Here is a 112,303-nt window from a genome sequence, read left to right as displayed (position 1 = left end):
GCGCCAGTCCTTCAACGGCAATGGCGTCAACGGTCATGGCGGGCAGCGCCAGGAGCGACAGGATGGCGAGGGCGGCGAAGGCCAGCCCGGCGGCCAGCGCTTCGAGCGGCCGAATCGCAATGAGCGCAATTTCGACCGGAATCAGGATCGCAACGGCCAGCGCCGCTTCGACCGCCAGGAGCGCGGCGAGCGGCAGGAGCGCGGTGAGCGTGGTGAACGCCGCTTCGAGCGCCAGGACGGCCAGCCGGCCCCCTATGCGCCGCGCCCCGAAGCCCAGCCCGGCGCCGAGCAGCCCGATTTCGTCCCGGCCCCGAGCCAGAGCGAGCGGCGCCCCGAGCGTCAGCCGCGTGGCGAGCGCCAGCGCCGCTCCGAGGCTCCGGCCGTCGCGGCCGAGCAGGAGGTCGCCGCCGCACTGCCGGCCTTCCTGACGACGCCGACGCGGGTGCCGATCGCCATCGCCAACGACGAGCCGGAAGCCGCCGCCCCTGCGCCGGTCCCTGCCCCCGTCGCCGAAGCTGCGGCGGTCGAGACCGGCGACGCCGCGCCTGAGGCCGAGAAGCCCAAGCGGGCGCCGCGCCGTCGCCGCTCGCCGCGCGAGGTCATGGATGCGCTCGGCTCCGACAGCGATACCGCGGCCGAGTGAGCGCAGGCTGCGGCCACGCGATCACCAAGAACGGATGAGGGCCCGCAAGGGCCCTTTTTCGTGTCAGGCTATGGCAGCCGAAACAGGCTCGGGCGCCGCCACGGCTTCGAGCCGGGCACCGCGGGACAAGGTGCCACCGGCGAGGATCCGGCAATAGATGCCGCAGTCGACATGGCCATAGGCCTGCATCAGGGCCTTGGGGATCTGCAGATCGCGGACGCCGGTTTGCGGATCGACATTGGTGGCGGCGCAGCGCTCGATCCGTTTGATCACCGAAAGGCGCAAACCGCCCGGTCCCTCCAGCTCCCGCCCAACCAGATCATTCTCGGCCCAGGCCGGGAGATCCTCGACCATGACATTGCCGCGAAAGCGCAGCGGGTCGATGGCGGCGCCCATTCGCGCCGCGAGATCGGCGACGCTCGCCAGATTGATGATCGAGAGAAAGCCCGAGCGCGAATCGGTGAAGCGGTAGCCGTCCGGCGCCGCGAGCAGGCGCGGGCGGCCGCGCAGCTCGTCCGGCATGAACCCTTCGAAGAAGGCGGAAAGGCGCTCCTGCCCCTCGGGGCTTGCCGGCGCGATCCGCAGGACCTCGGCACCTTCCTGCGCGATCACCAGCTCGCCGCTGGTGTCGTCATGCTGCGTCCGGAGTCGCGCGAGGGACTCGTTGCGCATCAGCATCAGGTATTTGATCTTGGGCTGGTGCACCGGCTCGGCCGGATCGAATCCCGAGGGCCCGTTCTCGATGGCGAAGAGCCGGTCTCCCGGGAAGTAGCCGCCGGCCGGTAGCGCCGCGCTCGCCAGCGGCTCGGGCGAGAGCCCCTTGACCGGGTAGCGGTAGAGCGATGCGACGCGCATGGTCTTGTCCTCGGCAGTGCGACGAGGCGGGACCTTGCCATGCCAGGGGGCCGGCAATCCAGCGCCTAGCCGGCAGCGATCGATGAAATGCCTAGATCAGACCGATCAGGACGCGTTGCCCGCTCCGAACTCATCCTCGCTCTCGGCGACCGAGCGCTGGCAGCCCCAGCCCGAGAGCACGTCGTCGGTCTGGTCGATCACGAAGAAGCGGGCCGCGTCGCGCTCATAGCCTTCGGCGAGCAACCGGTCGTAATCGGTGTGGCTGTGGCGGACATGGCTGCCGAGGGCCAGCCAAAGCGCAGTGGTGGGCGGCAGCGCCTTCATCTGATTGCGTCCGGCGAGCTCCAGCACCGCCTCGGCATCGCTGAGCGGAATACCGGGCGCCAGCGCCCGCAGCGCCTTGCGAATCGCTTGTTGCCGCTTGGTTCCGACCATGGCCGCACGCTGGGCGGGGGCAGCGGCGATCGTCAATCCCAAACCGCCGCCGCCCCCCTTACGTTGCGCAGATGCAACACCTATCTGTCTGAACGAGGGGTCGCCCGACAGGGGGCTCCATCCTGATGAAAGGCAGCCGGCTCCGCCGCCACGGGGCGCGACCGGCGGGCGGAGGTATATTGATGAACATTGAGAAATACACGGACCGGGCGAAGGGCTTCCTGCAGGCAGCCCAGACCATCGCGATGCGCGAGGGCCATCCCCAGTTCACGCCCGAGCATGTGCTGAAGGCGCTGCTCGACGACGGCGAAGGCATGGCCGCGGGCCTGATCGACCGCGCGGGCGGCCAGTCGCGCCTGGCCAAGCAGATGGTCGACGCGGCGCTGGCCAAGCTGCCCAAGGTGAGCGGCTCCGGCGCCAGCGGCCCGCAGCTGACGCCTGCCCTGGCGCGCGTCTTCGGCACCGCCGAGACGGCGGCCGACAAGGCCGGCGACAGCTTCGTCACGGTCGAGCGGCTGCTGCTCGCACTGGCGATCGAGAAGGAGACCGAGGCCGGCAAGGTGCTGGCCAAGGCCGGCGTCACGCCGCAGAGCCTGAATGCCGCTATCGAGGCCATCCGCAAGGGCCGCACCGCCGATTCCGCTTCGGCCGAGCAGAGCTATGACGCGCTGAAGAAGTACGCGCGTGACCTCACTGCGGCTGCGCGCGAAGGCAAGCTCGACCCGGTGATCGGCCGCGACGAGGAGATCCGCCGCACCATCCAGGTGCTGTCGCGCCGGACGAAGAACAATCCCGTGCTGATCGGCGAGCCCGGCGTCGGCAAGACCGCGATCGCGGAGGGCCTTGCGCTGCGCATCGTCAATGGCGACGTGCCCGAGAGCCTGAAGGACAAGGAGCTGCTCGCCCTCGACATGGGCGCGCTGATCGCCGGCGCGAAATATCGCGGCGAGTTCGAGGAGCGGCTGAAGGCCGTGCTCTCCGAGGTCTCGGCCGCGGCGGGAGGCGTCATCCTGTTCATCGACGAGATGCACACCCTCGTCGGCGCCGGCAAGACCGACGGCGCGATGGATGCCTCCAACCTGCTGAAGCCGGCTCTGGCGCGCGGCGAGCTGCATTGCATCGGCGCGACCACGCTCGACGAGTACCGCAAATACGTCGAGAAGGACGCAGCACTCGCCCGTCGCTTCCAGCCCGTCTTCATCGACGAGCCGACGGTCGAGGACACGATCTCGATCCTGCGCGGGCTGAAGGAGAAGTACGAGCAGCATCATCGCGTGCGGATCACCGACTCGGCGCTGGTCGCGGCGACGACGCTGTCGAACCGCTACATCACCGACCGCTTCTTGCCCGACAAGGCGATCGACCTCGTCGACGAGGCTTCGGCGCGCCTGCGCATGCAGGTCGATTCCAAGCCCGAGGAGCTCGACTCGATCGATCGCGAGATCGTCCGCCTGCGCATCGAGCAGGAGGCGCTCAAGAAGGAGAGCGACGCCGGCTCGCAGGAGCGGCTGCGGCGGCTTGAGGCCGAGCTCGCCGAGCTCGAAGCCCGCTCCGCCACGATCACGGCGCGCTGGAAGGCCGAGAAGGACAAGCTCGGCCAGGCCGCCGAGATCAAGACCAAGCTTGACAATGCCCGCAACGAACTGGCGCAGGCGCAGCGCAAGGGCGAGTACCAGCGCGCCGGCGAGCTCGCCTATGGCGAGATCCCGCAGCTCGAGAAGGCGCTCGCCGATATCGAGGCCAATGGCGACTCGTCCGGCATGGTCGAGGAAGCCGTGACGCCCGACCATGTCGCGCAGGTGGTCAGCCGCTGGACCGGCGTGCCCGTCGACAAGATGCTCGAAGGCGAGAAGGACAAGCTGCTGCGCATGGAGGAAAGCCTCGCCAAGCGCGTCGTCGGCCAGGAGGAAGCGGTCGAGGCCGTCTCCAAGGCGGTCAGGCGCGCCCGCGCCGGGCTGCAGGACCCGAACCGGCCGATCGGCTCGTTCATGTTCCTCGGCCCGACCGGCGTCGGCAAGACCGAGCTGACCAAGGCGCTCGCCGCGTTCCTGTTCGACGACGAGACGGCGATGGTCCGGCTCGACATGTCCGAATACATGGAGAAGCACTCGGTCAGCCGGCTGATCGGCGCGCCTCCGGGCTATGTCGGCTATGAGGAAGGCGGCGCGCTTACCGAAGCCGTGCGGCGCCGGCCCTATCAGGTCGTGCTCTTCGACGAGGTCGAGAAGGCGCATCCGGACGTGTTCAACGTCCTGCTGCAGGTGCTCGACGACGGACGCCTGACCGACGGCCAGGGCCGCACGGTCGACTTCCGCAATGTGCTGATCATCATGACCTCGAATCTCGGTTCGGAGTTCCTGGTGAACCAGCCCGAGGGAGAGGACAGCGACGCCGTGCGTGACGAGGTGATGGGCGTGGTGCGCCATGCCTTCCGGCCGGAGTTCCTCAACCGGATCGACGACATCATCCTGTTCCACCGCCTGCGGCGGTCGGATATGGGCGCGATCGTCGACATCCAGATGGGCCGCCTCGACAAGCTCCTGAGCGATCGCAAGATCGCGCTCGAGCTCTCCGACGAGGCGCGCGACTGGCTGGCCGACAAGGGCTACGACCCGGCCTATGGCGCGCGCCCGCTGAAGCGGGTGATCCAGAAGTCGGTGCAGGACCCGCTGGCCGAACTCTTGCTCGCCGGGACGATCCGCGACGGGGAAAGCGTGCCGCTGACGGTGGGGCCCGCCGGGCTGATGCTCGGCGAGTTCCCGGCGGCGAGCGAAAGCCGCCCGGCCGGGGTCGCACTGAATTGAGGCGTGGCATCGCCGTGATGATGAAGGGCGCCGCGAGAGCGGCGCCCTTTTTTATCAACGGAGTGGTCCCGGGCGACCGAAGGGAGACCCGGGACCCATTCCGGAACCTTCATCGGCAAGGCTCAGGAATGGGTCCCGGATCGGCGCCGCTTCGCGGCTTGTCCGGGACGACGGCGTGGGGTGGCGAGCCTCACTCCATCCTTGCCGCAGTCCGCATCACCGCGAGCGCGAGCGTCTGCGCCGCCGGGACGATGCTCTCGACCTCCAAGAACTCGTCCGGCGTATGGGCCATGCCGCCGACCGGGCCGACGCTGCACAGGGTCGGGCAGCCCTGGGCGGCGGTGAAGCCGGAATCGGCGCAGCCGCCGGTGTATTCGGCGGTGACGGCGATGCCGAAACTGGTCGCCGCATCGCGATAGGCCTCGTAGAGTTCGGCCGACTCGGCCGTCGTCTCCAGCGGCAGGAACTCGCCCTTGATGGTGAGCTGCGCCGAGGAGCCCGCGACCACCGGCGTCTCGACGATGGCGCGGATCGCGTCGACCAGCTCGTCGCGCTGCGCCTTGGTGCGGTAGCGTAGGTCGATTTCGCACCAGGCATGCGGAGCGACGGTGTTGACCGTCTGGCCGCCGCCGATCAGCCCGACATTGACGGTGACGCCGGCTTCGAGATCGGTCAGCCCCTGGAGCTGCGGGATCTTGTGGCCGAGATCGACGATGGCGGAGACGCCCTTCTCGTAATTCGCGCCGGAATGGGCGGCCTTGCCCTGGAAATCGGCGCGCATGAAGACGCCTCCCTTGCGGCCGGAGGTCACCGACTGCCGTCGGTCGCGGCTGAACTCGGTTCCGGCCGGAAGCCGGCTCGGCTCGGCATTGAAGACGCAGCGCGACTCACGCGCCGCCGCCTCGATCACCGGGCGCGAGGATGGCGAGGCGATCTCCTCGTCGCTGGTGGTCAGCATCATCAGCGGCGCCTTCAGCCCGCCATTGGCGGCGAAGGCGGCGGCGACGAAAGCCTCGATGACGAGCCCGGCCTTCATGTCGGCGACGCCCGGCCCATAGGCACGGCCATCGCGGATGGCGAAGGGCCGGCGCGTCGGCTCGCCCTCGGGGAAGACGGTGTCGCGATGGCCGAGCAGCAGCACCGGCCGCTGGTCGTTGGCGGTGGGATTGGGCAGGCGCGCCTTGACCGCGTCGCCATAGCGGGCATCGGGCACGATCTCGACGGCGAGCCCGTTCTTCTCGTGGAAGCGGGCCAGCACCTGCCCTGCCCGGTCGACGCCGGCTTTGTCATAGGAGCCGGAATCGGTGTCGACCATCTCGCGCAGGAGGTCGATCATCGCCTGCTTGCGCTCGCCAAGCCAGGCGGTCACCTTGGCTTCTTCGGCAGTCCTGTCGCTCATCGTCGGGCTCTCTGTGGTTCCGGATACGAAGGAGGCCGAGGCTAGAGCATTGAGGCGACGGCAGGGAACCGGCATTCGTGCCTGACATCCCCGCTGTTCAGGCAAGGACCTAGCCTGCTTCGCCTTCGGAAGGCCGTCATCGGCCATGATCATGCAGCGGGCATTCCGGGTGGAGGATGCGAGGATGATGCTACACATCATCGTTTCAGGCGTGGTTCAGGGCGTCGGCTACCGGCAATGGCTGCGGGAGCGCGCGCTCGCCGCCGGGGTGACCGGCTGGGTGCGAAACCGCAGCGACGGCATGGTGGAGGCCCTTCTCTGCGGAGCGCCGGAAACGGTGGAGAACCTGGTCGCCGAAGCGCGAAAGGGCCCGCGCGGCGCCGTGGTCGCCGACATCGAACGCCGCGAGGCCTCGGCTTCGGCAGCCGCCCTTGCGAACGGCGATTTCACGATCGCCCGCAGCATCTGACGGGCGAGACCTCTTCGCTGCACGGCTTTTTATTGACCAAGGAGAGTTTCATTGCCCCCAAGCTGCCCCGTCCCGACGTCAGCCGAACGACACTACATCGAGATCCAGGAACGGGCGGAGCAGACGATGTTGGCTGCGATCTATCGGGCGCTCCGCACCGCCAGCGAGCAAGCCGCGGACGAGCTGAAAGCGATCGGTGCCGAACTGCCGCCGCCGGATCACGATTACTTTGTCGCCGTGGCCCAGCAGAAGCTGTTTCTCATGCTGTGCGGTGCCGACACCGAGACATTCGAGGGTGGAAATCCTGAACTTGCCGCCGCGGTGCTCCAGAACGGTCAGAACATCCTCGACCATTATTGGAGCAAGGGTTTCACCAAGACCGCCGGATAGTCCCAGTCCTTGGTCCGCCGCCTTGGCTCACACCGCCCGATAGAAAAGCCCCGCCGGCTCGCGCCGGCGGGGCTGTTTTCGTTTCGGCGCTCAGGCGGCTTCGAGATGGCCGATACCGTCGATCAGCATGTTGGTGCCGCGGCCGGCGAGCCCCCACTGGCGTGTCATGACGCCCGCCGCGGTGGTCAGCACGCCCCCGGTGGTCAGGGCGACGCCCAGAACCTTCTGGCCGAGGCCGGCGCCGGCGACCGTGTCGAGATCGGCATCGGTCAGGGCAACGGAGGTGTCGCGGGCGGTGTCGCAAGCGTGGCTGTCGGTCATGATCGGCTTTCCTCTCGTCCTGGGCCGGTGGCTTCTTCGCCCGGCCTGATGAGAGGCATTTGACCGTCCTGCGCTTACAGGCACCTTACAGCCGCGACGGGCTTACTGGGCGCGGTCGTTCCTAGATGGCGGTTCGCGGCATCGTTCAGGCTATGCCCTAAGGCGCCGGCGGATTTCGAGGCTTAGGGGACAGGATCTTGTCGATCGCCTTGCCTCGGGCGAGTTCGTCGATGAGCTTGTCGAGGTAGCGGACCTCCCGCATCAACGGCTCGGTGATTTCCTCGACGCGTACACCGCAGACCACCCCGGTTATGTCGGCTCGCGCGGGGTTGAGAGCCGGCGCCTGAGCGAAGAAGCTCTGATAATCCGTATCCTTAGCCAGTTGGGACGCGAGAGCCTCGCCGCCATAGCCGGTGAGCCAGTGGATGATCTCGTCGACCTCGGCCTTTGTGCGGCCCTTCCGCTCCGCCTTCGCCACCAGCAGCGGATAGACCTTGGCGAAGCTCATTTTGTAGATGCGGTGCTGGGTCATCACGTCCACCATCAATGATGCGCGAGCGCCTGTGGGACCAGACATCAAGAGAGCAAACCTCGCCCGCGGGCTCAAGCCAGCGCAGCCCGATCGCGATGCCGAGAGAGTTCAGCTTGCCGGCTGTCCGGAAACCGGCCAGTCAACCTGATGTTCCAGGTGGATGAGCGGGTACGGCCTGCCCTGACCGTCGACTGCCGAGCGGCCTGTCTGTCTGAAACCCATTCTTTCATAGAAACGAACAGCTTGGTCATTCTGTTCGTTGACATCGGTCGTCATTTTCGGATGCAGCGTGAGGCCGTGCCGTACAAGCGCGGCACCGATACCGGTTCCGCGATGAGCGGGATCGACGAACAGTGCCTCCATATGCCCATCGTCGATCAGCATGAAGGCCAGCGGGTAATCATTCGCATCCACCGCCAGCCAAAGTGGCGCCTGGGGGAGGAAGCCGCACACCATCTCATCAAGCGCCAGGCGATCCTCAGGCGTTAGAAAATCATGCGTAGCGTCGACTGCGCTTCGCCATATTTCGATAATGCGGGCGCCCTCCCCGGGGCGGGAACGTCGGATTGTAATCATGGTCTCCGCATTGCTTTCCGGGCGCGACCTGCCCCGACAGTATCGCCCGCGATCCACCTGCAACCACCGCCGCCTGGGATGGCGAAGGGCGGGGCCCCGGGGTCGGCCCCTGCCCTTGCTATGCCAACTGCGCGATCTCCTTGTCGATCAGCCGGGCGACCTCTTCCGTTGCATCGAGAAGCGCACGCTCATCCTGTTGGGCTCGCGAGACGATAGCGCCCCCCTGAAACACCGTCTGGGCCAACAGGGCGAGAACCTTGGCGCGATCGGCCGGCAGGCCGGCCTTCAGCAGCATCTCCTCCATCAGGCCCATCCAGATGCCGAAAGCCTCGCGGCACAGATCGAGAAGGGCCGGCAGATCATTTGCACCATCATTGATGAGCGGCGAAATCGGGCAGCTTCGCTCGTAATTCGTCGTCCGCATCAGTTCGGCAATGCGTTCCGAAATGGTTCGCAACGCCGCGCCGGGGGCTTCCGCGTTGGCGATGATGTCGGCGGTCGACAGCGTGACCTCGTCGACCGCGGCACGGGTCGCTTCCAGGGCGAGCTGCCCCTTGCCGCCGGGAAAGTGGAAATAGAGCGAGCCTCGGGGAGCGCCGCTCTCGGCGAGGACATCATTCAGCCCCGTACCGAAATAGCCGCGCGTCTGCAGGAGCTTGGCAGCCGCCTGCAGCATCCGATCCTTTGTCGTGTTCGCCATGGCCACACCCTGGCACGGTTGACAGGAATATGAAAACCGGTCTACAAAATATGTAGATTGGTCTATATAAATCTGAAAAATTGCCGCGCAAGAGCCGCAGACGCGGAGACCGCGTCACCGCGCCGGCCATGCGCTCCGGACCGCCAAGGGAGGACTGCAATGCCGAAGACGATCTACGTAAATCTGCCGGTGAAGGACCTCGCCGCTGCGACCCGCTTCTATGAGGCGATCGGCTGCGAGAAGAACGAGCGGTTCAGCGACCACCAGGCGTCGAGCATGGTCTGGTCCGACACCATCACATTCCACCTGTTGTCGCAGGCCTATTTCTCGACCTTCACACCAAAGCGGATCGCAGACGCCCATGCGACGAGCGAGATGCTGCTGGCCTTGGCCCGCGACAGCCGCGAGCAGGTCGACGCCATCGTCGTGGCAGCGGCGACGGCCGGCGGCAAGGCCGACATTCGCGCGCCGCAGGACATGGGCTGGCTGTACACGCGGGCCTTCGAGGACCCCGACGGTCACGTGTTCGAAGCGATATCGGCGGATATGGCGGCCGCTCCCGCCGAGATGACCGAATAGGTCCGGGTGACGATGGCTGGACGGAAGAGCGAGGACTGTCCCATCGAGGTCCGGCCGGCCACGCCGGGCGATCATCACGCCTGGCTAACGCTCTGGAGCACCTATCACGCCTATGGGCCCCAAGGCGGGGCGGCTCCCCTTGCCGAAGTTTCGGCTGCCGCCTGGACCAAGCTTCTCGATCCGGCCGTTCCGATGCAGGCCCTGCTTGCCGAGCATGCATGTGAAATGGTCGGATTTGCCCACATTGTCGTCCACCCGACGACGAGCTTCGCCGGCCCGGCGGGGCTCCTGGTAGACCTGTTCGTCAAGCCGGCCTTGCATGGTCGTGGCATTGGTCGCGCGCTGATGCAGGCGGCCATCGTATCGGCTGAAATCGCCGGCGCGGTGCGCCTGACCTGGAATGTGCGCCCGGACAACGCGGCAGCGCTTCGTCTTTACGACAGCCTGGGACACCCCTCCGGCCACATCGTCTACCGGCGTGAGCTGCGCTGAGCGCGATTGCGGTTTCAAGCTAAAGCGACGAGCAGCCGATCGGCAGATCGAAAGGAATGCCGGTCGCACAGGGCTCGCACCGGCGCCATGTGCGGCGGCCTGGCAATAGAAGAGCCCCGCCGGGCAGCCGGCGGGGCTTGAGGTCGATGGGGCACCGCACCGGCGGCCCGCGAACCATCCGCGTTACTCGGCGGCGCGCTGCGGCGTGTTCTCGGTGACCGAGATGGCCGGGCGCTCGCGACCATCCGCCTTGGCGAGCGCGCGGCGCACCCCATTGCCGTAGTCGGGATGGATCTTGTCGAAATGCGCGAGCTGGCGCTCCTCGATCGCCTGCGGGATCCCGCCCATCGCCGCGGCGATGTTGGAGAACAGGCGGTCCTTCTGGCCCTGGTCGAACAGGTTGAACAGCGCGCGCGGCTGACCGTAGTCGTCATTGCCGATGCGATGGTTGTAGCGGTCGGCATTGCCGTCGATGCGCAGCGGCGGCTCCTTCGCCGACGGCTCCTCGACCGGGCCGCCGAAGGAGTTCGGCTCGTAATAGGCGTCGGGATTGCCCGTCTTGATGCCGCCGAACGTGTTCATCTGGCCGTCGCGATGATAGTGGTGCACCGGGATCTTCGGCTGGTTGACCGGGATGTGCTCGTAATGCGTCCCGAGCCGGTGGCGATGGGCGTCGGCATAGGAGAAGATCCGGGCCTGCAGCATCTTGTCGGGCGAGAACCCGATGCCCGGCACGATGTTCGAGGGCGAGAAGGCAGCGTTCTCGATCTCGGCGAAGTAGTTCTCCGGATTGCGGTTCAGCTCCATCACGCCGATGTCGATCACCGGGTACTCGGCATGCGGCCAGACCTTGGTGAGATCGAACGGGTTGTAGGAGGTCTTCTCGGCATCGAGCTCCGGCATGATCTGAACCTGCACCTTCCAGCGCGGGTACTCGCCGCGCTCGAGGGCGTTGTAGAGGTCTTCCTGCGTCGACTCGCGGGTCTTGCCGACGACGACGGCAGCCTCGTCATTGGTCCAGTGCTTATGGCCCTGCATGGTCTTGAAGTGGAACTTGACCCAGTAGCGCTCGCCGCTGTCGTTCCAGAACGAATAGGTGTGCGAGCCGTAGCCGTTGATGTGGCGCACATCGGTCGGCAGGCCGCGATCGGACATCAGGATGGTGACCTGGTGCAGGCTCTCGGGCGAGAGCGACCAGAAATCCCACATCGCCGTGGGCGAGCGCATATTGGTCTTCGGGTGGCGCTTCTGGGTGTGGATGAAGTCCGGGAACTTCACGGGGTCGCGCACGAAGAAGACCGGCGTATTGTTGCCGACCAGATCCCAGTTGCCGCCCTGCGTGTAGAACTTCAGCGCGAAGCCGCGCACGTCGCGCTCGGCGTCGGCGGCGCCCATCTCGCCGGCGACGGTCGAGAAGCGGGCGATCATCGGGGTGACGGCGCCGGGCTGCAGCGCCTTGGCCTTGGTGTACTTCGAGATGTCGCCGGTGATGGTCAGCGTGCCATGCGCGCCCCAGCCCTTGGCGTGGACGGCGCGCTCGGGGATGCGCTCGCGGTTCTGGTGGGCCAGCTTCTCGATCAGCTGGTAGTCCTGCATCAGGACCGGGCCGCGCTCGCCGGCGGTGATGGAATTCTGGTTGTCCGGGATCGGCGCACCGGCGCTCGTCCGCATGATCGGGTTCTTAGACATCGTGTCCTCCACCTGCAGCCAATTGGAACCAGCAGGCCGGAAGGGCGGTCTGGCTGGAATTGGAGGAAGTAACAGGACATCGCGACGATGATGTCCAATACCGTTTGCGCCACGCCACGATAGGTTTATCTTATCGTCATGTTCACCTTGAAACAGCTCCGCTATTTCGCCGCGGTGGCACGCCATCGCCATTTCGGCCGCGCCGCCGCCGAATGCCATGTCAGCCAGCCCGCCCTTTCCTTGCAGATCCAGGAGTTCGAGCGCTTCCTCGGGACGCAGTTGGTCGAGCGCCGCCGCAATGCCATCACCCTGACGGAGGCCGGCCACGACATCGCCGAGCGGGCAACCGCATCCTGATCGAAGCGAACGACCTGATCGACCATGCCCGGCATCGGCCGAAGCTGCTCAGCGGCCGGCTCGAGCTCGGCGTCATCCCCTCGATCGCGCCCTATCTGCTGCCGACGACGCTGCCGCGCCTGCAGGAAAGCTACCCCGCGCTCGATCTCGGGCTACGCGAGACGCAGACTGCGACCCTGCTCGACGACCTCGTCGACGGGCTGCTCGACGTCGCCCTGCTCTCGCTGCCGATCGACCGGCCCAGGCTGGAGACCATGCACCTGTTCGACGACGCCTTCCTGCTGGCGCTACCCTCCGGCCCGACCGGCGACGGCACGGCGATGACGCCGGAGGCGGCGTTGGCCGGCGAGAACCTGCTGCTGCTGGAAGAGGGACATTGCCTGCGCGACCAGGCGCTGAGCTTCTGTGGACTGGCGAGCCTCGGCTCGCGCCGGCAATACGGCGCCTCCAGCCTGTCGACGATCATGCAGATGGTCGCAAACGGTTTTGGCACGACATTGCTGCCGGCGATGGCGCTGCCGATCGAGTGCCGGCCGGACATGCCGGTCAAGCTCTACCGCTTCGCCCCGCCGGCACCGAGCCGCTCCATAGGCCTGGCCTGGCGCCGCACCTCGGCCCGCAAGGCCGATTTCCATGCGCTGGGGCGCATCCTCGCCGAGATCGGCGGTTCGCTGGCCGAGGGGCGCGAAGGCGGACCGCCGATCGAGCCTGAGACGCTGCGCCTGCCCGCGCCTCAGCGCCGCGCTTCGTAGGCCATCCTCAGCGCGAAACCTGCGAGCACCGTGCCCATCAGCCAGCGCTGGGCCAGCGACCAGAGCGGCCGCGTGCGCAGGAACAGCGCGATGCCGCCGGCGGCGAAGGTGATCAGCGTGTTGACGCTGACGCTGACCACGATCTGGATCAGCCCGAGCAGGATCGACTGGCCGAGCACGCTGCCCGCCGCCGGATCGATGAACTGCGGCAGCAGCGCGAGGTAGAACATCGCGATCTTCGGATTGAGCAGGCTGGTCAGCAAACCCATCATGAACAGCTTGCGCGGACCGTCATGCGGGAGGTCGCGGACATGGAAGGGCGAGCGGCCGCCGGGGCGCAGGGACTGCCAGGCCAGCCAGAGCAGATAGCCGGCGCCAAGCAGCCGGAGCGCGTCATAGGCATAGGGCACCGCGAAGACGAGCGCGGTGATGCCGAAGGCGGCGCAGAAGACATAGAACAGGAAGCCGAGCGCGATGCCGCCGAGCGAGACCATGCCTGCCATCGGCCCCTGCGCGATCGAGCGCGAGATCAGGTAGACCATGTTCGGGCCGGGCGTCAGCACCATCCCCAGCGCGACCAGGGTGAAGGCGAGCAACGTCGATAGTTCGGGCATGGTGATCTCTCCGGATCCGATAGCCGCACCATGCGCAGAGCGTTCGAATCCGGACAAGACGCCACACATGCAGGAGCGGCATGGCCCATGGGCAAACGCCTGCGTTCAGCGTGGGATCGGCCGGGCTCAGCCGCGCATATCGACCAGCACGAGATCGGTATCGCCCGGCTTTACGCCAGCACCTGTCAGCATGGCGTGGACCTGGCCGCGATGATGGGTCTGGTGGTTGAAGAAGTGGACGACGAGCTGGGCCCGCGGCCGGGTGAGCTCGCGGCGGGAGATGCCGGAGACCCAGGTCAAATCGCCGGCGAGCCACTCCCGCGAGAGCCCGGCCGCCCAGTCGCCGATCACGGCGTCAGTTGCCCGTCGCTCGGCGACGAGCTCGTCCCAATCTTCGATCATGCGGGAGGATTCGCTGCCGGGAACATCGGGCTTCGGCATTCCGGCGAAGCGGTGGAGCCACATCCGGTCGCCCCAAAGCAGATGGCAGAAAGTCCCGTGGATCGAGCCGAAGAAGGCGCCACGATCCTGCCGCCGCGCCGCATCGCTCAACGTCGCCGCGGCGCCGTAGAGGTTCTCGTTCTGCCAGGCGTTGTAGCGCGCCATGATGACGGCATAGGCGGTATCGATCACGGCGTTGCTCCCCTCGTTCCGGTTCGGATGGTCCCGCAGCCCTCATCCCGAGCAGCCGCGGCAACGGCGTCTCGAAGGACGAGGCCGCGGAGCCTGCCTCAGATGATGTTGGCTTCCAAGAGCGGCCGGCCCGCGACGATGCGCTCATGGCCGAGATCGGCAAGGTCGAGGCTGAGATAGCGACCATGCGCGATATGCTCGGCGAGGCCGCGCCCGACCGCCGGCGATTGCTGCAGGCCGTGACCGGAGAAGCCGTTGGCGAGATAGAGATTGGTCACGCCCACGGCAGGTCCGACGATGGCATTGCCGTCGAGCCCGTTCATGTCATAGGGGCCGGCCCAGGCCCGGCCGGGGCGGATCGCTTCGAAGGCGGGGATGCGATGAGCCAAAGCCGGCCATACCGTCTCCTCGAAGAAGGACCAGTCGACATCCTCGACATCGGCGGCCTGCTCGTCCCAGTCGGGATCATGCTGCCCGTCCACCGGCGAGGCACCGCAGATGAACATCTGCCCTTCGGCGCCGCGCTTCCCCTCCGGCCGGCAATAGGCACCCGAGGTGTCGATCAGCAGCGGGCAGTTGTCGACCTCGCCCTTGCAGGTGAAGGTGAAGACATAGCGCTTCTTCGGTGCGACCGGGATCGCGACGCCGGCGCTCCCCGCCAGCTTTGCACCGTGCGAGCCGGCGGCGTTGACCACCGCCCCGCAAGAGATGCGGCTGCCATCGGAAAGCTCTACACCGGTGACCCGCCCGCCCTCGACGATGTAGCTGGCGACCGCGCCCTGGCGGTACTCGACGCCCAGCGCGCGTGCCTTCTTGCGGAAAGCCTGGAGCAGGGCCCAGCCGTCGAACCAGCCCTCGCCACTGACGCCATAGGTGCCGCAGGCGAGATCCGAGGTGTTGAGCCAGCCGAACTTGCCGCCGAGCGCTTCGGCCGACAGCAGGGCGATGTCGGCGCCCTCCGCCTGCTGAAGGCGCTGATTGGCCGCGAGCACCGGAGCGCCCTCGCCGCTCGCGACATAGAGATAGCCGCCCTCATGCAGATCGATGGAGGGGACCTCGCCGTCGACGGAAAGATGGCTGCCGATGTCGCGCAGGAAGCCGATGCCGTGGAGCGAGATGCGGATGTTGACCGCGCTCGAAAACTGCTGGCGGATCGAGGCCGCGGAGAGGGCCGATGCCGAGTAGCGGTAGGTCGGGTCCTTCTCGATCACCACGACCTTGCCCTTGAAGCCGGGATCGGCGGCAAGATGATAGGCGACGGAGGAGCCGATCGCGGCCCCGCCGACGATCACGACATCTGCGGTTTCTGAAACGGGCGGCATTCTGGACCTGCGACGAAGGAGGGAAGGTTCGTGACCTTTTCGCATGATTGGCGCGGCTTTCCGCTCTTGTCGAGAGCTGCTAGCCGACGCCCTCGCATTCACCCAGCAGCCAGTCGCGGAAGGCGATCACGGTCGGCAGGCTCGCCTTGGCCTCGGGATAGACGAGGTAATAGCCCTCCGACCCGCGCACCGGCCGGTCGACCGGGATGACGAGCGCGCCGGAACGCAACTCCTCCTCGACCAGGAGGCGCGGCACGATGGCGATGCCGAGACCGGCGACGGCGGCCTGCGCCACCATGGCGAACTGCTCGAAGCGCGGGCCCATCAGCGCCCGCTCCGGCGGCAGACCCTGTTTCTCCAGCCAGTCGGCCCAGGCCCGCGGCCGCGTCGACTGCTGCAGCAAGGGCTGGCGCAGCAGGTCGGCGGCCTCGGCGAGGCCCGCACGCGCCACCAGTGCGGGCGCCGCCACCGGCACGACCTCCTCGCCCATCAGCCGGTGCAGCCGCGCACCCGGCCAGACCGGATGGCCGAAATGGATCGCCGCATCCGCGGGGTCGTGGGCGAAATCAAAGGGCACGATCCGCGTCGAGAAATTGATGGTGACGCCGGGATGGGCCTCGGTGAAGCGCGGCAGCCGCGGAATCAGCCAGCGCGTGCCGAAAGTCGGCAGAATGGCGAGATGCAGCAGGCCGGCAGCGCCGCGAAAGGCCATGGCCGACAGGGTCGCGGCGGCGAGCCGGGACAGGCCGTCGCGGACCTCCGCCGCATAGGCGGCCCCGGCCGGCGTCAGGCTGACGCGCTTCTTGACGCGCTCGAACAGGCTCAGGCCGAGACTCTGCTCGAGCAGGGCGACCTGGCGGCTGACCGCCCCTTGCGTCAGGTTCATCTCCTCGGCGGCGCGGGTGAAGCTGCCATGGCGCGCCGCCGCCTCGAAGGCGGCCAGCGCCGAGAGGGAGGGCACCGAAAGGCGCCCAGGCACGAGCTCATACGTCATGAGAAAACCTCATCAATATATGAGAACATATCGGTTGCCCGCGGCGACCGAAAGAGGGCATTCTCCGGCGGAACCGACAGGCTTTTCGACGATCGCCTTCCGCCGCGGCCGACGCGGGCCGGGACGGCGATCTGTTTCATGCGTTCCTCCCCGCTACGGGCAGGAGCGCCAGGCACAGGCACGAGATGACCACTTCCCTTCCCAAAGACGCCCTCGCCCTCCTCCAGCGCCTCGGCGTGCCGGAAGCCGCCTATGCCGGCGCCGGCCTTTCGGCCCGCTCGCCGATCACCGGCGAGACCGTCGCGACCCTGCGCGAAACCTCGCCGGCCGAGGCCGAGGCCGCGATCGGCAGGGCCCAGTCGGCCTATCTCGCCTGGCGCAAGGTGCCGGCGCCGCGGCGCGGCGAGTTCGTGCGCCTGCTCGGTGAGGAGCTGCGTGCCGCCAAGACCGATCTCGGCCTGCTGGTGACGCTCGAAGCCGGCAAGATCACCTCCGAGGGCCTCGGCGAGGTCCAGGAGATGATCGACATCTGCGACTTCGCCGTCGGCCTGTCGCGCCAGCTCTACGGCCTGACCATCGCCACCGAGCGCCCGAGCCACCGCATGATGGAGACCTGGCACCCGCTCGGCGTCTGCGGCGTGATCTCGGCCTTCAACTTCCCGGTCGCGGTCTGGTCGTGGAATGCAGCGCTCGCCTTCGTCTGCGGCGACAGCGTCGTCTGGAAGCCGTCCGAGAAGACCCCGCTGACGGCGCTCGCCGTGCAGGCGATCGTCGAGAAGACGATGAAGCGCTTCGGCCCCGAAGCCCCGGCCGGCCTCTCCGAGGTGCTGATCGGCGGCCGCGAGATCGGCGACATCCTGGTCCAGGACCATCGCGTTCCGGTCGTCTCTGCCACGGGCTCGACCCGGATGGGCAAGGAAGTCGGCCAGAAGCTGGCGGCGCGCTTCGCCCGCGCCATCCTTGAGCTCGGCGGCAACAATGCCGCGATCGTCGCTCCCTCGGCCGATCTCGACATCGCGCTGCGCGGCATCGCCTTTGCGGCGATGGGCACCGCCGGCCAGCGCTGCACCACGCTGCGCCGCCTGATCGTGCATGAGAGCGTGTACGACGCGCTGATCCCGAAGCTGATCAAGGTCTACGGCTCGGTGAAGATCGGCGATCCCCGCGAAGCCGGTGTGCTGGTCGGCCCGCTGGTCGACGAGGCCGCCTATCAGGGCATGCAGAAGGCGCTGTCCGAGGCCAAGGCCGCCGGCGGCAAGGTCCATGGCGGCGAGAAGGTCGATGTCGGCCAGGGCGGCTTCTATGTCCGCCCGGCGCTGGTCGAGATGCCCGCGCAGACTGGCCCGGTCGAGCGCGAGACCTTCGCGCCGATCCTCTATGTCATGAAGTACAACAGCCTCGACCAGGCGATCGCCATGCAGAACGCGGTCGGCGCCGGCCTGTCCTCGTCGATCTTCACCATGAACATGCGCGAGGCCGAGCTCTTCGTTTCGGATGAGGGCTCGGATTGCGGCATCGCCAACGTCAATATCGGCCCCTCCGGCGCCGAGATCGGCGGCGCGTTCGGTGGCGAGAAGGAGACCGGCGGCGGCCGCGAGGCCGGCTCGGACGCCTGGAAGGCCTATATGCGCCGCGCCACCAACACGGTGAACTACGGCACCACCTTGCCGCTGGCGCAGGGCGTCAGCTTCGATGTGGATGCGTGAGACTTTGAACTAGGAAAACACACCGTCATTGCGAGCGTAGCGAAGCAATCCAGGAGCGGCAGCGCTCTACGCCTCCCTGGATTGCTTCGTCGCTACGCTCCTCGCAATGACGGCGAACAGGAACAAAGGGGAGTTGAGATCATGGCCGAGGCCGCCCGCAAGACCGCCCATAGCCACAAGCTCGCGCAGTTCAGCTGGGAAGATCCCTTCCTGCTCGACGAACAGCTCTCCGAGGACGAGCGGCTGATCCGCGACACGGCCCGCCAGTACGCGCAGGAGAAGCTGCAGCCGCGCGTCGCCGAGGCCTATCTCGAGGAGAAGACCGAGCGCGGCATCTTCAACGAGATGGGCGAGCTCGGCCTGCTCGGCGTTACGGTTCCCGAGGAGTATGGCTGTGCCGGCGCCAACTACGTCTCCTATGGGCTGGTCGCCCGCGAGGTCGAGCGCGTCGACTCCGGCTATCGCTCGATGATGAGCGTGCAGTCTTCGCTCGTGATGTACCCGATCTATGCCTATGGCGACGAGAACCAGCGCAAGAAGTACCTCCCGAAGCTCGGCTCCGGCGAATGGGTCGGCTGCTTCGGCCTGACCGAGCCCGACGCCGGCTCGGACCCGGCGGGCATGAAGACCCGCGCCGAGAAGGTTGCCGACGGCTACAAGCTGACCGGTTCGAAGATGTGGATCTCGAACTCGCCGATCGCCGACGTCTTCGTCATCTGGGCGAAGTCGGTCGCGCATGACAACGAGATCCGCGGCTTCATCCTCGAAAAGGGCATGAAGGGCCTCTCCGCGCCGAAGGTCGGCGGCAAGCTTTCCTTGCGCGCCTCGATCACCGGCGAAGTCGTCATGGACGGCGTGATCGTGCCGGAAGAGAACCTGCTGCCGAACGTTTCGGGCCTGAAGGGTCCGTTCGGCTGCCTCAACCGCGCCCGCTACGGCATCTCCTGGGGCGCGATGGGCGCCGCCGAGGACTGCTTCCACCGCGCGCGCCAGTACGGGCTCGACCGCAAGCAGTTCAACAAGCCGCTCGCCCAGACGCAGCTTTACCAGAAGAAGCTCGCCGACATGGTCACCGAGATCACGCTCGGCCTGCAGGGTTCGCTGCGCGTCGGCCGCCTGCTCGACGAGGGCAAGATGGCGCCGGAGATGATCAGCCTCGTGAAGCGCAACAATTGCGGCAAGGCGCTCGACATCGCCCGTGCGGCCCGCGACATGCACGGCGGCAACGGCATCTCGATCGAGTATCATGTCATGCGCCATGCGGCGAACCTCGAGACGGTCAACACCTATGAGGGCACGCACGACGTCCATGCGCTGATCCTCGGCCGGGCCGTCACGGGCCTGCAGGCGTTCTTCTAGTCCTCCCTCTCGGGTCGTTCCGGGCGAGCACAGCTCGACCCGGGACCCATGCCTGAACTGTTCCGGCATGGGTCCCGGCTCTCCGCTGCGCTGCGGCCGGGACGACGACGTGGATTCCCGCGATGACTTCGACCCCTCCCCTCGCCGGCCTGCGCGTCCTCGAGCTGGCGCGCATCCTCGCCGGTCCCTGGATCGGGCAGTTGCTCGCCGATCTCGGCGCCGATGTCGTCAAGGTCGAGAGCCCGGAAGGCGACGACACCCGCAGCTGGGGCCCGCCCTTCGTCGAAGGGCTCGATGGCGAGCATTTGTCGGCCGCGTATTTCCATTCCTGCAATCGCGGCAAGCGTTCGATCACCGCCGATTTCCGCAGCGAGGAAGGCCGGGCCCTGGTGCGCCAGTTGGCCGGCCACGCCGATATCGTGATCGAGAACTTCAAGGTCGGCGGGCTCGCCAAATACGGGCTCGACGCCGCGAGCCTGCGCAAGCTCCACCCGAGCCTGATCTACTGCTCGATAACCGGTTTCGGGCAGGACGGGCCCTATGCCGAGCGCGCCGGCTACGACTTCCTGATCCAGGGCATGGCCGGCTCGATGTCGATCACCGGCCAGCCGGACGGCCAGCCGACCAAGGCCGGCTATGCCAAGACCGACATCTTCACCGGGCTCTATTCCACCGTCGGCATCCTCGCTGCGCTGCGCCGGCGCGACCAGACGGGCGAAGGCGCGACCATCGATCTTGCCCTGATGGACACGCAGGTCGCCGTGCTCGGCAACCAGGCGCTGAACTATCTGGTCTCCGGCAAGCCGCCGGCCCGGCTGGGCAACGCCCATCCCAACATCGTCCCCTACGAGGTCTTCCCCGTAGCGGACGGCCACATCATCATCGCCACCGGCAATGACGGGCAGTATCGCCGGCTCTGCGAGGTACTGGGCCGTGCCGATCTCGGCAGCAATCCCGACTATGCCGACAATAAGGGCCGCGTCGCCGGCCGTGCCGTGCTGATCCCGATGCTGGCCTCGCTGACCGCGCGCCGCCACAAGGGCGAGCTGCTGACGGCGCTGGAAGGCGCCGGCGTCCCGGCCGGGCCGATCAACGATATCGGCGAGGTCTTCGCCGATCCGCAGGTGATCGCGCGCGGCATCAAGACCGAGCTGCCGAGCGCCGCCGCCAAGGCCGGCGCGATCCCGACCGTCGCCTCGCCGATCGTGATCGACGGGGTGCGCCAGGTCGCCGGCCGGCCGAGCCCGCGGCTCGGCGAGCACAAAGACGAAATCCTCAACGACCCCACCTGGAGTGGACGACATGGCTGAACGGACCGGCGGGCAAATCCTCGTCGACCAACTCCTGATCCACGGCGCGACCGATGCGTTCTGCGTGCCGGGCGAGAGCTATCTTGCCGTGCTCGACGCGCTGCACGACGCCAATCTCAAGGTCACGATCTGCCGGGCCGAGGGCGGCGCGGCGATGATGGCGGAAGCCGCCGGCAAGCTCACCGGCAAGCCCGGCATCTGCTTCGTGACGCGCGGCCCCGGCGCGACCAACGCCTCGCCGGGCATCCATATCGCCGACCAGGACTCGACGCCGATGATCCTGTTCGTCGGCCAGATCGAGCGCGGCATGCGCGAGCGCGAGGCCTTCCAGGAACTCGATTACCGCGCCGTCTTCGGCACGATGACGAAATGGGCGACAGAGATCGACGATGCCGCGCGCATCCCCGAGATCATCAGCCGCGCCTTCCATGTCGCGACCTCGGGCCGCCCCGGCCCGGTGGTGATCGCGCTGCCCGAGGACGTGCTGACCGATCTCGCCGACGTCGCCGATGCCGAGCCCTACCAGGTCACCGAGACGCACCCGTCCCTGCTGCAGACGATCGACCTGCAGAAGCGACTCTGGGCTGCAAAGAAGCCGGTCGCGATCCTCGGCGGCTCGCGCTGGAACCCGCAGGCGATCGAGCGCTTCCAGCGCTTCGCCGAACGCTTCGACCTGCCGGTCTTCGTCTCCTTCCGGCGCCAGATGCTGTTCCCGGCCGATCATCCGAACTTCGGCGGCGACCTCGGCATCGGTCCCAACCCGAAGCTCCTTAAGCGCATCCAGGAGAGCGATCTCGTCATCCTGGTCGGCGGGCGGCTCTCGGAGATGCCGAGCCAGTCCTACACCCTGTTCGGCATTCCCAACCCGGGCCGGCCGCTGGTGCATGTCCATCCCGATCCCGAGGAGCTCGGGCGGGTCTACCGCCCCTCGCTCGCGATCAATGCGACGCCGACCGCCTTCTGCGCCGCGCTCGAAACCGTGCATCCGCCGCAGGAGATCCCGTGGGCCGGTGCCGCCGCCGAGGCGCATGAGGCCTATCTCGGCTGGAGTGAGCAGCCGGCCCCAGTGCCGGGCAAGTTCCATCCCGGCGAGATGGTGACCTGGCTGCGCCGCAACCTGCCGGCCGATGCGATCATGTGCAACGGCGCCGGCAACTACGCGACCTGGGTGCACCGCTTCCACCGCTTCACCAAGTTCGCGACGCAGCTCGCGCCGACCTGCGGCTCGATGGGCTATGGCGTGCCGGCGGCGATCGGCGCCAAGCGATTGTTCCCTGAAAGAACAGTGGTCGCCTTTGCGGGCGATGGCTGCTTCCTGATGAACGGCCAGGATTTTGCGACCGCGGTGCAGTACGAGCTGCCGGTGATCGTGATCGTCGTCGACAACGGCATGTACGGCACGATCCGGATGCATCAGGAGAAGCACTATCCCGGCCGCGTCTCGGCAACGACGCTGAAGAACCCGGACTTCGCTTCTTACGCCAAGGCCTTTGGCGGCCATGGCGAGCGCGTCGAGACGACCGAGCAGTTCGCGCCGGCCTTCGAGCGGGCGGTGACCTCGGGCAAGCCGGCGATCATCCATTGCCTGCTCGACCCGGAGGCGATCACGCCGGCGAAGACGCTGTCGACGATCCGCGCCGAGGCCATCGCGGCCCAGGCCTTACAAGGCGCCTGAGCCAACGCGGCGAAACCACATCCGGCGCAGCAGCCCGTCCCGCCAGACGAGCTGGTGGAACAGTGCTGCGCCGAGATGGACCAGTCCCAGCGCGACGAGGCTGTCGAAAGCCAGCCCGTGCAGGCCGCGCATCAGCTCATAGGTCGCCTTGTCCGGTCCGATGGGATGGGGCACCGAAAACCAGCCGAAATACAGGGTGGGGATCTGGATCGGCGCAGCCGAGACCATCAGCAGACCCGTGACGGGCAGCGCGAGCAGGCAGAGGTAGAGCGCGGCATGAACGGCCTGCGCCGCCCGGCGTAGCCAGATACTGGCGGGCAATGGCTCCGGATCCGGGATGACCAGCCGCAGACTCAGCCGCATCACGACGAACAGCGCGACGGTCAGCCCAATCGATTTATGCCATTGATAGAGCACGAACCGGCCGAGCAGGTCGCGGCTCTCGTCGCCCATCAAACGCGACAAGCCGTACTGGACTGCGATGAGCGCCACCGTCAGCCAGTGCAGGGCGACGAGCGCCGGATGCCAGCCGGGCGGCCTCGCGACCGCCGTGGTCATTGCCCGAGCCGCCCCTTGATCGCGATCTCGACCTGATCGTCGACGACATTGACCTCGCGGCCGATGCCGAAGGCCGAGCGCGAAAAGGCTGCGCTAGCACGAAATTGCAGGCGACCATTGCGCTCGGCGGCCCCGACATCGTCCTCGGCGACGGCGGTCGCCGCAACCGGATGGGTGACCGAGCGGATGGTCAGCCGTCCCTGGATCGTCAGGCTGCGCTCACCCGTCCGGGTCACGCTGTCCGAGGTGAAGCTGGCGACCGGGTGATGGGCCGTGTCGAGCATGCTCTCGCCCTTGATGAAATCATCGACCAGCGACGAGCCGGTGTGCAGCGATGCGGTCTCGATGGTGATGCGGATACGGCTGCGCTCCGGGCGTGCGAAGTCGAGCGCCACGACGCCATCATAATGCTGGAACTGCCCCGAGGCGGTCGGCACGCCGAAACGGCGCGCGACGAAGCCGACCTCGCTGGCCCCCGGGCGCAGCGACAGGGAAGTCTGGGCGACCACCGCACCGGCCGCCAAGAGCGCGAGCATGGATACAGCAAGTCGGGTCATGGCACGACGGACTGCCCGAAACATGGCGTGGCGGTGGCAGACGCCGCCTCACACGAAGAGTTGAAATCGGTGCTCCGGGAGATCGGGCGCATCGCCAGCCGCCGAAACAGGCAGATGCCGGGGCTCCAGCGAGCGGCGGCGGCGTTCCATAAGCCTTCTGCGTCTCCAGACAGAAGCATCCCCGCGAAAACGCGACTGCCGGTGCCATTGAACCTTTCGGCTCGCACTTCGTTTCAGGGAGCAGGCAGGGAGTAACAGCAATGTCACGGCGCAGGGTACTGGCAATGGGACTGGCGGGAGCGCTCGGCCTCGCCATGGCTCCCCAGGCGCAGGCGGCCGGCTTCTTCGACGATCTGGCGCGCATTTTCGGGGCGCGCCCGACGCCGCCGGCCATGATCGGCCGCGGCGACCGCTTCATCGGCAGCGATCCCTTCGAGATGACGGTGAAACCGAAACGGCAGAAGCCGCGCGCAGCCGCGGCGTCGACCAAGCCAGTGGAACCCGCGGTGAAACTCGATCCGGCGACTGATCCGCACTGGTATCTGCACGATCCGACGCTGCGCAAAGGCGACATCGTCGTGACGCGCGCGGGCGTCGTCGTCTTCGACGGGCGCAGCGCTTCGGAGCACTCACCGGCCGCCTTCACGGCGCTGGGCGACACGAAGCGCTTGCCGAAGGCGCAGCAGCAGACGCTGCAGGCCGCGGCTGCCGGCGGGCGGGCGTATTTCCGCTATGACGGCGAGGCCAGCCCCGCTGCGCTCGTGCAGAAGATCAGGGCCGAAAACGCGATCTCGCTGGCTCAGTAGGTCGCGCGACCGCCCGACAGATCGAAGACGGCTCCGGTCGAGAAGCTGCATTTCTCGCTAGCCAGCCAGGCGACGAGTTCGGCCAGTTCCTCGACCTTGCCGAGCCGCTTGAGCGGGCTCTTGCCGATCATGGTCGCGACCGTCTCCTCGCTCATCTGCTGCAGCAACTCGGTTTCGATCGCCGCCGGAGCCACCGCATTGACCAGCACGCCGCTGCCGGCGAGCTCCTTGCCCTGCGACTTGGTGAGCGCGATCACGCCGGCCTTGGCGGCGCTGTAGGCGGAGAGCGTCGGAGTGCCCTCCTTGCCGGCGAGCGAGGCGATGTTGACGATGCGGCCATAGCCGCGCGGCGCCATCGCAGCCGCGACGGCGCGCGAGCAGAGGAAGGTGCCGGTCAGGTTGACCGCCTGGACCTTCTGCCATTGCGCCAGCGGCGTCTGCGCGACGGTGGTCGAGGGGCCGGTCAGCCCGGCATTGTTGACGAGCACGGCGACCGGCCCGTGCTCGCTTTCCGTGCGTGCCAGAGCGGCCGCGACCTGTGCCTCGTCGGCTACGTCGCAAGGAACGAAGGCATGGCCGCCCTCGCCTTCGGCCAGATCCCACACGACCGGCACGAAGCCGCCATCGGCGAGCCGCTCGCAGACGGCGCGGCCGATACCCTTGGCGCCGCCGGTGACGACGGCGACCTTGGCGAGATCCGCTGCGCTCACGCCGCCTTGGCCTGTTCGAGCTTGGCCGCGACGAGCTTGCGCAGGCCGCGCAGGTCCTTGACGAAGCCGCGAATGCCCTCGGCCAGCTTCTCCGTCGCCATCGCATCCTCGTTCAGGGCGAAGCGGAAGGCCTTCTCGTCAAGGACGAGGCGCTCCGGCGCCTTGCCCGCGGCTTCAGGCGAGAGCTTGCGCGGCAGTTCCCCGGTCGCGGCCTGGAGCTCGTCGAGCAGGCCGGGGCCGATCGTCAGCCGGTCGCAGCCGGCCAGCGCCTCGATCTCGCCGGTGTTGCGGAAGGAGGCGCCCATCACCACCGTGTCGATGCCATGGGCCTTGTAATAGCTGTAGATGTTCCGGACGGAAACGACGCCGGGATCGGTCTCGGCCGTGTAGGGCCCACCGCCGGCCTTGACGTGCCAGTCGAGGATCCGGCCGACGAAGGGCGAGATCAGGAAGGCCTTGGCGTCGGCACAGGCGACCGCCTGCGGCAGCGCGAAGAGCAGGGTCAGGTTGCAGTCGACACCCTCGGCCTGCAGCACGCGGGCGGCCTGGATGCCTTCCCAGGTCGAGGCGATCTTGATCAGAATGCGCTCGCGGCCGACGCCGCGCTCCTGATAGGCCGCGATGATGGCGCGCGCCTTCTCGATCGTCGCCTTGGTGTCGAAGGAGAGGTCCGCGTCGACCTCGGTCGAGACGCGACCGGGGACGATCTTGGTCAGTTCGGTGCCGAAGGTCACGGCGAGCCGGTCGCAGACCGCTTCGACCGCGCCGGCGCCGCCCTGCCGCTTGCCCCAGGCGATCGCCTCGTCGACGAGGGCGGCATAGGCCGGGGTCTCGACCGCCTTGAGGATCAGCGTCGGGTTGGTGGTGCAATCCACCGGCTTCAGCCGCCGCACCGCCTCGATGTCGCCGGTGTCGGCAACGACGGTGGTCATGGCGCGGAGCTGTTCGAGCTTGGAAGCGGTCATCTCTCTACCCTTGGGATATGCGGCCGGGTTTCCCCGCCAATATGGCGCCTGCCGCGTGTCATTGCGAGCACAAGCGAAGCAATCCAGCCCTGCGTCAGGTCGGCTGGATCGCTCCGCAGGTCTCGTCCGTCCGCGGACCGACGAGACTCAGCTCTTCACCGCGCCGGCGGTCAGGCCCGAGACCATGTTGTTGCGGAAGCCGTAATAGATCACCGCCGGCGGGATGGCGTAGATCAGGCCGGCCGTCATCAAGAGGTTCCAGGGCGCATCGTCGGCCGAGAGGAACAGGCCGAGACCGACGGCGAGCGGCAACTCCTTCTCGCTGGAGAGCAGCAGGAAGGCGTAGAGATACTCGTTCCAGGCGAGCAGCAGCGCATAGATGCCGATCACCACCATGGAAGGCTTCATCAGCGGCAGATAGACCATGCGGAAGAGCTGGAGCGAGGTCGCGCCGTCCATGATCGCGGCTTCGTCGAGTTCCTTCGGCAATTTGTCCGAAGCCTGCTTCAGCACCCAGATCGCATAGGGCGAAGCCAGCGCCACCATGGCGAGGATCAGCGCCGTGCGCGTGTTCAGCAGCCCGAAGGTGCCCATCGCCTTGTACATGGGGATGGCGAGGAAGGCGGCCGGGATCAGGTAGGTCGCCAGCGCGAAGTTCATGATCGAGCGGCCGCCCGGCGCCTTCAGCCGCGAGATCGCGAAAGCGGCGCAGGTCGCGATGAACAAAGTGAGCAGCCCGGTGGTGACCGCGATCAGGAAGCTGTTGAAGAGCTGCAGCCAGAAATTGGTCAGGTAGTAGTGCTGCTGCTTGAAGACGATCTGGAAGTTCTGCAGCGTCGGCTGGTCGGGCCAGAGCTTGCCGGCCAGCATCGATTCCTGGTTCGAGATCGACAGCACGAAGAGGTGGTAGATCGGCAGCATCGTCCAGATCAGCACCGGAATGGCGATCAGGATCAGCTTGCCCTCGTCGAGGAGCCTTTTCATCATTCGGCTCCCTTCGAGAGACGCTTCACCATGAACCAGACCATGGGCAGGATCAGCGGCATGGCGACGATGATCGAGGCGACGCCGAGGTCGAGATTGTTGTTGCGCATGTAGCGGATGCCGAGCGTCGCCAGCACGTGGTTGAGGTCGCCGGGACCGCCGCCGGTGAGCAAGTAGACGCTGTTGAAGTCGCCGAGCGTCCAGATCATCGAGAGCAGGGTCGAGGTGACGTAGAGCGTCGCCAGCGACGGCCAGGTGATGAAGCGGAACTGCTGCCATTTATTGGCGCCGTCGACGCTGGCGGCCTCGTAGAGATCCTGCGCGATGGCGAGCCGGCCGGTGACCAGGATCAGCGTCCAGAACGGCAGCGACTTCCAGATATGGACGACGATCGACGAGGCGAAGGCGAGCGTCGGATCGGTCAGCCAGCCCGGCCCTTCCATGATGCCGAAGAGCTGAAAGAGCTGCTGGTTGATCATGCCGTTCTCGGGATTCAGCATCACCCGGAAGGACAGGATCGTCGGGATCGAGGGCACCGCCCAAGGCAGGATGAAGAGCACGAGGACGATGCGGACCCAGGCGCGCTGGGCGACGAAGAAGCCAGAGAGAAAGAGCGCGATCAGGAACTTCAGGTTCACCGCCACGAACAGGAAGATGATCGTGTTGATCACCGTCCGGAAGAAGATCGGGTCGGCGAACAGCGCCTTGTAGGACTGGAAATTCAGGCCGATCCACAGGCCGTAGATGACCGGATAAACCACCATCACGGCGAAGACGAGGATATAGGGCGCGAGCATGAGCACGCCCCAGAAGGCGCGGTCGCGCGCCTGCCCCGAGGTCGCGTCGCTCGGCGCCAGGCTGGAGGTTGCCATCGTTGTGGCGGTCATCTTCTTGTCTCCTCTGCGCTCAGGCCATTTTGAGACGCGTCGACATCCCGCAGCGCGATCCGCGGCGGGATGCCTGTTTGGTCAGATAGAGCGGGGCGCGAAAAACTGGGAACCGATTCTTCGCATTGAACTCGCTCTAAACGCTTAGAATCGATCACGTTTCTGTGGCTTTGGGCCGATGGACCCAAAGCCGTCGTGATCAGCGCAGGCTTCGATATCAGCCGGCGATCTGCTTGATGCGGGCGATCATCTCGTCGGTCGCCTGCTCGGGCGAGACCTTGTCAACCAGAACGCGGTTGACGGCCTTGGCCCAGACGTTCTCGGCGTTCACCGCCGTGAACTTGTAGTTGTAGACGAACTGGAACGGCACGGTTCCGTCCTTGTACTGCTTGTAGACGACGGCGCGGTGCGGATCCTTGCCATCCGACCAGAACGGCGCCTCGATGCCGGCGAGCGTCGTCGAGACCCAGCGGCCGGCCGAGCCCTCGACGAACGGACGCAGGTTCTCGTCCTTCATCAGGAAGGCCATGAACTCCTTGCCGCGCTTCTTGTTCTTGCCGTCAGCGAAGACCACCGCGGTCTTGACCGCTGCGAGGTTGGTCATGTTGCTGCCGTCGGGCTTCTTCGGGAACTCGGCGGTGCGGATGTTGTCGTAATAGTTCTTCTTGGCCGCGTCGCGCTGTTCCTGCGTCAGGGCCGGGTTGTTCATGTCGTCCATGTGCTTGCCGGCGATCGAGATGGTCGCGTTGTGGGTCGCGATCGTCGTACGGTTATGGAAGGCGACGTTGTTGTCCGGGTCGAGCCAGTTCACCGAGGAGGGCGGCGTGCAGCCGCGCTGCATGATGTTGGCGTAGGACTTCACCGCCTCGATCATCGCGGCGCGGTTCTTCGGCTCGTCGAGCACGATCTTGCCGTTCTCGTCGACGATCTTCGCGTCATAGGCGTTGGCGAAGGTCAGGAAGCTGTAGAAGGTGTCGGACGCCGCGACGCCGAGCGGGTGGCCGACGGCGTAGATGCGCTTGCCCTTGGCGCGCGCCGCGCTCTGGACCTTGTCGCACCAGAAGTCCCAGTAGCCATTCCAGGTCTTCGGAATGTCGCTTTCCTTGAACCCGAACTCCTCCAGCATGTCCTTCCAGTAGGTGATGTGCATCATCTGCTGCTCGACCGGGAAGGCGTAGTAGGCCTTCTTGCCGGTCTTGCCGTTCATCAGGAAGGTGGTGGCGAGCGCCTGCGGCTGGAACTCGCCCTTCATCGGCTCGATGACGTCGGTGACGTCCTCGAGCTTGCCCTCGAAGGCCCACTGCCCGGTGGTGCGGAAGTCGTAGGTGGTGCAGAAGCCGACATCCGGCGGCGTGCCGGCCTGGACCGCGCCGACCGACTTGGTGACGCAGTCTTCCGTCGCATAGAGGGAGAGGTCGACCTTGACGCCGGTCGCCTTCTGGAATTTGTCGACGACGGAGAGCAGCGCGTCGTCCTCGCCCTTGTAGAAGCCCTTGGTGAACCAGACGGTCACCGTCTCCTGCGAAAGGGCCGCTCCGGTCCAGCCGACCGCAAGTGCGGCCAAGGCGGCACCGCTCACCAGATTGCGCATTGATTTCATCGAAAACCTCCCATTTAAAACGTTTAGATTTGGCGTTTCTCGCCGCCTGAGCGCGAAGCTAGTCGAAAACCCCCCTCATAAACAAGCCGTCCAAACGACCGAAATTCGCACGTTTCAGACAGCAGGTGGGCAGCGACGGCACTCCGGGTCGATGGTCGGTTCGGACCATGCACTCTCAATAAGGTCCCGCGCCTCCACGATTGTCACGAATGTGTCGTCTACGCGGCCTAACGGCCTCGCGGAGGAGGCCGCGACACCGTCCCGCAGGAGCGCGGAGGCAGGCCTTCCACCCGTAAGGTCCATGGAGACTGCCATGCGTTCCCACGCAATCGCCGCCGCGCTCGCGCTCGGCCTCGCCCTCCCCGCCATCGACGCCGCCGGCGCGGTCGAGGGCAAGCTCGTGCTCTATACCAGCCAGCCCAACACCGACGCGCAGCAGACGATCGACGCTTTCAAGGCCAAGCATCCCAAGGTCGAGATCAGCTTTGTCCGCGACGGAACGCCGCGGGTGATGGCCAAGCTGCGGGCTGAGTTCGAAGCCGGCGCGCCGCAGGCCGACGTGCTCTTGATCGCCGATGCGGTGACGATGGAGGGCCTCAAGAAGGAAGGTCGCCTGCTCGCCCATGACAAGGCGGACAGCGCCGCCTATCCGGCCGGCATCCATGATCCCGCCAAGTTCTGGTTTGCGACCAAGCTGATCACCACCGGCATCGTCTACAACACCAAGGCGACGCTGAAGCCGACGAGCTGGCTCGACCTGACCAAGCCCGAGGCGAAGAACCTGCTGGCGATGCCGAGCCCGCTGAACTCGGGCGCGGCGATGATCCACACCATCACCCTGACCGGCAGCCTGCCCGGCGGCTGGAGCTTCTACGAGGATCTGCAGAAGAACGGCGCGCTCGCCGCCGGCGCCAATGGCGACATCCTGCGCCAGGTCGCCACCGGCGAGAAGCTCTACGGCATGATCGTCGACTTCATGCCGATCCGCGAGAAGGCGAAGGGCGCCCCGGTCGAATTCGTCTTCCCGAAGGAAGGCGTTTCGGCGGTCAGCGAGCCGGTCGCGATCCTCAAGACCACGAAGAACGCGGAAGCCGCGAAGGCTTTCGTTGACTTCCTCATCTCGAAGGAAGGCCAGGAGCTGGCTTTGAAGCAGGGTTATGTCGCGGCTCATCCGCAAGTGGCGCTGCCGGCCGGCTACCCGGCGCGCGACGCGATCAAGCTGATGCCGTTCGACGCCGCCAAGGCCCTCGCCGACGAGCCGGCCGCCCGCAAGCGCTTCAGCGCAATCTTCGAGTGAGCTGCTTCGCGTGAGCCGCCCTTGCGAACCCGGCGAGCGCGGATGACGCTCGCCGCCCCATCATCGGACCTGCCGCAGCCCCGGCTGCGGCAGGCAGGCTTGCGGCTGGCCTTGCCGCGCCTTCGTTCGCCCGAGGGACTGGCCCTACCGGTCGCGGTCGCGCTCGTCGCGATTCTGCTCGGCGCCCTGCCCTTCCTGCGTCTCGCCCTGGCCGCCTTCGCGCCCGGCGGCGTGTTCGCGCCGGGCGCGGCGCTCGACGTCATGACCGGCCGCTCGGCGGTCAATGCAACGCTTCACAGTTTCGAAACCGCCGGTTTCTCGGCGCTCGGCGCCCTGCTGGTCGGCGGCGGCTTTGCGCTGCTGCTCGCCGTCACCGACCTGCGCGGCAAGCGCCCGCTCGCCTTCGGGCTGGTCTTCTCGATGATGATCGCGCCGCAGGTGGCGGCGCTCGCCTTTCTCAGCCTGTTCGCGCCGAACTCGCCGGTGCTGGCGCTGGTCGGGCTTTCGCCCGCGCCCGGCACGCCGAACCCGCTGCTCGGCCGCGGCGGCATCATCCTGGTGATGGCGCTGCACCATGCGCCGCTGGTTGCGATCACGCTTTGGACCGGCCTGCGCAGCGTGCCGCATTCGCTGGTCGAGGCCGCGCAGATGGAAGGCGCCGCCCCGCAGACCATCGTGGCGCGCATCCTGCTGCCGGTGCTGCGGCCGCATATCGTCGCCGCCGCGCTGCTCGCCTTCGTGGCCGGCATCGGCAATTTCGGGATTCCGGCGCTCCTCGGCCTGCCGGTGAACTACCTCACCCTGCCGACGCTGATCTATCGCCGGCTCTCGAGCTTCGGCCCGGAAGGGCTGCCGGACGCCGCTGCGCTCTCGATCCTGGTCGCCGTCGTCGCCGGGCTCGGCATCCTCGCCGGGATGCTGGCGATGCGGCAAGGTGGCGGCAAGGTCGAGATCGAACGCCCGCTGCAACCCTTCTGGCAGCTCGGGCGCGCCCGCCCCTTCGTCGCCGGCGGTCTCTGGCTTTTGCTGGCGCTCAAGCTCGGCCTGCCCCTGCTCGCCCTGCTCGGCGAGGCGCTCACCCCGGCGCTGGGCGTCGCGCTCTCCTGGCAGAGCCTGACCTTCGACAAATTCGCCGAGGTGCTGCTGCGGCAGGATGTGACGATGCGCGCCTTCCGCAATTCCTTCCTGTTCGCCGGGACGGCCGCACTCTTGCTGGCACTGCTCTCGATCGCCTTCGCCTATGCGCTGGAGCGGCGCATGGGCCGGTTCAGGCGGGCTGTCGAACTCGTCATCGAGCTACCCTATGCGCTGCCCGGCGTGGTCCTCGCCATCGCCTGCATCCTGCTCTTCCTGAAGCCGCTGCCGCTGCTGGGGTTCAGCCTCTACGCCACGCCTTTCATCATCCTGTTCGCCTATCTCGCCCGCTTCCTGCCGCTGGCCTTGAAAGCGCCCGTCGCGGCGATGGCGCAGATCGAGGCGCATCACGAGGAGGCGGCCAAGCTCGACGGCGTCACGCTCTGGCAGATGCTGCGCTTCATCGTCGCCCCGATCCTGGCGCCGGCGGCGGCGGTCAGCGCGTTGATGGTCTTCCTCGTCGCCTTCAACGAGCTGACGGTTTCGGCCCTGCTCTGGTCTTCGGGAACCGAGACGCTGGGCGTCGTGCTGTTCAGCCTGAAGGAGGCGGGGCTCGCCGGCGAGGCGGCGGCGGTCGCGATCAGCGCCTCGGCCGTGATCCTCCTGACCATGCTCGGGCTCGACCTCGCCGGGCGGCGCCTGCCGGCGCAGATCCTGCCCTGGCGAATCTGACGGCGAGTCGGGCCATCGCGATATTCGCAAGCGGGCTGCGTTACTTAAGCGGAAATTAACGCGCTCGCCGGATGTTCGCCATTGATGGCATTCGCCTTCCGCTGCAAAGATTAGAGGGTCGAAGCCGCCATCCTGGGCGGCCTCGGTCAAGGACGTTCGAGCCCAATGGCCTACCGCGCCACCGACCGCCTCCCGCAAGGGCCCTACGCCGACGACCGCAAGATCCTCGTGGTGGAGGATTCGAAGACCTACTCGCTGGCGCTCTGCCGCCGCCTCATCGAAGAGGTCGGCCTCGAGCTCGTTGCCTGCCGCTCGCTCAACGAGCTGCACGAGGCGGTCACCGAGAACGCCGCGGCGTACACCCTGGCCGTGGTCGACCTGAACCTGCCCGACGCACCGCGCGGCGAGGCGATCGACTTCACCGTCCAGCGCGGCATCCCGACCATCGTCCATACCGGCAGCTTCGACATCGAGACGCGCAACCGGATCATGGAGCGCGACGTCATCGACTACGTGCCGAAGGACAGCGAGTTCGCGCTCGATACGCTGGTCCGCGCCGTCAAGCGCGCCCTCACCAACCGACAGACCCGCATCCTCGTCGTCGACGACGTCAAGGCGACCCGCAGGCTGCTCGCCCATATGCTGACCGTGCAGCAATACGACGTCGTCGAAGCCGACTCCGGCGCCGAAGCCCTGTCGCTCCTGGAAGCCAACCCCGATATCAGGCTGGTCGTCAGCGACTACAACATGCCGGACATGGATGGCTACGAACTCACCCGTCATATCCGCCGCCGCTTCTCCGCCAGTGGCCTGCGCGTGATCGGCGTCTCGTCGTCGAGCGACCGCATGGTGTCCGTGGGATTCCTGAAGGCCGGTGCCAATGACTTCATCTCGATGCCGTTCGTGCCCGAAGAACTGCAATGCCGGATCGCCAGCAACGCCGAGACGCAGGAGCAGATCGCCCAGTTGCGCAATCTCGCCTCGCGCGACGCCCTGACGGGCCTGTTCAACCGCCGCCATTTCTTCGAGCACGCGCCGGGGCTGATCGCGGAAGCGCGGGCGCGTCGGCAGAAGAGCGCGGTCGCGATCCTCGACATCGACGATTTCAAGCAGCTCAACGACAGCCATGGCCATGACCTCGGCGACCGGGTCCTGGCCGGGGTGGCGCGCTGCATCGCCCAATCGGTCGACGGCAGCAGCAGCCTGCTCGCCCGCATCGGCGGCGAAGAGTTCGCCATCCTGTTTCCCGGCCTCGACGCGAAGGCGGCAATGCGCCGCAGCGACCATGTCCGGCTCGACGTCTCCCATGAGACCGTGATGGTCGGAGAGCACCAGATCGCGCTCACCGCCTCGATCGGCGTCGCCGAGATCGACGAGAACGGCAGCTTCGACCAGGCGCTGATCGCCGCCGATCGTGCCCTCTACGCAGCCAAGCGCGAGGGTCGCAACCGGGTCTGCGTTCAGGCGGCCTGAAGCCCGCCGCTTCGGCACTCGCGCTCCCGGCAGCAGCCCGTCGCGCCATTCGGCAGCGGCGCTCCGCTTCACGCGCGACGAGCCGAGCGCCAGCCCTGCATTGGCAGCATGCTGACATCGCCGCCCGCTGCTTCCGGGGCGTTCGGTGACATGCCACCTTCCGCCCGGCCTACGATTCGGGGGGATACCAATTCATGATCGGACATTCTGGCAGCCTGGCACGATCTCGAGCAAAACGGCTCCGTTCACTCGGCGCCATGCTGCTCGCGGCGAGCATGTTTGCCTCCCAAACCGCGTCGGCCTGCACCAGCTTCCTGATCCGGACCTCGGATAACGGCGCCGTCTATGGCCGGACCATGGAGTTCGGCTTCGAGCTCGAATCGCGAGCCATGGTGATTCCGCGCAACTACAAGCTCTCCAGCACGGGCGCTGACGGCAAGCCGGCCGCCAGCTGGACGGGCAAGTATGCCGCCGTCGGGCTGAACGCGCTCGGCGTCACCGCCCTGGTCGACGGCATGAACGAGAAGGGCCTCGTCGGCGGCATCCTCTATTTCCCGGGCTTTGCCGGTTATGCCGATGCGGCCAAGTCCGATCCTGCGAAGTCGCTCGCGCCCTGGGACGTCCTGACCTGGGCGCTGACGAACTTCGCCACCGTCGCCGAGGTCAAGGCCGCGCTCGAAAGCATGGCGGTCATCGGCGTCGTGCAGGAGCAGATGAAGATCGCGCCGCCGGTGCACTACACGCTGCACGATGCCTCGGGCGCCTCGCTGGTGATCGAGCCGATCGACGGCAAGCTCAAGGTCTACGACAACCCGCTCGGGGTGATGACCAACTCGCCGCCCTTCGACTGGCACCTGACCAATCTGCGCAACTATGTGAAGATCTCGCCGCACAATGCGCCGCCGCTCACAATCGGCTCGCAGAGCTTCGCGCCGCTCGGCGAGGGCTCGGGCATGCTCGGCATTCCGGGAGACCCGACCCCGCCTTCCCGGTTCCTGCGCGCGCTCGGCTATACGCTCTCGGTCCAACCCAGGCCGAGCGGCATCGAAAGCGTTCGGCTCGCCGAGCATATCGTCAACAATTTCGACATCCCCAAGGGCTGGATCAAGGTGGCCGGAGAACCGCTGGAATACACCCAGTGGTCGACGGTGGCGGATCTGACCAACCGCGTCTTCTACGTGAAGACCTATACCGACCCGGTGCTGCGCGCGATCGACCTGAAGAGCTTCGACCTCGACGCCAAGACCATCGTCAGCGCCGAGCTGAAGCCGGGCATGGCCGCGCCGGCGCTTCCTTTCGCCAAGCCCTGAGCGGCGCACATCGTCCGGAACGACGGGGCGGCGCCGACCGTCCCGGCTTCCGAGCAAGTCACAGCATTCCGGCCGGGGGGCCAAGCATCATGAAATCCATATCCTCGCGCGCCCGCTTCGGACGGCGCATCGGCGCGGCCGCCATCGGCCTCGCCGCCTGCCTGCCCTTCACGACGCCGGCCGATGCCGCCGATGCAGCGGCACCGAAGGCAGAGGCGCCGCTGCGCGCGGCCCCGGACTGGACCGTGACGGTCTCGCCCTATCTCTGGGGCGCCAGCCTGAGCGGCGACGCCGCGGTCTTCCACCACAAGCGTGCGGTCGACGTGCCCTTCCGGGATACCGTGAAGGACCTGAAATTCGGCTTCATGGGCGCGATCGAGATCCAGCGCGGCAAACTCGGCTTCTTCGCCAACGGCCAGTACACCGACGTGGAAAGCAATGAGCGGCTGCGCTGGCTCGATATCGGCGTGGGAACGCGCAGCACCATGCTGGCCGCGGGCGCCAGCTATCGCCTCTTCGAGGCTGCGCTCGGTGGCGACACCGTCCATGGCGCGCCGCGCATCTTCGCGCTCGATCCACTCGCGGGGGTGCGCTGGACACGCATGACCGGCAGCATCAGCGTCGCGGGAGCCGGACTCTCGAAGACCGAGGCCTGGTTCGATCCGCTGATCGGCGCGCGCATGACACTCGACATCGACGAGCGCTGGAACCTTTTCGCCGAGGCAGATGTCGGCGGCTTCGGCGTGGGATCGCGGATCACCTATAATGCGCAGGCCTATCTCGGTTACCGCACCACCTTGCTCGGCCGGCCGACCATGCTGCGGGCCGGCTACCGGGCGCTGTATCAGGACTATCGCGATGGCGGCTTCCTGTGGAAGGTCACGCAGCACGGCCCGGTGCTCGGCGCCTCCATGCAATTCTGACCAGCCTCCAGACCGCCGGCGCGGCGCTCACGGCGCCGGCGCCTGCTCCGGTTTCGGCTCTCCCATCAGCAGCGCGCGCGAGGATTTCGCCTCGCGGACGATGAAGTCGACGATCGCGCGGACCCGGGCGACCTCCTTCAGATCGGCATGAACCAGAAGCCAGAAGGAGCGCGTGATCGAGACGCTTTCCGGCAGCACCGGCACCAGCCGTGGCTCGGACGGCACCATGAAATGATGGATCACGCCGATGCCGGCGCCCGCAGCGACCGCGTTCATCTGGGCGATGACGCTCGAGCTCTGGATCTGGGCCCGCAGCCCCTTGGCGACCTCGTCGAGATAATCGAGCTCGGGCGTGAAGATCAGGTCGTCGATATAGCCGACGATGCGATGGGCGAAGAGGTCCTCCGGCGCCGTGATCGGCGGCATCGAATCGAGATAGTCGCGCGAGGCGTAGAGACCGAGCCGGTAGTCGCAGAGCTTGCGCGCCACGACCTTGCCCTCCTTGGGCGGCGCCAGCGTGATAGCGACGTCGGCCTCGCGCTTCGACAGCGAGAGCAGGCGCGGCATGGCAATCAGCTGCAGTTCGAGCCCGGAATAGGCCTTGGCCAGCGTCGCCAGGCGCGGCGCCAAAAAGGAGGCGCCGAAGCCGTCGGGCGCGCCGATCCGGACCGTGCCTGACAGCGCCATGTCGGCGCCGCCGATCTCGCTCTGGATGGCGAGCGCCTCGGTCTCCATGCTCTCGGCCTTGGCCAGAAGCTGCTCTCCATGGCCGGTCAGCGCGTAGCCCTGAGGCCGGCGCTCGAACAGCTTGGCCTTGAGCGATTCTTCCAGGGAGGTGATGCGGCGCGAGACCGTGGCGTGATCGGCGCCGAGCCGGCGGGCAGCCGCCGTCAGGCGGCCGGAACGGGCGACTGCGAGGAAAAAACGCAGATCGTCCCAGTCGAACCGTTCCATGACGCTCCCTCCATATCTGCTTTTATGCACGACAGGCGACTTAATCTCCCTATAGTCGTGCACAAACGATAATGGTAGGGCTAAGCGCAAGCAGAACTTTCGCAGCACAATCGGGAGGACGTCATGCGTCAGGTCGGGCATTTCATCGGCGGCAAGCATGTCGCGGGAACTTCTGGCCGCACGGCCGACATCTATCAGCCGATGGACGGCTCGGTGATCGGCCAGGTCGCCCTCGCCTCCCAGAAGGAGCTGCGCGCAGCGGTCGAGAACGCGCTGGAGGCCCAGCCGAAATGGGCCGCGGTCAATCCGCAGCGCCGCGCCCGCGTGCTGATGAAGTTCCTCGACCTGATCGCCCAGAACAATGACGAGCTCGCGGAGCTGCTCGCCCGCGAGCACGGCAAGACCATCCCCGACGCCAAGGGCGACATCCAGCGCGGCGTCGAGGTCGTCGAGTTCTCGCTCGGCGTGCCCAATCTGATGAAGGGCGAGTTCACCGACGGCGCCGGCCCCGGCATCGACATCTATTCGCTGCGCCAGCCGCTCGGCGTCGTCGCCGGCATCACCCCGTTCAACTTCCCGGCGATGATCCCGCTCTGGAAGCTCGGCCCCGCCATCGCCTGCGGCAACGCCTTCATCCTGAAGCCGTCCGAGCGCGACCCCGGCGTGCCGATGCGCCTCGCCGAGCTCTTCGTCGAAGCGGGCGGTCCTCCCGGCATCCTCAACGTCGTCAACGGCGACAAGGAAGCGGTCGACGCCATCCTCGACGACCATGACATCAAGGCTGTCGGCTTCGTCGGCTCGACCCCGATCGCCGAATACATCTACGCCCGTGGCTGCGCCAATGGTAAGCGCGTGCAGTGCTTCGGCGGCGCCAAGAACCACATGATCATCATGCCCGACGCCGACATGGACCAGGCGGTCGATGCGCTGATCGGCGCCGGCTACGGCTCGGCCGGCGAGCGCTGCATGGCGATCTCGGTCGCCGTCCCCGTCGGCAAGGCGACCGCCGACGAGTTGGTCAAGCGGCTGATCCCCCGCGTTGAGAGCCTCAAAATCGGCCCCTCGACCGACACCTCGGCCGACTACGGCCCGGTCGTCACCAAGGCGGCGATGGAGAAGATCAAGTCCTATGTCGACATCGGCATCGGCGAGGGCGCCAAGCTCGTCGTCGACGGACGCGACTTCAAGATGCAGGGCTACGAGAACGGCTTCTATGTCGGCGGCTGCCTGTTCGACAACGTCACCAAGGACATGCGGATCTACAAGGAGGAGATCTTCGGCCCCGTCCTCTCCGTGCTGCGCACCGAGAGCTATGACGAAGCGCTGAAGCTGACCAACGACCACGAATACGGCAACGGCACCGCGATCTACACCCGCGACGGCGATGCCGCCCGCGACTTCGCCTCGAAGGTCCAGGTCGGCATGGTCGGCATCAACGTGCCGATCCCGGTGCCGCTCGCCTACTACACCTTTGGTGGCTGGAAGCGCTCCTCCTTCGGCGACCTCAACCAGCACGGACCTGATTCGATCCGCTTCTACACCAAGACCAAGACGGTGACGGCGCGCTGGCCATCCGGCATCAAGGATGGCGCCAGCTTCGTCATCCCCACGATGGGTTGAGGAGCCGCGCCCTCAATGATATCAATAATGATATCAATGAGGAGCTGAACGATGGGGCAGTTTGTCGTCCGCAGCATCGAGGATCATGTGATCGCCGGACTGAAGGTCAAGGCACGCCTCGCCGGCGTGCCGTTCGAGGCCTTCGTCCGTGACACGCTGCGCGCGGCAGCGCCACTCTCCGGCAGCGAGAAAGTCTCGCTGATCGAAGAGTTCAAGCGCCAATACGGGCCGATCAAGCCCGCGACGCCTCCGGAAGACATCCTTCGCGACGAGCGCGAAGGGCGATGATCGTCATCGATGCGAGCGCAGCTCTACGCTGGTTCATTCCGGCATCTGCGACCGCATCGACCTATCCCTTGCCGGATACAGATGAGCCGCTTGTCGCACCCGATCTCTTCCTCGCGGAAGTCCGGAACACGGCCCTGGTTCATATGCGCAAGAAGGAACTCGCCCGCGAGCAGGCCGTCGCGATGGTCTCTACGATCGACAAGCTGATGGCGGGCTATTTCCCCATGGCCGACATCACCGAGATGGCATGGTCCATGGCCCTGGAGTTCGATCACTCAGTCTATGATTGCTATTACATCGCTCTGACGCGGCAACTCGATACGGTTCTCGTCTCCGCCGACCAGCGCATGATCCGCAAATTCGCCTCGACCACGATCGCCTCTCGGCTGATCCATAGCGCGGACTGGAAGCCATGACCGTCTTCTCCCTCACCGAAGACCAGATCGCGATCCGCGACATGGCGGCCTCCTTCGCCGCCGAGAGCCTCGCGCCTCACGCCGTGCGCTGGGACGAGGAGAAGCATTTCCCGGTCGAGGAAATGCGCCAGGCGGCGGCGCTCGGCATGGGCGGCATCTACATCCGCGACGATGTCGGCGGCTCCGGCCTGTCGCGTCTCGACGCTGCAGTGATCTTCGAAGCGCTCTCGACCGGCTGCCCGACGGTCGCCGCCTATATCTCGATCCACAACATGTGCGCGTGGATGATCGATCGCTACGGCTCGGACGAGCAGCGGCAGAAATTCCTGCCGAAGCTCTGCAGCATGGAGCATCTGGCGAGCTATTGCCTGACCGAGCCGGGCGCGGGCTCCGACGCCGCGGCGCTGAAGACCAAGGCCGTGCTCGACGGCGACCATTACGTCCTCGACGGCCAGAAGCAGTTCATCTCCGGCGCCGGCGTCTCCGACCTCTATGTCGTGATGGTGCGCACCGGCGAGGCCGGCCCCTCCGGCATCTCGACCATCGTCGTCGAGAAGGGCACGCCCGGCCTCTCCTTCGGCGCCAATGAGAAGAAGATGGGCTGGAACGCCCAGCCGACACGCGCCGTGATCTTCGAGAACTGCCGCGTGCCGGTGGCGAACCGGATCGGCCCCGAGGGCATCGGCTTCAAGATCGCCATGGCCGGGCTCGATGGCGGGCGGCTCAATATCGGCGCCTGCTCGATCGGCGGAGCGCAGGGCGCGCTCGACAAAGCGCTCGGCTACGCGCAGGAGCGCAAAGCCTTCGGCGCCCGCATCGCCGATTTCCAGGCGTTGCAGTTCAAGCTCGCGGACATGGCGACCGAGCTGGAAGCAGCCCGCACCTTCCTCTGGCGCGCCGCCGCGGCGCTCGACGAGAAGACGCCCGACGCGACCAAGCTTTGCGCCATGGCCAAGCGCGTCGCCACCGATACCGGTTTCGAGGTCGCCAACCAGGCGCTGCAGATCCATGGTGGCTACGGCTATCTCGCCGATTACGGCATCGAGAAGATCGTGCGCGATCTCCGGGTCCACCAGATCCTCGAAGGCACGAACGAGGTGATGCGGATGATCGTGGCGCGTTCGCTGGTCGGGCGGGCCAAGGGGAACTAGCAAACCCGGGTTATCCCGAGCGGGCGTCGTCCGACGCGGGATCCATTCCGGAACGGTTCAGGCATGGATCCCGGCTCGCCGCTTCACTGCGGCCGGGATGACTACCCGAAATACAGGCAGGGAGAGAACGAGCATGACCATGATCGCCTTCATCGGCCTCGGCAATATGGGCGGGCCAATGGCCGGCAACCTCGTCAAGGCGGGGCATACGGTCAAAGCCTTCGACCTGTCGCAGGCCTCCAAGGACGCCGCCTCCGAGCTTGGCGTCGGCATCGCCGCCTCGGCCAAGGATGCGGTGGCAGGGGCCGAGATCGTCGTCACCATGCTGCCGGCCGGCAAACATGTGCTCGGCGTATGGGGCGACATTCTCCCCGCGGTGAGCCCGGGCGCGCTGCTGATCGATTCCTCGACCATCGACGTCGAAAGCGCGCGCAAAGCCCATGCGCTGGCGGCCGAGCGTGGCTGCCTCTCGCTCGACGCGCCGGTCTCCGGCGGCGTCGGCGGCGCGAAGGGCGCGACCCTGACCTTCATGGTCGGCGGCAGCGCCGAGGCTTTCGCCAAGGGCGAGCCGATCCTCTCGGCCATGGGCCGCCGCGTCGTGCATTGCGGCGATGCCGGCAATGGCCAGGCGGCGAAGATCTGCAACAACATGATCCTCGGCATTTCGATGATCGGCGTCTCCGAGGCCTTCGTGCTCGCCGAGAAGCTCGGCCTGTCGCATCAGGCGCTGTTCGACGTCGCCTCGACCTCGTCCGGCCAGTGCTGGTCGCTGACCACCTATTGCCCGGTGCCGGGCCCGGTGCCGGCTTCGCCGGCCAACAATGAATACAAGCCGGGCTTCGCCTCCGCGCTGATGCTGAAGGACCTGAAGCTGTCGCAGGAAGCAGCCCAGGCGGCCGGCGCCTCGACGCCGCTCGGCGCCGCGGCGGCCCAGCTCTACGCCCTCCACAATGCCTGGGGCGAAGGCGGTACGGACTTCTCCGGCATCATCCATCTGCTGCGCGGCCGCGACGGGGCCTAGCCCCGCGCCAGCCGCGTAGCGGCGATCGTTCGCGCGCATACGAAATCTTCGTCTTCGGCCGTTCCGGTCAAGCCGAAAGCGCGCTAGGACGGGAGGCATGAACGACGCCTCCCGCCCCCGCGAACGCTCCGCCCTCACCGGCTTCGCCACCAACCCGCTCGACCGACGCGGCGACCAGCGCGACCAGCCCGACGCGGTCGCGCGCTATCGCGCCAGTCCGGGCACGCGCCATGCGATCGTCGCGGGCGAGACGCCTATCCTGCGGCGAATCGGGGCGGAGGAGCTGACGATCTGGTTCGACGAGGCGCAGGCCGACGGCGTCGGCAAGGCACTCGACGAGGTCTTCCTCGGGATCCATCCGGAAGGCCAGGCCTGCTTCGGACGCCTGATCGAACGCCAGCTCACCGAGGCGCTGCGCGAGCGCGACGACCTGCTCGTCACCGATCTGCGCAGCGTGGCATTGAAGCGCCTCGTGTCGGCAGAGGAAGTCGGCCCGCTCGGCGAGGCCAAGGCGATCCTCGACTGGCATTCGAGGCATCGTTTCTGCGCCAATTGCGGCGGGCCGGCCCTGATGGTCAGCGGTGGCTGGCGGCGCGAATGCGCGCAGTGCGGCGCGCTGCACTTTCCGCGCACCGACCCGGTCGTGATCATGCTGGCGGTACGCGGCGACAAATGCCTGCTCGCCCGCCAGGCCCGCTTCGCGCCGAAGATGTATTCCTGCATCGCCGGCTTCCTCGAGCCCGGCGAGACGCTCGAGGATGCAGTGCGCCGCGAGACCTGGGAAGAAGCGGGCCTGCGCACCGGAGCAGTACGCTACATCGCCTCGCAGCCCTGGCCCTTCCCGAGCTCGCTGATGATCGGCTGCATCGCCGAAGCGCTGAACGACGACATCGTGCTCGACGGCACCGAGCTCGAGGACGGGCGCTGGTTCAGCCGCGAGGAGGCGCTGTCGATGATCGACGGGCAACATCCGGACGGCCTGACCTGCCCGCAGCACATCGCGATCGCCAGCACGATCCTCAAGGCCTGGGCGATCGACGGCGAAGAGCCGACGGCCCGAGCCTGACGGGTACGGACGCCGCGGTCAGAGCGACGGCGTCAGCCAGAGCATATGGGCCTTGCCGTCATCGGCGAGGAAGATGCCACAATCCAGCTTGCCATTGGCGAACTGCGCCTCGTAGACGTCGGCGGCATCCGACCCGACGCCCTTGAATACGAGCTGCCGCAGATCGCCCTTGGCGGCGAGTTCCTCCTGCAGCATCGGGAACTGCTCGCCGACGACGATGGCGAGCTCGGGGCTCATTCGCTCTTCGCCGGTACGCCCTTCCTGCTGGTCGGCGATGATCGCATGCAGCACCGCGGCGCTGCCCGGCTGCGGCGTCCGGTTGCGGATGCGGGTCGCGAGCGCGGCCTCCAGCGCCGCGGCCTCGCTCGCATCGACACGCGGGGCGACCATGTCGAAGCCGCCCTGGCTCAAGGTGAGGGATGGCGCGGCTGCATCGCGGGACGCGGCGAAGCCGATCTGCGCCGGGACGGCCTTCAGGAAGAACTCGCCCTCGGCCTCCGCGAACAGCTCGAGCGCCGGCTGGCCGGTGAGCTGGGCGAACAGGCTGTCGCCGCGCCTCTCGATCGCGATGATCGTGTCCGAGGGCAGCCGGTAATGGCCGACATAGCGCTCGAGCAGGGAGGGATCGATCTTGATCGGCGTGCGCGGCCGCGCCTGCTCGTAGCGCCGCCTCGCGACGCTGTCTTGTGTCAGCTCCGGCATATTGGCCTCCTTCGCCAGCTTGATGAGATCTTCGATCGATAACGTGCGGCCGGCGGCCAGCGTCGCCCGGGCGGCCTCGACGAGGGCCAGCCCGCGCTCCGCCCTGGCGCGCTGCTCGGAAAGCGCCGCGGATTGCAATGTCAGGGTTCGTTCGAGGTCGATGGCCTTGCCTTGCAGCAGCACGACGATGCTGGCGAGGCTCAGGCCGAGCCGCTTGAGGGCTAGAACTTCGTGGAGACGGGCGATCTCGTCGGCGCCATAGAGGCGCCAGCCCTTCTCAGTGCGCCGCGGCCGGATCAGCCCGCGCTGCTCGTAGACGCGCAGCGCCCGCACCGTGATGCCGATGCGCCGGGCGCATTCATTCGCCGCGAGCCATTCTTTCACTGGGGCGCTCTGCGCCCGCGCCTTCTTCGCCATGGCCTGCCTCCTGCAGCAAGCCGTAGGCTATGACCCAGGGGGCGGCGCAAGCACCTGCCCCCGGGTTTTCGTATCGCCGGCCTGCGGCCTCGGCAGGCGCCGGCGCTACTCGCCGGCTTCCGGGAAGGTGTCGCGGAAAGGATGGGCCGGATAGACGCCGAGGATCTTCATCTCCTTCGAGAAATAGGAGAGTTCGTCCAGGGCGCGCTTCAGCTCGGGATCGTCGGGATGGCCCTCGACATCGCTGTAGAACATCGTCGCCGAGAAATGGCCGTCGACCATGTAGCTTTCCAGCTTGGTCATGTTGATGCCGTTGGTGGCGAAGCCGCCGAGCGCCTTGTAGAGCGCGGCCGGAATGTTCCGGACCTGGAAGATCAGCGTCGTGACCGTCTTGCCTGAGCCGTGACGGGCGAATTCCGGGTATTTCGAAAGGATCACGAAGCGGGTGGTGTTGTGCTTCTCGTCCTCAATGTCCTCCATCAGGATGTTGAGGCCGTAGACGTCCGCGGCGATGTGCGGCGCGATCGCGGCGCGGGTTAGATCGCCGGCTTCCGCCACCTGCCGGGCCGAGCCCGCCGTATCGGCCGCGACCTCGGCCTTGAGCCCGAGCTTGCGGATGATCTTGCGGCACTGGCCTAGCGCATGGATGTGGCTCTGCACGGTCTTCAGGGTCGCGAGGGTCGCGCCCTCGACCGCCATCAGATGGAAGCGGATCGGCAGGAAATGCTCGCCGATGATGTGCAGGCCCGAGCGGGGCAGGAGATGGTGGATATCGGCGACGCGGCCGGCGATCGAATTGTCGATCGGGATCATGCCGTAGCGGGCCTTGCCCTCGGAGACGGCGGCGAGCGCGTCCTCGAAGGTCGGGCACGGCAGAAGCTCGCAATCCGGAAAGGCCTGCAGGGCGGCCTGCGACGAGAAGGCGCCGGGCTCGCCCTGGTAGGATACGACGACAGACATGGTCTTCAGGCTCCGGCGCTTGGTGTCAGGAACGCACGGGCGCGGTCCAGGTCAGGGGGGGTGTCGACGCCGCGCGGGACGTGATCGATGATCATCGCGTCGATGCGCATGCCGTCTTCGAGCGCCCGCAACTGCTCGAGCTTCTCGCGCAGCTCGAGCGGCGATTGCGGCAGGCTGACGAAGCGATCGAGCGCGGGGCGGCGATAGGCGTAGAGGCCGACATGGTGATAGAGCGGCCCCTCGCCATAGGGCGCCGTCGCCCGGGTGAAATAGAGCGCGCGCATGCGGCCGGGCGAGATCTCGCTGCCGATCAGCTTGACGACGCTCGGCGCGGTCTTCTCTTCCTCGTCGGTGATCTCGCCGGCCAGCGTCGCGATGTCGACGGCGGGATCGGCGAGCGGCTCCACCGCGGCGGCGATCGCGGTCGGCGCCAGGGTCGGGAAATCGCCCTGGACGTTGACGATGATGTCGTGCCGGCGTTCGGGATCGACGATGTCGGCAGCTTCCTTGATGCGGTCGGAGCCCGTCTGGTGCGCCGGGCTGGTCATCACCGCCCTGCCGCCTGCCTGCTCGATCGCCTCGACGATGCGGGCCTCGTCGGTCGCAACCACAACCTCGCCGACGCCCGATTCCATCGCCCGGCGCCAGACCCGCACGATCATCGGCTCGCCCAGGATGTCGGCCAGCGGCTTGCCCGGAAGGCGGGTCGCCTGCATGCGGGCGGGGATCAGGATCAGCGGATTTGGCATCGTGGCGGGCTTGCTCGGCGGAAGCGTCAAATGGTCTCAAAGCGGAGCGTGCTTATACGAGTTGCAATGCAGCGCGCAAAGCGGTTAAGCAGCCTTCGAGTGCCGGAGTGCGCGAGCCTCCGGCCAGAGCGCTATCTTGCTTCGCGCGCGGCGAGGCCGGGAGTCCCGAGACGATGAATATCGAACTGAACAAGATCGCCGGCGCGGGCCTCTCGACGCTGCTCGTCGTAATGGCCCTGAACATGGGCGCCGGCATCGTCTTCGCCCCGAAGAAGCCGGCCATCCCCGGCTTCGACCTGCCGAGCCTGGAGCCGGCCGCTGCCGGCGGCGCCGCTGCCCCGGCTGCTGCGGCCGACGAGCCGATCGCGGTGCGCCTCGCCAAGGCGGATCCGGCCAAGGGCGAGAAGGCCGTCGGCGCCTGCAAGGCCTGCCACACCTTCGAGAAGGGCGGCGCCAACAAGGTTGGCCCGCATCTGTTCGACGTCTATGGCCGCAACAAGGCCTCCGTCGAAGGTTTCGGCTACTCGGCTGCGATGAAGGGCAAGGCGTCGGAGAAGTGGGAGGCCGAGCAGCTCGACGGCTTCCTGAAGAGCCCGAAGGCCTACATGCCGGGCACCACAATGGCCTTCGCCGGCCTGGGCAAGCCCGACACCCGCGCCGACGTCGTCGCCTATCTCAATACGCTCGCCGACGCGCCGAAGCCGCTGCCGAAGCCCTGATCCGGCGGCAGTCTTTAGCACCGATACGAATTTTCGAGCCGGGCCAAAAGCCCGGCTTTTGCTTGTGGTCGCCATGCAAATGCCGTCACCATGCCGGCGTATGCGCATGGCGCTGGCCTTGGCCCGCTCCGACGGGATAATCAGGGCACGAATCGCAAGGGGGACGGAATGGCTGTGCGGATCACTCGTCGCAGGCTGCTGGAGGCCGGTGGCGCCCTGGTCGGAGCCGCGAGCCTGCCGGGCGGGCTCGCTCTGGCGCAGGAGAGGGAGGTCCATGGTCTCTCGACCTTCGGCGAACTCGCGCTGCCGCCGGACTTCCCGCATTTCGCCTATGTCAATCCGAACGCGCCCAAGGGCGGCTCGCTTACCGTTCAGATCAAGCGCGCCGGCGGCAACCAGAGCTTCGACACCTTCAACACCCTCAACACCTATGTGCTGCAGGGCGACGGTGCCGCCGGCATGGATGCCTGCTTCGACAGCCTGATGGCCGGCTCGGGCGACGAGCCCGGCTCGCTCTACGGCCTGCTGGCGAAGAGCGTCGCCGTCTCCCAGGACAAGCTGACCTACCGCTTCCGCATGCGGCCCGAGGCAAAGTTCCACGATGGCTCTCGGGTCACGGCCGGCGATGTCGCCTTCTCGCTCAACATCCTGAAGAGCAAGGGCCATCCGAGCTACCGGCTGATCCTGAACGAGATGGAATCGGCGACTGCCGAAACGGACGAATTCGTCCTGGTCAAGCTCACGCCCAAGCGCAGCCGCGATCTGCACCTGATCGTCGCCGGTCTGCCTGTGTTCTCCGAGAAATACTGGTCGACCCGCAATTTCGAGGCCTCGACGCTGGAGCCGCCGCTCGGCTCGGGCGCCTACAAGGTCGGACGCTTCGAGCAGGGCCGCTTCATCGAGTTCGACCGGGTGCCCGACTACTGGGCCAAGGATCTGCCGGTGAATGTCGGCACCAATAATTTCGACCGCGTACGCTGGGAGTATTTCCGCGATCGGCAGGTCGCCTTCGAGGCGTTCAAGAGCGGCGTGATCACCTTCCAGGAGGAATTCACCTCGCGGATCTGGGCGACCGGCTACGACTTTCCGGCGATCAAGGAAGGCAAGGTCAAGAAGGAAGCCCTGCCGAAGACCGAACCGATCGGCTCGCAGGGCTGGATCTACAATCTCCGACGCGAGAAGTTCGCCGACCCGCGCATCCGCGAAGCGCTCGGCCTCGCCTTCGATTTCGAGTGGACCAACAAGAACATCATGTTCTCGTCCTTCTCGCGGGCGACGTCCTATTTCGAGAACTCGGATTCGAAGGCTGTGGGCATGCCCTCGCCGGAGGAACTCGCCCTGCTGGAGCCCTTCCGCGGCAAGGTGCCGGACGAGGTCTTCGGCGAGCCGTTCCTGCCACCGGTCAGCGACGGCTCGGGCAGCGACCGCGCCCTGCTGCGCCGCGCCGACGAGATGCTGCGCGCCGCCGGCTGCAAGCGCGACGGCAACGTGCTGAAGCTGCCGAACGGCCAGCCCTTCGAGATCGAATTCCTCGATTCCACCCCTTCGCTGCAGCCGCATACGCAGCCTTTCCAGGCCAACCTCAAGCGGCTCGGCATCAACGCGACCTCGCGCATCGTCGACGGCGCGCAGTATCAGCGCCGGCTCGACGAGTTCGACTTCGACATCATCAGCCGGGCGATGAGCGGCAGCGCGATACCCAGCGATTCGCTGCGCGTCGTCTACGGCTCGGAAGCGGCCAAGACGCGCGGCTCGCGCAATACCGGCGGGATTTCGAGCCCGGCGATCGACGCGATGATCGACAAGATCGGCCAGGCCGACAGCTATGCCGAGGTCGTTGTCGCAGCCAAATGCCTCGACCGGCTGTTGCGGGCCGGGCGCTACTGGATCCCGATGTGGTGGAACGCCAGCGAGTGGCTGGCCTATTGGGACATGTACGACCGGCCGCAGGCCAAGCCGAAATACTCCTCCGGCGCGCCTGCGATCTGGTGGTATGATCCCGAAAAGGCAAAGCGGATCGGGAAGGGCTGATGCTGGCTTACATCGCCCGGCGCCTGGCGCTGATGGTGCCGACCCTGTTTGGCATCCTGCTGATCTCCTTCGTCATCGTGCAGTTCGCGCCGGGCGGCCCGGTCGAGCGCGTGATCTCGCAATTGCAGAACCCGAACAGCGGCGGCGCGGCCGACCGTGTCGGCGGCGGCTCCGGCGGCGATGCCGGCGCGCAGTCGATGGATGCGGGCTCCGCCTATCGCGGTGCGCAGGGGCTCGACCCCGCCTTCATCAAGGAGCTGGAGAAGCAGTTCGGCTTCGACAAGCCGGCGCATGAGCGCTTCCTAAAGATGCTGAAGGACTATGCGACCTTCGATTTCGGCCGCAGCTATTTCCGCGATGCGCCGGTATTGCAGCTGATCAAGGAGAAGCTGCCGGTCTCGATCACGCTCGGGCTGTGGATGACGCTGCTCTCCTATGCGATCTCGATCCCGCTCGGCATCCGCAAGGCGGTCAAGGACGGCTCGCGCTTCGACACCTGGACCAGCGCGGTGGTGATCGTCGGCTACGCCATCCCCGGCTTCCTGTTCGCGATCCTCCTGATCGTGCTCTTCGCCGGCGGCTCCTTCTGGCAGATCTTCCCGCTGCGCGGCCTGACCTCGGAGAACTGGGCGCAGCTCGGTCCGATCGAAAAGGTGCTCGACTATCTCTGGCACATCGCCCTGCCGGTGACCGCGATGGCGCTGGGAGCCTTCGCGACCTCGACGCTCCTGACCAAAAACTCCTTCCTGGACGAGATCAGGAAGCAATATGTGCTGACGGCACGGATGAAGGGGCTGTCCGAGCGCAGCGTGCTCTACGGCCATGTCTTCCGCAACGCGATGCTAATCGTCATCGCCGGCTTCCCCGGCGCCTTCGTGCACGCGCTCTTCGCCGGCTCACTCCTGATCGAGACGATCTTCTCGCTCGACGGGCTCGGGCTCCTCTCCTTCGAGGCGATCGTCAACCGCGACTATCCCGTCGTCTTCGCCAATCTCTACATCTTTTCGCTGATCGGCCTCGTCGTGCACCTGATCACCGACCTGACTTATGCCTGGGTCGACCCGCGCATCGACTTCGAATCGCGGGAGGCCTGAGAATGGGCGACACGCTGCTCGACGTTCCGCCGCCTGCCCTGCGCAGCGCTGCGCCAGCAAGCGCGCCGGCCACGGCCCAACAAGGCTGGCTCAAGCTCTCGCCGATCAACCGGCGCCGCCTCAACAACTTCAAGGCCAACAAGCGCGGCTGGTGGTCCTTGTGGATATTCCTGACGCTGTTCGTGCTCTCGCTGTTCGCCGAGTTCATCGCCAATGATCGACCGCTGATCGTGCGCTACAAGGGCGAGACGCTGTTCCCGGTGGTGGTGAACTATCCCGAGGAGAAGTTCGGCGGCTTCCTCGCGACCACCGATTATCGCGACCCGGTCATCGCCAAGGAGATCGCGGCCCATGGCTGGGCGCTCTGGCCGCCGATCCGCTACTCCTACCGGACGCATAATCTCGACCTGCCCGTGCCGGCCCCTGCCCCGCCGACCTGGATGCTGAAGGACGAGCAATGTCGGCCGATCGCCGAGCGCACGGGCGGCTCGACCTGTCGCGACCTCGAATGGAACTGGCTCGGCACCGACGATCAGGGCCGCGACGTCGTAGCAAGGCTGATCTACGGCTTCCGCATATCGATCCTGTTCGGGCTGATCCTGGCATCGATCTCCTCGGTGATTGGCATCGCCGCCGGCGCGATCCAGGGTTATTTCGGCGGCTGGACCGATCTGATCTTCCAGCGCGTCATCGAGATCTGGACCTCGATCCCGGCGCTCTACCTGCTGATCATCGTCGCGGCGATCATAACGCCGAGCTTCTTCGTCCTGCTCGGCATCCTCCTCTTGTTCTCCTGGGTCGCACTGGTCGGTGTGGTCCGTGCCGAATTCCTGCGGGCCCGCAACTTCGAATATGTCCGCGCCGCCCGCGCGCTCGGCCTCACCGACCGCGCCATCATGGTCAAGCACCTCCTGCCCAACGCCATGGTCGCGACGCTGACCTTCCTGCCCTTCATCCTCAACGGCTCGATCACCACCCTGACCTCGCTCGACTTCCTCGGCTTCGGCCTGCCGCCCGGCTCGCCCTCGCTGGGAGAGTTGCTCGCGCAAGGCAAGGCGAACCTGCAGGCCCCCTGGCTCGGCCTCGCCGGCTTCGTGGTGATCGCCATGATGCTATCGCTGCTGATCTTCATCGGCGAAGCGGTGCGGGACGCCTTCGACCCCAGGAAGACCTTCGCGTGACCGCCCCCCTCCTCTCCGTCCAGGATCTCTCCGTCGCCTTCCGCCAGGGCGGACAGGAGACACTCGCCGTCGACAAGGTCTCCTTCCAGATCGCCAGGGGCGAAACGCTGGCGCTGGTCGGCGAGTCCGGCTCGGGCAAATCGGTCTCGGCGCTGTCGATCCTGAAGCTGCTGAATTATCCGGCGGCGCACCACCCCTCCGGCAAGGTGCTGTTCAACGGGCAGGACCTGATCGCGGCCGATGAGGACGCGATGCGCAAGGTCCGCGGCAACGACATCACCATGGTGTTCCAGGAGCCGATGACCTCGCTCAACCCGCTGCACACGATTGCGCGGCAGATCGGCGAAATCCTCGAACTGCACAAGGGAATGCGCGGCGAGAAGGCGCGCGCCCGCACGCTCGAACTGCTCAGCCTCGTCGGCATCCGCGATGCGGAAAGCCGGCTCGACGCCTATCCGCACCAGCTCTCCGGCGGCCAGCGCCAGCGCGTGATGATCGCGATGGCGCTTGCCAACGAGCCAGATCTCCTGATCGCCGACGAGCCGACCACGGCGCTCGACGTTACCGTCCAGGCCCAGATCCTGACCCTGCTCAAGGAATTGCAGACCAGGCTCGGCATGGCCGTGCTGTTCATCACCCATGATCTCGGCATCGTCCGCCGCATCGCCGACCGGGTCTGCGTGATGCTGAAGGGCAAGATCGTCGAGCAGGGCCCGGTCTCGGAGATCTTCGAGCGGCCGCAACACGACTATACGCGGCGCCTGCTCGCGGCCGAGCCCAAGGGCCGGCCGGAGCCGGTGGCGGAGGGCGCCGCGACACTGCTCGAAGCGGGACCGATCAAGGTCTGGTTCCCGATCAAGACCGGCCTGCTGCGCCGTGTCACCGGCCATGTGAAGGCCGTCGATGGCATCTCGGTGAAAGTCCGCGAGGGCGAGACGCTCGGCGTCGTCGGCGAGTCCGGCTCGGGCAAGACGACGCTCGGCCTCGCCATCCTCAGGCTGATCTCGTCGGAGGGGCCGATCCTCTTCCTCGGCGACCGGATCGACGGGCTCAGGGCGGCCGCCGTCCGGCCGAAGCGCAAGGACCTTCAGGTGGTCTTCCAGGACCCTTACGGCTCGTTGTCGCCGCGCATGTCGGTGGCCGAGATCGTCGCCGAAGGCCTGACCGTGCAGCAGAAGGACCTCAGCTACCAGCGCCAGCGCGAGATCGTGGCACAGGCGCTCGCCGATGTCGGGCTCGACCCCGCCGCTATGGACCGCTACCCGCACGAATTCTCGGGCGGCCAGCGCCAGCGCATCGCGATCGCCCGCGCCATGGCGCTCGACCCGAAATTCGTCGTGCTCGACGAGCCGACCTCGGCGCTCGACATGTCGGTGCAGGCCCAGATCGTCGAGCTGCTGCGCGAGCTCCAGACCAGGCGCAAGCTCGGCTATCTCTTCATCAGCCATGACCTCAAGGTCGTGCGGGCGCTGTCGCACCGGGTTCTGGTGATGCAGAACGGCAAGGTCGTCGAGGAAGGGCCGGCCGAGGACGTGTTCTCCCGCCCGCGCGAGACCTACACCAAGGCGCTGCTCGCCGCCGCCCTCAACCTCGAACCGGCCGAAGCGGCCGCGGTGCGGGACTGACGATGACGCGCGCCATCCTGATCGTGCTCGATTCCGTCGGCTGTGGTGGGGCGGAGGATGCCGCCGCCTATGGCGACGAAGGCGCCGACACGCTCGGTCATATCGCGGCCGCCTGCGCCGAGGGCCGCGGCGACCGCGCAGGGCTACGCAGCGGCCCGCTCAGCCTGCCCAATCTCACGCGGCTCGGGCTGAGCCATGCCTGCGAAGCGTCGACCGGTCGGCCGCTGGCCGGTGTCGCGCGACCGGCCGTGCCGCAGGGCCAGTTCGGCTACGGCGTCGAGGTCAGCCAGGGCAAGGACACCCCGTCCGGCCATTGGGAGATCGCCGGCTGCCCGGTGCCGTTCAAATGGGGCTATTTCACCGCGCTGGAGAACTCGTTCCCGGCCGAGTTCGTCGCGGCGATCATCCGCGAGGGCGCCCTGCCCGGCATCCTCGGCAACAAGCACGCCTCGGGCACCGCGATCATCGACGAACTCGCCGAGGAGCACATCCGGACCGGCAAGCCGATCTGCTACACCTCAGTCGATTCCGTGCTGCAGATCGCGGCGCATGAGGAACATTTCGGGCTGGAGCGGCTCTACGAGCTTTGTCGCAAGGTCCGGGTTCTGGTCGACCCGCTCAGGATCGGCCGCGTCATCGCCCGCCCCTTCATCGGCACGGCCGAGACCGGCTTCACGCGCACCGGCAACCGCAAGGACTTCTCCATCCCGCCGCCGGACGAGACCATTCTCGACCGCCTGGCGCAGCAGAACCGCACGATCGTCACCGTCGGCAAGATCGGCGACATCTTCGCCCATCGCAACACCGGGACAGAGATCAAACCCTACGGCAATGACGCGATGTTCGCAGCCGCGCTCGAAGCGTTCGAGATGCTTCCGGATGGCGGCTTCTGCTTCGTCAACCTCGTCGATTTCGACACCGAGTACGGGCATCGCCGCGACATTCCCGGTTATGCAGCGGCGCTCGAAGCCTTCGACCGGCAATTGCCGACACTGGAAGCGAGGCTGAGGGCCGGCGATCTCGCCATCATCACCGCCGACCATGGCAACGACCCGAGCTGGCCGGGGACCGACCATACCCGCGAGCATGTCCCGATCCTGGCTTTCGAGCCGGACGTCGCGGCCGGCCCGATCGGACGACGCGAGAGCTTTGCCGATATCGCCGCGAAGCTCGGGACCTGGCTCGGCATCGGCGCGGTCGGGCCGGGGCGGAGCTGGTAGGCAGGCCTCCTCAGGCGGCCGCGACCTTCTCGCAGAACGCGGCGACCTCGCTGCGAATCTTCGAAGCCTGCTGCGCCAGATCATCCGAGGACTGCTGCAGCTCCTCCGCAGCGTCATGGGTGCGGGCCGTCACCGCCCGGAAGCCGCCAAGCGCTTCGGCGCTGCGATTGGCCCCGTCGGACGAGATCTGCACCTCATGTGCGATCTCGCTCGTGGCGCGGTTCTGCTCCTCGACCGCATGCGCGATCGAGACCGAGACGGTCTCGACCTCCCCGATCGCGGAGACGATCGCGCGGATCGACTTCAGCGAGCGCTGCGAAGCTGTCTGGATGGCGCTGATCGAACGCGCCACCTCCTCGGTGGCGTTGGCGGTCTGGGTCGAGAGCGTCTTGACCTCGCTGGCGACGACGGCGAAGCCCTTGCCCATCGAACCGGCACGGGCCGCCTCGATCGTCGCGTTGAGCGCGAGCATGCTGGTCTGCGCCGCGACACCGCGGATGATCTCGACGACGGCTCCGACGCTCTCGCTGGTCCGGGCCAGGGCCTCGATCTCGGCGCTCGCGGTGCGGGCGAGCGCTGCTGCCGCTTTCGAGCTGTCGGCGGAATGCGTGACGCTGCGGCCGATCTCGGCGATCGAACTGGCGAGTTCCTGGGCCGCCGCCGCAGTCTGATCGATGCTGCGCGTCGTCTCGCCGGAGGAATGGGCGACGACGCTGCTCTGCTGACGCGCCTGCTCGGAAGCCCCCGTCAGGTCGCGGGCATTCGCCTGCATGGCCTCCGCCGCACGGTCGAGCACCGCCATGGCATGCTCCATCTCGCGGTGGAAGGCACCGACGATCTCGCGGATCGTCTCGGAGCGCGCGTCGATCTCCTCGGCATTCTGCTTCTCGAGCTCGCTGGCACGGCGCTCGCGCATGACGAGTTCCTCCGCCCGGCGCAGATTGGCGTCGTTCTCGGCGAGGATGCGGGCCGTGATCACGGCGATAGCGGTCAGGAAAGCGGTTTCGACCACGACGATCACGGCGTGCAATAGCACGCGAGCCAGGCTGCCGCCCTGATAGAACACGGCCGCGGGCAGGACGTATTGCAGGACAAGGTGATGCGCTGCGGTGAGCGCCGCCCCCATGACGATAGGCCGCCAGTCGCAGAAGCCGGCCAGCAGGGCGAGCACGGCGAAATAGTACATGTGGCTGTCGGGCTGCCAGGGATGGCCGGCGAAACTCGCGACGAAGATCGAGACCTGGCCGATCAGGGCCGTGGCGATCACCAGCTGGGTCGCAGTCGTCGTTCCGCGAGCGCGATAGGCCAGCAGGGCCGCTGCCGCCAGGACGAAGGCGCCGGCTGCGGGCGCGAAAACGGGATTACCCAGGATCATCGCCGTGGCCGCCAGGATCGGCACATGGACGAAGGCAAGACCGATCAGGCCGCGCGCCGTCAGGTCGCGCAGGCCGGGCAAGGTCAGGATCATGCGGCGCCTCCGCCGGAAAGACAGCCGGCCAGCCCCTCGAGCCGCAGCAGCAGCAAGGCCCCGGCCGGCCTGACGGCTTCGTCCTCGCCCGCCGCGACGATCATCACGAAAGGCAGGGCTCCGCTGCGCAGGACCCGCATGCCGGCAGCGAGGCTGCTGGCCGCGGCCTCGGAGCTGCTGGTCCAGGGCGGGAACACCGCCGCCAGTTCCTCGCTGCGCGCGTCGCTCCGGCCGGGCAGGCCGGTCAGCGCGATGAGGCCGGAGGAGATGATGAGAGCTGCGATCGCCAGACCGTCACGCAGACGGGTACGCCCCTCGGGTCGAGTGCGTGAGGGGATAAGGCTTTGCCGCATATCGTCGGAGGCTTTCGGCGTAGCTAGGCACGGAATTCGAACGCATGGCTTGAGGCTGGCGGCTTAATTTTCCATGAAGCAGGCGCACTTCGCTCTCTGACCGAAACCGGCCGCCGAACCATGGCCCGCGGTGCCGGATCTGCCCGCAACGCGGCCATATGCTGCCTCCGGCTTCAGCCCCTCAGCCGTGCCTTGATCCTGCGCATCAGCCCGTCGCGGACTTCGCGATAGGCATCGAGCACCTGCTCGCGCGAGCCCTGCACGGCGGAGGGATCGGCCGTCGGCCAGTATTCGACCTCGGCTGCGGTGGTGCGGGTCAGGTCGAGCGCCTTGTGATGCGCCTCCGGCGACAGCGTGACGATCAGGTCGAAGTTGAGCCCCTCCCATTCTTCGAGCTCCTCGATCGATTTCGGCCGGTGCTTGCGGGCATCGATGCCGATCTCTTCGAGAACGGCGAGCGCGAATGGATCGGTCTCGCCCTTCTTAGCTCCGGCCGACTGGACATAGATCGACTTGCCGAAGAAGTGCTTGGCCATCGCCTCCGCCATCGGCGAGCGGACCGCGTTCAGCGCGCACATGAACAGCACGCTCTGGAGCTTACGGGAGGCCGGCTCCAAGCGTTCAGCCCTTCCAGTGCAGGGCGTAGATCAAGGTGAAGAAGCGCCGCGCCGTCTCGCGGTCGAGATCGACCTTGCCGGCGAGACGTTCGACCAGGATGACGGCCGCCTCGTCGTGCAAGCCGCGCCGGCCCATGTCGATCGCCTCGATCTGCGCCGGCGTCGCGGTCCGGATCGCGGCATAATAGCTCTCGCAGACCATCTCATAGTCCTTGATCAGCCGCTTCAGCGGCGTCAGCGAGAGATGGTGGGTGACGAGCGCGGTGCCGCCGGCGTCGCGGACTTCGAAGGCGAGGCGGCGCTCGACCAGCGCCAGATGCACCGCATAGGGCCCACCATCGAACTCCGGCAGGGCGAAGTGATTGCGCTCGATCAGGTCGTAGATGGCGATGGCGCGCTCGTGCTCCTGGTCCGGCGTCCCGCGCCCGAGCGAAGCTTCATCGAGCGTGACGCCGACCAGGCGGTTGGTTTCGGACATGAGCCCTCCCCTGCCGGCGCCGAACATTCGGAATCGCGGCGCAGCGCCTCAGTTCAGCCTGATCGTCACGGAACGGCCGTGGGCCTGCAAGCCCTCGGCCTCGGCGAGTTCGACCGCTGCGCCCGCGAGCGCCCGCAGGGCACCGGCATCGCATTTCAGCAGCGAGGTCCGCTTCATGAAATCGGGCACGCCGAGCCCGGAGGAGAAGCGCGCCGACCGCGCCGTCGGCAGGACGTGGTTGGAACCGCCGACATAGTCGCCGATCGCCTCCGGCGTGTGACCACCGAGGAAGATGGCGCCGGCGTTGCGGATGCGTCCAGCCAGGCGCTCTGGATCAGCGGTGATGATCTCGAGATGCTCCGGCGCCAGCCGGTCGACCAGCGGGATCGCCGCTTCCAGCGTTTCGACCAGGATGACGGCGCCGAAATCGGCCCAGCTCGCGGCCGCGATCTCGGCGCGCGGAAGCGTCTTGAGCTGGCCTTCGACGGCACGCTCGACCTCGCCGGCGAGCGCGGCGTCGTCGGTGATCAGGATCGACTGCGAGGCGGTATCGTGCTCCGCCTGCGCCAGCAGGTCGGCCGCGATCCAGTCGGGATTGGCGCTTGCGTCGGCGAGCACGAGCACCTCGGAGGGGCCGGCGATCATGTCGATGCCGACCGTGCCGAAGACGCGGCGCTTGGCGGCCGCGACATAGGCGTTGCCAGGGCCGACGATCTTGGCGACCGGCGCGATGGTGGCCGTGCCATGGGCTAGCGCCGCCACCGCCTGCGCCCCGCCGATGCGGTAGATCTCGTCGATGCCGGCGAGCCGCGCCGCGGCCAGCACCAGCGGATTGCTCTCGCCGCGCGGCGTCGGAGCGACCATGACCAGGCGCTCGACACCGGCAACCTTGGCCGGCACCGCGTTCATCAGCACCGAGGACGGGTAGCTCGCCGTGCCGCCGGGGACATAGAGGCCGACGGCCTCGATCGCGCTCCAGCGCCAGCCGCTTTCGACGCCGAGCGCGTCGCGCGACCAGGAATCGGCGGGCTTCTGGCGCAGATGATAGGCCTCGATGCGCGAACGCGCGGTCTCAAGCGCCGAAAGCTGCTCGGGCGTGCAAGCCGCCATGGCCGCCTCGATCTCGGCCTCGGTGACGCGCAGGGTCGCCGGCGTCAGCTCCAGCCTGTCGAAGCGGCTGGTGTATTCGAGCAGCGCCTCGTCGCCGCGCGCCCGCACCTCGGCGATGATCGAGGCCGCGACCTGGTCGACATCCTCGGAGACCTCGCGCTTGGCCGCCAGCAGGGCGGCAAAGGCCTGCTCGAAACCGGCATCACGTGCATCAAGCCTGATCGGCATGGAAAGTCCTGAACGGAAGAGGAGTTCAGCCCTGGTCGGGATGGGCGGGGGTGGCCGCAGCCTCCCAGATCGGTCCGAGATCCTTCATCTGGGCCTCGATGCATTCGACGCCGAGCCGGATCGCAGCCCCGTCGGAGAAATGCAAGGTGACCTCGCCCGCCGGGCTCTGCGCTTCGGCGAAGGTCACCGCGAGCAGGCTGAAGACAGCATCCTGAGCGCCGGGCTCGATCTTGACGCTGCGGGCGCTGGTGACGCGCTCGAAATGCAGCGCCGCGAGACGGCGACGCTTCTGGCCGCGCTCCGCGCCTTCCCAGTCGAAGCGGCGCAAGGCGAGCGCGAAACGCTGCTCGGCCGGGAGCCAGGCGATATCGCCCTTGCGCACCACCGCATCCTGGAGGTGCGCCGAAACGACCGCAAGATCCTCGGCATCGAGGGCGATCAGCTTCAGCGGCTCGGCGACAGGATCGGACATCCGTCCTATCTGGCGGGGACGCCAGCCGGCGTCAACCGCTGATGCGCTCGATCTGGGCGCCGCATCGGCCGAGCTTGGCCTCCAGCGCCTCGAAACCGCGATCGAGATGGTAAACGCGGTTGATCATGGTGTCGCCCTCGGCGACGAGCCCACCGATCACCAGCGAGACCGAGGCACGCAGATCCGTCGCCATCACCGGAGCGCCGGTCAGCTTCTCGACGCCGTCGACATAAGCGGCGTCGCCGTCGAGCCTGATCTTGGCGCCGAGCCGGGCGAGCTCCTGCACATGCATGAAGCGGTTCTCGAAGATCGTCTCGCGGATGCGCGACGTGCCGTTGGCCCTTGTCATCAGCGCCATGAGCTGCGCCTGAAGATCGGTCGGGAAGCCGGGGAACGGGTCGGTGGTGACGTCGACCGGCTCGAGCGCCGCGCCATTGCGCCGGATCCGGACGCCCTCATTGCTGGTCGAGACCTCGACGCCGGCCTCGGACATCACGTCGAGCGCGGACTGGAGCAGGTCGGCGCGGGCGCCTTCGAGGAGCACATCGCCGCCCGTCATCGCTACCGCCATGGCATAGGTGCCGGTCTCGATCCGGTCGGGCAGGACGGCATGATGCGTGCCACTGAGCCGCCCGACGCCGCGAATGGTGATGGTGGAGGTGCCGGCGCCTTCGATCTTCGCGCCCATCTTGTTGAGACAGTCGGCAAGATCGACCACTTCCGGCTCGCGCGCGGCGTTCTCGATGGTGGTGACGCCGTCGGCGAGAACCGCCGCCATCAGGGCGGTGTGGGTGCCGCCGACCGTGACCTTCGGGAAGACAATATCGCCGCCCTTCAGCCCCTTCGGAGCCCGCGCCAGCGCATAGCCGTTCTCGATGTCGATCTTGGCGCCGAGGCGTTCCAGAGCCATCAGCAAGAGGTCGACCGGGCGCGTGCCGATGGCGCAGCCACCGGGCAGCGAGACCTTGGCCTCGCCCATCCGCGCCAGGATCGGCGCGATCACCCAGAAGCTGGCGCGCATGGTCGAGACCAGCTCGTAGGGCGCGCAGGTGTCGACGATCTGACGGGCGGTCAGCGCAAAGGTCTGGCCGGTCTCCGAGGTCTGACCGACGCGCTTGCCGGCGATCGAGCGATCGACGCCGTGATTGGAGAGGATGCGCGAGAGCGCGCTGACATCGGAGAGGCGCGGCACATTGGCGAGCGTCAGCGTCTCGTCGGTCAGCAAGCTAGCGATCATCAGCGGCAGTGCCGCGTTCTTGGCGCCCGAAATCGGGATGACGCCGTCGAGGCGTTGGCCGCCGGTGATGCGGATACGGTCCATCTGGCTCGTCCTGCTGGCGCGGCCGGCGTGGGAGCGCCGGCGGGAGGGAATTAGGTCAGGACCGTGAGGTTTCGGCCTGGGCGGGCGGCGTGTCGTCTGTCGCTTCCGTCTCGGCCGTCCGCCGCGCGCGCGCCTGCGCCTTGCGGCGTTTCAGGTTCTCGCGCAGGGCGGCAGCGAGGCGCGCCCTTTTCTGCTCGTCGGCTTCGGTCTGGCGGCTCAAGGCGTCAGCTCGTCGGAAATGTCCCGCCGCGGCAAGGCGACAGGCGCAGGAATGGTTAGCCGCTCGGGCGCCGGCGGACAAGACAGCCGGCGCACGAGAAGCGCCAGCTGCTTGTGACCTTTTGGCCGGTCGATTGCGGCACAACTGCGACCAAACCGGCACAACCGCGCGACGGCCACAGACGACAGCGACAGGGCGGCGAGCCCTTCCAGCAGCGGCTTCCTTCCCTGAACGCGGGTCGAAGGGCGGCAAATCGCCCGCCAGCTCCCCCGGACGCCGCTTGTTTCTTCTCTTTCCGGCACATGCGCCGTGATCAATCGAAGCCCCGGCACAACCATTGCGTGAGCCGGCAAAACAACGGGATCCGTAGGAATTTGGGGCGCCGCGGCATCGGCGCGGAACGGAGCGAACTGCTTAGAAGGCTCACAAATCCTAATGGAATTAACCATTTCCGGGAGTTTGCGTTTACAGATTATTAACTTCACGTACCTTTCCGGCGGGTCGAGGGACGAGGAGAACGGGATGTTCCAGAGCTATGCACCGGCGATCGGCGGCGCGCCGGCTCGGGGACTGACAGGCAAGGAGGTGATCGAGGCGATCCGCCACAGCGCCGGCTTCCTGCCGGAGGTGCAGCTCGCCTATGAACCCGAGATCAGGACGCTGTGGGTCACGATCAAACCGGAGCTGAAGCCGGTCTTCACGCTGCAGCTGCTCGACAGCCTCGGCAAGGTTCAGCAGGCGATCATGGATCTGTGGAGCGCGCCGGAGGATTATCACTCGGCGCCCGTGCGCTTCCTCGCCTTCCGGGGCACCGGACCGTTCTTCACGCTCGGCGGCGATCTCGACTTCTATCTCGACTGCCTTGCCAAGAACGACCGGGCCGCGCTCGCCGAATATGCCCGCCTGTCGATCGAGGGTGCGGTGCGCAATGCCAGCGGCCTCAACGGGCTCGTCGTGACCCTCTCGACGATCCACGCCAAGGCGATCGGCGGCGGCATCGACGCTCCGCGCTCATGCAATGTCATGATCGCCGAGGAACAGGCCTCGTTCGTCTACCCCGAGATCAAGTTCAACCATTTCCCGATCACGGCCGTGGCCATCCTGTCGCGCCGCATGGGCGCTCGCACGGCCGAGCGCATGCTGCTTTCGGCCGAGGAGATGAGCGCGAGCGAGTTCATGGCCGCCGGCGGGCTCGAGGCGGTGGTGCCGACCGGTACCGGCGAGGACTGGATCCGCAAATACGCCGCCGACTCGCTGCCCATGCATGCTGCAAAGACGGCGCTGTTCTCGGCGTTCAACCGTCGCGCGGGCGATCTTCGCGAGGAGCTCGAGCATCTCGGCCAGATCTGGACCGACTGCATGCTGCGCCTGCACCCCTCGGCGATCTCGAAGCTCCAGCGCATCGCCCAAACGCAGGACCGCATGCTGGCGCGGGTCTATCAGCGGCAGGCTGACCCTGCCGCGCCCGCCCCCGGACATCACTGAAGAAAGGTCTTTCGAGCGGCCGGCCTCGATCTTGCGAGTCGGCCGCGTAAATCTCACGGAACTTTTACCTTTCCCTTCTAAATTGGTTTAGATGTCGGGGCGAACGACCAAGCTGTTGCCGCCTCCCCGAAGCCTTCGAAGGGTAGGAGTATATGGCGGGAGCGCCGAACCGGCAGCGCGCGATGCAAGCGCGCGGCGAGACGACGGAGCCACCGGCCATCGCAAATGGCAGCGCGGGCGAGGTTGATCTCGCCGATTATCGGCTGCTGGTCTCGTCGCTGTTCTCCTCTCCTGGCTCGATCATCCCCGGCGGCATCGCCGGCATCCTGACCCCCTATCTCTGCTGGCTCTCGACCGGCGCGCAGATATTCATGACGCTGACGCTGTCAGTCGCGCTGGTGGTCGTGCTGCGCATCCTCACCGTGATCCGCTATCGCAGGCTCGACCATTCCGAGGACAGCTACGAGGAGACGCGGCGCTGGGACCGCGAATACTTCGTCGGCGCGACCGTCTTCAGCGCCGTGCTCGGCTACAGCTGCTATGTCGCGCTCGCGCTCACCGATGATCCGGCGGCCCACATCACCTCGGTCGCCTCGACGATCGCGCTCGCTTCCGGCTATGTCGCGCGCAATGCCGGCCGTCCGAAATTCGTCACGGTCCAGCTGCTGACCTTCTGCGTGCCGATGGCGGTGGGCCTGATCCAGGCCCACAACCCGTATTATCACTATATCGGCTACTTCGCCTTCCTCTACGTGGCGGCGAACATCGCGATCACCAACTCGCTGCATCGCAACCTCTTGGCGCTGAGCGACGCGACCAAGCAGTCCAAGGCGCTTGCCACGGCCCTGCACTCGCAGAACCTGACACTCGACGCCGCGCTGAACACCATGATCCACGGGCTCGCGATGTTCGACCACAAGCTCGAGCTCGCCGTCTCCAACGCGCCGCATGCCGCCCTCTACGGCATGCCGGAGACGCTGACCCTGCCCGGCACCCCGATCGCCGCCATTGCCCGTTTCCTGATCGAGCGGCAGATCGCGAGCGCCGAGCAGGTGCGGGCGATCAAGGCGGCGCTCGACCGCGTACAAGCGCTGCAACAGGCCGCCAGCTACGAATTCCAGTCCCGCAATGGCCGGATGCTGGTCGTCACCATCGCGCCGGCCGCCGAGGGCGGCGTGCTGATGCTGACCGAGGATGCGACCGAGCGGAAGGCGACCGAGGCGCTGATCGAGCAGATGGCGCGCTTCGACGAATTGACCGGGCTCGCCAACCGCTTCGAGTTCAACGGACAGCTCGCGGAAGCCTTCAAGAAGCAGGAGCGCACGGGGCAGGCCTTCGCGCTGCTCTATATCGACCTCGACGGATTCAAGCAGGTCAACGACAATCTCGGCCACGATATCGGCGACAAGGTGCTGGTCCAGACTGCGGCCCGGCTGAAATCCGCGATCCGGCAGAGCGACATGCTGGCGCGCTTCGGCGGCGACGAATTCGTGCTGATCCTGCCGGCGGCCGATGTCGACACGGTCAGGATCATCGCGCAGCGGATGATCGAGGCGATGGGGCGCGCCTTCGTGCTCGACACCAAGACGGTGTATGTCACAGCCAGCATCGGCATCGCGCTCGCGCCCGTCGACGGCGCCAACCCGGCCGATCTGCTGCGCCACGCCGACACCGCGCTCTACAAGGCCAAGGCAGCCGGCCGCAACACCGCGACCTTCTTCGACCCGGTCATGGCCGAGGAGATGCTCGACCGCCACGAGATCGAGGTCGAGCTGCGCCAGGCCAGCGCTGAGGGTACGCTCCAGCTCTACTACCAGCCGATCATCGATCTGCGCACGCAGCAGGTCGTGACGCGCGAAGCGCTGATGCGCTGGTCGCATCCGACCCGCGGCATGGTACCGCCCGGGGTCTTCATCCCGATCGCCGAGCAGTCCGGCCTGATCGCCGGGATGGGCGACTGGGCGATCGCCCAGGCCTGCCTGGACGCGGCGAAATGGCCGGACGGCGTCGGCGTCTCGGTCAACGTCTCGCCCCTGCAGTTCCGCGAGCCGCTGCGCCTGGTGCAGACCGTCAAGGACGCACTGCTCGCGGCGAACCTCACACCGGGCAGGCTGACCTTGGAAGTCACCGAATCGCTGCTGATCGAGGACAACAAGGCCACGCTCGAGCTGATCAACGAACTGCGCGCGATCGGCATCAAGTTCGCGCTCGACGATTTCGGCACCGGCTATTCGTCGCTGGCCTATCTCTCGACCTACCCGTTCTCGCAGGTGAAGATCGACCAGAGTTTCAGCCGCAACGTCAACGCCGACGAGGCCTCCAAGGCGATCATCGAGGCTGTCTGCCAGCTCGCCCGCCGCCTTTCGATGAATGTCGTGGTCGAGGGCATCGAGACCGAGGCGCAGCGCATGGCGGTGCAGTTGCTCGGGGCGCAGCGGGCGCAGGGCTATCTGTTCGGCAAGCCCGAGCCCGTCTCGGAGTTCGTCAAGGGCGAATCCCGCAAGCGGGCCTGAAGCCGCCGACGGCAGCCTCCTGGCCTTGCTGTCGCCAGAATCGGGCGCTTCCTCCCCATTTGCGGCGCTGCGGTCTTGATTCCGCCGGTCCGGCAACGCATCAGCAGAAGCAGGCAAACGAGTCCGGAGACGCGGCGTTGACCGAGACCGCCAAGGCATTGGCCAGCCCCGGGCCAATGACGCCAGATATCTGCGTCGTCGGTACCGGCCCCGGCGCGCTCACGGTCGCGACGACCGCGGCGCTGTTCGGCGTGTCCGTCGTGCTTGTCGAGCCGGCACCGACCGGCGCTTCCGAGCGCGCGGGGGCCAATCCTGCCTCGTCCGCCGCGCTCGTCGCCGCAGCGGAGAAGCTTCAGGCAGTCCGCGAAGCGCAGCGCTTCGGCATTTCCGTAGCCGAGCCCGAGATCGATATGGCGCGACTGCGCGCCCATCTCGGCCATCCAGCTGCCGCGCTCGCGCCCAACGGGTCGAGGGAGCGCCTCGCGGCGCTCGGCATCGTCCTGCTGCAGGGCAGCGCGCATTTCCTCAATCGCCAGACGCTCGCGGCCGGCGAGCACCGGATCAGGGCGCGGCGCTTCGTCATCGCGACCGGCTCGCAGCCGGCCGTGCTGGCTATCCCCGGCCTTGTCGAACTGCCGTTCCTGACCGGCGAAACACTGCTCTCATTGCAGCGTCGGCCGGAGCGGCTGCTCGTCCTCGGCGGCGAGCCGACCGGCGTTGCGCTCGCCCAGGCGATGCGCCGGCTCGGCAGCGAGGTCGTCCTGATCCTGTCCGGAAGGCTGTTGCCGCAGGAGGAGCCGGAAGCGGCCGATCTCGTGCGCCGCGCCTTGCTGCGCGACGGCATCGAGCTGCATGAGGAGTGTACGGTGCTGCGGGCGGAGAGCGCGCGGCACCGGCCCCGCCTCGTGCTTGCCCCCCAGGCCGGTGAAGCGGAGACCTCGATCGAAGGCACGCACCTCCTGCTCGCGAGCGGCCACACGCCAAGGCTCGACGGACTCGATCTCGATCTCGCCGGCATTCGCAGCGACGCAGGCGGCATCGCCGTCGACCGGGGGCTGCGCACCGCGAACCGGCGCATCCTCGCGATCGGCGACTGTGCCAGCATTGCGGGAGCGCCGCCCTCGGCCGACGCCGCCGAGCATCATGCCGGGCTCGCGGTGCGCAATGCGCTGTTCCGTCTGCCGGTCAACGCTACCAGCCAGGCGATCCCGCGCCTGACGCTCTGCCAGCCCGAGGTGGCGAGCCTCGGCCTATCGGAAGAGGAGGCGCGCAAGCAGGGGGCCATCGGGGTGCTGCGCTGGCCCTATGCCGAGAACGAGCGTGCCCAGGCCGAACGCCGCACCGAAGGGCTGATCAAGCTCATCACCGACCGGAAGGGCCGCATTCTCGGCGTCACCATCGTCGGCGCGCAGGCAGGCGAACTGATCGGCCTCTGGTGCCTGGCGGTTCAGCAGCGCCTTGCCGTCAAGGACGTGGCCGGCCTCGTCCTGCCCTCGCCGTCCCTGTCCGAGATTTCCAAGCGTGCCGCCCTTTCCGTTCATGCGCCGCTCGCCTCCAAGCCTGGCATCCGACGGCTGATCGGCTTCCTGCGGCGCTTCGGATAGACTGCGCTTCATGCCGGAGAGAGATTTCGATCCCAACAGCCTCTCGATAAGCCAGCCGCGCAGCCTGACGCGGCTCGGCCTGTCGGCAAAGCTACTGATCCTGACGACCCTCTTCGTCATGCTGGCGGAGGTGCTGATCTACCTGCCCTCGATCGCGAACTACCGGCGAAACTGGCTGAACGATCGTCTTGCGGCGGCGCAGATTGCCGTGCTGGTGCTCGAGGGCGCACCGAATGACAACCTGCCGGAGGGCAGCGAGGAACGCCTGCTCGCCGGCGTCGGTGCCCGCGCGATCGCGGCGCGCGTCGGCGGGGCTCGCCGACTGCTGAGCCTCGACGCGATGCCGCCGGAGGTGGCGCAGACGGTCGACCTGCGCAATCTCAGCCGGATGGGCTCGATCATGGAAGCGGTCTCGACGCTGCTGCGACCGGCCCACAAGCTGCCGATCCGCGTTGTCGGGCAGGCTGTCGGCGCCGCGGACTTCGTCGAGCTGGTGATCGACGAGGCGCCGCTGCGCCAGGCGATGCTGAAGTTCTCCTGGAATCTGCTGCTGATCTCGCTGCTGATCTCGGCGCTCAGCGCCGGGATGATCTATTTCGCGCTGAACTGGCTGATCGTGACACCGATCCGGCGTCTCGCCGCCAATGTCATGGAGTTCGAGAACGACCCGGAGAACCCCTATCGGATCATCGCGCCGTCGGACCGGGTCGACGAGGTCGGCGAGGCCGAGCGGGCGCTGGCCCGCATGCAGGCGACGCTCGCCAGCGACCTGCGCGCCAAGAAGCACCTCGCCGAGCTCGGACTCGCCGTCAGCAAGATCAATCACGACCTGCGGAACATGCTGGCGGCGGCGCAGCTCATGTCGGACCGGCTGACGGAGACTCGCGATGCCAAGATCCGAAGCTTCGCGCCCCGGCTGATCGCGACGCTCGACCGGGCGATCGAATTCTGCCAGGCGACGCTGGCCTATGGCCGCGCCGCGGAGGCGACTCCGCGCCTGCGCGACGTGGTCCTGCGCCAGCTCGTGGCCGAGCAGGCGGAATTGCTCGGACTGAGCGAGAACGGCGCCGTCGGCTTCGCCAACCAGGTGCCGGCCAGCCTCGTCGCCAGCGTCGACCCCGACCAGATGGCGCGCGTGCTCTCCAACCTGATGCGCAACGCGATACGGGCGCTGGACGAAGGTGCGGAGCAGGACGGCCGGGCGCCGATACTGACGATCAGCGGCGGCCTCGAAGGCAATGAGCTCGTGCTGCGCGTCGCCGATAACGGCCCCGGGGTTCCAGCGCGTGCGCGCCAGAACCTGTTCCAGGCCTTTCGCGGTTCTGTGACACCCGGCGGTACCGGGCTCGGCCTCGCCATCGCCGCCGAACTCGTCCGGCTGCATGGCGGCATGATCCATCTCGAACCATCCGAGCTCGGCGCCGTGTTCAAGGTGACGCTGCCCGGTCACGACGCCCGCGCCTGAACCTCCATCCGATACCGGGTGGCGGACTTTACCGGGAGCCCGGCCTACTGGCTCGCCCAGATCACCCGCGCCATGAAGGCGATCTCGGACAGTCCCAGCACCCGGTCGGGATGCTCGGGGTTGAGCGAGGCGAGTTCTACCGTCTTGGCCGTCTGGCGCTTGAGCTGCTTGGCCAGGACCTCGCCATCGACGGTCTTGACCACGACCCGGTCACCACGCCGGACCGCTGCCGCCGGCGAGACGATGATGGTGTCGCCGTCGCGGTAGAGCGGCAGCATCGAATCCCCGGCGATCTCCAGCGCATAGGCCTTCTCGTCCGGCACGCCGGGAAAGGCGACCTCGTCCCAGCCGGAGCCGACCGGGAAGCCGCCATCGTCGAAGAAACCACCGGAACCGGCCTGGGCAAAGCCGATCAGCGGGATGGTGTGGACCGGCGCCACGCCGCGCCGCACCGCATTCATGAACTGGTCGAAGCTCGCGCCGGTGGCCGCGAGGATCTTGGCGATCGATTCGGTCGAGGGCCAGCGCTCGCGCCCGTCGGAGCCGATTCGCTTGGAGCGGTTGAAGGTCGTGGCATCGAGCCCGGCCTTGCGGGCAAGGCCGGACGGGGTCAGGCCATAGCGCTGGGCGAGCGTGTCGATGGCGCTCCAGATCTGGTCATGGGACAGCATCGAGGAGGCCTCTTTCCTGACGGTGCCGACGGGCTAGCGGGGATCGAAATAGGAAATATCCCCTATCATATAAGACTGCAATCCAAATTCTGTAAGTTTCTCGGGCTCGAGGCCGCTTTCGTCACCGGGCGAGCCAGGGGGAGAATGGCGGGACGAGCCGCGGGTAAGCCGCCCCTCCCGATGTCGCCGAACATGTTTTTGCGTGAGGGGTCGGTTTGGGCTTTTGCCGCACCGGCTCTGGCGATATGCCGTCAGCCATGCCTTCCGACCCCACGCCGCTGATCTACAAGATCTGCCCCGAGAGCCTCTGGCGCGAAGCCGAGAACGTCGGTGTTTTCGCCGGCGCCCCTGTCGACCTCGCCGACGGCTATATCCATTTTTCGACGGGCGCCCAGGCGCGCGAGACCGCGGCTAGGCACTTCGCCGGCCAGGACGAGCTTTTGCTGATCACCGTCCACCCGCAAAGGCTCGGCAGCGCCTTGCGTTACGAGCCTTCGCGCGGCGGCGCCCTGTTCCCGCATCTCTATGCCACGCTCGACCCGAAGCAGGTGCGCTGGATCGCACCGCTGCCGCTCGGCGAGAACGGCCATGTCTTCCCGGAGGATGTCTTGTGATCGGCAAACTGTTCGGCCTGGCGCGGCCGCTGATCCACAAGCTCGACGCCGAACAGGCGCACCGGCTGACGATCGCGGCGCTGGCCGCCGCGCCGCCCTTGCGGCCGGCAGCCGATCCACCGTCGCTGGCGGTCCAGGCCTTCGGCCTGCGCTTTGCCAATCCGGTCGGCCTCGCCGCCGGTTTCGACAAGAATGCCGAGGCAGTCGATGGCGCGCTCGGGCTCGGCTTCGGTTTCGTCGAGGTCGGCGGGGTGACGCCGCTGCCGCAGCCGGGCAATGCCCGCCCGCGCGTCTTCCGCCTGCCGGAGGACGAGGCGGTGATCAACCGCTACGGCCTCAACAGCGAGGGCATGGAGGCGGTCGCGGCGCGGCTTCAGGCGCGCCGGAAGAAGGGCGGCATCGTCGGCGTCAACCTCGGCGCCAACAAGGATTCGGCCGACCGTAGCGCCGATTATGCCGTACTGGCGGGGAGATTCGCGCCGCTCGCCGACTTCCTGACCGTCAATGTCTCCTCGCCGAACACGCCCGGCCTGCGCGACCTGCAGGCCGAGAGCGCCCTCGACGACCTGATCGCACGGACGCTCGAAGCCCGCGACGAAGCCCCTGCCGGGGGGAAGCCGACGCCGGTGCTGATCAAGATTGCGCCGGACCTCTCCATGCCCGAGCTCGACGGCATGGTCGCGGTCGCCCGGCGCCGCAAGGTCGACGGCATGATCGTCTCCAACACGACGATCGCACGGCCGGGCAGCTTGCGCAGCGCAAGCAAGGCCGAGACCGGCGGCCTCTCGGGCAAGCCGCTCTTTGCGGCCTCGACGCGCATCCTCGCCGAGACCTTCCTGCGCGTGGAGCGCCAGTTCCCACTGATCGGCGTCGGCGGCATCGACTCCGCCGAGACCGCCTTCGCCAAGATCAGGGCCGGAGCGAGCCTGGTGCAGTTCTATTCGGCGATGGTGTTCAAAGGGCCCGGGCTGGTCGGCGAGGTCAAGCGCGGGCTCGACATGCAGGTACGCAAGGCCGGGCTGCCGCGCCTCGACGCGCTGGTCGGACGCGATGCCGAGGCGATCGCGCGGGGGGAGATGATCTAAGGTCGCAAGTTCGGCTGACGGCTATGGGAGGGAAGCTGACGTTCCTGATGTCCGCTCGTGGCGGCTGCTATGCGCCAACAGCAGACCTAAGCTCGTTGCCCGGAAGCAGACGTTCCGCCTGCTACCCGTGGTGTCTGGCTGGCGTTGATTTCGGTCAAGGCGATATTGCGGGCGTCCCAGATGTCACAAGCACTCCGCGCCGCGCGTCAATCCGAACCAGACCCTCTTGCTCCAATCGATACAGGGCATGACTGATCGGGGTCGTGCTGACCCCGAGTTCGGAAGCCAGTCGACGCCTATCGACCCGCGCCCCAGATGCGAGTCTGCCGGACACGATCATCGCACGAAGCAGCTGATAGATGTGCTCGCGCAGGCTGACACGAACGATGCGTTCCAGTGACGGTGGCATGTAGCTGCAGTCAGCCGTAGCCACCGGTGCGTGCTCCCGCGCGAGCCGCTCGGAGCGGTTCCCAAGCATCGGACAGATCGGCGGAATCCACTTTTCGGACCGACGCTCGAAAGAAGGTGTTGGATCGACACTGGGCGTCCGGCAGGACGCGCGGCGATCCAGACGCTAACGTTTTGACGAACGCCTCCACTCGGCGAAATCCGCCCGAGCCTGCTCATCGGTCGGAGGATAGAGTCCGAGGATCGAGCGCCCCTTCATCACCTCCTCGGCAACGAAGTCCTCGAAGGCCGTCATCTCGACGGCTTCCTCCGCCACTTCGTCGGCGAGATGGGCCGGGATGACGACCACACCCTCGCCGTCGCCGAGCACGACGTCGCCCGGCCAGACCGCGACATCGCCGCAGCCGATTGGCCCGTTGATCTCGATCGCCTGATGCAGGGTCAGGTTGGTCGGTGCCGCGGGCCGGTTGTGATAGGCTGGGAAAGGCAGCTTCGCGATCTCGGGGGAGTCGCGGAAGCCGCCATCGGTGACGACGCCGGCAACTCCGCGCTTCATCAGCCGCGAGACGAGGATGGCTCCCGCCGAAGCCGCTCGCGGGTCCTTGCGGCTGTCAATAACCATCACTGCATCGACGGGGCAATCCTCGACAGCCTTTCGCTGCGGATGCGTCCGGTCCTGGAAGACGCTGAGCGGGTTGAGATCCTCGCGCGCCGGGATGTAGCGCAGCGTGAAGGCCTCGCCGACCATGGCGCCGGTCTCCGGGCTCAGAGGCCTGACGTCCTGGATGAACTGGTTGCGTAGTCCGCGCTTGAACAGGGTGGTGCAGACCGTCGCGGTGGATACGGTGCGCAGCTTGGCGCGTGTTTCCGGCGTAAGCTTGGACATCAGTGCATTCCCGAGATGCGCCGCCCGCTGGCGGCGTCGAAGACATGGATAGAGGCGGGGTTGAGGGTGAGCGGCACACGTTCGCCGACGCGGAGCGGGCGGCTCTTGCCGGTGGTTGCGACCAGCGTGTTACCGCGGAGATCGAGGCTGACGAGGCGCTCCGGGCCGGTCATTTCGATCATGCTGATCGTGGCGCCGAGGGAGCTGCCGTCCTCGCCGAAGCCCAGGTTCTCCGGTCGAATGCCGGCGACGACCTTTTGCCCGGCCTCGCCATCGAGCCGTGCCGAGAGTGGCAGGGTCGCACCGGCCTGCAGAACGACGCCACGCTTGTCCGCTGCGAGCGTGCCCTGCAGGAAGTTCATCGCCGGCGAGCCGATGAAGCCGGCTACGAAGAGATTGTCTGGTCGCTCGTAAAGCTCTTCGGGCGCGCCGACCTGCTCAATGCGCCCCGCATTCATCACAACGATCTTGTCGGCCATGGTCATCGCCTCGATCTGGTCGTGGGTGACATACACGGCGGTCGCGTTGAGGCGCTTGTGCAGGGCGCGGATCTCGGCCCGCATCTGCACCCTCAGCTTGGCGTCGAGGTTCGAGAGCGGCTCGTCGAACAGGAAGACCTTGGGGTTGCGCACGATGGCGCGCCCCATGGCGACGCGCTGGCGCTGGCCGCCGGAGAGCTGGCGCGGCTGGCGCTTGAGAAGCGGATCGAGTGCGAGGATCGCGGCCGCCTCGCGCACACGCCGGTCGACCTCCTCCTTCGGGCGCTTCTGCAGGCGCAGACTGAACGCCATGTTCTCGTAGACAGTCTTGTGCGGATAGAGCGCGTAGTTCTGAAACACCATCGCAATGTCGCGGTCGCGCGCCGGCCGGTCGTTGACCGACACGCCGGCAATTTCGATGCGGCCCGAGGAAATTTCTTCCAGCCCGGCGATCATGCGCAGCACGGTCGACTTGCCGCAGCCGGACGGGCCGACGAGCACGACGAATTCCTCGTCCTCGACGGTGAAGCTGACATCGTGGATGACGCGGGAGGTGCCGTAGGCCTTGCCGACCTCGCGGATGTGAACGGATGCCATGGTCTCGTTTCCCGTCAGTTCGTTCCTGCCGCGGCGCCGAACTCGGCGGCCTTGCGGCGGCGATGATCGATGAAGCCCGGCGCGGAGCGCAGGGCGGTAAGCGCAGCCTGCTCCGCCTCGCTCGGCCGTGGCGCCAGAATGGCAGCGGCATTCGCGCTAAGATGCTCAGGCGTATCGGCACCGACGATCACGGCATCGACGCCCGGCCGCGCCGCGGTCCACCGCATCGTGCTGCGCGCCAGCAGCGCCTTGTCGGCGATGCCGGCTTCGGCGCCGAGCGGGAAGAGCCCGCCCTTCATGAAGGCCTCGCGCGCCACCACCGCCATGCCTCTGCCTCGGGCCGCGGGGATCACCGCTGCTTCCGCGAAATCCTCGGCGACGTTGAAGTTGAGATTGATGCTTGCGAAGGCGCCGGTCGCGATCAGCGCGAGGAAGGTCTCCTCGCCGGAGAAGGTGTCGGCAGCGGCGAAGCGGATCAGCCCCTCCGACTTCAGCGCCGTAATGTTGGATGCGAGCTTGGCAAGGAACTCGGGATCCTGATCGCGCGCATCGCGCAGGATGCCGAGATTGAGGATGTCGAGCCGCTCGCGCCGCAAGAGCTTCAGGCCGCGCTGCACCTCGGCCCGCAGCTGCGCGAGATCGGCCATGCGGCGATTGCCGGGATCGTAGCCGTAGCACATGCCCTCGGGCCGGGTCTGGACGAAGACCTCGTAGGGCGGCGGCATCTCAGCAAGGTTGCGGCCGAGCGCCTCCTTCTCCGCGTCGATGGTGACGTCGAAGACGTTGATGCCGAGATCATAGGCCGTCTTGAGCACGGCGCGACGGCTTTCGCCGCCGAAGCCGGGGAAGATCTCGCCCGGCGTCACGGCCCGCGCGAAATCCTCGTTGAAGCCGCGCGAGGCGCCGCTGGGCAGATATTCGTGGCCGCCGAGGATGACGCGGGAGAGTCGGGCCTGGCCGTTATCGAGAGTGAAGTAGTCCATGGTTCAGCTCTTCACGGCGGAGCCCGCGCTGCCCTGGACGAGGTAGCGCTGCAGCAGAAGATAGAAAAAGGCGGGAATGGCGCAGCCGATCACGGTCGCCGCCATCACGTCCGACCAGAGCACGCGGAACTGGCCGACGAGATTGGTGATGCCGAGCGTCATCGTCTGCTTGGCCGAGTCTGTGATCAGGCAGAGCGCCCAGAGCAGATCCCCCCAGGCGAGCAGGAAGGAGAAGATCATCGTGGCGACGAGGCCGGGCAGGATGTTCGGCAGCACGCAATGGATCAGGCACTGCCAACGCGTGGCACCGTCGATCATCGCCGCCTGGTCGATCTCGACGGGGATCGTGTCCATGTAGCCCTTCAGCATCCAGATGGTGAAGGGCAGCGTGATCGTGGTCTGCGCCAGAATCAGCCCGAGATGGGTGTCGTAGAGCGCGAGCGCCGAGAGCATCTTGAAATAGGGGCCGACCAGCAGCACGCCCGGCAGCATCTGGCTGGCCAGGAAGGCCGCCATCAGCACCGTCCGCCCCTTGAAGGCGAAGCGCGAGAAGCCGTAGGCCGCAAGGATCCCGATGGCCCCCGAAAGCAGCGCGGTCGCCCCGGAAACCTTGATGCTGTTGAGGAAGTAGAGCGGAAAGCCCTCCTGCGACCAGATACGCGCATAGGCGCCGGTCGTCAGCTCAGCCGGCAGCAGCGTCGGCGGGAAGGAGGTGACCTCCATATCCGTCTTCAGCGAGGTCGTGATCATCCAGAAGAAGGGGGTGAGATTATAGGCCGCCATCGCGAAAAGGGCGGCATAGGTGAGGGTCCAGTAGGAGGCGCCGCGGTTCATGGCTCAGGCCTCCTTGCGCAGGGTGGAGCGCATATAGGGCAGCGCCACGACGAGCAGCACCGCGGCGAGGACGACCGCCACCGAAGAGGCGTAAGCCGTGTCGAAAAACTGGAAATACTGCTTGTAGACCATGAGCGAGAGGTTCTGCGTCGCGTCGCCCGGCCCGCCCCCGGTCATGCCGTAGATCATGCCGAAGAGCCGGCATTCCCAGACGATGTCGAGCACCAGGGCGATGACGATCATCGGCTTCAGGTTCGGCAGGGTGACGTGGAAGAGCGAGGTCCACCAGCCGGCGCCGTCGATCGCGGCAGCCTCGTACTGGTCGCGCGGGATGGACTGGAGGCCGGCGAGCAGGATCAGCATGACATAGGGGTAGCCACGCCAGCTCTCCGCCATGATCACCGAGAACAGGGCCCAGCTCGGGCTGCCGAGCCAGTCCTTCGGCTCCTGCATCAGGCCGAGCATCATGCCGACGGCATTGACACCGCCGGTCAGCGTGTCGAACAGCGAGCGAAAGACGAGGCCGCCGATCACGTCCGGCATCGTCCAGGGCAGGATGGCGAGCACGCGGAACACCCAGCGACCGGGCACGTCGAGGTTGAGCAGCAGCGCGACGGCGAGGCCCATCACCAGGTGGAAGGCGACGACGGCGACGACGAAGACCAGCGTGTTCCAGGTCGTGACGTGGAACTGCGTGTCACCGAGCAGGCGTGTGTAGTTGGCGAGGCCCGCCCCACCCTTGCCGCCGACGAGGCCGACGCTCTCGAGGATGGCGGTTACGGCCGGAAAGCCGAGAATGACCGCCAGCATGATCGTACCGGGCAGGACGAACCAGTAGCCGGTCCATTTTTCACCCAACATCGGGGATCGTTGTCCTTGTCTGCGGCAATGCGGGAGCATCGCCCGGAGCGCGGCAAACGGCTCTATCGGAAGGCCGATACCGGAGCGGAGAAGCGGAGCTTCGGGCCGGGGAGCGCCCGGTCCGAAGCTTTGGCGCAAGTCGCCTTGTGGCCTCAGGGACGGGCGAGGATCGCCTCGATCTCTTTGTGCGCGTCGGCCAGCGCCTGCTCACGCGTCTTCGAGCCGGCTGCCGCCGCCTGCAGGCTCTGCCGGAAGGTCTCGAGGATCGCCGGCCATTGCGGGATCAGCGGCAGGAAGGCGCCTTTCTCGATCTCGGCGGAGATGATCCGCGCATAGTCGGCATTGGCGATCTTCGGGTCGGCGTTGACGCTGATGCGCGAGGACAGCATGGCGTTGTCGTCGAACCAGCGGCGCATGCGCTGCTTGTCGGTGAGGAACTTCGTCAGCTTCCAGGCCGCCTCGGCGTGCTCGGTGTTCTTGTTGATGAAGATCGACTTCTGGAAGAGCGTCGTGCGGACGGCCGGGTTGGTGCCGGCGACGACCGGCATCGGCGCCATCTTCAGCGTGTTCCAACCGTCGAGCTTCGGGTTCATCGCGCTGACTTCCGGCAGGCTCCAGGTCGTGCCGATCTTGATCGCGACCTGCTCGTTGGCCAGCATTCGGCGCGAGCCGTTGGCATCGACCTGCGAGACGCCGGGCGGGATCGCTCCGTCCTTCACGAGGTCGAGGATGAAGTTGTAGGCAGCCTTGAACTGGGGTGTCTCCAGAGCGGAATGCTTGTTGTCCGGCGTCAGGAAATCGGCGCCGAAGGCGCGGATGATCGACGAGACGCGCAGGTCGAAGCCAGCGGGCGCCATCACCAGCGCGAAGGCCCAGCGGTCCTTCGGCCCGCCCGGCTTCGAGGAGCCGGTGAGCTTCGCGGCATTGACCTTGAACTCGTCCCAGGTCTTTGCCGGCTGGATTCCGGCCGCTTTGAACAGGGTCTCGTTGTAGACCTGCACCATCGCGACGGTGTTCATCGGGATACCGTAGGTCTTGCTGTCGACTGTCACCGGCGCGAGCGAGATCGGATAGAAGTCCTTGAGGAAATCCGGGCCTTCCTTGGCGATGAAGGGCGTGAGGTCGCGCACCCAGCCCTCGGCGATGTACTGTCGCACCGGGTTGGCATCGAGCGCGAAGACGTCCGGCCCGCGGCCGGCGCGGATCGCGGTGGTAAACCGCACGTCGCGCTGGGCGAGCGGCACCGGTTCGGTCTTCACCGTGATACCGGGATTCTCCTTCTCGAACTGCGCGATCTCGTCCTTGAGCGACTTGCCCCAGACTTCCTGAGCGAGCTGCCAATCGGAGTAAGTCAGTTCGATCTTCTGCTGGGCCTGAGCGCCGCCGATCCCGGCGATGAGGGCGGCAAGCAGCACGCCGCCGCGCAAGCGATCCCGAAAGCTGAAGTTCATCTCGTCTCTCCCTACGGTGATTGTTCTTGCGCGGCCCGTCGAGAAGGCCGGTCAGCGCCGGTCGATGCCGGCGGCTATGGGGAGTATGACTTGTAAAATAAGTTGTAAAGTCGTTTTTGAAGCGTGTCCAAAAAATGCATGCTGGGCTAGAGTCCGGCGCATGTGACGCGAAGCGGCAGCGACGACGAGAACGATGAGTACGGGCAAGCTCGGCGACCGGGTCTACGAGTACATCCTCAGCCAGATCATGACCGGGGAATTCGCGGTGGCGGCGCGGCTGCCCTCTGAGAGCGAGCTTGCAGAGCGGCTATGCGTCTCCCGCCCCATCGTGCGGGAAGCGCTGGGCCGGCTGCGTGACGATGGCCTGATCGAATCCCGGCGTGGCTCCGGCTCCTATGTTCTGCGCAGGCCGGCGCCAGACGTCCGCAGCTTCGCACCGATCAGCAGCATCTCCGACATCCAGCGCTGCTTCGTCTTTCGCATCGCAGTGGAGGGAGAGGCGGCTGCGCTGGCAGCGAAGACACGCGATGAGGACGGGCTCCTGAAGCTTCGTCATGCCTTTATCGCACTTGAGATCGTCAGCGAGCAGGGACGACTTGGCGTCGAGGAGGATATCGCCTTCCATCGGGCAGTGGCCGAGACGACTGGCAACCATTTCTTCGTTACCACCCTCAATGGGCTGCACGAGCAGATCGCCACCGGCATCAGCGTCAACCGCAACCTCTCGCTGATCCAGCCTCGCTCTCGCCTGCTCACCGTCCAGCGCGAGCACAAGGCGATCCTCAATGCGATCGAGAGCGGCGACGAGACGGCCGCACGCCAGGCAATGCAAACGCATCTCGACAGCGCAAGAAGACGGGTATTCGAAGGAAGCTGACGACAACTCCATGGATTAAGAGCGAACTTGGCTGTCGCAAGAGCAGCTTGCGTCTGCACAGGCCCCGAACGAACTTATGCGAGGCGCCCTGCACGCAAGGTTGAGGAACCGAAGTAGAAGGTTCCAAGTCCGGTTGGAGTGGTGCCCTCGCTCACGAGTTGGTCGAAAGCCGCGTGGCTGTGGGGTCTATTCGCGGCTTCGGCGATGCTGATTGGACGCGACCGCAAGGTGGACGAGCGTCAAGAGCGGAAATTGGCGCTTCGGAAGCAGACATTGGTCGCCAGGTTGTCAGGACTTCGGCTGAGCTTCGCCAAGACGGGCGCGCCGCCACGTTGCGGCAACGAGAAAGCATGCTCCTGATCGCAATTCTGGTAGGCGGGGCTTGGGCGTGCACTGCGACGGCACTTTCACCATCAGAATGCGCCGCGCAGCGGCGTCTCGGCCTCTGGGATCTGCGCCCGTCATCAGCCGATCAGCCTATTGCCTCTCGATGGAGCTCTTGCTCCTTCCCGAACTCCCGGCCCGGGATCGAGGCCAGCAGCGCCTGGGTGTAAGGGTGCTGCGGCTGGCCGAAGACCGAGCCGATCGGCCCGGCCTCCACCACTTCGCCATTCTTCATCACCGCGACGAGATCGCAGACCTGCGCCGCGACCCGCAGATCATGGGTGATGAAGACGATCGAGAGGCCGAGGCGCTGGCGGAGTTCCGCCAGCAGTTTCAGCACCTGCGCCTGCACGGAGACGTCGAGCGCCGAGACCGGCTCGTCGGCGACCAGCACCGCCGGCTCCAGGGCTAGCGCCCGGGCGAGGCCGATGCGCTGGCGCTGGCCGCCGGAGAATTCGTGCGGATAGCGTTCGGTCGCGGCAGGATCGAGCCCGACAAGCCCGAACAGTTCCTTCGCCCTGGCCAGTGCCTGCGGCCGTGCCATGCCGTGCACGATGAGCCCCTGTGCCACCGCCTCACCAGCCTTGCGGCGCGGGTTCAGCGAGGCGAAAGGGTCCTGGAACACCATCTGGATATGGCGCGTCGCCGAGCGCATCTCCTCGCGGCTGAGACTGGCGAGATCGGTGCCGTTCAGGCGGATCTCGCCGCTCTCGGGGTCGATCAAGCGCACGAGGCAGCGCGCCAGCGTCGACTTGCCCGAGCCGGATTCGCCGACGATGCCGAGCGTCGCCCCCTTCGGCAGCACCAGCGAGACGTCCTTGACCGCATGGGTGACGCGCTGGCCACGGCCCAGAAAGCCGCCGGTGCGATAGGTCTTCGAGACATGCGCGATCGTCATGATCGGCTCGTCCGAGAGTGTCCTTGGCGGCGGCGCCTTGAGCGGCGGCACCGCGGCGATCAGCTGGCGGGTATAGGCGTGCTGCGGGTTGCCGAGCACGGAGGCAGTCTCGCCGGCTTCGACGACCTCGCCCTTGCTCATCACCGCGACACGGTCGGCGATCTCGGCGACCACGCCGAAATCATGGGTGATGAACAGGACGGCCGTGCCCTTGCGGCGCTGCAGGTCGCGGATCAGCTTGAGGATCTGGGCCTGGGTGGTGACGTCGAGCGCCGTCGTCGGCTCGTCGGCGATCAGCACTTTTGGATCGAGCGCCAGCGCCATCGCGATCATGGCGCGCTGGCGCTGACCGCCGGAAAGCTCGTGCGGATAGGCCTTGAAGGCGAGCGCCGGATCGGGAATGCGCACTTCCTCGAGCAAAGCGAGCGTGCGCGCCTTGATCTCGGCCGCCGACAGCTCCGTGTGCAGCTCGAACATCTCGCCGATCTGATCGCCGATGCTGCGCAGCGGGTTGAGCGCCGTCATTGGTTCCTGGAAGATCATGGCGATGCCGGCGCCGCGTACCTTACGCATCTCGGCCTCGCCGAGCCCACAGAGGTCGCGTCCCTCGAACAGGATGCGGCCACCATCGATGGTGACGCCGCCCGGCAGGAGCCGCATGATCGCATTGGCGGTCATCGACTTGCCGGAGCCGGACTCCCCGACGACGCAGAGGATCTCGTTCGCCGCCAGCGAAAGCGAGACATTGGCCATGGCATGCGAGCGATCACCACCGGCCGGCAGCTTCACGCTGACATTGTCGAGGACGAGGATCGGGCTCATCGGCTCTTCAGCCTAGGATTGAGGGCATCGTTGAGCCCTTGGCCGACCAGCGAGACGGCGAGCACGGTGACGAGGATGGCGATGCCGGGAATGGCCGAGACATACCATTGCACCCGCAGAACGTCGCGGCCGGCGCCGATCAGATTGCCCCAGGAGGCGACGTTCGGGTCGGAGAGCTTGAGGAAGGCGAGCGCGCTTTCGAGCAGAATCGCGATCGCCATCACGACGCTCGCGTAGACGATCACCGGCGGCAGCGCATTCGGCAGAATCTCCCCGAAGATCAGCCTGATGTCCTTGAGGCCGAGCGTCCGGCCCGCCTGCACGAATTCGCGGTTGCGCAGCGAGAGGAACTCCGCCCGCGTCAGCCGGGCCGAGGCCGGCCAGGAGACGATGCCGATCGCGATCGTCACGGTGGTGATGGTCGAGCCGAAGACGGCGACCAGCACCAGCAGCAAAAGGAAGTTCGGCAGGGTCTGGAAGGCCTCGGTGATACGCATCAGCGCCGTGTCCACCCAGCTGCCATAGTAGCCGGCAAGCGCGCCGATGGTGATGCCGATCATGATCGAGATCACCGTCGCGACGCCGCCGATCAGCAGCGAGATGCGCGCGCCATGGAAGATCTGGGCGGCGATGTCGCGGCCGGAATTGTCGGTGCCGAGCAGGAAGCGCGGATTGCTGAACGGCCAGATCAGCGGCCGCCCGGCCAGCGCCAGCGGATCGCGCGGATAGAGAAAGTCGGCGCTCGCCGCCATGGCGAGGACGAGGATGAGCAGCACGAGGCCGATGACGGCCGGTGGGCTGCGGAAATAGAGCTTCACCAGATCCATGGCTCAGCTCCCCGTCGTGATGCGCGGGTCGAGCCGGGCATAGAGCAGATCGACGATGAAGTTGACCGCGATCACCAGCAGCGCCGAGACGAAGACGATGCCGAGCAGCGTGTTGAGGTCGCGCTGGATCACCGATTCATAGGCGAGACGCCCGAGCCCCGGCAGCGAGAACACGCTCTCGACCACGACCGAGCCGCCGAGCATGGTGCCGGCCTGCAGCCCGATCAGCGTCACCATCGGCAGGAGCGCGTTGCGCAGCACATGGCGCACCACGACGCGGGTCTCGTCCATGCCTTTCGAGCGCGCGGTGCGGACGAAATCGAGATTGAGTACTTCGAGCATCGAGCCGCGCATGATGCGCAGATAGATCGCCATGTAGAACAGGCCGAGCGTCAGTGTCGGCAGGACGAGATGCAGGGCGATGTCGAGCGTCCGCCGCAAGCCGGTGTAACTCACGGTGATGTCCTCAAAGCCGCCGGCCGGCAGCCATTGCAGGTAGATCGAGAAGACGACGATCGCCATCAGCCCGAACCAGAAGGTCGGCATCGCATAGAACATCAGGCCAAGGGTCGAGATCAGCGTATCCGGCCATTTGTTGACGCCGCGCGCCGCGACGACGCCGAGGATCAGCCCGAAGAAGAAGGCGAAGGAGAGCGAGGCGGTCATCAGCAGGATTGTCGCCGGCAGCCGCTCGGCGATCACCGTCGCCACAGGCTTGCCGTAGATCGCCGAGAAGCCGAGATCGAGCCGGACCAGCCGCCAGAGATAATTGCCGAGCTGGGCCCAGACCGAGAGGTCGAGCCCGTAGAATTCGCGCAGCTGCCTGGCGGTGGCGGCGTCCCCCCCGCCCATCTGCGCCATCAGCGCGTCTACGGTATCGCCGGGCGCGAGCTGCAGCAGCAGGAACACCCCGATCAGGATCAGGAAGAGGGTCGGGATCGAGGCGGCAAGACGCCGCCCCGCGAGAGTCAGGACACGCATGGGAACTGGCCGAATCCAGCTTCTGGGTTGCGCGAAGAGGTCACTCCGCCAGCCACAGATCGTGCCAGGAGGCCGAGCCCCAGCGCGGCGTGTTGGAGTGGTTGCGGGCCTTGGCGCTAATCGCGGTCAGGAAGATCTGCTCGATCGGCGTCCAGATCGGCAGCTCGGTGTTGGCGCGCCGGACGAAGTCGCCATAGAGCGCCTTGCGCTTCGCCGCATCGACCTCGGTCGCGGCATCGTCGATGATCTTGTCGATGGTCGGGTCGGTCCAGTCCCACTGGTTGGTCCAGGGCGCACCCTTGGGCTGCCCGGAGCGGTACCACACCGTGGTCGAGACGGCCGGATCGTTGCGATATTGGTGCCAGCCGGTGGCGAGGTCGAAGGCGTGGTCGTCATAGACCTGCTTCAGATAGCCGCCGCCATCGGTGCGGACGATCTCGATCTTGATGCCGACATCGGCGAGCGACTGCTGGATGAAGGTAGAGAAGAGCGAGATGTCCTCGCCCCAGGGCGCTGGCAGCAGCCGCAGCGAGAAGCGCGTCCCGCCGGCCCCGGGCTTGAAACCGGCCTCGTCGAGCAGCTTGGCGGCGAGCTTCTTGTCGAACGGGTACTGCGGGCCGTTGTCGGCCGGGTAGAAGTCGGTCGAAACCGAGGGGATCGGCCCGGTGCCGCGCTTGGCGAAGTCGCCGAGGAAGTTCTCGATGAAGAACGGGATGTCGAGCGCATGCGCGATGGCGCGCCGGACGCGGATATCGGCGAGTTCCTTGCGGCGGAAATTGAACTCGATCGTGTTGGTGCGGGCGTTGCCCTCATTGCCCTTGGTCGAGACGATGAAGCGCGGATCCTTGCCGAGGCGGGCCGAGTCCGAGATCGTCAGGCCGGAGAACGGGCTGTAATGGATCTGCCCGGCTTCCATCTGGGCGGCTGCTGCGGCGCGGTCGGTGACCACGCGCCAGACGATCCGGTCGAGATAGGGCGCGTTGGCGCGCCAGTAGTTCGGGTTGCGCTCGGCGATGACATGCTGGCCGCGCTCATACTGGACGAACTTGAACGGGCCGGTGCCGACCGGGGCGAGATTGACCGGGTTCTGGCGGATGTCGCCCTTGCCCTCGTAGAGATGGCGCGGCGAGACATAGCCGAGATCCGGCAGCGCGCGCAGCAAAAGGTTGAGCGGCATCGGCCGCTCATAGCGGAACACCGCCGTCAGCGGGTCGGGCGTGTCGACCGCGGTGAGGAAGAGCTGCAGCGTCGAGCCGTAGTTCAGGATCTTCTTCCACATCTCCATCGCCGTGTACTGCACGTCGGCGGAGGTGAAGGGCTTGCCGTCATGCCAGGTCACGCCGGAGCGCAGCTTGAAGGTGATGGTCTTGCCGTCGGGTGCGGCTTCCCAGCTCTCGGCGAGGACGCCGACCGGCTGGCCCTTGGCGTCGAGATCGACCAGCTGTTCCTGGATCTTGCCGCCAATGATGTAAACGCCGGTCGAGGCCTGCAGGCTCGGGTTGAGCTGACGCTGTTCGGCGCCGTAATGGACGGTGAAGACACCGCCCTTGCGCGGCGTTTCCTGGCCGAAGGAGCGCATCGGGAACAGCACGCTGGAGGCGATGGCGGCGCTGGTCATCAGCGCGGCGCGGCGGGTCATATCCATGGATGATCTCCTGGGGCCGGCGTGCAGCTCGGCACGATGCGGTCGTGGTCAGGCCCCGTCAATGCGACGGGGCGATTCTTGGAAAAGCGGAAAACCGCACTATTGCGGCAGGAAGCTCACGATCAGGCCATTGGCCGAGGTGGCGGGAACGCTGAGCGCCGTGCCATGCCGGACGCCGACAGGGCCGAGCGCCTTGGCGGCGCCATCGAGATCCGTGCTCGCCAGCACGATCGCCACGGCTCCAGCCGGCCCTGCGCCAACCCGCACTGCATCCGGATAGCGCTTCGCGAGACCGGCGGCGTCGTAGAACAGGAAGTCGGCGCGCTTGCCGCCGGAGGGCACTAGCCAGCCATCATCCTGCTGCTTCACCGGCTCATCGATCAGCCGGCTGAGATGCTCGGCCGCAGCCTTCGGATCGTTGGCGAGCACCTCGACGCGGATGATCCGGCTCGCGCCATTGGCGTGGCTCTGCAATTCGGGAATCCAGACCGTCTCGCGGGTCAGATGCTGGCAGGCGAAGATGCGCAGGCTGCCGGGGTTCTCGTCGAGCGGCCAGCGGAAGACGTTGAACTTGGCCTCTCCCTTGCCGCCATTCGGCAGATCGACCGGGCGGCCGAAATGGACCGGGCCGAGCGGCTCAAGTCCGCGGCTCTTCAATTCGGCCGCGCCGGCGGCGGCGTCATCGGTGGTGAAGGCGGCGCGCTCGATGCCTTCACGCTCCTTGAGGAAGTCGCGGGTCGGCTTGTTGTGCTCGGTCTCGGCGAGGATGCCGAGCAGCTCGACATAGTCATCGCCGAACATGATCGTGTAGTTGCCGCTGCCGAGGATCGGCGAATGCGTGCCGCGCGGCGAGACGGTGAAGCCGAGGCGCTGCCATTGCCTGGCCGAGGCGTCGAGGTCGCGAACCGTCACCACGACGTGGTCGAGGCCGAGAATATGCTTGAGCGGCATGACGCCCCCTTATGATCAGAACCCAACGGAAGGAGAGTTCATCCGAACGCAGAGAGGGGCGCAACCGCTCCGGGATGGCGTTTCCTGCAACCCCCGCTGCGCGGCAGACATAGCGTCGGGAGAATAGTATTTTCAAGAACGCAGGCTGAGAAGCTAAAATTTGGTATAAACCAGTCGTTCATCGTCGGACAAATAGAAAATTGTTCTCCAGCAGATGAAGCGCGGGGAAGGGGCTACTTGCGGGGCGGCGATCCTGGCGGCAAGGATAGGAGCACACTGGTCCCACGGGCCGCGCTTATCCTTTTTCCAGCCGAAAGCCGCCGCTGATGACCGCCACTTCCTCCGTCGCCTGGCCACCTTCGCTCTGGGCCGCGACGGCACAGCCCGGCCCCGTGCTCGGGATGCTCGAAGGCGCGGTCGAGAGCGACGTCGTGGTGATCGGCGCCGGCTTCACCGGGCTTTCGACCGCGATCCATCTGCGCGAGAGCGGGGTCGCCGTCACCATCCTGGAGGCGGCCGAGCCGGGTTGGGGTGCATCCGGACGCAACAACGGCCAGGTCATCCCGACGCTCGCCGGCCATGATCCCTCAGCGATGACCGCCCGGCATGGCGAGGCCGGCGAGCGCTTCAACGCCGTGCTGCGCGACGCCGCGCAATATCTCTTCGACCTCGTGCGGAAATACGAGATCCCGGCCGAAGCCGAGCAGGCGGGCTGGGTCCAGCCGGTGCATTCGCCTGGGCGTTTCAAGCTCGCCGAGAAGCGCGTGCGGGAATGGTCGGCGATCGGCGCGCCGGTCGAACTGCTCGATCGTGCCGCCACAGCCGAGATGCTCGGCTCGGATGCCTGGTTCGGCGGCTTCTGGAACCGCACTGGCGGGCACATCAACCCGCTTGCCCTGACCCGCGGGCTCGCCGAGGTGGCGCTCAGGCTCGGCGCGACCATTCATGCCCGCTCGCCGGCGGTAAGCATGGCGCACCAGAATGGTCGCTGGGTGGTGACGACGGCAAAGGGCTCGGTGACGGCCCGCGCGCTCGTGCTGGCGACCAACGCCTATACCGGCGAGTTCGAGCCCGGACTTGCGCCGGAGATCGCCAATGAGGTCATCCCCGTCCTGTCCTGGCAGATGGCGACCAAGCCGGTCAGCGACAACATCGCCAAGACGGTGATCCCCGGCCGGCAGGCAATGTCGGACACGCATCGCGAGCTCTATTTCGCCCGCTGGGATGCCCGCAATCGCCTGGTCACAGGCGGCGCCGCGATTCTGCCCGGCGCGGGCGGTGCCAATTTGCGCCCGACGGTCGCGGCACGGCTGAAGCGGCTCTGGCCGCAGCTCGGCGAGGTCGAGTTCGATTATGTCTGGTCCGGCTATGTCGGGATGACCCCCGACAATCTGCTCCAGCCGCAAGTGCCGGGCTATCCGCGCATCCACCAGCTCGGGCCGAACGGTTTCGGCTGGGTCGGCTGCAATGGCCGGGCTGTCGCGCTGTCGATCTCGCTCGGCCGAGAGCTGGCCAAGGCGACGCAAGGCGTGGTGCTGGAAACGCTGGGCCTGCCGCTCTCGACGCCGAAGCCACAGCCTTTCCAGGGCCTGATCCGCCGGATCGCGCCGCTGGCGCTGCCGCTCTACCGCAAATTGGATGCGCAGGAGATCTAGGATTTTCGCGTTGCCTCGGGGCAAATGCTCAGCGCTTTAAGAGTTATTTTTCTCCGCTGCGCACGTTACGCCAGAAGCGGGCACAGACTAGCTTCCGGGAAGCGCACATTTTCCTAGCGACCCACTAGTTACTCTCGTGGATGGAGAGAAGTGCTCGCATTTGCGCATTGAGAGTGATGCACAGAGCATCGAGGAGCGATGATCAATCGCACGCTAAGTCGACCCTGCTCCGAAAGCTGAATCAGGTTCATGCTTTGCTCTAATTTTCGCGTTTTGGCCAGCGTTTGAACTGCGGCACAGTCTGCTCTCTGAGCGTTGGAGCGCGAGAGGCAGAACTTGGACATCTCACAATGGGGCGCGCCCACTGGATTGCGCCCAGCGTCTCTGGCCGAAATGGCCCATGCGATCCGATTTCTCTCGGTGGACGCAATTCTCGCAGCCGGCGAAGGTCACCAAGGTGTCCCACTGGGCATGGCCGAGATAGCGACGGCGCTCTACGCCCGGCATCTGAAATTCGACCCGGCCGATCCGACCTGGCCGGACCGCGACCGCGTCGTGCTGTCGAACGGCCATGGCTCGATGCTGCTCTATTCCTTGCTGCACCTGACCGGCCACTCCCACATCTCACTCGACGCCCTGAAGCGCTTTCGCGAGCTCGGCTCACCTTGCGCCGGACACCCCGAATACGAGCCGGCAGCCGGCATCGAGACCACCACCGGCCCGCTCGGCCAGGGCATCGCCAATGCGCTCGGGATGGCGATCGCGGAAGCTTCCCTCAATGCGCGCTTTGGCGATGGGCTCGTCGACCACCGAACCTGGGCCTTCGCCGGTGACGGCTGCCTGCAGGAGGGCGTCGGGCAGGAGGTCATCCAGCTCGCCGGCCATTTGCGGCTCGGCAAGCTCACCGTCTTCTGGGACGACAACGCCATCACCGATGACGGCGCGACCGAGCTCTCCATCTCCGAAGACGTCGCCGCGCGTTTCCGCGTTGCCAGCTGGCACGTCCAGGAGATCGACGGTCACGACATCGCCGCGATCGATGCCGCGATAGCCGCGGCCAAGGTCGATCCCCGCCCCTCGCTGATCGCTTGCAAGACGGTGATCGCACGCGGCATTCCGCGCCTGGAGGGACAGCGCGGCGGCCATTCCGGCAAGCTTTTCCCGGAGGATCGCGCCGAGATGGCCGCGCGCTTGGGCTGGACGGGCGGATCGTTCGCGATTCCCGAGCCGATCGCCGCAGCCTGGCGCGCGACGGCAGCAAGCGGGGCGCAGGAGCGCGCGGCCTGGGCCAAGCGGCTTGCTGATGCGAGCAACGCCGTCCGCGACGAATTCGAGCGCGTGCATGGCGGCACCCTGAAAGCAGGCTGGCGTGAAGCCATCCATGCCTTCAAGCAACGCGCCGCGCAGGACGGCAAGGCCGAGTTCTCGATCGCGGCATCAGGCGAGATCGCAGCAGCGCTTTATGAGGTTCTGCCGGAGATGATGACGGCCTGCGCCGATCTGGAGGCGCCGACCAACCACAAGCGCCAGCTCGCCGCCTTCAAAGCGAGCGACCGGGCTGGACGCTATCTCCATTGCGGGGTGCGCGAACATGCGATGGGCGCGCTCGCCAATGGCATCGCCGCGCATGGCGGCGTGATCCCGCTCGCGGTGACCTACCTGCCCTTCTCCGATTACGAGCGGCCAGCGATGCGCATGGCGGCGCTGATGGGCCTGCCGACGCTGTTCGTCTTCAGCCACGACTCGATCGGCATCGGCAAGAACGGGCCGACCCACCAGCCGGTCGAGATCATCGCCTCGCTGCGGGCGATGCCGAACATGCTGGTGCTGCGCCCCTGCGACGCGGCCGAGGCCGCCGAAGCTTGGGAGATCGCCCTGTTGCACCGGACAGGCCCGATCTCGCTCGTTTTCGCGCGCCAGAGCCTGCCGCAGCTGCGACGCGACGGAGGTCCCGAAAACCGCTCGGCCCGCGGCGCCTATGTACTCGCTGAAGCCGAAGGCGGTGCACGCCGGGTGACGCTGCTCTCCACCGGCTCGGAGGTGCAGATCGCGCTCGCGGCCCGCGAGCTGCTGCAACGGGACGGCATTCCCACCGCCGTCGTCTCGATGCCGTGCTGGAGTCTGTTCGAGGAGCAGGGGCGCGCCTACCGCCGGGACGTGCTCGGCGAAGGCTGTGTGCGGGTGGCGGTCGAGGCTGCGGTAAAATTCGGCTGGGAGCGCTGGATCGGGGAAGATGGCGGCTTCGTCGGCATGAGCGGCTTCGGCGCCTCGGGACCGGCCGAGGAGCTTTACAGGCATTTCGGCATCACGCCCGAAGCCGTCGCCGCGCAGGCCCGTGAACGCCTGTAAGGGTAGCAGCGATGCACAGGATCGTCTTTCTCGATCGCGACACCGTCGCCCCGGCGGTGACCATCCGCCGTCCGTCCTTCCCGCATGAATGGGTCGAATACGGACGGACGCAGGCCGATGAGGTGATCGGCCGTGCCGCGGACGCGACCATCATCATCAACAACAAGGTCGATCTGCGCGCCGAGACGCTGGCGCGCCTGCCGCAGCTGCAGCTCATCGCGATCGCCGCGACCGGCACCGACTGCGTCGACAAGCAGGCCGCCGCCGATCGCGGAATCCCGACCGTCAACATTCGCGGCTATGCGAAGGCGACCGTTCCGGAGCACAGTTTCGCGCTGCTGCTGGCGCTTGCACGCTCGATCGTCCCCTATCGTCAGGAGGTCCTGGCCGGGGAATGGCAGAAGGCTGGCCAGTTCTGCTTCTTCAGCAACCCGATCGTCGATCTCAGTGGAAAGCGGCTGGGCCTCGTCGGCGCGGGCGTACTCGGCAACCAGGTCGCCGAGATCGCACGCGCCTTCGGCATGGAGGTGGTGCTCTACGATCCTGCCGCGAAGCCCGGACAGGCGGGCATCGTCAGCCTCGACGAGCTGATCGAGACCTCTGATGTCATCAGCCTGCACTGCCCGCTGACCAATGAGACGCGCGGCATGCTCGATCTCGCCGCCTTCCGCCGGATGAAGCGCCGGCCGATCATCATCAACACAGCGCGCGGCGGCCTCATCGTCGAGGAGGACCTCGAGGTCGCCTTGGACGAAGGGCTGGTGTCCGCCGCCGGGCTCGACGTGACGCTGCCGGAACCGCCGCCTCTCGACAGCGCCTTCATGCGCCTCGCCCGCCGCAGCAACGTGATCTGCACGCCGCATGTCGCCTGGGCCTCGACCGAAGCCCAGCAGGCCCTGGTCGACCAGCTCATCGACAACATCGAGAACTTCGTCGCGGGCAATCCGACCAATGTGGTCGCGCCGGACTGAGCAGGTGCGTCTGATCTCGCCGGTAAAATGGAAAGGCGGCCTGCGGGCCGCCTTTCCTGTTTTGGCCTGTCGTTCTGCCGCGTCTTCAGTAGATCGTCAGCGCCGGCACATAGCTCACCAGCAGTAGCACGATCATCGCGACGCCGAAGAAGGGCCAGAGCTCGCGCGTCGTCTCGCCGAGCGAGGTCCGGGCGATCGAGGTCGAGATGAACAATGTGGTGCCGATCGGCGGCGTGTAGAGGCCGATGCCGAGGTTCAGCACCATGATGATGCCGAGCTGGACCGGATCGAGCCCGATCGAGGCCGCGAGCGGCACGAAGATCGGCCCCAGCAGCAGGATCGCCGGCGGCAGGTCGATCGGCATGCCGACGAGCAGCAGCAGGATGTTCATCGCCAGGATCACGAAATAGGGGTTCGAGATCGTCGCCGAGACCCATTCGGCGAAGCGCTGCGGCACCTGGTCGAAGGTCAGGATCCAGCCGACGATGGCCGAGCCCATGATGACGAGCATCACCACGCCGGTCGCGACGCCCGCCTCGACCATGCTGACCCGGAAGCGACGCCAGCTCATGTCGCGATAGAGCACCGCGCTGAGGACCAGCGCGTAGAGTACGGCCAGGACCGCGATCTCGGTCGGCGTCGCGATGCCGAAGCGCAGGCCGAGCAGGATGAAGACCGGCATCAGCAGCGCCGGCATGCTGCGCCAGGCCAGCCGCGCCAGCTCCACCTTGGAGACCGGCGCCTCCGGCGAGACATAGCCGCGCCGCCGCGCGATCCAGCTGCACAATACGATGAAGCCGCCCGCCATCAGCAGGCCGGGCAGGATTCCGGCGGTGAAGAGGTCGGCGATCGAGACGTTCGAGACCAGCGAGTAGAGGATCAGCGGAATCGAGGGCGGGATCAGGATATCGATGATCGCCGAGGTCGCGTTGTTGGCGGCGCAGAGCGGCGCCGGATAGCCTTGCCGTTTCTGCCAGGGGATCAGCACGGAGCCGAGCGCGCTGGCATTGGCGACGGCACTGCCCGAGACGCCGCCGAACACCACCGAGGCGACCACCGTCGTCGAGAGCGGCCCGCCCCGCCAGCGCTGCATCGCCTTGGACGCGAAGGCGAGAAGCTCGTTGCCCAGCGCTCCTCCGAGCATGAGCGAGCCCGCCAGCATGAAGAAGGGCAGCGCCAGCATCGGGAAGGACTGGGTCTGCTGGTACATCTGCTGGGCGATGATCGTCAGCGGGATCTGGCCCTGGACCAGCAGCGCCGTGCCCGCCGCCACGATCAGCGCATGGCCGACCGGGATGGCGAGCAGCATCAGGATGGTGAAGGAGACGATGAGGGTGATGCTCATGCGACCTGCTCCTCCGGCGCCGGGACGGGCATGGCTTCCGGCCCCATCAGGGCGACGCGCACCGCCTGCGTGGTCGTGACGACGATGATCAGGGCGAGCCCGATCGCGAGCGTGTAGTAGCCATAGCTCGCCGGGATCCCCATCACCGGGGAACGATCGATCCAGAGCATCTCTGCGAGAAGCAGGATGTCCTTGCTGAGCACGAGATAGCTGCCGATCACGATGGCCTGCCCGACGAGCAGCATGATCCGCGCGCCCTGCCGGCCGAGCATCGCGAGCACGGTCTCGACCGCCATGTGCCCGCCCTTCTGCACGCCGAGCACGACGCCCGCCATGATGAAGACCGGGAAGAGCCGCTCGGGCAGCTCCTGCGCGAAGCGGAAGCCGCCGGAATCGAGCGCGTAGCGGGCGCCGACATTGGCGGCGAGCATGGCGAGCAGCGCCGAGCCGACCGCGATGACGACGATCTCGCAGAACCTGGCGGCGAGACGGTCGATGCCGTCCGCCAGGGCGATGGCGCTGGCGCGCCACCCCGTCTCGGGCTGCCTGTCCATGACCTCAGCCCTTTGCCGCCTTGGCGAGCCGGTCGACGAAATCGCCGAACGGCTTGGTCTTCCAGGTGTCGTAGACCTTGGCGGAGGCCTCACGGAAGGCGGCCATGTCGGCGTCGTTGACCTGCAGCTTCGGGTTCGCCCGGAACTCCGCCGCGAACTTGGTCTCGGCGTCGAGGAAGAGCTTGCGTTGCAGCTCGCCAGCGTCCTTGGCGGTCGCCTTGACCACCTCGCGATCGGCCGGCGACAGCCGCATCCAGGTGATCTGCGACATCAGGAAGGGCGAGCACTCCCATTTATGGGCCGAAAGCGAGATGAACTTGTTCACCTCGAAGAGCTTGGACGAGGCGATGTTGACCAGCGGGTTCTCCTGCCCGTCGACGACGCCCTGCTGGAGCGCGACATAGAGCTCGCCGAAGGAGATCTGCTCGGTGCCGGCGCCGAGCGCCTGGAAGATGTCGATCGTCATCGGATCGGGTGGCGTGCGGATCTTGAGGCCCTTCAGGTCCGCCGGCTTCACGATCGGGCGCTTGCTGTTGGTGATGTGTCGGATGCCATTGTCCCACCAGCCGAGCGGCACCATGCCGATCTTGGCGAAGCGCTGGTCGAGCTCGCCGCCGATCGGGCCTTCGAGCACCTTGAAGGCGTCGGCCGAGGTCGGGAACAGGAAGGGCAGGCCGAGCGCCGCGAGTTCCGGCAGCAGCGCCGAGGTCGAGCCCTGGCTGTTGACGGTCATGTCGACCGCACCGGTGCGCAGGCTGGTCAGCAGGGACTGCTCGTTGCCGAGCTGCTCGGCGCCGGCGACGCGTACGGCCAGGCGACCATTGGTGCGCTCCTTGAGAAGCTCGCCGAACTTGTCGGCCGCGATCCAGCGCGGATTGCCGGCGGCGGCGTTGTGGCCGAGCGTCATGGTGACCTGCGCCTGCGCGCCGCGCGGCAGGCTCAGCACGGCCGGCATCGCCAGCCCGGCAGTGAGCAGGCTCCGGCGGTTGAGACCTCCGGTAGAGCAATCGATCTTCGTCATGTCATCCTCCCGTTTTCGCCGTTTCGACGGCTCTTGCTGCTTGTTCCGGATCAGGTCGCGTCAGTCGCGTCGCGCCCTTGCATTGCGCGATAGGCGGCGATCACCTGGCTGTCGTCATGCGCCCCGAGGCCACGCCCCGAGACCGACAGGAAGAGCTGATGGGCAAGCGCCGCCATCGGCAGCGCCGCCTTGGCATCACGCCCCGCTTCGAGGACGATGCCGAGATCCTTGACGAAGATGTCGACTGCGCTGGTCACGCGCGGCTCGCGCTCCAGCATGCGGGCGCCACGATCCCTGAGCATCCAGCTCGACGCGGCCGAGCCGGAGACGATGTCGAGCATGGCCGCGGTATCAACACCTAGCTTCTCGGCCAGCGACAGCGCCTCCGCCGCGATGACGAGATGGGCACCGCAGAGCAATTGGTTGACCGCCTTGGCCGTCGCCCCCTGCCCCGGCTCCTCGCCCATGAAGACGACCTTCGAGCCCATGGCGTCGAGCACCGGCTTCACCGCGTCGAAGACGCGCCGGCGCGCCGCTGCCATGATGGTCAGGCTGGCCGCCTCGGCGCCGACCACGCCACCGGACACCGGAGCGTCGACTAGCGCGTGCCCGGCCGCCTCGACACGGGCGGCAAGCGCTGCGACAGCCGCCGGCGGGCAGGTTGCCATCAGGATGACGATGCCAGCCGGAGAGAGCTGCGCCAGCGCGCCCTGGCCGAAGAGGATGTCCTCGGCCTGCGCGGCATTGACGACCATGAGGACGACTGCATCCCGGCCGGAGAACGCCTCAGCGAGCGAAGCGGCGACTTCGCCGCCGGCCGCCTGCAACGTGGCGCGGGCCTCGACACGCAGGTCGAAACCGGTCACAGCGAAGCCGGCCTTGCCCAGATTGATCGCCATGGGCAGGCCCATCGAGCCCAGCCCAACGAAGCCGATCGTCTTCATCACCCCTCCCCGTCGCGCGCTCCTCTTGGCGGAGCTGCAGCGTGCTGCGGCTATTTCAGCCAGTCCTTGACCTTGCCGCAGAGGGCGTCGGTCGAGATGCCGTAGCGGTCATGCAGCGTCGGCAACGCCCCCGCCGCAAGGAACTCGTCCGGCAGGCCGATCATGCGGAAGGCGGGATGCACGCCCTCGCGCATCAGCAGGCCCGCGACGGCTTCGCCGAGCCCGCCATTGACCGTGTGGTTCTCGGCCACGACGACGAGCCGGCCCGGCTTGGCGCAGGCTTCGAGAATCGTCGCGGTGTCGAGTGGCTTGATCGTCGGCACGTGCAGCACGCCGACATCGATGCGGTCCTGCTCCAGCGCCTTGGCCGCCTCCAGCGCCCGCATCGTCATGATGCCGGAGGAGATGAACAGGACCTCGTAGCCGTCCCGCAGCAGCTTGGCCTTGCCGAGCTCGAACTTGTACCCGTATTCGTCGAGCACGAGCGGCACCTGCCCGCGCAGCAGGCGCATGTAGACCGGGCCCTTGTGCCGTGCCATCGCCGGCACGATCTGCTCGATCTCGAGCGCGTCGCAAGGGTCGATCACCACCATGTTCGGCATGGCGCGGAACAGCGCCAGATCCTCTGTCGCCTGGTGCGACGGCCCATAGCCCGAGGTCAGGCCCGGCAACGCGCAGACAATCTTCACATTGCGGTCCTCTTCCGCGATCGTCTGGTGGATGAAGTCGTAGGCCCGTCGCGAAGCGAAGACGGCATAGGTCGTCGCGAAGGGCGTGAAGCCTTCGGAGGCAAGACCGGAGGCGGCGCCGAACAGCAGCTGCTCGGCCATGCCCATCTGGTAATGCCGGTCGGGAAAAGCCTGCGCGAAGATGTGCAGGTCGGTGTACTTGCCCAGATCGGCGGTCATGCCGAGGATGGAGGCGTCCTGCTTCGCCAGCTCGACCAGCGCATGGCCGAAGGGGGCTGGCCTGGTCCGCTGCCCCTCGCCCGCGATCGAGGCGATCATCGCCGAGGTGGTCAGGCGTGGCTTGCCGGAGTCGCTCTTGCCGGAGCCATTTTTGGCGGCGGGCTTCATGACGGCTTCCTCTCGTCGAGCGCCGCGAGCGCGAGCTGCCACTCATGCGCCTCGACCCGGATGAAGTGGTTCTTCTCGCGCGCTTCGAGGAAGGGTACGCCCTTGCCCATCAGCGTGTCGGCGATGATCATGCTGGGCCGGCCCGTTTGAGCCTTGGCGGCGTCGAAGGCGGCGCGGACGGCGGAAAGATCGTTGCCGTCGACGCGCTGGGTGAACCAGCCGAACGCCTGGAGCTTCTCGGTCAGCGGTTCGAAGCCCATCACCTTGGTCGAGGGCCCGTCGGCTTGCTGGTTGTTGACGTCGACGACGGCGATCAGATTGTCGAGCCCGTAATGGGCGGCAGACATAATCGCCTCCCAGACCGAGCCCTCGTCGAGCTCGCCATCGGAGAATAGGGTGTAGACGTGGGCGTCGGAGCCCTTGCGCTTGAGGCCGAGGCATTTACCGACCGCGATCGAGAGGCCCAGGCCGAGCGAACCGCCGGACATCTCCATGCCGGGCGTGTAGCTCGCCATGCCCGACATCGGCAGGCGGCTCTCGTCCGAGCCATAGGTCTCGAGCTCGTCCTCGGGAATGACCCCAGCCTCGATCAGCGCCGCGTAGAGCGCGATCGCATAATGGCCGTTCGAGAGCAGAAAGCGGTCGCGCCCCTCCCAGTCCGGGTCGTCCGGCCGGTGGCGCATGGCGTGGAAATAGGCCACGGCGAGGACATCGGCGATGTCGAGCGCCTGCGCGATATAGCCCTGGCCCTGCACCTCGCCCATCAGGATGGCGTGGCGCCGGATATTCCAGGCGCGGCGCTCGAGCGAGACATTGTGGCCGAGAGGAGCGGTGCTCATGGTTCAGCCGTGGATCAGCATGCCGCCATTGACGTCGATGACGGCGCCGGTGACGTAGGCCGAGAGATCCGAGGCGAGAAAGAGGTAGATGCCGGCGACATCGCTGGCGTCGCCGAGCCGGCCGAGCGGGATGCCCTTGATGATATCCTTGCGCATCTCGTCGGTGAGCTTGCCGCCGGTGATGTCGGTCTGGATCAGGCCGGGGGTGACGCAGTTGACGCGGATGCCGTCCGGGCCGAACTCCCGCGCCATTGCCTTGGCAAGGCCGAGCACGCCCGCCTTGGCCGAGGAGTAATGCGGGCCGCCGAAGATGCCGCCGCCGCGCTGCGCCGAGACAGAGGACATGCAGGCGATCGCGCCCTGCTTCCTTGCCTGCATATGCGGGATGAAGACCTGGCTCAGGAACAGCACACCCTTGCAGTTGATGTCCTGGACCCGGTCCCAGCTCGCCTCGTCGATCTCCAGCGTCTTCACCGGCTGGGTGACTCCGGCATTGTTGATCAAGATGTCGAGCTGGCCGAAGGCGGCGATGACTTCGTCCGCCGCCTTCTGGCAGGAGGCCTTGTCGGCGACGTCGCAGCCAACGCCGATATGCTGCGGGCCGAGAGCCGCCGCAGCCTGCTTCGCGGCGGCTTCGTCAATGTCGAGGATCGCGATGCGGGCGCCATGGGCGGCAAACAGCTTTGCCGTGGCGAGGCCGATGCCGCGCACGCTGGCCGCGCCTGAAATCGCGGCGGTCTTGTTCTGCAGGAGCATTCCATCCCTCGATCTGCGAATTCTTGCTGCCTGAGGGTGGCTCATGCTTCGGCGCATGAAAAACGCAAAGATTGCGCTATGACGTGAATCACATTCACCTGTTGGCGACACCGCTCAGGTGTTCCGAGGGGGTAGTCATGCGACGCTTGCCGCTTTCCGCGCTTCAGGCCTTCGAGGCGGCCGCCCGGACGGGCTCCTTTCGCGCTGCAGGCGAGGAACTTGGGATTTCTCCGAGCGCGATCAGCCATGCGGTCCGCAAGCTCGAAATCCTGATGGGCGCCGCACTGTTCGAGCGGCAGAGTCGCGCCGTTCACCTCAATGTCGCCGGCGAGGCGCTATTGCGCCATGTCGCCGCGGGATTCGACGAGATGCGGCAGGGCATCGAGACCGTCGGCGCCCGCTCCGGCAATCTGCTGCGGCTGCATTGCGCGCCCTCGATGGCGGCGCAATGGCTGCTGCCACGGCTGCGCGACCTCCTTGCCAAGCAGCCCGGTCTCGAAGTGCGGCTCGCGGCGGGTGTCGACTATCCGCAATTCGAGCACGACGAGTTCGATGCCGACATCTGCTATGGGCCGCCACGGCAGGAAGGTCTGATCGTCATCCCGCTCGGCGAGGAGACTGTGACTCCGCTCTGCGCGCCGGAGCTCGCCGCACAGATCGGCTCCCCCAAGGACCTGCTCGGCGCCAAGCTGATCGAGAGTGACAACAAGCGGGTCCGCTGGACCAGCTGGTTCGGCGCCAACGACATCACGCCGCCTGCACCGCGGGGCTCACGTTTCGACCGCTCTTTCATGGCGATCGCCGCGGCAGCCGACGGGCTCGGGATCGCGCTGGAATCGACGCGGCTGGCCGAGCGCGAGATCGCCGATGGCCGGTTGGTGGCGCCTCTGGCGGGACGAGCGCAGGATGTTCGCTATGCCGGGCACTACCTCGTCTTCCCGCGCGTGGCAAAGGCGCGCCGTTCGGTGCGCATGTTCGCGCAATGGCTGACGCAGGAACTGAAACTGCCAGCACCCAAAATCTAGGTTCTGCGTGCCACCACGCTCGGCAAAGTGCGAAAGCACCGCGTGACGCTGGGCACTGCCTTGAGAACACCGATATGCGTTAGGCTCGATTGCCTGAGCGCGTTCCCGGGCTGGTCCAGTTGCTTTGCGCCTGACGTTTCCCCCTATTTGCCCTCGTTCATAACTGGACTCTGTTCTCGCTGTGGTCCGTTCTGGACCGGGTTGCAAACTCGTTCGGGGTGAGGCCACCGAGGCTCGTGTGCGGCCGGTGGGCATTGTAGTCCATCCTCCATTCTTCGATCAGCCTGCGAGCGGTTGGCAGGTTGCGGAACATGTGCTCGTTGAGACACTCGTCCCAGAAGCGGCCGTTCAGGCTCTCGACGAAGCCGTTCTGCATGGGCTTGCCGGTGTGCGATGTAGTGCCACTCGACCCGGCTGTCTTCCTGCCATTGCAGGATCGCGCGCGAGGTCAGTTCGGTGCCGTTATCGCTGACCACCATGAGCGGCCGGCCGCGAAGGGCGATGAGCGCGTCGAGCTCCCGGACGACGCGCTGGCCGGAGAGCGAGGTGTCGACGACGAGCGCCAGGCACTCTCGCGTAAAGTCGTCGACGATGACCAGCACGCGGAAGCGGCGGCCGTCGATGAGCTGGTCCGCGACAAAGTCGAGGCTCCAGCGCTGGTTCGGCCCCTGTGGCGTGGTTATCGGCGCCCGCGCCCCGAGCGCGCGCTTGCTCCCGCCACGCCGGCGCACGGTCAGCCGCTCCTCCCGATAGAGCCGGAACAGCTTCTTGTGGTTCAGCGCGATGCCGTCCCACCGCAGTAGGATGTGCAGGCGCCGGTAGCCGAACCGCCGCCGCTGACCCGCAAGGGTCTTCAGCCGCTCCCGGATCTCCACATCGTCTGATCGCCGCGAGGCATAGCGATAGGTCTTCAGGTCGAGCCCGATCAGACCGCAGGCCCGACGCTGCGAGTAGCTCTTCTCCTCCATCGCCCAGTTCACGAACGCTCTCCGCGATCCGGGCTTCAGAAGTTTTTTCCGAGTGCCTCGCGCAGCGTCGCGACGTCCAGCATCGATTCCGCCAAAAGCCTCTCGAGCTTGCGGTTCTCGTCGTCCAACGCCTTCAGCCGACGTGCATCGGATACTTCCATGCCGCCATAGCGATTGCGCCAGTTGTAGGAGGTCGCGTCGCTGATCCCGTGCTTGCGGCAGATATCCGCCAACGCAATCCCGGCCTGATGCTCCTTCAGCACCGCAATGATCTGCTCTTCGCTGAACCGGCTCTTCTTCATCTCCGTCTCCTTCCGACGGAGTCCAATTCAAACCGAGGGCGCTTCAGGGGCAACGTCAGTCGCAACATCCGTATACCTCCGCCCCCCTCCCAAGGCTCGGCGGCGTCAGACGCTGCGTCAAGCCGAGATCTCCACCGAGCACCTGGTTCGCCGCTTCAGCCGTGCCTTTGCCTGCCGCTGATGGCGTGGCGATGCAGATGGAGCTGGCTCGTGTGCGTCGGCTCCTGCGAGATGGCATTACTCCTGCGCAGGTGGCGGCAGAGCTGGGCTTCGCTGACCAAAGCCACCTCAACCGTTTCTTCAAGCGGGGCAGCGGCGTGACGCTGGCCGGCTTCTCGCGCGCATTGGGGCACTAGCAGATCAATCCCGTTCAAGACCGAGGGCGCACCGTTCGGGCATCATCCACGGTGATCTGCTACTGACTGGGCCCTCGATCTTGCTTGCACTGTTTCCTATGCCTTTGGGCCCGCCCTCGCATTACGCCTCTCGCCCGGACCGGTTTCGCGGAAAGCCTCAGGCGCAGGCTGAAAAGCGGCTTCCGCCCCCCGCTCGGCGTGCAGTTTTTCGTGATCAGCATCGTCACCGGGCTGGCTCCTTCCGCGCAAGCCTGCGGTACGATCTTGTCGATGGCGACGTCGCTGTAGGCGTCCACGATTTCCCCAACTGTCGCACCACGCACTTTGCGCGATAACGAGAGACGCTCCCGACGGGTTGACATCCCGGCGACTGATATATTTAACATGATAATTAGATGATAATCGCGCTTCGGCTCTCCGGCCGGAAGGCATCTCCCTGAAGGGAGACTCCCCAGCGCTCATCGTCTCCATTCCTGTTCGTGAGGACGCCTCTCTTGGTCGCGAAGTTCGTAAGTTTCATCCACGCCGAGCGGGCGGGATATGGCCTGGCAACCGATGGCGGAATCGTCGACCTCTCTGCTCGGTACGAAGCCAGGTGGCCGACCCTGCAGCAGGTCGTGGACGAGCATGCGTTCGCGGCTCTCCAGGAAAATGCTGCTCGCCTGTCACCGGATCTGTCGCTGGAGGAGATCCGGTTCACGATTCCCTCGCTCCTTCCCGAGAAAATCATCTGCGTCGGCGTGAATTTCCCGGACCGCAACGCGGAATACAAGGACGGCAAGGAGGCTCCGGCGAATCCGTCCTTGTTTCCGCGCTTCGCGCGCTCCTTCGTCGGCCATGGACAGCCGCTCATCCGCCCGCCGGAGAGCGAGCAACTCGATTATGAGGGCGAGATCGCCATCGTCATCGGCAAGGCCGGGCGTAGGATCGCCGAGCGCGACGCGCTCGACCATATCGCGGCCCTGACGCTGGCCAATGAGGGATCGATCCGCGACTGGATGCGCCACGCCAAGTTCAACGTCACCCAAGGCAAGAATTTCGACGCCTCCGGCGCCATCGGCCCCTGGCTAGTGCCCTATACCGACGAGGCGCAGATCGCAGATATCGCGCTGACGACCCGCGTCAACGGCGAGGTTCGGCAGAGCGACCGGACCAGCCGGATGATCTTCTCGTTCCGGAAGATCATCAACTACGTCTCGACCTTCACCACCCTTGTTCCCGGCGACATCCTGATCACCGGCACGCCGACGGGCGCAGGGGCGCGCTTCGACCCGCCGGTGTGGCTGAAGCCGGGCGACATCGTCGAAGTCGAGGCCGACGGCATCGGCCTGCTCCGCAACGCCATCGCCGACGAGGCCTGACCGATGCTGACGTCTGACCAGATCGAAGCCGCCGCGCTGAGCCTCGACGAGGCCGAGCAGACCCGCCGGCAGACGGGACTAATATCGCTGCGCTTTCCCGGAATCTCGACGGACGACGCCTACGCCATCCAGAATGCCTTGGTGAAGCGCAAGCGCGCGGCCGGCCGCAAGGTAATCGGCTGGAAGATCGGCCTGACCTCCAAGGCTATGCAGTACGCGCTGAACATCGACACCCCCGATTCCGGCGTGCTGCTCGACGACATGAGCTTCGAAGAAGGCAGCACCGTGCCCAAGGAACGCTTCATCCAGCCCCGCGTCGAGGCCGAGATCGCCTTCGTCATGAAGGCCCCGCTGAAGGGTCCGAACGTCACGGTCTCGGATGTGCTGAACGCGACCGACTACATCACGCCGGCGCTCGAAATCCTGGATACACGCATCCTGCGCGTCGATCCCGAGACGAAGCAGACGCGCACCATCGTCGATACCATCGCGGACAATGCCGCGAATGCCGGCATCGTGATGGGGGGGCGCGCAATGCGGCCCGATCAGGTCGACCTGCGCTGGATTGGAGCCATCGTCAGCCGCAACGGCGTGGTCGAAGAGACGGGTCTCGGAGCCGGCGTCCTGAACCAGCCGACCCGCGGCGTCGCATGGCTGGCGAACCGGCTCGCGGCCTATGGCGATAAGATCGAGGCCGGCCAGGTCGTGCTCGGCGGCTCCTTCATCCGGCCGATCGAAGCACGTCATGGCGACACCATTGTCGCCGATTACGGCCCATTAGGAACCGTAAGCTGCTTCTTCGAGTGAGATCAGGAGCGATCTGACTGCTGGCCAAGTCACGCGACGTCGTTGAATGGCGCCGCGGTCTATCGCGCAAACGCCAGGGCGGCATAGCGCTGTCAGCCTACTCCCCTCCTCCGCCGGCATGTCCGGCACGGAAGTCCCTCCGCGACCGCGTCAAGATGATTAACGCGCTAATCAATTTGATATTTAACGTGTTACATGTCATCAAACATCTCCGTCATGCGGGGGCGCACCTGCCCCACGTCCGTTCAAGCCGCTGGGAGGAATGAATGCTCGGTAATATCTGCAACAAATGGGTCCTCGTCGCCGGGTGCCTGCTGGCCGGCTCTACTGCCGCCACCGCCGAGAGCGGCGCCACGCAGAAGGCCGTGAAGGCACGCGGGGTCCTCAATTGCGGCGTCTCGACCGGCGTTCAGACCGGCATGAGCACGCTCGACGGCGCCGCCAAATGGACCGGCTTCGAGGTTGATTTCTGCCGCGCCGTCGCCGCCGGCGTCCTTGGCGATCCCCAGAAGGTCAAGTTCGTCCCGCTAGAGATCAAGACCGCCTTCACGACACTGCAGTCCGGCGGCATCGACCTGCTGGCTCGCACCGCCACGCACACCTTCATCCGCGACATCGAGCTGAACGTCGAATGGGCCGGCGTGTACCTCTACGACAGCCAGGGCTTCCTCGCGAAGAAATCGCTCGGCGTGAAGAGCGCCAAGGAGCTCGACGGCGCCTCGATTTGCGTCTCGGGCGGCTCCAACTATGAGCTCAACCTAGCCGACTACTTCCGCAAGAACGGCCTCAAGTTCACGCCTGTCACGGCCAATACCCGCGAGCAGAACGAAAAGAACCTGGAAGCCGGGCGTTGCGACGTCTACGCGAACGTGCTCAGCGCGCTGGCCGGCGCCGTTTCGAAGCTCGGCAGCCCCAACGACTGGGTCGTGCTGCCTGAGTTGATCTCGATGGAGCCAATCGGCCCCGTCGTGCGCAAGGACGATTCCCGCTTCCGCGATATCGTGGCCTGGACGCTGAATGCGCTCATCGCCGCCGAGGAACTGGGCATTACTCAGGCCAATGTCGACGAGATGAAGAAGAGTTCGACCTCGCCCGAGGTACAGCGCCTGCTCGGCGTCACCGGCGATTTCGGCGTCAAGCTCGGCATCGACAATGACTGGGCCTTCAACACGATCAAGGCCGTGGGCAACTACGGCGAGATGTTTGCGCGCAATGTCGGCGACAAGAGCCCGATCAAGCTTGAGCGCGGCCTGAACAACCTCTGGAACAATAAGGGGCTGATGTCCGCCCCGCTGATCCGCTGAGCCGAACACGCAGCCGAGGCCGGTGCTGACGCCGGCCTCCCAGCCCCGCCGAGCAGCCCTACGTCCAAGATGACGATCTCAGTACCCGATCATCCGCAGCGTAGCCCGTTGGGGCGCCGACGCATCCTGGGCTGGCTCTACCAGGGTCTACTCGTCGCGGGTCTTGCCTTGATCGCCTATGTCGCGATCGGCAATCTCTACGCCAATCTGGCCGCCCGCGGCCTCAAGCTCGGCTTCGACTTCCTCTGGCAGGAGGCGGGCTTCGAGATCGCCTTCCACCTCATTCCCTATACGGCCAGCGACAATTACTGGCGCGTCTTCCTGATCGGCATCACCAACACCCTGCTGGTCACGGTGCTGGCCATAGCGGCCTCGACCGTGCTCGGCTTTGCCATCGGCATCGCTCAGCTTTCGAGCAACTGGACCGTGTCCCGTGCCGCGCGGATCTATGTCGAGGTCGTGCGGAACCTGCCGCAGCTGCTGCATATCCTGATCTGGTACAATGTCGCCCTGCGGGCGCTGCCCGCACCGCGCGCCGCCCATTCGATCGGGGACGCAGCCTACCTGTCCAACCGCGGCATCTACATACCTGGTCTGACGACAGATCGCCCCGGCCTGCTCGCTCTGTCGATCCTGCTCGCGCTCATCCTCGCCCTCGTCCTCTTCCGCAACCTGACGAGCTATGCGGAACGGACCGGCCGAACGGTCAATGCCTGGCTTCCCGCATTCGCCGTGCTAGTTGCCCTGCCCGCACTCGCGATCGTCCTCTCGGGCGCGCAGGTTTCCTTTTCGGTGCCCCATCTGCGCGGCTTTAACTTCGTCGGCGGCTGGGTCATCGTGCCGGAAGTCGTGGCGCTCGTCCTGGCCATGGCGATCTACAACGCCGCCTTCATCGGCGAACTCGTCCGCGCCAGCATCGAATCCGTCAACAAAGGACAGCGCGAAGCCTCTGCCGCAATCGGCTTCGGCTGGTGGCAAACGCTGCGCTTCATAGTGATCCCGCAGGCGGTGCGCGTGCTACTGCCGCCCCTGTCCAATCAATACCTCAACATCCTGAAAGGCTCGTCGCTGGCTGTCGCGATCGGCTATCCCGACCTTGTCGGCGTCTTCACCGGCATCAGCATCAACCAGACCGGCCGCGCCATCGAGATCGTCGCCATGACAATGGGCGTCTATCTCGCCATCAGTCTTCTCATCGGCGCGCTGATCAACCTGTTCAACCGCATGACCAGGATTGTCGAACGGTGACCCAAGCAGCCGCTCTTCCCGAGACCGGCAGCGCCCGGCCTTCCCCCCTGCGCGCCTCCAATCCGCTGACCCGGCTGCTCGGCGGCTTGCGCGGCCGCATGTTCGGAACCAGGCGCGACGCGCTTTTGTCGCTGGCGGTCCTGGCGATCCTCGGCGGCATCGCCTCGGCCATCCTCCCCTGGGCCCTGGTCAACGCCACCTGGACCGGCGCGAGCCGTGCCGACTGTACCGGCGGCGGCGCGTGCTGGGCATTCGTCGCCAGCAAGGCGCCGCAGTTCATCTATGGTTTCTATCCGCCGCTCGAACGCTGGCGGCCCGACATCGCCTTCAGCCTGCTGCTCTTCGGGCTGGTCTGGCTGATGGTGCCGCGCATCCCTGGCAAGGCCTATGCCATCGCCTTTATTGCGCTGGTGCTGCCGATCACGACGTTCCTGCTGCTGCGCGGCGGCTTTGCGGGGCTGCCTCTGGTGCCGAGCGACCAGTGGGGCGGCTTCATGCTAACCATGATCCTGGCGGTTTCCGGCATCACCTTCTCGCTGCCGTTCGGCGTGGTCTTCGCACTCGGCCGTCAAAGCAAGCTGCCATTGATCCGCTGGTTCTGCGTCGGCTTCATCGAACTCTGCCGCGGCGTGCCTTTCCTCACGGTGCTGTTCATGGCCATCGTGATGCTGCCGTTCTTTCTGCCACCGGGCACGAAGCCGGATCCGCTTGCGCTCGCGGTCGGCGGCATCATCTTCTACGAGGCCGCCTATATGGCCGAGGTGGTGCGCGGCGGTTTGCAGGCGGTACCCAAGGGCCAGTACGAGGCCGCGATGGCGATCGGCTTCGGCTACTGGCGTACCATGCTTCACATCATCCTGCCTCAGGCCGTCCGCAAGGTCGTTCCGGGCGTCGTCAACACCACCATCTCGCTGCTCAAGAACACAACGCTTGTGATGGTGGTCGGCCTGTTCGACCTGCTCAACATCGTCTCCGCCGGCGTGTCGGACCCGCTCTGGGCGGGTTCCCAGGCCGAGGGCTATTTCATCGTCGGGCTGGTCTTTTGGCTGATGAGCTTCGGCCTCTCCTGCTACAGCCGAGCCATCGAGGCCGGTTTCGCGCGCGCCGATCGCTCCTGAACGCAACCGGGTCAATCACTGCCATGACACCGCCTCTCATCCGGCTCGCAAACCTCAACAAGTGGTATTCGGACTTCCACGTTCTCAAGGACATCGACCTTGAGGTCCGGCAGGGCGAGCGCATCGTTGTCTGCGGCCCCTCGGGCTCCGGGAAGTCGACGATGATTCGCTGCATTAACGGCCTCGAGGCCTATGAGCAGGGCGCGATCACCGTCGGCGGTGAACTCGTCGCCCAGAACGACGACAATATCGAGAAGATCCGTCAGCGCGTCGGCATGGTCTTCCAGAACTTCAATCTGTTTCCGCACCTTTCGATCCTGGACAATCTCACGCTCGGGCCGATCAAGCTGAAACATGTGCCGCGCGCCGCCGCAGAGGCCCGCGCGATGGAATTGCTGGAGCGCGTCCATATCGGCCACCAGGCCAGGAAATTCCCGAACCAGCTCTCCGGCGGCCAGCAGCAGCGCGTCGCGATCGCGCGCGCGCTCGCCATGGACCCCGACGTGATGCTGTTCGACGAGCCGACCTCCGCGCTCGACCCAGAAATGGTGAAGGAGGTGCTCGACGTCATGATCGAGCTCGCCCGTACCGGCATGACCATGATCTGCGTCACCCATGAGATGGGCTTTGCCCGCGCCGTCGCCGACCGTGTCGTGTTCATGGCGGACGGCGCCATTGCTGAAGTCGGCGGGCCCGATGCGTTCTTCTCCGCCCCAAAGACCGAGCGCGCGCGCCAGTTCATCCAGCAAGTCATCCACTAGCCGGTCGGTCGCCCACCGGCATCCCCAAGCACAGAGCAACGCCTAGCCTATCCTTCGGAGAGCTTGACCGTGACCGCATCGCCGTCCTCAGCCTATCCCTACCGCCTGCGCCTGCCCGGCCCGATCACGATTCCCGAGCGCATCCGCCAAGCCACCGCGCGCTCGATCGTCAACCATCGCGGTCCAGAGATGCGCGTAATCCTCGAGGAGATCCAGCAATGGATCAAACCGCTGTTTGGGACGACTGCACCGGTGCTGACCTTCGGCAGCTCGGGGACGGGCGTCATGGAAGCCAGCCTCGCCAACGTGCTCGCGCCCGGCGAGAAGGTCCTCGCGCTTGTCCATGGCCAGTTCGGCGAACGCTATGCCCAGATCGCCCGCGCGCTCGGGGCCGAGGTCGACGTCATCGAAAGCGAGTGGGGTTGGACGCCGGATCCGGCCGTGATCGCCGCCAAGCTCGATAAGAACGACTATCGCGCCCTGGTCGCCGTCCACAACGAGAGCTCCACCGGCGCGGTCACCGACCTCGCTGCGATCGGGGCGCTGCTGCGCGACCGCGATACCCTGCTTCTGGTCGACTCGGTCAGCGGGCTCGGCGGCCTGGAACTGCGACAGGACGAATGGGGCGTCGACATCATCGTCACCGGCTCGCAGAAGGCGCTGATGTGCCCGCCTGGCCTCGGCTTCGCCAGCGTCAGTGAAAAGGCCCGCAAGGTCATCGAGCGCGACGACCGCTGTGCGCGCTTCTACCTCGACATGCGCAAAGCCCTGGCGGTCGTCGACAAGCACGAGACGGCGTTTACCTGCCCGGTCTCGCTGCTGTTTGGCGTCCATGAAGCCCTGACGATGATCCATGAGGAAGGACTGCCGCAGGTCTTCGCCCGGCATAAGCGCCTGTCGGATGCGATGCGGGCCGGCTGCGTCGCGCTGGGTCTCCCGGCCTTTGGCGATCAGGCGACCGCCTCGCATACGGTCGTCGTCGCCTCCGTGCCCGAGCCGCTGACCGGCGGAGCCATCGTCAAACACATGTACGAGACCTACAACACCGCGATCGCAGGCGCTCGCAACAAGCTGACCGGCCGGGTCATCCGCATCGGTACGATGGGGCTGATCAGCGAAGCCGACGTCCTGACCGACCTCTATTTCCTCGAGCGCAGCCTGACCGCGCTCGGCCACGCGGTGCCCACTCCCGGCTGCGGTGTCGCCGCCGCCGTCGCCTCGCTCAGCTGAACCGCATCGGATTATCGACATGCCTCATATCTGGGTCGAATACTCGGCCAACCTCGAATCCCGCATCGACGTCTCCGGTCTGCTCAAGACCACGCAGGACGCTCTGATCGGCGACGGCGCCATCTTCCCCTTCGCCGGCGCACGCACGCGGGGCGTTCCGGTCGCCAACTATCTGATCGTCGACGGGCACCCCGACAACGCCTTTGTGCACGTGATGCTGCGCATCGCTAAGGGCCGCTCAGACGAGGACAAGAAGGCGGCCGCCCGCCGGGTGTTCGATGCGGTGAAGGCCTATCTCGCCGCTGTCAGCGCCGCGAGCCCGCTCGGTATTTCCGTGCAGATGGAAGAGGCCGACGAGACGCTCAACTTCAAGACGAGCAATTATCGTGACTATCTGAAGCAGCGCGGCAACCCCGAGAAGCCCGAGGCTTGACTAGGCGGTGGCGCGACCGTGAACCTTGGTCCGCGTCGCGCTCCGCCTCCGGGACCGATCATGACTGAGAATACGCATAAGGGCGCCGGACCGATGCCGAACGATACCAACCCATCCGAGGCACGGGTCCGGATCAGGCATTTCTCGCGCTCGCTGCCGATGTCGCTGCTACGGGCGCGAGAATCCGTAATGCGCCATTTCCGCGCCAGCCTCCGCCGCTTCGGCATCACCGAGCAGCAGTGGCGGGTGCTGCGGGCCCTGAACTCCCAGAGCAGCCTGGAGGTGACGGAGCTCGCGGAAGCGACGTTCCTGCTCGGCCCCAGCCTGTCGCGCATCCTCAAGGATCTCGATGAGCGCGGACTCATCCTCCGCAGGACCTCGGCATCCGACCACCGTCGAGGTATCATTTCGATCTCGCCACAGGGCATGGAACTGATCGAGCGCGCCGGCGTGGAATCTGAAGCGATCTATTCCGAGATCACAAGGCGATATGGCAGCGAGCGCTTGGCCGAACTACAAAGCCTTCTCCGGCAGCTTGAAGAGTGTTTAGAAGGGCCGGAGCTTGCGGGTTGAAGCGAGTTAGTGGGCTGCGACACGTCGCGGTGCCCCCAACACGCCCCTCGTGCTGTAACCTAGTCCGTATCGCCTAGATATGCTTCGGCTTCAAAGGTGGTTTCGGTCCGATGATGCGACCGAGGTTCCACGCCTGATGAGGCAGCTGTTTCTGCGGATGGATATCCATGGCAGATCCCCTCATGGGACGCCGCATCCGGGATTACTTTATCAAATGTTGCACTCGCCGTGGCGCTCGCCTTCGATCGAGACGCGTGAGAAGACGACCTCGGCATGAGACTGAAACGCAGACCTCCAGATTCGCGGCGTATCCATTGCCCACGACCGCGGAAAAGGATGCGATCCATTGCGGACTGGGCGCGACCGCAATCTCAATCGCCCGGCAGCCGGTGAGAACCCGGTTTCAAGCTTGTGCCCGATAGCAAACTGGCTCGGCACGTAGACCTGGCCGGGGTCTCTCCGGTCCGGGTTACGACGGCGCGCTTCTACGTCAAGCCGTCAGCGCGGCCTTGACCTTCTGCGGAATGAAGGGGGTCGAGCGCAGCCGGGCGCCGGTCGCGTCGAAGATCGCGTTCGAGATCGCCGAGGGGACCACCGCCGCGGTCGGCTCGCCCGCACCCCATGGGGCCTGGTCGGGGCGGTCGATCAGCTCGACGCGGATATCGGCCATCTCAGGGAAGGTCATGATCGGGTAGCTCGCCCAGTCGAGGCTGGTCGACATCGCCCGGTCGAAATGGACTTCCTCCTTCATCGTACGGCTGACGGTCTGGTGGATATTGCCCTCGATCTGGCTGATGACCCCATCGGGATTGATGATCTGGCCGCAGTCATGGACGACATGGAACCGGGTGGTGCGCACCGCCCCGCTCGCCGTATTGACCTCGACCTCGGCGACGACGCCGACATAGGTTCGGGTCTTCTCGTATTTCGTGTACGAGACACCGCGCCCCTTCAGCACGCCGGCCGAGGTACCGCTCGCCTTGGTCAGGGGCGAGGCGCGCGCCTCCCATTTGACGAAGGCCCGCAGGCGCTCGAGTAGCTCGATGCCGCGCTTGTCGTCGAGATACTTCAGCCGGAACGCCAGCGGATCGACGTTCGCCGCGGCGGCGAGTTCGTCCAGGAAGCACTCATTGGCAAAGGTGTTCTGCATCCGCCCCGGCGCCCTGATCCAGGACGGACGGAAGGGCGTGGTCTCAAGCCGGTGGCAGATCGTGCGGATATTGGGAATCCCGTAGGGGATATCCGAGTTGCGAATGACATTCCCGGGCGAGAGCACCGGCGGCGCCGGCAGACCGGCCAGCTCCTGCGCCACCAGCGGACAATTGCCCGGCATGCCCTGAGGCACAAAGAAGCGCGAATCCCAGGCCGTGACCTCGCCCTTGTCGCTGAGCGTCGCCTTGAGGTCGATGAGGGTCGGCGGTCCCATCGGCTCCCAGCCGTGCTCGTCGGCGCGCGACCACTGCACGCGCACCGGCATGCCGATCAGCTTGGCGATGAGGGCGGCATCGGCGGTCGCATCCTCATGGCCGTTGCGGCCATAGCAGCCGGCGCCCTCGAAATAGATGCAGCGCACATCCTCGGCCGGCATGGAGAACATCTCGGCGAGCTGCTTGCGCAGATTATGCGTCGCCTGCGAGGCCGACCAGCAGGTCAGCTTGCCGTCCTTGAACTCTGCTATGCCGCAGGACGGCCCGATCGAGCCGTGCAGGTTGATTGCGAAATCATAGGTCGCGGACAGCGTGCGGCCGTCCTTGCCCATGGCGGCCGCGACATCGCCGATATTGCTGGTGACGTCGTCTTTAACGACCTTGGTGCTGCGCACATGGTCCCAGAGCTTGGCCTGTTCGGGCAGCGTCTCGGATTTCGACCATTTGACGGCGAGCTGCTGCGAGGCCCTGACGGCGTTCCACTCGCTTGGTGAGACGACGGCGAGGAAATCCTTCTGGCGCACGACCGTGACGCCGGGGATGCCAGCGATCGATCTCTCGTCGACGCTTTCGAGCCTGGCGCCCAGCGCCGGCGGCCGGACCACGCGGGCATGGACCATGCCGGGGACGCGAACATCCTGCATATAGGTGAACTGGCCGGTGACTTTGCCGGGAATGTCGATGCGGGCGACGGACTTGCCGACGACCTTGAAATCCTTCGGCGCCTTGGTCGCGACCGGCTTCTTCGGATCGAGCTTGAGGTTGAAGCTCTTGCCGCCGATCAGCGCGCCATAGCTCACCGACTGGCCGGACTTGGCCTCGACTACGCCATCGACGACGCTGAGCTCCCCCCTGGCGACCTGAAGCCGCCTGGCAGCCTCGTCGAGCAGGGCGTTGCGGGCCGTCGCCGCAGCCTGGCGCAACTGGATTCCGCCGTTCTGGATCGCGAGGCTGCCCGAGGAGATGCCCTGATCGGGGGTCAGCCCGGTGTCTCCCTGGATGAACCTGATCGCGGCCATCGGCAGGTCGAGCTCTTCGGCGACGATCTGCGGCAGGGCGGTGGCGACGCCGGTGCCGAGATCGACCTTGCCCGAATAGACCGTCGCGATTCCGTCGATGTCGATCGAGAGAAAGGCGTCGACTTCGGTCACCGCCAGCGGCTTGGCGGCGGGCAGGCTCGCGCCCTGCGCCAACGCCTCGCCGGCGCGGCCTGCAAGCGTGAAGCCGACGACCAATGCGCCCGAGCCCTTGAGGAGCCGGCGCCGAGACATCTGAATGTTCATGATCGCTCTCCTCACCCGTTGCTGGCGGCGCGCAGGACGGCCTTGACGATGCGGGTATGCGTGCCGCAGCGGCAGAGATTGTCCTTCAGTGCTTCCTTGACCTCGGCTTCGGTCGGCCGCGTGTTCTTGCTGAGGAAGGCGGCGGATTTCATGATCATGCCGTTGATGCAGTAGCCGCACTGTGCCGCCTGCTCCTCGATGAAGGCGCGCTGCACCGGGTGCGGCTTTTCGGGCGTGCCCAGGCCCTCGAGCGTCACGACCTTCTGCTCGGCGGTGAGCGAGGACAGCGGCACGACGCAGGAGCGCACCGCCTCGCCGTCGACCTGCACGGTGCAGGAGCCGCATTGCGCCATTCCGCAGCCGAAGCGCGGGCCGCGCAAGGCGAGGTTGTCGCGCAGCGCGTAGAGCAGCGGCATGTCGGGATCGTCGACGGTGAGCGTTTCCCTTTTGCCGTTGACGTTGAGTGCCTTCGAAATAGCCATTGCATCTCTCCAGATGACGAGCGGATCGGCGTGACGGCAGATCCACCTCACTTTATTGAGCGCTCGGACGCACGCCGGCCCCGCCCCCGATCCAGCGGGCGCGACCAGGGGAGGATCTCGCTAGGCGGGCAGATAGTTGACCCGGCTCAGGGGCACGTCGACGCCGACGATGTGCTCGTCCGGCAGATGCGCCTCCCCGCGGGCATGAGGGATGTCGGCGAAAACCTCGCCTCCCTCCGTCCGGATGCCATAGCGCACCGAGGCTCCCAGGAATTCCTTGTGGGACACCTTGCCCTTGACCCGCACGCTGGCCGTCTCGGCCTGGTCTGCGGCGAGCGCCAGCCGCGCATTTTGCGGCCGGAAGAACAGTTTGGCGCCGTTGCGGTGCTCGTCGGGCACCGGGAACCGGCTGCCGCAGGGCAGTTCGAAGACCTGCTCGCGGCCATTCGTCCGCATCGCCCCGTCGAGGATGTTCGCCGTTCCGAGGAAGCTGGCGACGAAGAGATTGACCGGGTTGTCGTAGAGCGCCATCGGCGTCCCGACCTGTTGGATCACGCCATCCTTCATCACGGCGATACGGTCGCAGATCGTGTTCGCCTCCTCTTGGTCGTGGGTGACGAAGATGGTGGTGAGGCCGAGCCGGCGCTGCATCGCCAGCAGGTCGCGCCGCACCTGCACGCGCAGGCTCGCATCGAGATTGGACAGCGGCTCGTCGAGCAGCAGCACCGTCGGCTCGATCGCGATGGTCCGCGCCAGCGCGACACGCTGCTGCTGGCCGCCGGAGAGCTCCGAGGGCCGGCGCGAGCCGAGATGGCCGAGGCCGACCAGTTCCAAAGCCTTGTCGACGCGGCGCCCGATCTCGTCCTTGGGCAGCCTGCGCTCTTCTAGCCCGAAGGCGACGTTCTTGCGCACGCTCATATGCGGCCAGAGGGCATAGGACTGGAAGACCATGCCGACATCGCGCTTCCAGGGCGGCAGGGACAGAACCTCGCGCCCACCAACCGTGACGCTGCCGCTCTGCGGCGTGTTGAAGCCCGCGATCACCCGCAGCAGCGTGGTCTTGCCGCAGCCCGATGGACCCAGGAAGGCGAAGAACTCGCCGGGCTGGATCTCAAGGTCGACGTTCTTCAGGACCTGCAACGAGCCATAGGACAGATTGACCTTGCGGATCGAAATGCCGGCGGTCTTGAGCCCGCTCGCGTCGATATGTGTCATGGCGCCTAAACCTCCGGCGATGGGACATCGGGAACAAGGGAACGGGCGGTCGGCGCAGCCATCACGCCCCCTCCTCGCGCCGGCTCGGAGCCGAGCGCCGCTCGAGGTAGACATGGCTGAGGTAGGTGCAGACGCCGACGATAACGACGGCGAGCACGCCGAGCGCGGCGCCAGCGCCGCGGCCGGCAGGCGACTGCATGAAGACGTAGAGCCCGTAGGCGAGCGGCGCATCGGCCGTCGACTGCACCAGCATCATGGTTGCGGACAGCTCGACCGCAGCGGTCGCGAAGCTGGTGACGAAGCCGGCGACGATGCCGCCGGTCATCAGCGGCACCACCACCCGTCGGATCGTTCGGGCCTTGGTCGCGCCGACATTCTCCGCCGCCTCCTCGAGAGAGACGGACACTTGTTGCAGGGCGGCGCTGCAGGCCCTGAGGGCGTAAGGCAGACGGCGCACGCCGAGCGCGATGGCGATCATGCCCCAGAACGCCGCCAGCGATCCGCCCCAGGGCAGTTCGATCGCGTAGTAGGTGCGCAGATAGCCCATGCCGAGGACAACCCCGGGCACGGCGAGCGCTGACATGGCGATGAAGTCGAGCCAGCGGGCGCCGATCACCTTGGTTCGCGCGACGAGGTAGGAGATGGCCGTGCCGAGGCAGACGCCGATGATCCCGGCCAGCGTGGCATAGATCAGCGTGTTGGTGATGAGCTGCGAGGATTCACCGAAGATCGTGCGATAGTGCGCGAAGGTGAAGCCGTCGGGCAGCGGCGCATAGGACCAGATCGTCGCGAAGGACAGCAGCAACAGGCCGAGATGCGGGGCGAGCACGATCGCCAGGATGAAGCCGATCACGCCATAGGCGAAGACCGCGTCGAGCCGCGTCATCTGCCGCTTGGAGAGGCCGCCACCGCCGCGCTGGATGGTGGCGTAGTCCTTGCCCCGCGTCGCGAAGGAGGCCAGCCAGAGCGCGAACACCGAGAAGACGATCAGGACGACGGCGATGACGTAGCCGATCGGGTCGGCAATGCCGATCGAGGTGATCCGCAGGAAAGCCTGCGGCGCCAGCATGTCCTGGACGTTGAGCAGCAGCGGCGTCGCCAGATCGTCGAAGACCTTGACGAACACCAGGGAGGCGCCGGCGATGTAGCCCGGCATGGCCAGAGGGAACACCACCTTCCGGAACAGCCGGAATCCATGCGCGCCAAGATTCTGCGCCGCCTCCTCCATCGCCCGGTCGATATTGCGCAGGGACGTCGAAAGGTTGATCAGGATGAACGGGAAATAGTGCACCGCCTGGACGAAGATAACGCCGTTGAGGCCCTCCATCAGCGGGATGTTGATGCCGAACCAGTCTCCCAGCAGCAGATTGACCGTGCCGTTGCGCCCGAACAGGAGCTGCATTGCGATGGCGCCGGCGAAGGGCGGCATGATCAGTGGAATGATGCCGAGGGTCTGGATCATCACAGCGCCACGGAAGGCGAAGCGCGTCGTGATGTAGGCCAGCGGCAGCGCCAGCACCGTCGCCCAGAGCACGGACATCAGGGAGACGTAGAGCGAATTCCAGAACGAGCGGAGAAACAGCTCGTTGCGCAGGAAGTCGTAGACATTGATCAGC

105 protein-coding genes and 3 pseudogenes (2 of these 108 cut by a window edge) are annotated in these 112,303 nt (G+C 66.6%); 50 read left to right on the top strand and 58 right to left on the bottom strand.

What is annotated here, in order from left to right:
- A protein-coding gene (locus tag RKE40_RS02725; RefSeq protein WP_316016705.1) for a DUF4167 domain-containing protein crosses the window boundary here: on the top strand, positions 1–643 show its 3' portion. Its footprint begins 392 nt before the window's first position; only the last 643 of its 1,035 coding nucleotides appear in the window; the start codon falls outside the window, past its left edge; its stop codon occupies positions 641–643.
- A gap of 63 nt (positions 644–706) precedes the next feature.
- Here RKE40_RS02725 and RKE40_RS02720 read toward each other — a convergent pair whose 3' ends face one another.
- Both RKE40_RS02720 and RKE40_RS02715 read right to left on the bottom strand, forming a co-directional pair.
- Positions 707–1,498: an MOSC domain-containing protein gene (locus RKE40_RS02720; protein WP_316016704.1), complete on the bottom strand. Its 792-nt coding sequence runs from the start codon at positions 1,496–1,498 to the stop codon at positions 707–709.
- A gap of 105 nt (positions 1,499–1,603) precedes the next feature.
- A complete protein-coding gene (locus RKE40_RS02715; protein WP_316016703.1) occupies positions 1,604–1,969 on the bottom strand; it encodes a DUF2293 domain-containing protein in 366 nt (121 codons plus the stop codon).
- Positions 1,970–2,115: 146 nt separating this feature from the next.
- On the opposite strand from RKE40_RS02715, the gene clpB reads away from it, so the two are divergent.
- On the top strand, positions 2,116–4,737 hold the full coding sequence (clpB, locus tag RKE40_RS02710; protein WP_316016702.1) for an ATP-dependent chaperone ClpB: 2,622 nt from the start codon (positions 2,116–2,118) through the stop codon (positions 4,735–4,737).
- 190 nt (positions 4,738–4,927) lie between these two features.
- On the opposite strand, the gene RKE40_RS02705 is transcribed toward clpB, so the two are convergent.
- A complete protein-coding gene (locus RKE40_RS02705; protein ID WP_316016701.1) occupies positions 4,928–6,136 on the bottom strand; it encodes a M20 family metallopeptidase in 1,209 nt (402 codons plus the stop codon).
- Positions 6,137–6,281: 145 nt separating this feature from the next.
- Between RKE40_RS02705 and RKE40_RS02700 the strand changes: the two genes are divergently transcribed.
- Both RKE40_RS02700 and RKE40_RS02695 read left to right on the top strand, forming a co-directional pair.
- Positions 6,282–6,605 (top strand): acylphosphatase, encoded by a 324-nt coding sequence (locus RKE40_RS02700; RefSeq protein ID WP_316016700.1) that lies wholly within the window; start codon positions 6,282–6,284, stop codon positions 6,603–6,605.
- Between the two features lie 126 nt (positions 6,606–6,731).
- Entirely contained in the window at positions 6,732–6,995 is a 264-nt protein-coding gene (locus RKE40_RS02695) for a hypothetical protein (RefSeq protein ID WP_316016699.1), read from the top strand.
- Positions 6,996–7,085: 90 nt separating this feature from the next.
- Here RKE40_RS02695 and RKE40_RS02690 read toward each other — a convergent pair whose 3' ends face one another.
- From RKE40_RS02690 to RKE40_RS02675, 4 genes are all read right to left on the bottom strand, one after another.
- Complete coding sequence (locus tag RKE40_RS02690; protein WP_316016698.1) at positions 7,086–7,316, bottom strand: hypothetical protein; 231 nt, start codon at positions 7,314–7,316, stop codon at positions 7,086–7,088.
- Positions 7,317–7,473: 157 nt separating this feature from the next.
- Positions 7,474–7,848, bottom strand: coding sequence for a DUF2200 domain-containing protein (locus RKE40_RS02685; protein ID WP_316016697.1), 375 nt, complete (start codon positions 7,846–7,848; stop codon positions 7,474–7,476).
- A gap of 108 nt (positions 7,849–7,956) precedes the next feature.
- Entirely contained in the window at positions 7,957–8,424 is a 468-nt protein-coding gene (locus tag RKE40_RS02680) for an acetyltransferase (RefSeq protein ID WP_316016696.1), read from the bottom strand.
- Between the two features lie 118 nt (positions 8,425–8,542).
- Positions 8,543–9,124 carry a TetR/AcrR family transcriptional regulator gene (locus RKE40_RS02675; protein WP_316016695.1) on the bottom strand — a complete coding sequence of 194 codons (582 nt, stop codon included), beginning with the start codon at positions 9,122–9,124 and terminating at the stop codon, positions 8,543–8,545.
- A 159-nt stretch (positions 9,125–9,283) separates the two neighbouring features.
- Between RKE40_RS02675 and RKE40_RS02670 the strand changes: the two genes are divergently transcribed.
- A complete protein-coding gene (locus tag RKE40_RS02670; RefSeq protein WP_316016694.1) occupies positions 9,284–9,703 on the top strand; it encodes a VOC family protein in 420 nt (139 codons plus the stop codon).
- Positions 9,704–9,715: 12 nt separating this feature from the next.
- A complete protein-coding gene (locus RKE40_RS02665; RefSeq protein WP_316016727.1) occupies positions 9,716–10,195 on the top strand; it encodes a GNAT family N-acetyltransferase in 480 nt (159 codons plus the stop codon).
- A gap of 183 nt (positions 10,196–10,378) precedes the next feature.
- On the opposite strand, the gene RKE40_RS02660 is transcribed toward RKE40_RS02665, so the two are convergent.
- Entirely contained in the window at positions 10,379–11,884 is a 1,506-nt protein-coding gene (locus RKE40_RS02660) for a catalase (RefSeq protein ID WP_316016693.1), read from the bottom strand.
- A 138-nt stretch (positions 11,885–12,022) separates the two neighbouring features.
- Between RKE40_RS02660 and RKE40_RS02655 the strand changes: the two are divergent.
- Positions 12,023–12,993 (top strand): annotated as a pseudogene (locus tag RKE40_RS02655) (LysR substrate-binding domain-containing protein).
- Here the strand turns inward: RKE40_RS02655 and RKE40_RS02650 are convergent.
- The 5 genes from RKE40_RS02650 to RKE40_RS02630 form a co-directional block, all read right to left on the bottom strand.
- Entirely contained in the window at positions 12,975–13,607 is a 633-nt protein-coding gene (locus RKE40_RS02650; protein ID WP_316016692.1) for a LysE family translocator, read from the bottom strand. The pseudogene RKE40_RS02655 and the gene RKE40_RS02650 sit on opposite strands and share 19 nt — an antisense overlap.
- Positions 13,608–13,733: 126 nt before the next feature.
- The gene (locus RKE40_RS02645; protein WP_316016691.1) at positions 13,734–14,240 is read right to left on the bottom strand and encodes a DinB family protein; all 507 of its coding nucleotides are present in this window, start codon (positions 14,238–14,240) and stop codon (positions 13,734–13,736) included.
- A gap of 98 nt (positions 14,241–14,338) precedes the next feature.
- Complete coding sequence (locus RKE40_RS02640) at positions 14,339–15,562, bottom strand: NAD(P)/FAD-dependent oxidoreductase (RefSeq protein ID WP_316016690.1); 1,224 nt, start codon at positions 15,560–15,562, stop codon at positions 14,339–14,341.
- 79 nt (positions 15,563–15,641) lie between these two features.
- Positions 15,642–16,556 carry a LysR family transcriptional regulator gene (locus tag RKE40_RS02635; RefSeq protein ID WP_316016689.1) on the bottom strand — a complete coding sequence of 305 codons (915 nt, stop codon included), beginning with the start codon at positions 16,554–16,556 and terminating at the stop codon, positions 15,642–15,644.
- Positions 16,553–16,696, bottom strand: a complete 144-nt coding sequence (locus RKE40_RS02630) for a hypothetical protein (protein ID WP_316016688.1) — start codon at positions 16,694–16,696, stop codon at positions 16,553–16,555. The genes RKE40_RS02635 and RKE40_RS02630 overlap by 4 nt, the downstream gene beginning before the upstream one ends.
- Positions 16,697–16,741: 45 nt before the next feature.
- On the opposite strand from RKE40_RS02630, the gene amaB reads away from it, so the two are divergent.
- The 4 genes from amaB (at position 16,742) to RKE40_RS02610 (ending at position 22,606) form a co-directional block, all read left to right on the top strand.
- Positions 16,742–18,262 carry an L-piperidine-6-carboxylate dehydrogenase gene (amaB, locus tag RKE40_RS02625; RefSeq protein ID WP_316016687.1) on the top strand — a complete coding sequence of 507 codons (1,521 nt, stop codon included), beginning with the start codon at positions 16,742–16,744 and terminating at the stop codon, positions 18,260–18,262.
- Positions 18,263–18,403: 141 nt separating this feature from the next.
- Complete coding sequence (locus tag RKE40_RS02620; protein ID WP_316016686.1) at positions 18,404–19,621, top strand: acyl-CoA dehydrogenase; 1,218 nt, start codon at positions 18,404–18,406, stop codon at positions 19,619–19,621.
- Positions 19,622–19,743: 122 nt separating this feature from the next.
- The gene (locus tag RKE40_RS02615) at positions 19,744–20,931 is read left to right on the top strand and encodes a CaiB/BaiF CoA transferase family protein (protein WP_316016685.1); all 1,188 of its coding nucleotides are present in this window, start codon (positions 19,744–19,746) and stop codon (positions 20,929–20,931) included.
- Complete coding sequence (locus RKE40_RS02610) at positions 20,924–22,606, top strand: thiamine pyrophosphate-binding protein (protein ID WP_316016684.1); 1,683 nt, start codon at positions 20,924–20,926, stop codon at positions 22,604–22,606. The genes RKE40_RS02615 and RKE40_RS02610 overlap by 8 nt, the downstream gene beginning before the upstream one ends.
- Here RKE40_RS02610 and RKE40_RS02605 read toward each other — a convergent pair.
- Together RKE40_RS02605 and RKE40_RS02600 are read right to left on the bottom strand one after the other, a co-directional pair.
- Positions 22,592–23,164: a cytochrome b gene (locus RKE40_RS02605; protein WP_316016683.1), complete on the bottom strand. Its 573-nt coding sequence runs from the start codon at positions 23,162–23,164 to the stop codon at positions 22,592–22,594. The genes RKE40_RS02610 and RKE40_RS02605 overlap by 15 nt on opposite strands.
- Entirely contained in the window at positions 23,161–23,700 is a 540-nt protein-coding gene (locus RKE40_RS02600; protein WP_316016682.1) for a YceI family protein, read from the bottom strand. The genes RKE40_RS02605 and RKE40_RS02600 overlap by 4 nt, the downstream gene beginning before the upstream one ends.
- 281 nt (positions 23,701–23,981) lie before the next feature.
- On the opposite strand from RKE40_RS02600, the gene RKE40_RS02595 reads away from it, so the two are divergent.
- Positions 23,982–24,527: a hypothetical protein gene (locus RKE40_RS02595; protein WP_316016681.1), complete on the top strand. Its 546-nt coding sequence runs from the start codon at positions 23,982–23,984 to the stop codon at positions 24,525–24,527.
- Here RKE40_RS02595 and RKE40_RS02590 read toward each other — a convergent pair.
- The 5 genes from RKE40_RS02590 to RKE40_RS02570 form a co-directional block, all read right to left on the bottom strand.
- The gene (locus RKE40_RS02590; RefSeq protein WP_316016680.1) at positions 24,521–25,237 is read right to left on the bottom strand and encodes an SDR family NAD(P)-dependent oxidoreductase; all 717 of its coding nucleotides are present in this window, start codon (positions 25,235–25,237) and stop codon (positions 24,521–24,523) included. The two genes, RKE40_RS02595 and RKE40_RS02590, sit on opposite strands and share 7 nt — an antisense overlap.
- Positions 25,234–26,202, bottom strand: coding sequence for a transaldolase (tal, locus tag RKE40_RS02585; protein ID WP_316016679.1), 969 nt, complete (start codon positions 26,200–26,202; stop codon positions 25,234–25,236). The genes RKE40_RS02590 and tal overlap by 4 nt, the downstream gene beginning before the upstream one ends.
- 147 nt (positions 26,203–26,349) lie before the next feature.
- Entirely contained in the window at positions 26,350–27,186 is an 837-nt protein-coding gene (locus RKE40_RS02580) for a carbohydrate ABC transporter permease (protein ID WP_316016678.1), read from the bottom strand.
- Entirely contained in the window at positions 27,186–28,073 is an 888-nt protein-coding gene (locus RKE40_RS02575; RefSeq protein ID WP_390893189.1) for a carbohydrate ABC transporter permease, read from the bottom strand. The genes RKE40_RS02580 and RKE40_RS02575 overlap by 1 nt, the downstream gene beginning before the upstream one ends.
- Before the next feature lie 217 nt (positions 28,074–28,290).
- The gene (locus RKE40_RS02570; RefSeq protein ID WP_316016725.1) at positions 28,291–29,664 is read right to left on the bottom strand and encodes an ABC transporter substrate-binding protein; all 1,374 of its coding nucleotides are present in this window, start codon (positions 29,662–29,664) and stop codon (positions 28,291–28,293) included.
- Between the two features lie 322 nt (positions 29,665–29,986).
- On the opposite strand from RKE40_RS02570, the gene RKE40_RS02565 reads away from it, so the two are divergent.
- The 5 genes from RKE40_RS02565 (at position 29,987) to RKE40_RS02545 (ending at position 36,482) form a co-directional block, all read left to right on the top strand.
- Complete coding sequence (locus RKE40_RS02565) at positions 29,987–30,970, top strand: ABC transporter substrate-binding protein (RefSeq protein WP_390893188.1); 984 nt, start codon at positions 29,987–29,989, stop codon at positions 30,968–30,970.
- A gap of 42 nt (positions 30,971–31,012) precedes the next feature.
- Positions 31,013–32,776: an ABC transporter permease gene (locus RKE40_RS02560; RefSeq protein WP_316016676.1), complete on the top strand. Its 1,764-nt coding sequence runs from the start codon at positions 31,013–31,015 to the stop codon at positions 32,774–32,776.
- Between the two features lie 165 nt (positions 32,777–32,941).
- Positions 32,942–34,249, top strand: coding sequence for a GGDEF domain-containing response regulator (locus RKE40_RS02555; protein WP_316016675.1), 1,308 nt, complete (start codon positions 32,942–32,944; stop codon positions 34,247–34,249).
- 194 nt (positions 34,250–34,443) lie between these two features.
- Positions 34,444–35,559 carry a linear amide C-N hydrolase gene (locus RKE40_RS02550; RefSeq protein ID WP_390893187.1) on the top strand — a complete coding sequence of 372 codons (1,116 nt, stop codon included), beginning with the start codon at positions 34,444–34,446 and terminating at the stop codon, positions 35,557–35,559.
- Positions 35,560–35,648: 89 nt separating this feature from the next.
- On the top strand, positions 35,649–36,482 hold the full coding sequence (locus RKE40_RS02545; RefSeq protein WP_316016674.1) for a hypothetical protein: 834 nt from the start codon (positions 35,649–35,651) through the stop codon (positions 36,480–36,482).
- A gap of 27 nt (positions 36,483–36,509) precedes the next feature.
- Here the strand turns inward: RKE40_RS02545 and RKE40_RS02540 are convergent, their stop codons facing one another.
- Positions 36,510–37,436, bottom strand: coding sequence for a LysR family transcriptional regulator (locus RKE40_RS02540; protein WP_316016673.1), 927 nt, complete (start codon positions 37,434–37,436; stop codon positions 36,510–36,512).
- 123 nt (positions 37,437–37,559) lie between these two features.
- Between RKE40_RS02540 and RKE40_RS02535 the strand changes: the two genes are divergently transcribed.
- From RKE40_RS02535 to nudC, 6 genes are all read left to right on the top strand, one after another.
- On the top strand, positions 37,560–39,056 hold the full coding sequence (locus RKE40_RS02535) for a CoA-acylating methylmalonate-semialdehyde dehydrogenase (RefSeq protein ID WP_316016672.1): 1,497 nt from the start codon (positions 37,560–37,562) through the stop codon (positions 39,054–39,056).
- 51 nt (positions 39,057–39,107) lie between these two features.
- The gene (locus RKE40_RS02530; protein WP_316016671.1) at positions 39,108–39,344 is read left to right on the top strand and encodes a hypothetical protein; all 237 of its coding nucleotides are present in this window, start codon (positions 39,108–39,110) and stop codon (positions 39,342–39,344) included.
- Positions 39,341–39,760: a type II toxin-antitoxin system VapC family toxin gene (locus RKE40_RS02525; protein ID WP_316016670.1), complete on the top strand. Its 420-nt coding sequence runs from the start codon at positions 39,341–39,343 to the stop codon at positions 39,758–39,760. Before RKE40_RS02530 ends, RKE40_RS02525 begins: the two co-directional genes overlap by 4 nt.
- Complete coding sequence (locus RKE40_RS02520) at positions 39,757–40,911, top strand: isobutyryl-CoA dehydrogenase (protein ID WP_316016669.1); 1,155 nt, start codon at positions 39,757–39,759, stop codon at positions 40,909–40,911. Before RKE40_RS02525 ends, RKE40_RS02520 begins: the two co-directional genes overlap by 4 nt.
- 133 nt (positions 40,912–41,044) lie before the next feature.
- Entirely contained in the window at positions 41,045–41,932 is an 888-nt protein-coding gene (mmsB, locus tag RKE40_RS02515; RefSeq protein ID WP_316016668.1) for a 3-hydroxyisobutyrate dehydrogenase, read from the top strand.
- 97 nt (positions 41,933–42,029) lie between these two features.
- Positions 42,030–42,998 (top strand): NAD(+) diphosphatase, encoded by a 969-nt coding sequence (gene nudC, locus RKE40_RS02510; protein ID WP_316016667.1) that lies wholly within the window; start codon positions 42,030–42,032, stop codon positions 42,996–42,998.
- Between the two features lie 18 nt (positions 42,999–43,016).
- Here the strand turns inward: nudC and RKE40_RS02505 are convergent, their stop codons facing one another.
- The 3 genes from RKE40_RS02505 to RKE40_RS02495 all read right to left on the bottom strand — a co-directional run bounded on the left by RKE40_RS02505 (position 43,017) and on the right by RKE40_RS02495 (position 45,826).
- Positions 43,017–44,117 (bottom strand): MerR family transcriptional regulator, encoded by a 1,101-nt coding sequence (locus tag RKE40_RS02505; protein WP_316016666.1) that lies wholly within the window; start codon positions 44,115–44,117, stop codon positions 43,017–43,019.
- Positions 44,118–44,222: 105 nt separating this feature from the next.
- A complete protein-coding gene (locus RKE40_RS02500; protein WP_316016665.1) occupies positions 44,223–45,077 on the bottom strand; it encodes a prephenate dehydratase in 855 nt (284 codons plus the stop codon).
- 5 nt (positions 45,078–45,082) lie between these two features.
- Entirely contained in the window at positions 45,083–45,826 is a 744-nt protein-coding gene (locus RKE40_RS02495; protein WP_316016664.1) for a 3-deoxy-manno-octulosonate cytidylyltransferase, read from the bottom strand.
- A 173-nt stretch (positions 45,827–45,999) separates the two neighbouring features.
- Between RKE40_RS02495 and RKE40_RS02490 the strand changes: the two genes are divergently transcribed.
- From RKE40_RS02490 to RKE40_RS02465, 6 genes are all read left to right on the top strand, one after another.
- Positions 46,000–46,545, top strand: a complete 546-nt coding sequence (locus RKE40_RS02490) for a c-type cytochrome (RefSeq protein WP_316016663.1) — start codon at positions 46,000–46,002, stop codon at positions 46,543–46,545.
- Between the two features lie 168 nt (positions 46,546–46,713).
- Positions 46,714–48,576 (top strand): extracellular solute-binding protein, encoded by a 1,863-nt coding sequence (locus tag RKE40_RS02485; RefSeq protein WP_316016662.1) that lies wholly within the window; start codon positions 46,714–46,716, stop codon positions 48,574–48,576.
- Positions 48,576–49,670 carry a microcin C ABC transporter permease YejB gene (locus RKE40_RS02480; protein WP_316016661.1) on the top strand — a complete coding sequence of 365 codons (1,095 nt, stop codon included), beginning with the start codon at positions 48,576–48,578 and terminating at the stop codon, positions 49,668–49,670. Before RKE40_RS02485 ends, RKE40_RS02480 begins: the two co-directional genes overlap by 1 nt.
- A 2-nt stretch (positions 49,671–49,672) precedes the next feature.
- Positions 49,673–50,851, top strand: coding sequence for an ABC transporter permease (locus RKE40_RS02475; protein WP_316016660.1), 1,179 nt, complete (start codon positions 49,673–49,675; stop codon positions 50,849–50,851).
- A complete protein-coding gene (locus RKE40_RS02470; RefSeq protein WP_316016659.1) occupies positions 50,848–52,476 on the top strand; it encodes an ABC transporter ATP-binding protein in 1,629 nt (542 codons plus the stop codon). Before RKE40_RS02475 ends, RKE40_RS02470 begins: the two co-directional genes overlap by 4 nt.
- A gap of 2 nt (positions 52,477–52,478) precedes the next feature.
- Complete coding sequence (locus RKE40_RS02465; RefSeq protein ID WP_316016658.1) at positions 52,479–53,696, top strand: phosphopentomutase; 1,218 nt, start codon at positions 52,479–52,481, stop codon at positions 53,694–53,696.
- A gap of 10 nt (positions 53,697–53,706) precedes the next feature.
- Here RKE40_RS02465 and RKE40_RS02460 read toward each other — a convergent pair whose 3' ends face one another.
- The 8 genes from RKE40_RS02460 to RKE40_RS02425 form a co-directional block, all read right to left on the bottom strand.
- Positions 53,707–55,164: a methyl-accepting chemotaxis protein gene (locus RKE40_RS02460; RefSeq protein ID WP_316016657.1), complete on the bottom strand. Its 1,458-nt coding sequence runs from the start codon at positions 55,162–55,164 to the stop codon at positions 53,707–53,709.
- Positions 55,161–55,517: a hypothetical protein gene (locus tag RKE40_RS02455; RefSeq protein ID WP_316016656.1), complete on the bottom strand. Its 357-nt coding sequence runs from the start codon at positions 55,515–55,517 to the stop codon at positions 55,161–55,163. The genes RKE40_RS02460 and RKE40_RS02455 overlap by 4 nt, the downstream gene beginning before the upstream one ends.
- Positions 55,518–55,690: 173 nt before the next feature.
- On the bottom strand, positions 55,691–56,095 hold the full coding sequence (locus RKE40_RS02450) for an arsenate reductase ArsC (protein ID WP_316016723.1): 405 nt from the start codon (positions 56,093–56,095) through the stop codon (positions 55,691–55,693).
- A gap of 43 nt (positions 56,096–56,138) precedes the next feature.
- Positions 56,139–56,612 (bottom strand): UPF0262 family protein, encoded by a 474-nt coding sequence (locus RKE40_RS02445; protein ID WP_316016655.1) that lies wholly within the window; start codon positions 56,610–56,612, stop codon positions 56,139–56,141.
- 48 nt (positions 56,613–56,660) lie between these two features.
- A complete protein-coding gene (gene hisD, locus RKE40_RS02440) occupies positions 56,661–57,950 on the bottom strand; it encodes a histidinol dehydrogenase (protein ID WP_316016654.1) in 1,290 nt (429 codons plus the stop codon).
- Positions 57,951–57,975: 25 nt separating this feature from the next.
- On the bottom strand, positions 57,976–58,422 hold the full coding sequence (locus tag RKE40_RS02435; protein WP_316016653.1) for a DUF2948 family protein: 447 nt from the start codon (positions 58,420–58,422) through the stop codon (positions 57,976–57,978).
- A gap of 31 nt (positions 58,423–58,453) precedes the next feature.
- Positions 58,454–59,743: a UDP-N-acetylglucosamine 1-carboxyvinyltransferase gene (gene murA, locus RKE40_RS02430; protein WP_316016652.1), complete on the bottom strand. Its 1,290-nt coding sequence runs from the start codon at positions 59,741–59,743 to the stop codon at positions 58,454–58,456.
- A 55-nt stretch (positions 59,744–59,798) separates the two neighbouring features.
- Positions 59,799–59,963, bottom strand: a complete 165-nt coding sequence (locus tag RKE40_RS02425) for a hypothetical protein (protein ID WP_184231603.1) — start codon at positions 59,961–59,963, stop codon at positions 59,799–59,801.
- 522 nt (positions 59,964–60,485) lie between these two features.
- On the opposite strand from RKE40_RS02425, the gene RKE40_RS02420 reads away from it, so the two are divergent.
- The 4 genes from RKE40_RS02420 (at position 60,486) to RKE40_RS02405 (ending at position 67,030) form a co-directional block, all read left to right on the top strand.
- On the top strand, positions 60,486–61,448 hold the full coding sequence (locus RKE40_RS02420) for an enoyl-CoA hydratase-related protein (protein WP_316016651.1): 963 nt from the start codon (positions 60,486–60,488) through the stop codon (positions 61,446–61,448).
- A gap of 152 nt (positions 61,449–61,600) precedes the next feature.
- Positions 61,601–63,961 carry a putative bifunctional diguanylate cyclase/phosphodiesterase gene (locus RKE40_RS02415; RefSeq protein ID WP_316016650.1) on the top strand — a complete coding sequence of 787 codons (2,361 nt, stop codon included), beginning with the start codon at positions 61,601–61,603 and terminating at the stop codon, positions 63,959–63,961.
- A gap of 137 nt (positions 63,962–64,098) precedes the next feature.
- Positions 64,099–65,565 carry a dihydrolipoyl dehydrogenase family protein gene (locus RKE40_RS02410; RefSeq protein ID WP_316016649.1) on the top strand — a complete coding sequence of 489 codons (1,467 nt, stop codon included), beginning with the start codon at positions 64,099–64,101 and terminating at the stop codon, positions 65,563–65,565.
- A 10-nt stretch (positions 65,566–65,575) separates the two neighbouring features.
- Complete coding sequence (locus RKE40_RS02405; protein ID WP_316016648.1) at positions 65,576–67,030, top strand: sensor histidine kinase; 1,455 nt, start codon at positions 65,576–65,578, stop codon at positions 67,028–67,030.
- 44 nt (positions 67,031–67,074) lie between these two features.
- Here RKE40_RS02405 and RKE40_RS02400 read toward each other — a convergent pair whose 3' ends face one another.
- Complete coding sequence (locus tag RKE40_RS02400; protein WP_316016647.1) at positions 67,075–67,701, bottom strand: S24 family peptidase; 627 nt, start codon at positions 67,699–67,701, stop codon at positions 67,075–67,077.
- 257 nt (positions 67,702–67,958) lie between these two features.
- On the opposite strand from RKE40_RS02400, the gene RKE40_RS02395 reads away from it, so the two are divergent.
- Positions 67,959–68,315: a DUF952 domain-containing protein gene (locus tag RKE40_RS02395; protein ID WP_316016646.1), complete on the top strand. Its 357-nt coding sequence runs from the start codon at positions 67,959–67,961 to the stop codon at positions 68,313–68,315.
- Positions 68,312–69,400, top strand: coding sequence for a quinone-dependent dihydroorotate dehydrogenase (locus RKE40_RS02390; RefSeq protein WP_316016645.1), 1,089 nt, complete (start codon positions 68,312–68,314; stop codon positions 69,398–69,400). Before RKE40_RS02395 ends, RKE40_RS02390 begins: the two co-directional genes overlap by 4 nt.
- Positions 69,401–69,554: 154 nt before the next feature.
- On the opposite strand, the gene RKE40_RS29740 is transcribed toward RKE40_RS02390, so the two are convergent.
- From RKE40_RS29740 to RKE40_RS02360, 7 genes are all read right to left on the bottom strand, one after another.
- A complete protein-coding gene (locus RKE40_RS29740; RefSeq protein ID WP_390893194.1) occupies positions 69,555–69,809 on the bottom strand; it encodes a GntR family transcriptional regulator in 255 nt (84 codons plus the stop codon).
- Positions 69,810–69,974: 165 nt separating this feature from the next.
- Entirely contained in the window at positions 69,975–70,694 is a 720-nt protein-coding gene (locus RKE40_RS02385; protein WP_316016644.1) for a ribonuclease activity regulator RraA, read from the bottom strand.
- Positions 70,694–71,770, bottom strand: a complete 1,077-nt coding sequence (locus tag RKE40_RS02380; RefSeq protein WP_316016643.1) for an ABC transporter ATP-binding protein — start codon at positions 71,768–71,770, stop codon at positions 70,694–70,696. Before RKE40_RS02380 ends, RKE40_RS02385 begins: the two co-directional genes overlap by 1 nt.
- Before the next feature lie 14 nt (positions 71,771–71,784).
- Entirely contained in the window at positions 71,785–72,753 is a 969-nt protein-coding gene (locus RKE40_RS02375) for an aldo/keto reductase (RefSeq protein ID WP_316016642.1), read from the bottom strand.
- Between the two features lie 3 nt (positions 72,754–72,756).
- Positions 72,757–73,587, bottom strand: a complete 831-nt coding sequence (locus RKE40_RS02370) for a carbohydrate ABC transporter permease (RefSeq protein ID WP_316016641.1) — start codon at positions 73,585–73,587, stop codon at positions 72,757–72,759.
- A gap of 3 nt (positions 73,588–73,590) precedes the next feature.
- Complete coding sequence (locus tag RKE40_RS02365; RefSeq protein WP_316016640.1) at positions 73,591–74,448, bottom strand: carbohydrate ABC transporter permease; 858 nt, start codon at positions 74,446–74,448, stop codon at positions 73,591–73,593.
- Positions 74,449–74,600: 152 nt separating this feature from the next.
- Entirely contained in the window at positions 74,601–75,899 is a 1,299-nt protein-coding gene (locus tag RKE40_RS02360) for an ABC transporter substrate-binding protein (RefSeq protein ID WP_316016639.1), read from the bottom strand.
- Between the two features lie 193 nt (positions 75,900–76,092).
- Here RKE40_RS02360 and RKE40_RS02355 point away from each other — a divergent pair, with 193 nt between their 5' ends.
- Positions 76,093–76,776 carry a FadR/GntR family transcriptional regulator gene (locus RKE40_RS02355; RefSeq protein WP_316016638.1) on the top strand — a complete coding sequence of 228 codons (684 nt, stop codon included), beginning with the start codon at positions 76,093–76,095 and terminating at the stop codon, positions 76,774–76,776.
- 472 nt (positions 76,777–77,248) lie between these two features.
- Here the strand turns inward: RKE40_RS02355 and RKE40_RS02350 are convergent, their stop codons facing one another.
- From RKE40_RS02350 to RKE40_RS02330, 5 genes are all read right to left on the bottom strand, one after another.
- Positions 77,249–78,880 carry an ABC transporter ATP-binding protein gene (locus RKE40_RS02350; RefSeq protein WP_316016637.1) on the bottom strand — a complete coding sequence of 544 codons (1,632 nt, stop codon included), beginning with the start codon at positions 78,878–78,880 and terminating at the stop codon, positions 77,249–77,251.
- The gene (locus tag RKE40_RS02345; RefSeq protein ID WP_316016636.1) at positions 78,877–79,707 is read right to left on the bottom strand and encodes an ABC transporter permease; all 831 of its coding nucleotides are present in this window, start codon (positions 79,705–79,707) and stop codon (positions 78,877–78,879) included. The genes RKE40_RS02350 and RKE40_RS02345 overlap by 4 nt, the downstream gene beginning before the upstream one ends.
- Before the next feature lie 3 nt (positions 79,708–79,710).
- The gene (locus RKE40_RS02340) at positions 79,711–80,688 is read right to left on the bottom strand and encodes an ABC transporter permease (RefSeq protein WP_316016635.1); all 978 of its coding nucleotides are present in this window, start codon (positions 80,686–80,688) and stop codon (positions 79,711–79,713) included.
- 40 nt (positions 80,689–80,728) lie between these two features.
- Positions 80,729–82,333, bottom strand: coding sequence for an ABC transporter substrate-binding protein (locus RKE40_RS02335; RefSeq protein WP_316016634.1), 1,605 nt, complete (start codon positions 82,331–82,333; stop codon positions 80,729–80,731).
- Between the two features lie 99 nt (positions 82,334–82,432).
- A complete protein-coding gene (locus RKE40_RS02330; RefSeq protein WP_316016633.1) occupies positions 82,433–83,284 on the bottom strand; it encodes a VOC family protein in 852 nt (283 codons plus the stop codon).
- Positions 83,285–83,610: 326 nt separating this feature from the next.
- Between RKE40_RS02330 and RKE40_RS02325 the strand changes: the two genes are divergently transcribed.
- The 3 genes from RKE40_RS02325 (at position 83,611) to RKE40_RS02315 (ending at position 88,259) form a co-directional block, all read left to right on the top strand.
- Positions 83,611–84,939, top strand: coding sequence for an NAD(P)/FAD-dependent oxidoreductase (locus RKE40_RS02325; protein WP_316016632.1), 1,329 nt, complete (start codon positions 83,611–83,613; stop codon positions 84,937–84,939).
- Positions 84,940–85,332: 393 nt separating this feature from the next.
- The gene (gene tkt, locus RKE40_RS02320) at positions 85,333–87,288 is read left to right on the top strand and encodes a transketolase (RefSeq protein ID WP_316016631.1); all 1,956 of its coding nucleotides are present in this window, start codon (positions 85,333–85,335) and stop codon (positions 87,286–87,288) included.
- A gap of 11 nt (positions 87,289–87,299) precedes the next feature.
- Positions 87,300–88,259: a D-2-hydroxyacid dehydrogenase gene (locus RKE40_RS02315; protein WP_316016630.1), complete on the top strand. Its 960-nt coding sequence runs from the start codon at positions 87,300–87,302 to the stop codon at positions 88,257–88,259.
- Between the two features lie 85 nt (positions 88,260–88,344).
- Here the strand turns inward: RKE40_RS02315 and RKE40_RS02310 are convergent, their stop codons facing one another.
- Genes RKE40_RS02310 through RKE40_RS02280 form a run of 7 tightly spaced genes read right to left on the bottom strand, consistent with a single transcriptional unit; the run spans position 88,345 to position 94,794 of the window.
- A complete protein-coding gene (locus RKE40_RS02310; protein ID WP_316016629.1) occupies positions 88,345–89,604 on the bottom strand; it encodes a TRAP transporter large permease in 1,260 nt (419 codons plus the stop codon).
- Positions 89,601–90,158: a TRAP transporter small permease gene (locus RKE40_RS02305; protein WP_316016628.1), complete on the bottom strand. Its 558-nt coding sequence runs from the start codon at positions 90,156–90,158 to the stop codon at positions 89,601–89,603. Before RKE40_RS02305 ends, RKE40_RS02310 begins: the two co-directional genes overlap by 4 nt.
- Before the next feature lie 4 nt (positions 90,159–90,162).
- Positions 90,163–91,179, bottom strand: a complete 1,017-nt coding sequence (locus RKE40_RS02300) for a TRAP transporter substrate-binding protein (RefSeq protein WP_316016627.1) — start codon at positions 91,177–91,179, stop codon at positions 90,163–90,165.
- A 50-nt stretch (positions 91,180–91,229) separates the two neighbouring features.
- On the bottom strand, positions 91,230–92,123 hold the full coding sequence (locus tag RKE40_RS02295; RefSeq protein ID WP_316016626.1) for an NAD(P)-dependent oxidoreductase: 894 nt from the start codon (positions 92,121–92,123) through the stop codon (positions 91,230–91,232).
- A 50-nt stretch (positions 92,124–92,173) separates the two neighbouring features.
- The gene (locus tag RKE40_RS02290; RefSeq protein WP_316016625.1) at positions 92,174–93,199 is read right to left on the bottom strand and encodes a transketolase family protein; all 1,026 of its coding nucleotides are present in this window, start codon (positions 93,197–93,199) and stop codon (positions 92,174–92,176) included.
- On the bottom strand, positions 93,196–94,038 hold the full coding sequence (locus RKE40_RS02285) for a transketolase (protein ID WP_316016624.1): 843 nt from the start codon (positions 94,036–94,038) through the stop codon (positions 93,196–93,198). The genes RKE40_RS02290 and RKE40_RS02285 overlap by 4 nt, the downstream gene beginning before the upstream one ends.
- Positions 94,039–94,041: 3 nt before the next feature.
- On the bottom strand, positions 94,042–94,794 hold the full coding sequence (locus tag RKE40_RS02280; protein ID WP_316016623.1) for an SDR family NAD(P)-dependent oxidoreductase: 753 nt from the start codon (positions 94,792–94,794) through the stop codon (positions 94,042–94,044).
- Positions 94,795–94,931: 137 nt separating this feature from the next.
- Between RKE40_RS02280 and RKE40_RS02275 the strand changes: the two genes are divergently transcribed.
- Complete coding sequence (locus RKE40_RS02275) at positions 94,932–95,819, top strand: LysR substrate-binding domain-containing protein (RefSeq protein WP_316016622.1); 888 nt, start codon at positions 94,932–94,934, stop codon at positions 95,817–95,819.
- Positions 95,820–95,976: 157 nt separating this feature from the next.
- Here RKE40_RS02275 and RKE40_RS02270 read toward each other — a convergent pair.
- A pseudogene (locus tag RKE40_RS02270) lies at positions 95,977–97,089 on the bottom strand (IS3 family transposase).
- A 191-nt stretch (positions 97,090–97,280) separates the two neighbouring features.
- Between RKE40_RS02270 and RKE40_RS02265 the strand changes: the two are divergent.
- From RKE40_RS02265 to hpaR, 10 genes are all read left to right on the top strand, one after another.
- On the top strand, positions 97,281–97,445 hold the full coding sequence (locus RKE40_RS02265) for a helix-turn-helix domain-containing protein (RefSeq protein ID WP_316016621.1): 165 nt from the start codon (positions 97,281–97,283) through the stop codon (positions 97,443–97,445).
- A gap of 494 nt (positions 97,446–97,939) precedes the next feature.
- Positions 97,940–98,806 carry a fumarylacetoacetate hydrolase family protein gene (locus tag RKE40_RS02260; RefSeq protein ID WP_390893184.1) on the top strand — a complete coding sequence of 289 codons (867 nt, stop codon included), beginning with the start codon at positions 97,940–97,942 and terminating at the stop codon, positions 98,804–98,806.
- A 3-nt stretch (positions 98,807–98,809) separates the two neighbouring features.
- Positions 98,810–99,613 carry a 2-oxo-hept-4-ene-1,7-dioate hydratase gene (gene hpaH / locus RKE40_RS02255; RefSeq protein ID WP_316016620.1) on the top strand — a complete coding sequence of 268 codons (804 nt, stop codon included), beginning with the start codon at positions 98,810–98,812 and terminating at the stop codon, positions 99,611–99,613.
- A 266-nt stretch (positions 99,614–99,879) separates the two neighbouring features.
- On the top strand, positions 99,880–100,917 hold the full coding sequence (locus RKE40_RS02250) for an amino acid ABC transporter substrate-binding protein (RefSeq protein ID WP_316016619.1): 1,038 nt from the start codon (positions 99,880–99,882) through the stop codon (positions 100,915–100,917).
- Positions 100,918–100,986: 69 nt separating this feature from the next.
- On the top strand, positions 100,987–102,165 hold the full coding sequence (locus RKE40_RS02245; RefSeq protein ID WP_316016618.1) for an amino acid ABC transporter permease: 1,179 nt from the start codon (positions 100,987–100,989) through the stop codon (positions 102,163–102,165).
- Entirely contained in the window at positions 102,162–103,283 is a 1,122-nt protein-coding gene (locus RKE40_RS02240; protein WP_316016617.1) for an amino acid ABC transporter permease, read from the top strand. Before RKE40_RS02245 ends, RKE40_RS02240 begins: the two co-directional genes overlap by 4 nt.
- 23 nt (positions 103,284–103,306) lie before the next feature.
- Positions 103,307–104,044, top strand: coding sequence for an amino acid ABC transporter ATP-binding protein (locus tag RKE40_RS02235; RefSeq protein ID WP_316016616.1), 738 nt, complete (start codon positions 103,307–103,309; stop codon positions 104,042–104,044).
- 69 nt (positions 104,045–104,113) lie between these two features.
- Positions 104,114–105,274: a pyridoxal-phosphate-dependent aminotransferase family protein gene (locus tag RKE40_RS02230; RefSeq protein ID WP_316016615.1), complete on the top strand. Its 1,161-nt coding sequence runs from the start codon at positions 104,114–104,116 to the stop codon at positions 105,272–105,274.
- A 19-nt stretch (positions 105,275–105,293) separates the two neighbouring features.
- A complete protein-coding gene (locus RKE40_RS02225; RefSeq protein ID WP_316016614.1) occupies positions 105,294–105,707 on the top strand; it encodes a 5-carboxymethyl-2-hydroxymuconate isomerase in 414 nt (137 codons plus the stop codon).
- Positions 105,708–105,767: 60 nt separating this feature from the next.
- Positions 105,768–106,280: a homoprotocatechuate degradation operon regulator HpaR gene (gene hpaR, locus RKE40_RS02220; protein ID WP_316016613.1), complete on the top strand. Its 513-nt coding sequence runs from the start codon at positions 105,768–105,770 to the stop codon at positions 106,278–106,280.
- Positions 106,281–106,356: 76 nt separating this feature from the next.
- Here the strand turns inward: hpaR and RKE40_RS02215 are convergent.
- The 5 genes and pseudogenes from RKE40_RS02215 to RKE40_RS02195 all read right to left on the bottom strand — a co-directional run.
- Positions 106,357–106,449, bottom strand: a pseudogene (locus RKE40_RS02215) (integrase); the annotation flags it as partial.
- 321 nt (positions 106,450–106,770) lie between these two features.
- Positions 106,771–108,990, bottom strand: coding sequence for a xanthine dehydrogenase family protein molybdopterin-binding subunit (locus tag RKE40_RS02210; RefSeq protein ID WP_316016612.1), 2,220 nt, complete (start codon positions 108,988–108,990; stop codon positions 106,771–106,773).
- Positions 108,991–109,001: 11 nt separating this feature from the next.
- Entirely contained in the window at positions 109,002–109,472 is a 471-nt protein-coding gene (locus RKE40_RS02205) for a (2Fe-2S)-binding protein (RefSeq protein WP_316016611.1), read from the bottom strand.
- Between the two features lie 120 nt (positions 109,473–109,592).
- On the bottom strand, positions 109,593–110,687 hold the full coding sequence (locus tag RKE40_RS02200; protein ID WP_316016610.1) for an ABC transporter ATP-binding protein: 1,095 nt from the start codon (positions 110,685–110,687) through the stop codon (positions 109,593–109,595).
- 61 nt (positions 110,688–110,748) lie between these two features.
- A protein-coding gene (locus RKE40_RS02195; RefSeq protein ID WP_316016609.1) for an ABC transporter permease crosses the window boundary here: on the bottom strand, positions 110,749–112,303 show its 3' portion. It continues 185 nt past the right edge of the window; the window shows 1,555 of its 1,740 coding nt (coding positions 186–1,740); its start codon lies beyond the right edge, outside the window; it ends in the stop codon at positions 110,749–110,751.

The organism is Allobosea rubneri (assembly GCF_032464875.1).
GTDB classification, from domain to species: Bacteria; Pseudomonadota; Alphaproteobacteria; order Rhizobiales; family Beijerinckiaceae; genus Allobosea; species Allobosea rubneri.
This window is presented reverse-complemented; position numbering and strand designations above follow the sequence as displayed.

What these genes read in the sequence shown, in the direction of transcription:
- RKE40_RS02720 (WP_316016704.1), bottom strand. Translation starts at nt 1,498, where the DNA reads ATGCGCGTCGCATCGCTCTACCGCTACCCGGTCAAGGGGCTCTCGCCC.
- clpB (WP_316016702.1), top strand. Translation starts at nt 2,116, where the DNA reads ATGAACATTGAGAAATACACGGACCGGGCGAAGGGCTTCCTGCAGGCA.
- RKE40_RS02705 (WP_316016701.1), bottom strand. Translation starts at nt 6,136, where the DNA reads ATGAGCGACAGGACTGCCGAAGAAGCCAAGGTGACCGCCTGGCTTGGC.
- RKE40_RS02700 (WP_316016700.1), top strand. Translation starts at nt 6,282, where the DNA reads ATGATCATGCAGCGGGCATTCCGGGTGGAGGATGCGAGGATGATGCTA.
- RKE40_RS02695 (WP_316016699.1), top strand. Translation starts at nt 6,732, where the DNA reads ATGTTGGCTGCGATCTATCGGGCGCTCCGCACCGCCAGCGAGCAAGCC.
- RKE40_RS02690 (WP_316016698.1), bottom strand. Translation starts at nt 7,316, where the DNA reads ATGACCGACAGCCACGCTTGCGACACCGCCCGCGACACCTCCGTTGCC.
- RKE40_RS02685 (WP_316016697.1), bottom strand. Translation starts at nt 7,848, where the DNA reads ATGACCCAGCACCGCATCTACAAAATGAGCTTCGCCAAGGTCTATCCG.
- RKE40_RS02680 (WP_316016696.1), bottom strand. Translation starts at nt 8,424, where the DNA reads ATGATTACAATCCGACGTTCCCGCCCCGGGGAGGGCGCCCGCATTATC.
- RKE40_RS02675 (WP_316016695.1), bottom strand. Translation starts at nt 9,124, where the DNA reads ATGGCGAACACGACAAAGGATCGGATGCTGCAGGCGGCTGCCAAGCTC.
- RKE40_RS02670 (WP_316016694.1), top strand. Translation starts at nt 9,284, where the DNA reads ATGCCGAAGACGATCTACGTAAATCTGCCGGTGAAGGACCTCGCCGCT.
- RKE40_RS02665 (WP_316016727.1), top strand. Translation starts at nt 9,716, where the DNA reads ATGGCTGGACGGAAGAGCGAGGACTGTCCCATCGAGGTCCGGCCGGCC.
- RKE40_RS02660 (WP_316016693.1), bottom strand. Translation starts at nt 11,884, where the DNA reads ATGTCTAAGAACCCGATCATGCGGACGAGCGCCGGTGCGCCGATCCCG.
- RKE40_RS02650 (WP_316016692.1), bottom strand. Translation starts at nt 13,607, where the DNA reads ATGCCCGAACTATCGACGTTGCTCGCCTTCACCCTGGTCGCGCTGGGG.
- RKE40_RS02640 (WP_316016690.1), bottom strand. Translation starts at nt 15,562, where the DNA reads ATGCCGCCCGTTTCAGAAACCGCAGATGTCGTGATCGTCGGCGGGGCC.
- RKE40_RS02635 (WP_316016689.1), bottom strand. Translation starts at nt 16,556, where the DNA reads ATGACGTATGAGCTCGTGCCTGGGCGCCTTTCGGTGCCCTCCCTCTCG.
- RKE40_RS02630 (WP_316016688.1), bottom strand. Translation starts at nt 16,696, where the DNA reads ATGAAACAGATCGCCGTCCCGGCCCGCGTCGGCCGCGGCGGAAGGCGA.
- amaB (WP_316016687.1), top strand. Translation starts at nt 16,742, where the DNA reads ATGACCACTTCCCTTCCCAAAGACGCCCTCGCCCTCCTCCAGCGCCTC.
- RKE40_RS02620 (WP_316016686.1), top strand. Translation starts at nt 18,404, where the DNA reads ATGGCCGAGGCCGCCCGCAAGACCGCCCATAGCCACAAGCTCGCGCAG.
- RKE40_RS02615 (WP_316016685.1), top strand. Translation starts at nt 19,744, where the DNA reads ATGACTTCGACCCCTCCCCTCGCCGGCCTGCGCGTCCTCGAGCTGGCG.
- RKE40_RS02610 (WP_316016684.1), top strand. Translation starts at nt 20,924, where the DNA reads ATGGCTGAACGGACCGGCGGGCAAATCCTCGTCGACCAACTCCTGATC.
- RKE40_RS02605 (WP_316016683.1), bottom strand. Translation starts at nt 23,164, where the DNA reads ATGACCACGGCGGTCGCGAGGCCGCCCGGCTGGCATCCGGCGCTCGTC.
- RKE40_RS02600 (WP_316016682.1), bottom strand. Translation starts at nt 23,700, where the DNA reads ATGCTCGCGCTCTTGGCGGCCGGTGCGGTGGTCGCCCAGACTTCCCTG.
- RKE40_RS02595 (WP_316016681.1), top strand. Translation starts at nt 23,982, where the DNA reads ATGTCACGGCGCAGGGTACTGGCAATGGGACTGGCGGGAGCGCTCGGC.
- tal (WP_316016679.1), bottom strand. Translation starts at nt 26,202, where the DNA reads ATGACCGCTTCCAAGCTCGAACAGCTCCGCGCCATGACCACCGTCGTT.
- RKE40_RS02580 (WP_316016678.1), bottom strand. Translation starts at nt 27,186, where the DNA reads ATGAAAAGGCTCCTCGACGAGGGCAAGCTGATCCTGATCGCCATTCCG.
- RKE40_RS02575 (WP_390893189.1), bottom strand. Translation starts at nt 28,073, where the DNA reads ATGACCGCCACAACGATGGCAACCTCCAGCCTGGCGCCGAGCGACGCG.
- RKE40_RS02570 (WP_316016725.1), bottom strand. Translation starts at nt 29,664, where the DNA reads ATGCGCAATCTGGTGAGCGGTGCCGCCTTGGCCGCACTTGCGGTCGGC.
- RKE40_RS02565 (WP_390893188.1), top strand. Translation starts at nt 29,987, where the DNA reads ATGCGTTCCCACGCAATCGCCGCCGCGCTCGCGCTCGGCCTCGCCCTC.
- RKE40_RS02560 (WP_316016676.1), top strand. Translation starts at nt 31,013, where the DNA reads ATGACGCTCGCCGCCCCATCATCGGACCTGCCGCAGCCCCGGCTGCGG.
- RKE40_RS02555 (WP_316016675.1), top strand. Translation starts at nt 32,942, where the DNA reads ATGGCCTACCGCGCCACCGACCGCCTCCCGCAAGGGCCCTACGCCGAC.
- RKE40_RS02550 (WP_390893187.1), top strand. Translation starts at nt 34,444, where the DNA reads ATGATCGGACATTCTGGCAGCCTGGCACGATCTCGAGCAAAACGGCTC.
- RKE40_RS02545 (WP_316016674.1), top strand. Translation starts at nt 35,649, where the DNA reads ATGAAATCCATATCCTCGCGCGCCCGCTTCGGACGGCGCATCGGCGCG.
- RKE40_RS02540 (WP_316016673.1), bottom strand. Translation starts at nt 37,436, where the DNA reads ATGGAACGGTTCGACTGGGACGATCTGCGTTTTTTCCTCGCAGTCGCC.
- RKE40_RS02535 (WP_316016672.1), top strand. Translation starts at nt 37,560, where the DNA reads ATGCGTCAGGTCGGGCATTTCATCGGCGGCAAGCATGTCGCGGGAACT.
- RKE40_RS02530 (WP_316016671.1), top strand. Translation starts at nt 39,108, where the DNA reads ATGGGGCAGTTTGTCGTCCGCAGCATCGAGGATCATGTGATCGCCGGA.
- RKE40_RS02525 (WP_316016670.1), top strand. Translation starts at nt 39,341, where the DNA reads ATGATCGTCATCGATGCGAGCGCAGCTCTACGCTGGTTCATTCCGGCA.
- RKE40_RS02520 (WP_316016669.1), top strand. Translation starts at nt 39,757, where the DNA reads ATGACCGTCTTCTCCCTCACCGAAGACCAGATCGCGATCCGCGACATG.
- mmsB (WP_316016668.1), top strand. Translation starts at nt 41,045, where the DNA reads ATGACCATGATCGCCTTCATCGGCCTCGGCAATATGGGCGGGCCAATG.
- nudC (WP_316016667.1), top strand. Translation starts at nt 42,030, where the DNA reads ATGAACGACGCCTCCCGCCCCCGCGAACGCTCCGCCCTCACCGGCTTC.
- RKE40_RS02505 (WP_316016666.1), bottom strand. Translation starts at nt 44,117, where the DNA reads ATGGCGAAGAAGGCGCGGGCGCAGAGCGCCCCAGTGAAAGAATGGCTC.
- RKE40_RS02500 (WP_316016665.1), bottom strand. Translation starts at nt 45,077, where the DNA reads ATGTCTGTCGTCGTATCCTACCAGGGCGAGCCCGGCGCCTTCTCGTCG.
- RKE40_RS02495 (WP_316016664.1), bottom strand. Translation starts at nt 45,826, where the DNA reads ATGCCAAATCCGCTGATCCTGATCCCCGCCCGCATGCAGGCGACCCGC.
- RKE40_RS02490 (WP_316016663.1), top strand. Translation starts at nt 46,000, where the DNA reads ATGAATATCGAACTGAACAAGATCGCCGGCGCGGGCCTCTCGACGCTG.
- RKE40_RS02485 (WP_316016662.1), top strand. Translation starts at nt 46,714, where the DNA reads ATGGCTGTGCGGATCACTCGTCGCAGGCTGCTGGAGGCCGGTGGCGCC.
- RKE40_RS02480 (WP_316016661.1), top strand. Translation starts at nt 48,576, where the DNA reads ATGCTGGCTTACATCGCCCGGCGCCTGGCGCTGATGGTGCCGACCCTG.
- RKE40_RS02475 (WP_316016660.1), top strand. Translation starts at nt 49,673, where the DNA reads ATGGGCGACACGCTGCTCGACGTTCCGCCGCCTGCCCTGCGCAGCGCT.
- RKE40_RS02465 (WP_316016658.1), top strand. Translation starts at nt 52,479, where the DNA reads ATGACGCGCGCCATCCTGATCGTGCTCGATTCCGTCGGCTGTGGTGGG.
- RKE40_RS02460 (WP_316016657.1), bottom strand. Translation starts at nt 55,164, where the DNA reads ATGATCCTGACCTTGCCCGGCCTGCGCGACCTGACGGCGCGCGGCCTG.
- RKE40_RS02455 (WP_316016656.1), bottom strand. Translation starts at nt 55,517, where the DNA reads ATGCGGCAAAGCCTTATCCCCTCACGCACTCGACCCGAGGGGCGTACC.
- RKE40_RS02450 (WP_316016723.1), bottom strand. Translation starts at nt 56,095, where the DNA reads ATGTGCGCGCTGAACGCGGTCCGCTCGCCGATGGCGGAGGCGATGGCC.
- RKE40_RS02445 (WP_316016655.1), bottom strand. Translation starts at nt 56,612, where the DNA reads ATGTCCGAAACCAACCGCCTGGTCGGCGTCACGCTCGATGAAGCTTCG.
- hisD (WP_316016654.1), bottom strand. Translation starts at nt 57,950, where the DNA reads ATGCCGATCAGGCTTGATGCACGTGATGCCGGTTTCGAGCAGGCCTTT.
- RKE40_RS02435 (WP_316016653.1), bottom strand. Translation starts at nt 58,422, where the DNA reads ATGTCCGATCCTGTCGCCGAGCCGCTGAAGCTGATCGCCCTCGATGCC.
- murA (WP_316016652.1), bottom strand. Translation starts at nt 59,743, where the DNA reads ATGGACCGTATCCGCATCACCGGCGGCCAACGCCTCGACGGCGTCATC.
- RKE40_RS02420 (WP_316016651.1), top strand. Translation starts at nt 60,486, where the DNA reads ATGTTCCAGAGCTATGCACCGGCGATCGGCGGCGCGCCGGCTCGGGGA.
- RKE40_RS02415 (WP_316016650.1), top strand. Translation starts at nt 61,601, where the DNA reads ATGGCGGGAGCGCCGAACCGGCAGCGCGCGATGCAAGCGCGCGGCGAG.
- RKE40_RS02405 (WP_316016648.1), top strand. Translation starts at nt 65,576, where the DNA reads ATGCCGGAGAGAGATTTCGATCCCAACAGCCTCTCGATAAGCCAGCCG.
- RKE40_RS02400 (WP_316016647.1), bottom strand. Translation starts at nt 67,701, where the DNA reads ATGCTGTCCCATGACCAGATCTGGAGCGCCATCGACACGCTCGCCCAG.
- RKE40_RS02395 (WP_316016646.1), top strand. Translation starts at nt 67,959, where the DNA reads ATGCCTTCCGACCCCACGCCGCTGATCTACAAGATCTGCCCCGAGAGC.
- RKE40_RS29740 (WP_390893194.1), bottom strand. Translation starts at nt 69,809, where the DNA reads ATGCCACCGTCACTGGAACGCATCGTTCGTGTCAGCCTGCGCGAGCAC.
- RKE40_RS02385 (WP_316016644.1), bottom strand. Translation starts at nt 70,694, where the DNA reads ATGTCCAAGCTTACGCCGGAAACACGCGCCAAGCTGCGCACCGTATCC.
- RKE40_RS02380 (WP_316016643.1), bottom strand. Translation starts at nt 71,770, where the DNA reads ATGGCATCCGTTCACATCCGCGAGGTCGGCAAGGCCTACGGCACCTCC.
- RKE40_RS02375 (WP_316016642.1), bottom strand. Translation starts at nt 72,753, where the DNA reads ATGGACTACTTCACTCTCGATAACGGCCAGGCCCGACTCTCCCGCGTC.
- RKE40_RS02370 (WP_316016641.1), bottom strand. Translation starts at nt 73,587, where the DNA reads ATGAACCGCGGCGCCTCCTACTGGACCCTCACCTATGCCGCCCTTTTC.
- RKE40_RS02365 (WP_316016640.1), bottom strand. Translation starts at nt 74,448, where the DNA reads ATGTTGGGTGAAAAATGGACCGGCTACTGGTTCGTCCTGCCCGGTACG.
- RKE40_RS02360 (WP_316016639.1), bottom strand. Translation starts at nt 75,899, where the DNA reads ATGAACTTCAGCTTTCGGGATCGCTTGCGCGGCGGCGTGCTGCTTGCC.
- RKE40_RS02355 (WP_316016638.1), top strand. Translation starts at nt 76,093, where the DNA reads ATGAGTACGGGCAAGCTCGGCGACCGGGTCTACGAGTACATCCTCAGC.
- RKE40_RS02350 (WP_316016637.1), bottom strand. Translation starts at nt 78,880, where the DNA reads ATGAGCCCGATCCTCGTCCTCGACAATGTCAGCGTGAAGCTGCCGGCC.
- RKE40_RS02345 (WP_316016636.1), bottom strand. Translation starts at nt 79,707, where the DNA reads ATGGATCTGGTGAAGCTCTATTTCCGCAGCCCACCGGCCGTCATCGGC.
- RKE40_RS02340 (WP_316016635.1), bottom strand. Translation starts at nt 80,688, where the DNA reads ATGCGTGTCCTGACTCTCGCGGGGCGGCGTCTTGCCGCCTCGATCCCG.
- RKE40_RS02335 (WP_316016634.1), bottom strand. Translation starts at nt 82,333, where the DNA reads ATGGATATGACCCGCCGCGCCGCGCTGATGACCAGCGCCGCCATCGCC.
- RKE40_RS02330 (WP_316016633.1), bottom strand. Translation starts at nt 83,284, where the DNA reads ATGCCGCTCAAGCATATTCTCGGCCTCGACCACGTCGTGGTGACGGTT.
- RKE40_RS02325 (WP_316016632.1), top strand. Translation starts at nt 83,611, where the DNA reads ATGACCGCCACTTCCTCCGTCGCCTGGCCACCTTCGCTCTGGGCCGCG.
- tkt (WP_316016631.1), top strand. Translation starts at nt 85,333, where the DNA reads ATGGCCCATGCGATCCGATTTCTCTCGGTGGACGCAATTCTCGCAGCC.
- RKE40_RS02315 (WP_316016630.1), top strand. Translation starts at nt 87,300, where the DNA reads ATGCACAGGATCGTCTTTCTCGATCGCGACACCGTCGCCCCGGCGGTG.
- RKE40_RS02310 (WP_316016629.1), bottom strand. Translation starts at nt 89,604, where the DNA reads ATGAGCATCACCCTCATCGTCTCCTTCACCATCCTGATGCTGCTCGCC.
- RKE40_RS02305 (WP_316016628.1), bottom strand. Translation starts at nt 90,158, where the DNA reads ATGGACAGGCAGCCCGAGACGGGGTGGCGCGCCAGCGCCATCGCCCTG.
- RKE40_RS02300 (WP_316016627.1), bottom strand. Translation starts at nt 91,179, where the DNA reads ATGACGAAGATCGATTGCTCTACCGGAGGTCTCAACCGCCGGAGCCTG.
- RKE40_RS02295 (WP_316016626.1), bottom strand. Translation starts at nt 92,123, where the DNA reads ATGAAGACGATCGGCTTCGTTGGGCTGGGCTCGATGGGCCTGCCCATG.
- RKE40_RS02290 (WP_316016625.1), bottom strand. Translation starts at nt 93,199, where the DNA reads ATGAAGCCCGCCGCCAAAAATGGCTCCGGCAAGAGCGACTCCGGCAAG.
- RKE40_RS02285 (WP_316016624.1), bottom strand. Translation starts at nt 94,038, where the DNA reads ATGAGCACCGCTCCTCTCGGCCACAATGTCTCGCTCGAGCGCCGCGCC.
- RKE40_RS02280 (WP_316016623.1), bottom strand. Translation starts at nt 94,794, where the DNA reads ATGCTCCTGCAGAACAAGACCGCCGCGATTTCAGGCGCGGCCAGCGTG.
- RKE40_RS02275 (WP_316016622.1), top strand. Translation starts at nt 94,932, where the DNA reads ATGCGACGCTTGCCGCTTTCCGCGCTTCAGGCCTTCGAGGCGGCCGCC.
- RKE40_RS02265 (WP_316016621.1), top strand. Translation starts at nt 97,281, where the DNA reads ATGCAGATGGAGCTGGCTCGTGTGCGTCGGCTCCTGCGAGATGGCATT.
- hpaH (WP_316016620.1), top strand. Translation starts at nt 98,810, where the DNA reads ATGCTGACGTCTGACCAGATCGAAGCCGCCGCGCTGAGCCTCGACGAG.
- RKE40_RS02250 (WP_316016619.1), top strand. Translation starts at nt 99,880, where the DNA reads ATGCTCGGTAATATCTGCAACAAATGGGTCCTCGTCGCCGGGTGCCTG.
- RKE40_RS02245 (WP_316016618.1), top strand. Translation starts at nt 100,987, where the DNA reads ATGACGATCTCAGTACCCGATCATCCGCAGCGTAGCCCGTTGGGGCGC.
- RKE40_RS02235 (WP_316016616.1), top strand. Translation starts at nt 103,307, where the DNA reads ATGACACCGCCTCTCATCCGGCTCGCAAACCTCAACAAGTGGTATTCG.
- RKE40_RS02225 (WP_316016614.1), top strand. Translation starts at nt 105,294, where the DNA reads ATGCCTCATATCTGGGTCGAATACTCGGCCAACCTCGAATCCCGCATC.
- hpaR (WP_316016613.1), top strand. Translation starts at nt 105,768, where the DNA reads ATGACTGAGAATACGCATAAGGGCGCCGGACCGATGCCGAACGATACC.
- RKE40_RS02210 (WP_316016612.1), bottom strand. Translation starts at nt 108,990, where the DNA reads ATGAACATTCAGATGTCTCGGCGCCGGCTCCTCAAGGGCTCGGGCGCA.
- RKE40_RS02205 (WP_316016611.1), bottom strand. Translation starts at nt 109,472, where the DNA reads ATGGCTATTTCGAAGGCACTCAACGTCAACGGCAAAAGGGAAACGCTC.
- RKE40_RS02200 (WP_316016610.1), bottom strand. Translation starts at nt 110,687, where the DNA reads ATGACACATATCGACGCGAGCGGGCTCAAGACCGCCGGCATTTCGATC.